The 113347-nt window shown below is 58.1% G+C and carries 114 protein-coding genes, 2 tRNA genes, 1 other RNA gene and 1 riboswitch (2 of these 118 only partly in view); of the genes, 40 read left to right on the top strand and 77 right to left on the bottom strand.

The genetic code is table 11. From position 1 onward, the window contains the following. The 7 genes in view from BFV97_RS07300 to BFV97_RS07270 are tightly spaced (at most 6 nt apart) and all read right to left on the bottom strand, a layout consistent with a single transcriptional unit that may run on beyond the window. Window positions 1-1396 carry the 5' portion of a monovalent cation/H+ antiporter subunit D family protein gene (locus tag BFV97_RS07300; RefSeq protein ID WP_069299680.1) on the bottom strand. 173 nt of this gene lie to the left of the window's left edge, so 1396 of the gene's 1569 nt are visible here — the first part of the coding sequence; its start codon is at window positions 1394-1396; the stop codon falls past the left edge of the window. Continuing rightward, complete coding sequence (locus tag BFV97_RS07295) at window positions 1396-1833, bottom strand: cation:proton antiporter subunit C (RefSeq protein ID WP_069299679.1); 438 nt, start codon at window positions 1831-1833, stop codon at window positions 1396-1398. The genes BFV97_RS07300 and BFV97_RS07295 overlap by 1 nt, the downstream gene beginning before the upstream one ends. Before the next feature lie 6 nt (window positions 1834-1839). Next, a complete protein-coding gene (locus tag BFV97_RS07290; protein WP_069299678.1) occupies window positions 1840-2283 on the bottom strand; it encodes a Na(+)/H(+) antiporter subunit B in 444 nt (147 codons plus the stop codon). Further along, on the bottom strand, window positions 2280-2843 hold the full coding sequence (locus BFV97_RS07285; RefSeq protein ID WP_069299677.1) for a DUF4040 domain-containing protein: 564 nt from the start codon (window positions 2841-2843) through the stop codon (window positions 2280-2282). Before BFV97_RS07285 ends, BFV97_RS07290 begins: the two co-directional genes overlap by 4 nt. Then, window positions 2840-3217 carry a monovalent cation/H(+) antiporter subunit G gene (mnhG, locus tag BFV97_RS07280; RefSeq protein WP_083225552.1) on the bottom strand — a complete coding sequence of 126 codons (378 nt, stop codon included), beginning with the start codon at window positions 3215-3217 and terminating at the stop codon, window positions 2840-2842. The genes BFV97_RS07285 and mnhG overlap by 4 nt, the downstream gene beginning before the upstream one ends. Window positions 3218-3219: 2 nt before the next feature. Continuing rightward, the gene (locus tag BFV97_RS07275; RefSeq protein ID WP_245667651.1) at window positions 3220-3516 is read right to left on the bottom strand and encodes an MrpF/PhaF family protein; all 297 of its coding nucleotides are present in this window, start codon (window positions 3514-3516) and stop codon (window positions 3220-3222) included. Then, window positions 3513-3992 carry a Na+/H+ antiporter subunit E gene (locus BFV97_RS07270; RefSeq protein WP_245667649.1) on the bottom strand — a complete coding sequence of 160 codons (480 nt, stop codon included), beginning with the start codon at window positions 3990-3992 and terminating at the stop codon, window positions 3513-3515. The genes BFV97_RS07275 and BFV97_RS07270 overlap by 4 nt, the downstream gene beginning before the upstream one ends. 367 nt (window positions 3993-4359) lie before the next feature. Between BFV97_RS07270 and BFV97_RS07265 the strand changes: the two genes are divergently transcribed. The 5 genes from BFV97_RS07265 to BFV97_RS07245 all read left to right on the top strand — a co-directional run bounded on the left by BFV97_RS07265 (window position 4360) and on the right by BFV97_RS07245 (window position 10504). After that, on the top strand, window positions 4360-5013 hold the full coding sequence (locus tag BFV97_RS07265) for an ABC transporter ATP-binding protein (protein ID WP_069299675.1): 654 nt from the start codon (window positions 4360-4362) through the stop codon (window positions 5011-5013). Next, a complete protein-coding gene (locus BFV97_RS07260; protein ID WP_108721652.1) occupies window positions 5003-6670 on the top strand; it encodes a KpsE/RkpR family capsule polysaccharide export protein in 1668 nt (555 codons plus the stop codon). The genes BFV97_RS07265 and BFV97_RS07260 overlap by 11 nt, the downstream gene beginning before the upstream one ends. Beyond that, window positions 6671-7504, top strand: coding sequence for a 3-deoxy-8-phosphooctulonate synthase (kdsA, locus tag BFV97_RS07255; protein ID WP_069299674.1), 834 nt, complete (start codon window positions 6671-6673; stop codon window positions 7502-7504). A gap of 27 nt (window positions 7505-7531) precedes the next feature. After that, a complete protein-coding gene (locus tag BFV97_RS07250) occupies window positions 7532-9028 on the top strand; it encodes a phosphomannomutase/phosphoglucomutase (RefSeq protein ID WP_069299673.1) in 1497 nt (498 codons plus the stop codon). Window positions 9029-9160: 132 nt separating this feature from the next. After that, on the top strand, window positions 9161-10504 hold the full coding sequence (locus BFV97_RS07245; protein WP_069299672.1) for a mechanosensitive ion channel family protein: 1344 nt from the start codon (window positions 9161-9163) through the stop codon (window positions 10502-10504). A 4-nt stretch (window positions 10505-10508) separates the two neighbouring features. Here BFV97_RS07245 and BFV97_RS07240 read toward each other — a convergent pair whose 3' ends face one another. Next, on the bottom strand, window positions 10509-11684 hold the full coding sequence (locus BFV97_RS07240) for a BaiN/RdsA family NAD(P)/FAD-dependent oxidoreductase (RefSeq protein ID WP_069299671.1): 1176 nt from the start codon (window positions 11682-11684) through the stop codon (window positions 10509-10511). A 98-nt stretch (window positions 11685-11782) separates the two neighbouring features. Between BFV97_RS07240 and BFV97_RS07235 the strand changes: the two genes are divergently transcribed. Further along, window positions 11783-11857, top strand: a tRNA-Gln gene (locus BFV97_RS07235). Between the two features lie 759 nt (window positions 11858-12616). Here BFV97_RS07235 and BFV97_RS07230 read toward each other — a convergent pair. Continuing rightward, window positions 12617-12691 (bottom strand) — tRNA-Gln (locus tag BFV97_RS07230). A gap of 223 nt (window positions 12692-12914) precedes the next feature. Between BFV97_RS07230 and BFV97_RS07225 the strand changes: the two genes are divergently transcribed. Next, window positions 12915-13886: a DUF3179 domain-containing protein gene (locus BFV97_RS07225; protein WP_069299670.1), complete on the top strand. Its 972-nt coding sequence runs from the start codon at window positions 12915-12917 to the stop codon at window positions 13884-13886. Between the two features lie 232 nt (window positions 13887-14118). On the opposite strand, the gene BFV97_RS07220 is transcribed toward BFV97_RS07225, so the two are convergent. The 3 genes from BFV97_RS07220 to thyX form a co-directional block, all read right to left on the bottom strand. Then, on the bottom strand, window positions 14119-14481 hold the full coding sequence (locus BFV97_RS07220; protein ID WP_069299669.1) for a hypothetical protein: 363 nt from the start codon (window positions 14479-14481) through the stop codon (window positions 14119-14121). Window positions 14482-14750: 269 nt separating this feature from the next. Further along, window positions 14751-15722, bottom strand: coding sequence for a DUF4238 domain-containing protein (locus BFV97_RS07215; protein ID WP_069299668.1), 972 nt, complete (start codon window positions 15720-15722; stop codon window positions 14751-14753). A 165-nt stretch (window positions 15723-15887) separates the two neighbouring features. After that, window positions 15888-16802, bottom strand: a complete 915-nt coding sequence (gene thyX / locus BFV97_RS07210) for an FAD-dependent thymidylate synthase (RefSeq protein ID WP_069299667.1) — start codon at window positions 16800-16802, stop codon at window positions 15888-15890. 226 nt (window positions 16803-17028) lie between these two features. On the opposite strand from thyX, the gene BFV97_RS07205 reads away from it, so the two are divergent. The 3 genes from BFV97_RS07205 (at window position 17029) to BFV97_RS07195 (ending at window position 20045) form a co-directional block, all read left to right on the top strand. After that, complete coding sequence (locus tag BFV97_RS07205; RefSeq protein ID WP_069299666.1) at window positions 17029-17877, top strand: HupA family protein; 849 nt, start codon at window positions 17029-17031, stop codon at window positions 17875-17877. Between the two features lie 21 nt (window positions 17878-17898). Further along, the gene (locus tag BFV97_RS07200) at window positions 17899-19278 is read left to right on the top strand and encodes a surface lipoprotein assembly modifier (protein ID WP_069299665.1); all 1380 of its coding nucleotides are present in this window, start codon (window positions 17899-17901) and stop codon (window positions 19276-19278) included. A 65-nt stretch (window positions 19279-19343) separates the two neighbouring features. Next, window positions 19344-20045 (top strand): DUF1194 domain-containing protein, encoded by a 702-nt coding sequence (locus BFV97_RS07195; protein WP_245667647.1) that lies wholly within the window; start codon window positions 19344-19346, stop codon window positions 20043-20045. A 46-nt stretch (window positions 20046-20091) separates the two neighbouring features. On the opposite strand, the gene BFV97_RS07190 is transcribed toward BFV97_RS07195, so the two are convergent. Then, window positions 20092-20922: a substrate-binding domain-containing protein gene (locus tag BFV97_RS07190; RefSeq protein WP_108721651.1), complete on the bottom strand. Its 831-nt coding sequence runs from the start codon at window positions 20920-20922 to the stop codon at window positions 20092-20094. Window positions 20923-21015: 93 nt separating this feature from the next. On the opposite strand from BFV97_RS07190, the gene BFV97_RS07185 reads away from it, so the two are divergent. The 3 genes from BFV97_RS07185 (at window position 21016) to BFV97_RS07175 (ending at window position 22418) form a co-directional block, all read left to right on the top strand. Beyond that, window positions 21016-21411: a winged helix-turn-helix domain-containing protein gene (locus BFV97_RS07185; protein WP_083225551.1), complete on the top strand. Its 396-nt coding sequence runs from the start codon at window positions 21016-21018 to the stop codon at window positions 21409-21411. Window positions 21412-21418: 7 nt separating this feature from the next. Further along, window positions 21419-21771: a transfer-messenger RNA gene (gene ssrA / locus BFV97_RS07180) on the top strand. Window positions 21772-21926: 155 nt separating this feature from the next. After that, window positions 21927-22418, top strand: coding sequence for an SspB family protein (locus tag BFV97_RS07175; protein ID WP_069299664.1), 492 nt, complete (start codon window positions 21927-21929; stop codon window positions 22416-22418). 49 nt (window positions 22419-22467) lie between these two features. Here the strand turns inward: BFV97_RS07175 and BFV97_RS07170 are convergent, their stop codons facing one another. Further along, window positions 22468-24117 (bottom strand): tetratricopeptide repeat protein, encoded by a 1650-nt coding sequence (locus tag BFV97_RS07170; protein ID WP_069299663.1) that lies wholly within the window; start codon window positions 24115-24117, stop codon window positions 22468-22470. Window positions 24118-24204: 87 nt separating this feature from the next. Here BFV97_RS07170 and fumC point away from each other — a divergent pair, with 87 nt between their 5' ends. The 5 genes from fumC (at window position 24205) to BFV97_RS07145 (ending at window position 28718) form a co-directional block, all read left to right on the top strand. Next, window positions 24205-25596 (top strand): class II fumarate hydratase, encoded by a 1392-nt coding sequence (gene fumC, locus BFV97_RS07165; RefSeq protein ID WP_069299662.1) that lies wholly within the window; start codon window positions 24205-24207, stop codon window positions 25594-25596. 158 nt (window positions 25597-25754) lie between these two features. After that, window positions 25755-26006 carry a hypothetical protein gene (locus BFV97_RS07160; RefSeq protein ID WP_069299661.1) on the top strand — a complete coding sequence of 84 codons (252 nt, stop codon included), beginning with the start codon at window positions 25755-25757 and terminating at the stop codon, window positions 26004-26006. A 278-nt stretch (window positions 26007-26284) separates the two neighbouring features. Continuing rightward, entirely contained in the window at window positions 26285-27349 is a 1065-nt protein-coding gene (locus BFV97_RS07155; RefSeq protein WP_069299660.1) for a Hint domain-containing protein, read from the top strand. 179 nt (window positions 27350-27528) lie between these two features. Then, complete coding sequence (locus BFV97_RS07150; protein WP_069299659.1) at window positions 27529-28485, top strand: Hint domain-containing protein; 957 nt, start codon at window positions 27529-27531, stop codon at window positions 28483-28485. Continuing rightward, the gene (locus tag BFV97_RS07145) at window positions 28485-28718 is read left to right on the top strand and encodes a ribbon-helix-helix domain-containing protein (protein WP_069299658.1); all 234 of its coding nucleotides are present in this window, start codon (window positions 28485-28487) and stop codon (window positions 28716-28718) included. The genes BFV97_RS07150 and BFV97_RS07145 overlap by 1 nt, the downstream gene beginning before the upstream one ends. Here BFV97_RS07145 and BFV97_RS07140 read toward each other — a convergent pair. The 3 genes from BFV97_RS07140 to BFV97_RS07130 all read right to left on the bottom strand — a co-directional run bounded on the left by BFV97_RS07140 (window position 28666) and on the right by BFV97_RS07130 (window position 32115). Beyond that, entirely contained in the window at window positions 28666-30069 is a 1404-nt protein-coding gene (locus BFV97_RS07140) for a cytochrome P450 (protein ID WP_069299657.1), read from the bottom strand. The genes BFV97_RS07145 and BFV97_RS07140 overlap by 53 nt on opposite strands. Next, a complete protein-coding gene (locus BFV97_RS07135) occupies window positions 30066-31286 on the bottom strand; it encodes a hypothetical protein (protein ID WP_069299656.1) in 1221 nt (406 codons plus the stop codon). The genes BFV97_RS07140 and BFV97_RS07135 overlap by 4 nt, the downstream gene beginning before the upstream one ends. 76 nt (window positions 31287-31362) lie before the next feature. Beyond that, the gene (locus tag BFV97_RS07130; RefSeq protein WP_069299655.1) at window positions 31363-32115 is read right to left on the bottom strand and encodes a cytochrome c biogenesis CcdA family protein; all 753 of its coding nucleotides are present in this window, start codon (window positions 32113-32115) and stop codon (window positions 31363-31365) included. A 92-nt stretch (window positions 32116-32207) separates the two neighbouring features. Between BFV97_RS07130 and BFV97_RS07125 the strand changes: the two genes are divergently transcribed. Then, complete coding sequence (locus tag BFV97_RS07125) at window positions 32208-32447, top strand: sulfurtransferase TusA family protein (RefSeq protein WP_069299916.1); 240 nt, start codon at window positions 32208-32210, stop codon at window positions 32445-32447. Here BFV97_RS07125 and BFV97_RS07120 read toward each other — a convergent pair. Together BFV97_RS07120 and BFV97_RS07115 are read right to left on the bottom strand one after the other, a co-directional pair. Next, window positions 32444-32899 carry an Lrp/AsnC family transcriptional regulator gene (locus tag BFV97_RS07120; RefSeq protein WP_069299654.1) on the bottom strand — a complete coding sequence of 152 codons (456 nt, stop codon included), beginning with the start codon at window positions 32897-32899 and terminating at the stop codon, window positions 32444-32446. The two genes, BFV97_RS07125 and BFV97_RS07120, sit on opposite strands and share 4 nt — an antisense overlap. Beyond that, a complete protein-coding gene (locus BFV97_RS07115; protein WP_069299653.1) occupies window positions 32896-33357 on the bottom strand; it encodes an Lrp/AsnC family transcriptional regulator in 462 nt (153 codons plus the stop codon). Before BFV97_RS07115 ends, BFV97_RS07120 begins: the two co-directional genes overlap by 4 nt. Window positions 33358-33486: 129 nt before the next feature. On the opposite strand from BFV97_RS07115, the gene ilvC reads away from it, so the two are divergent. The 4 genes from ilvC to BFV97_RS07095 all read left to right on the top strand — a co-directional run bounded on the left by ilvC (window position 33487) and on the right by BFV97_RS07095 (window position 37723). Then, window positions 33487-34509, top strand: coding sequence for a ketol-acid reductoisomerase (ilvC, locus tag BFV97_RS07110; RefSeq protein WP_069299652.1), 1023 nt, complete (start codon window positions 33487-33489; stop codon window positions 34507-34509). A 105-nt stretch (window positions 34510-34614) separates the two neighbouring features. Beyond that, complete coding sequence (locus tag BFV97_RS07105; RefSeq protein ID WP_069299651.1) at window positions 34615-35532, top strand: DMT family transporter; 918 nt, start codon at window positions 34615-34617, stop codon at window positions 35530-35532. A gap of 232 nt (window positions 35533-35764) precedes the next feature. Beyond that, the gene (locus BFV97_RS07100; RefSeq protein ID WP_069299650.1) at window positions 35765-36652 is read left to right on the top strand and encodes a LysR family transcriptional regulator; all 888 of its coding nucleotides are present in this window, start codon (window positions 35765-35767) and stop codon (window positions 36650-36652) included. A 156-nt stretch (window positions 36653-36808) separates the two neighbouring features. Next, the gene (locus tag BFV97_RS07095; protein WP_069299649.1) at window positions 36809-37723 is read left to right on the top strand and encodes a DMT family transporter; all 915 of its coding nucleotides are present in this window, start codon (window positions 36809-36811) and stop codon (window positions 37721-37723) included. Here the strand turns inward: BFV97_RS07095 and BFV97_RS07090 are convergent. Beyond that, window positions 37720-38475 (bottom strand): FG-GAP repeat domain-containing protein, encoded by a 756-nt coding sequence (locus BFV97_RS07090; protein ID WP_245667645.1) that lies wholly within the window; start codon window positions 38473-38475, stop codon window positions 37720-37722. The two genes, BFV97_RS07095 and BFV97_RS07090, sit on opposite strands and share 4 nt — an antisense overlap. Before the next feature lie 7 nt (window positions 38476-38482). Next, a complete protein-coding gene (locus BFV97_RS07085; RefSeq protein WP_069299648.1) occupies window positions 38483-38806 on the bottom strand; it encodes a 2Fe-2S iron-sulfur cluster-binding protein in 324 nt (107 codons plus the stop codon). Window positions 38807-38937: 131 nt separating this feature from the next. Between BFV97_RS07085 and BFV97_RS07080 the strand changes: the two genes are divergently transcribed. Continuing rightward, window positions 38938-39318, top strand: a complete 381-nt coding sequence (locus tag BFV97_RS07080) for an OB-fold nucleic acid binding domain-containing protein (RefSeq protein WP_069299914.1) — start codon at window positions 38938-38940, stop codon at window positions 39316-39318. Window positions 39319-39379: 61 nt separating this feature from the next. Then, entirely contained in the window at window positions 39380-39931 is a 552-nt protein-coding gene (locus tag BFV97_RS07075) for a peptidoglycan-binding domain-containing protein (protein WP_069299647.1), read from the top strand. A 63-nt stretch (window positions 39932-39994) separates the two neighbouring features. On the opposite strand, the gene cysE is transcribed toward BFV97_RS07075, so the two are convergent. The 25 genes from cysE to BFV97_RS06950 form a co-directional block, all read right to left on the bottom strand. Then, the gene (cysE, locus tag BFV97_RS07070) at window positions 39995-40801 is read right to left on the bottom strand and encodes a serine O-acetyltransferase (protein ID WP_069299913.1); all 807 of its coding nucleotides are present in this window, start codon (window positions 40799-40801) and stop codon (window positions 39995-39997) included. Window positions 40802-40919: 118 nt separating this feature from the next. Further along, complete coding sequence (locus tag BFV97_RS07065) at window positions 40920-41219, bottom strand: DUF7742 family protein (protein WP_069299646.1); 300 nt, start codon at window positions 41217-41219, stop codon at window positions 40920-40922. A gap of 18 nt (window positions 41220-41237) precedes the next feature. After that, entirely contained in the window at window positions 41238-45161 is a 3924-nt protein-coding gene (locus tag BFV97_RS07060; protein ID WP_069299645.1) for a baseplate multidomain protein megatron, read from the bottom strand. Beyond that, complete coding sequence (locus tag BFV97_RS07055) at window positions 45161-45613, bottom strand: NlpC/P60 family protein (RefSeq protein WP_083225550.1); 453 nt, start codon at window positions 45611-45613, stop codon at window positions 45161-45163. The genes BFV97_RS07060 and BFV97_RS07055 overlap by 1 nt, the downstream gene beginning before the upstream one ends. Then, on the bottom strand, window positions 45614-46501 hold the full coding sequence (locus tag BFV97_RS07050; RefSeq protein ID WP_108721650.1) for a DUF2163 domain-containing protein: 888 nt from the start codon (window positions 46499-46501) through the stop codon (window positions 45614-45616). Next, window positions 46501-47133: a DUF2460 domain-containing protein gene (locus BFV97_RS07045; protein ID WP_069299644.1), complete on the bottom strand. Its 633-nt coding sequence runs from the start codon at window positions 47131-47133 to the stop codon at window positions 46501-46503. The genes BFV97_RS07050 and BFV97_RS07045 overlap by 1 nt, the downstream gene beginning before the upstream one ends. 11 nt (window positions 47134-47144) lie before the next feature. Then, window positions 47145-47810 (bottom strand): phage tail tape measure protein, encoded by a 666-nt coding sequence (locus BFV97_RS07040; RefSeq protein ID WP_069299643.1) that lies wholly within the window; start codon window positions 47808-47810, stop codon window positions 47145-47147. 21 nt (window positions 47811-47831) lie between these two features. Further along, a complete protein-coding gene (locus BFV97_RS07035; RefSeq protein WP_069299642.1) occupies window positions 47832-48011 on the bottom strand; it encodes a rcc01693 family protein in 180 nt (59 codons plus the stop codon). Then, on the bottom strand, window positions 48004-48330 hold the full coding sequence (locus BFV97_RS07030) for a gene transfer agent family protein (protein ID WP_069299641.1): 327 nt from the start codon (window positions 48328-48330) through the stop codon (window positions 48004-48006). The genes BFV97_RS07035 and BFV97_RS07030 overlap by 8 nt, the downstream gene beginning before the upstream one ends. Next, window positions 48330-48743, bottom strand: a complete 414-nt coding sequence (locus BFV97_RS07025) for a phage major tail protein, TP901-1 family (RefSeq protein WP_069299640.1) — start codon at window positions 48741-48743, stop codon at window positions 48330-48332. Before BFV97_RS07025 ends, BFV97_RS07030 begins: the two co-directional genes overlap by 1 nt. Window positions 48744-48790: 47 nt before the next feature. Further along, window positions 48791-49201 (bottom strand): DUF3168 domain-containing protein, encoded by a 411-nt coding sequence (locus BFV97_RS07020; protein ID WP_069299639.1) that lies wholly within the window; start codon window positions 49199-49201, stop codon window positions 48791-48793. After that, entirely contained in the window at window positions 49198-49539 is a 342-nt protein-coding gene (locus BFV97_RS07015; protein ID WP_069299638.1) for a head-tail adaptor protein, read from the bottom strand. The genes BFV97_RS07020 and BFV97_RS07015 overlap by 4 nt, the downstream gene beginning before the upstream one ends. Continuing rightward, window positions 49540-50127, bottom strand: a complete 588-nt coding sequence (locus tag BFV97_RS07010; RefSeq protein ID WP_069299910.1) for a head-tail connector protein — start codon at window positions 50125-50127, stop codon at window positions 49540-49542. Between the two features lie 149 nt (window positions 50128-50276). Further along, on the bottom strand, window positions 50277-51476 hold the full coding sequence (locus BFV97_RS07005) for a phage major capsid protein (protein ID WP_069299637.1): 1200 nt from the start codon (window positions 51474-51476) through the stop codon (window positions 50277-50279). Between the two features lie 61 nt (window positions 51477-51537). Then, window positions 51538-52095: an HK97 family phage prohead protease gene (locus BFV97_RS07000; protein WP_069299636.1), complete on the bottom strand. Its 558-nt coding sequence runs from the start codon at window positions 52093-52095 to the stop codon at window positions 51538-51540. A gap of 33 nt (window positions 52096-52128) precedes the next feature. After that, a complete protein-coding gene (locus tag BFV97_RS06995; protein WP_069299635.1) occupies window positions 52129-52365 on the bottom strand; it encodes a GTA head formation protein, RCAP_rcc01685 family in 237 nt (78 codons plus the stop codon). Then, the gene (locus BFV97_RS06990; RefSeq protein ID WP_069299634.1) at window positions 52358-53536 is read right to left on the bottom strand and encodes a phage portal protein; all 1179 of its coding nucleotides are present in this window, start codon (window positions 53534-53536) and stop codon (window positions 52358-52360) included. The genes BFV97_RS06995 and BFV97_RS06990 overlap by 8 nt, the downstream gene beginning before the upstream one ends. Before the next feature lie 48 nt (window positions 53537-53584). Continuing rightward, window positions 53585-54940 carry a DNA-packaging protein gene (locus BFV97_RS06985; RefSeq protein WP_425412266.1) on the bottom strand — a complete coding sequence of 452 codons (1356 nt, stop codon included), beginning with the start codon at window positions 54938-54940 and terminating at the stop codon, window positions 53585-53587. Continuing rightward, window positions 54882-55208, bottom strand: a complete 327-nt coding sequence (locus BFV97_RS06980; RefSeq protein ID WP_069299633.1) for a hypothetical protein — start codon at window positions 55206-55208, stop codon at window positions 54882-54884. Before BFV97_RS06980 ends, BFV97_RS06985 begins: the two co-directional genes overlap by 59 nt. A 222-nt stretch (window positions 55209-55430) precedes the next feature. Beyond that, window positions 55431-56597, bottom strand: a complete 1167-nt coding sequence (gene mltG, locus BFV97_RS06975) for an endolytic transglycosylase MltG (protein ID WP_069299632.1) — start codon at window positions 56595-56597, stop codon at window positions 55431-55433. Window positions 56598-56672: 75 nt separating this feature from the next. Then, entirely contained in the window at window positions 56673-57932 is a 1260-nt protein-coding gene (fabF, locus tag BFV97_RS06970) for a beta-ketoacyl-ACP synthase II (protein WP_069299631.1), read from the bottom strand. Window positions 57933-58045: 113 nt separating this feature from the next. Next, a complete protein-coding gene (locus BFV97_RS06965) occupies window positions 58046-58789 on the bottom strand; it encodes a 1-(5-phosphoribosyl)-5-[(5-phosphoribosylamino)methylideneamino]imidazole-4-carboxamide isomerase (RefSeq protein WP_069299630.1) in 744 nt (247 codons plus the stop codon). Window positions 58790-58942: 153 nt separating this feature from the next. Beyond that, a complete protein-coding gene (locus BFV97_RS06960) occupies window positions 58943-59176 on the bottom strand; it encodes an acyl carrier protein (RefSeq protein ID WP_069299629.1) in 234 nt (77 codons plus the stop codon). 334 nt (window positions 59177-59510) lie between these two features. Beyond that, the gene (locus BFV97_RS06955; protein WP_108721649.1) at window positions 59511-60215 is read right to left on the bottom strand and encodes a lysoplasmalogenase; all 705 of its coding nucleotides are present in this window, start codon (window positions 60213-60215) and stop codon (window positions 59511-59513) included. 6 nt (window positions 60216-60221) lie between these two features. Next, window positions 60222-61916, bottom strand: coding sequence for an NAD(P)H-dependent oxidoreductase subunit E (locus BFV97_RS06950; protein WP_069299628.1), 1695 nt, complete (start codon window positions 61914-61916; stop codon window positions 60222-60224). A 162-nt stretch (window positions 61917-62078) separates the two neighbouring features. Here BFV97_RS06950 and BFV97_RS06945 point away from each other — a divergent pair, with 162 nt between their 5' ends. Both BFV97_RS06945 and BFV97_RS06940 read left to right on the top strand, forming a co-directional pair. Beyond that, window positions 62079-63128: an alkane 1-monooxygenase gene (locus tag BFV97_RS06945; protein WP_069299627.1), complete on the top strand. Its 1050-nt coding sequence runs from the start codon at window positions 62079-62081 to the stop codon at window positions 63126-63128. A 73-nt stretch (window positions 63129-63201) separates the two neighbouring features. After that, window positions 63202-63618 (top strand): hypothetical protein, encoded by a 417-nt coding sequence (locus BFV97_RS06940; RefSeq protein WP_069299626.1) that lies wholly within the window; start codon window positions 63202-63204, stop codon window positions 63616-63618. 4 nt (window positions 63619-63622) lie between these two features. On the opposite strand, the gene xseA is transcribed toward BFV97_RS06940, so the two are convergent. Then, window positions 63623-65080 carry an exodeoxyribonuclease VII large subunit gene (gene xseA, locus BFV97_RS06935; protein ID WP_069299625.1) on the bottom strand — a complete coding sequence of 486 codons (1458 nt, stop codon included), beginning with the start codon at window positions 65078-65080 and terminating at the stop codon, window positions 63623-63625. 76 nt (window positions 65081-65156) lie between these two features. Between xseA and purD the strand changes: the two genes are divergently transcribed. Continuing rightward, on the top strand, window positions 65157-66422 hold the full coding sequence (gene purD / locus BFV97_RS06930; protein ID WP_069299624.1) for a phosphoribosylamine--glycine ligase: 1266 nt from the start codon (window positions 65157-65159) through the stop codon (window positions 66420-66422). A gap of 94 nt (window positions 66423-66516) precedes the next feature. Here purD and glmM read toward each other — a convergent pair whose 3' ends face one another. The 10 genes from glmM to BFV97_RS06880 form a co-directional block, all read right to left on the bottom strand. Beyond that, a complete protein-coding gene (gene glmM / locus BFV97_RS06925; protein WP_069299623.1) occupies window positions 66517-67857 on the bottom strand; it encodes a phosphoglucosamine mutase in 1341 nt (446 codons plus the stop codon). Between the two features lie 18 nt (window positions 67858-67875). Further along, window positions 67876-68880, bottom strand: a complete 1005-nt coding sequence (gene folP, locus BFV97_RS06920) for a dihydropteroate synthase (RefSeq protein WP_069299622.1) — start codon at window positions 68878-68880, stop codon at window positions 67876-67878. Then, window positions 68877-69329, bottom strand: a complete 453-nt coding sequence (locus BFV97_RS06915) for a GNAT family N-acetyltransferase (RefSeq protein ID WP_083225549.1) — start codon at window positions 69327-69329, stop codon at window positions 68877-68879. Before BFV97_RS06915 ends, folP begins: the two co-directional genes overlap by 4 nt. Before the next feature lie 5 nt (window positions 69330-69334). Further along, a complete protein-coding gene (locus tag BFV97_RS06910; RefSeq protein WP_069299621.1) occupies window positions 69335-70531 on the bottom strand; it encodes a multidrug effflux MFS transporter in 1197 nt (398 codons plus the stop codon). 24 nt (window positions 70532-70555) lie between these two features. Further along, the gene (locus BFV97_RS06905) at window positions 70556-71446 is read right to left on the bottom strand and encodes a dihydroneopterin aldolase (protein WP_069299620.1); all 891 of its coding nucleotides are present in this window, start codon (window positions 71444-71446) and stop codon (window positions 70556-70558) included. A 217-nt stretch (window positions 71447-71663) separates the two neighbouring features. Beyond that, a complete protein-coding gene (locus BFV97_RS06900; RefSeq protein WP_069299619.1) occupies window positions 71664-72362 on the bottom strand; it encodes a cell wall hydrolase in 699 nt (232 codons plus the stop codon). A 162-nt stretch (window positions 72363-72524) separates the two neighbouring features. Beyond that, window positions 72525-75086, bottom strand: a complete 2562-nt coding sequence (locus tag BFV97_RS06895; protein WP_069299618.1) for a putative PEP-binding protein — start codon at window positions 75084-75086, stop codon at window positions 72525-72527. 181 nt (window positions 75087-75267) lie between these two features. Next, window positions 75268-77325 carry a glycine--tRNA ligase subunit beta gene (gene glyS / locus BFV97_RS06890; RefSeq protein ID WP_069299617.1) on the bottom strand — a complete coding sequence of 686 codons (2058 nt, stop codon included), beginning with the start codon at window positions 77323-77325 and terminating at the stop codon, window positions 75268-75270. A gap of 1 nt (window position 77326) precedes the next feature. After that, the gene (locus tag BFV97_RS06885; protein ID WP_069299616.1) at window positions 77327-78235 is read right to left on the bottom strand and encodes a DUF6446 family protein; all 909 of its coding nucleotides are present in this window, start codon (window positions 78233-78235) and stop codon (window positions 77327-77329) included. After that, window positions 78232-79164 carry a glycine--tRNA ligase subunit alpha gene (locus tag BFV97_RS06880; RefSeq protein WP_069299615.1) on the bottom strand — a complete coding sequence of 311 codons (933 nt, stop codon included), beginning with the start codon at window positions 79162-79164 and terminating at the stop codon, window positions 78232-78234. Before BFV97_RS06880 ends, BFV97_RS06885 begins: the two co-directional genes overlap by 4 nt. Before the next feature lie 267 nt (window positions 79165-79431). Here BFV97_RS06880 and BFV97_RS06875 point away from each other — a divergent pair, with 267 nt between their 5' ends. Further along, window positions 79432-80994 (top strand): calcium-binding protein, encoded by a 1563-nt coding sequence (locus BFV97_RS06875; protein WP_069299614.1) that lies wholly within the window; start codon window positions 79432-79434, stop codon window positions 80992-80994. A gap of 92 nt (window positions 80995-81086) precedes the next feature. Here BFV97_RS06875 and BFV97_RS06870 read toward each other — a convergent pair whose 3' ends face one another. The 7 genes from BFV97_RS06870 to metZ form a co-directional block, all read right to left on the bottom strand. Beyond that, window positions 81087-81518, bottom strand: a complete 432-nt coding sequence (locus BFV97_RS06870; protein WP_069299613.1) for a DUF7282 domain-containing protein — start codon at window positions 81516-81518, stop codon at window positions 81087-81089. A gap of 297 nt (window positions 81519-81815) precedes the next feature. Further along, a complete protein-coding gene (gene comE / locus BFV97_RS06865; RefSeq protein WP_069299612.1) occupies window positions 81816-82370 on the bottom strand; it encodes a sulfopyruvate decarboxylase subunit beta in 555 nt (184 codons plus the stop codon). Beyond that, complete coding sequence (gene comD, locus BFV97_RS06860; RefSeq protein ID WP_069299611.1) at window positions 82367-82873, bottom strand: sulfopyruvate decarboxylase subunit alpha; 507 nt, start codon at window positions 82871-82873, stop codon at window positions 82367-82369. Before comD ends, comE begins: the two co-directional genes overlap by 4 nt. A 115-nt stretch (window positions 82874-82988) precedes the next feature. Beyond that, window positions 82989-84566 (bottom strand): 5-guanidino-2-oxopentanoate decarboxylase, encoded by a 1578-nt coding sequence (locus BFV97_RS06855; RefSeq protein WP_083225548.1) that lies wholly within the window; start codon window positions 84564-84566, stop codon window positions 82989-82991. Beyond that, entirely contained in the window at window positions 84567-86015 is a 1449-nt protein-coding gene (locus BFV97_RS06850; protein WP_069299905.1) for a TrkH family potassium uptake protein, read from the bottom strand. A 171-nt stretch (window positions 86016-86186) separates the two neighbouring features. Beyond that, window positions 86187-87317, bottom strand: coding sequence for a GTP cyclohydrolase FolE2 (gene folE2 / locus BFV97_RS06845; RefSeq protein WP_069299610.1), 1131 nt, complete (start codon window positions 87315-87317; stop codon window positions 86187-86189). An 86-nt stretch (window positions 87318-87403) separates the two neighbouring features. After that, entirely contained in the window at window positions 87404-88582 is a 1179-nt protein-coding gene (gene metZ / locus BFV97_RS06840) for an O-succinylhomoserine sulfhydrylase (RefSeq protein WP_425412265.1), read from the bottom strand. A 74-nt stretch (window positions 88583-88656) separates the two neighbouring features. Further along, window positions 88657-88733: riboswitch (SAM riboswitch) on the bottom strand. Window positions 88734-88884: 151 nt separating this feature from the next. Here metZ and BFV97_RS06835 point away from each other — a divergent pair. After that, entirely contained in the window at window positions 88885-89580 is a 696-nt protein-coding gene (locus BFV97_RS06835) for a glutathione S-transferase N-terminal domain-containing protein (protein WP_069299608.1), read from the top strand. 63 nt (window positions 89581-89643) lie between these two features. On the opposite strand, the gene BFV97_RS06830 is transcribed toward BFV97_RS06835, so the two are convergent. The 4 genes from BFV97_RS06830 to BFV97_RS06815 are packed head-to-tail and all read right to left on the bottom strand — an operon-like array spanning window position 89644 to window position 92712. Continuing rightward, window positions 89644-90303 (bottom strand): alpha/beta hydrolase, encoded by a 660-nt coding sequence (locus BFV97_RS06830; RefSeq protein ID WP_108721657.1) that lies wholly within the window; start codon window positions 90301-90303, stop codon window positions 89644-89646. Further along, window positions 90300-90932 carry a DNA-3-methyladenine glycosylase family protein gene (locus BFV97_RS06825; RefSeq protein WP_069299904.1) on the bottom strand — a complete coding sequence of 211 codons (633 nt, stop codon included), beginning with the start codon at window positions 90930-90932 and terminating at the stop codon, window positions 90300-90302. Before BFV97_RS06825 ends, BFV97_RS06830 begins: the two co-directional genes overlap by 4 nt. Further along, a complete protein-coding gene (locus BFV97_RS06820) occupies window positions 90929-91660 on the bottom strand; it encodes a cobalt-precorrin-6A reductase (RefSeq protein WP_069299606.1) in 732 nt (243 codons plus the stop codon). Before BFV97_RS06820 ends, BFV97_RS06825 begins: the two co-directional genes overlap by 4 nt. Beyond that, the gene (locus BFV97_RS06815; protein WP_069299605.1) at window positions 91657-92712 is read right to left on the bottom strand and encodes a cobalt-precorrin-5B (C(1))-methyltransferase; all 1056 of its coding nucleotides are present in this window, start codon (window positions 92710-92712) and stop codon (window positions 91657-91659) included. Before BFV97_RS06815 ends, BFV97_RS06820 begins: the two co-directional genes overlap by 4 nt. Window positions 92713-92890: 178 nt before the next feature. Between BFV97_RS06815 and cobA the strand changes: the two genes are divergently transcribed. From cobA to BFV97_RS06800, 3 genes are all read left to right on the top strand, one after another. Continuing rightward, window positions 92891-93742 (top strand): uroporphyrinogen-III C-methyltransferase, encoded by an 852-nt coding sequence (gene cobA, locus BFV97_RS06810; protein ID WP_069299604.1) that lies wholly within the window; start codon window positions 92891-92893, stop codon window positions 93740-93742. After that, a complete protein-coding gene (locus BFV97_RS06805) occupies window positions 93742-95007 on the top strand; it encodes a cobyrinic acid a,c-diamide synthase CobB (protein WP_069299603.1) in 1266 nt (421 codons plus the stop codon). Before cobA ends, BFV97_RS06805 begins: the two co-directional genes overlap by 1 nt. 66 nt (window positions 95008-95073) lie before the next feature. Continuing rightward, window positions 95074-96282 (top strand): MFS transporter, encoded by a 1209-nt coding sequence (locus tag BFV97_RS06800; protein ID WP_069299602.1) that lies wholly within the window; start codon window positions 95074-95076, stop codon window positions 96280-96282. Between the two features lie 26 nt (window positions 96283-96308). Here the strand turns inward: BFV97_RS06800 and BFV97_RS06795 are convergent, their stop codons facing one another. The 4 genes from BFV97_RS06795 to cysS all read right to left on the bottom strand — a co-directional run bounded on the left by BFV97_RS06795 (window position 96309) and on the right by cysS (window position 101396). Further along, window positions 96309-97103 (bottom strand): phytoene/squalene synthase family protein, encoded by a 795-nt coding sequence (locus tag BFV97_RS06795; RefSeq protein ID WP_069299601.1) that lies wholly within the window; start codon window positions 97101-97103, stop codon window positions 96309-96311. Continuing rightward, window positions 97100-98074, bottom strand: a complete 975-nt coding sequence (locus BFV97_RS06790) for an alpha/beta hydrolase (RefSeq protein WP_083225547.1) — start codon at window positions 98072-98074, stop codon at window positions 97100-97102. Before BFV97_RS06790 ends, BFV97_RS06795 begins: the two co-directional genes overlap by 4 nt. A gap of 39 nt (window positions 98075-98113) precedes the next feature. Then, window positions 98114-99736 (bottom strand): citramalate synthase, encoded by a 1623-nt coding sequence (gene cimA, locus BFV97_RS06785; RefSeq protein WP_069299600.1) that lies wholly within the window; start codon window positions 99734-99736, stop codon window positions 98114-98116. A gap of 187 nt (window positions 99737-99923) precedes the next feature. After that, window positions 99924-101396: a cysteine--tRNA ligase gene (gene cysS, locus BFV97_RS06780; protein ID WP_069299599.1), complete on the bottom strand. Its 1473-nt coding sequence runs from the start codon at window positions 101394-101396 to the stop codon at window positions 99924-99926. Between the two features lie 260 nt (window positions 101397-101656). Here cysS and BFV97_RS06775 point away from each other — a divergent pair, with 260 nt between their 5' ends. Together BFV97_RS06775 and BFV97_RS06770 are read left to right on the top strand one after the other, a co-directional pair. Continuing rightward, the gene (locus tag BFV97_RS06775) at window positions 101657-102070 is read left to right on the top strand and encodes a nuclear transport factor 2 family protein (RefSeq protein WP_069299598.1); all 414 of its coding nucleotides are present in this window, start codon (window positions 101657-101659) and stop codon (window positions 102068-102070) included. 16 nt (window positions 102071-102086) lie between these two features. Next, the gene (locus tag BFV97_RS06770; protein WP_069299597.1) at window positions 102087-102905 is read left to right on the top strand and encodes an isocitrate lyase/PEP mutase family protein; all 819 of its coding nucleotides are present in this window, start codon (window positions 102087-102089) and stop codon (window positions 102903-102905) included. Between the two features lie 3 nt (window positions 102906-102908). Here the strand turns inward: BFV97_RS06770 and BFV97_RS06765 are convergent, their stop codons facing one another. Further along, the gene (locus tag BFV97_RS06765; RefSeq protein WP_069299596.1) at window positions 102909-103238 is read right to left on the bottom strand and encodes a hypothetical protein; all 330 of its coding nucleotides are present in this window, start codon (window positions 103236-103238) and stop codon (window positions 102909-102911) included. Between the two features lie 289 nt (window positions 103239-103527). Between BFV97_RS06765 and BFV97_RS06760 the strand changes: the two genes are divergently transcribed. The 3 genes from BFV97_RS06760 to hpaR all read left to right on the top strand — a co-directional run bounded on the left by BFV97_RS06760 (window position 103528) and on the right by hpaR (window position 107255). After that, on the top strand, window positions 103528-104931 hold the full coding sequence (locus tag BFV97_RS06760) for a pyridoxal phosphate-dependent decarboxylase family protein (protein WP_069299595.1): 1404 nt from the start codon (window positions 103528-103530) through the stop codon (window positions 104929-104931). 256 nt (window positions 104932-105187) lie between these two features. Continuing rightward, a complete protein-coding gene (locus BFV97_RS06755) occupies window positions 105188-106726 on the top strand; it encodes a trimethylamine methyltransferase family protein (RefSeq protein WP_069299594.1) in 1539 nt (512 codons plus the stop codon). A gap of 100 nt (window positions 106727-106826) precedes the next feature. Then, complete coding sequence (hpaR, locus tag BFV97_RS06750) at window positions 106827-107255, top strand: homoprotocatechuate degradation operon regulator HpaR (protein WP_069299593.1); 429 nt, start codon at window positions 106827-106829, stop codon at window positions 107253-107255. Here hpaR and BFV97_RS06745 read toward each other — a convergent pair. Further along, window positions 107252-108772 carry a class-II fumarase/aspartase family protein gene (locus tag BFV97_RS06745; RefSeq protein ID WP_157888279.1) on the bottom strand — a complete coding sequence of 507 codons (1521 nt, stop codon included), beginning with the start codon at window positions 108770-108772 and terminating at the stop codon, window positions 107252-107254. The genes hpaR and BFV97_RS06745 overlap by 4 nt on opposite strands. Before the next feature lie 165 nt (window positions 108773-108937). On the opposite strand from BFV97_RS06745, the gene BFV97_RS06740 reads away from it, so the two are divergent. Continuing rightward, window positions 108938-109855 (top strand): alpha/beta hydrolase, encoded by a 918-nt coding sequence (locus tag BFV97_RS06740; RefSeq protein WP_069299592.1) that lies wholly within the window; start codon window positions 108938-108940, stop codon window positions 109853-109855. Window positions 109856-109878: 23 nt separating this feature from the next. Beyond that, the gene (locus BFV97_RS06735; RefSeq protein ID WP_069299591.1) at window positions 109879-110487 is read left to right on the top strand and encodes a sulfotransferase family 2 domain-containing protein; all 609 of its coding nucleotides are present in this window, start codon (window positions 109879-109881) and stop codon (window positions 110485-110487) included. Window positions 110488-110652: 165 nt separating this feature from the next. On the opposite strand, the gene BFV97_RS06730 is transcribed toward BFV97_RS06735, so the two are convergent. From BFV97_RS06730 to BFV97_RS06720, 3 genes are all read right to left on the bottom strand, one after another. Further along, the gene (locus BFV97_RS06730) at window positions 110653-111489 is read right to left on the bottom strand and encodes an alkaline phosphatase family protein (protein ID WP_069299590.1); all 837 of its coding nucleotides are present in this window, start codon (window positions 111487-111489) and stop codon (window positions 110653-110655) included. Between the two features lie 86 nt (window positions 111490-111575). After that, window positions 111576-113213, bottom strand: coding sequence for an ABC transporter ATP-binding protein (locus BFV97_RS06725; RefSeq protein WP_069299589.1), 1638 nt, complete (start codon window positions 113211-113213; stop codon window positions 111576-111578). Next, window positions 113210-113347: the 3' portion of an ABC transporter permease gene (locus BFV97_RS06720; RefSeq protein ID WP_069299588.1), read on the bottom strand. The gene runs 675 nt beyond the window's last position; 138 of the gene's 813 nt are visible here — the last part of the coding sequence; its start codon lies off the right edge, out of view — the gene reads right to left on this strand; its stop codon occupies window positions 113210-113212. Before BFV97_RS06720 ends, BFV97_RS06725 begins: the two co-directional genes overlap by 4 nt.

The following is a 113347-nucleotide window of genomic DNA, read 5'->3' as shown; positions in this document are numbered from 1 at the left end:
GGGCTTCCTTGTGGATTGCTTCGGGATGGGGGGTGTGCAGGTATAACACCTCGATCACCCGCCACATATAGATCACCGCCAGCAGCGACGATGCCACGATCAGCAGGGCAATCCACCACAGGTCGGCCTCGAACGCGGCCTGAACCAGCACCCATTTGGAGATGAAACCGGCCGTACCGGGCACACCGATCAGGGACAAACCGCCCAGCACCACAGCGGCACCTGTTAGCGGCATCACCCGCCCCATGCCTTCGATCCGGTCGTAAAACGTATTTCCAGACCGCAGCACCAAGGCACCAACCGCCATGAACAGCGCCGCTTTGGTGATGCCGTGGTTGAACAGATGCACCATTGTTGCGCTAAGCCCTGTGACCGAGAACAGCGAAATGCCAAGCAGCATATAGCCGATCTGCGCGATGGAACTATAGGCCAGCATCCGTTTGAAATTGGTCTGGAACACTGCAATCAGGCTGGCCGCAAACATCGCCAGCAATGCGAATGGCGCGAGAATCCACAACAGAAGGTTGGTGTCAAAGACGAACTCCGGCTGGAACACCGAGAACATAAACCGCAGCAAAACATAGACCGCCGCTTTGGTGGAGGTTGCCGCCAGAAACACGGTCACAGCCGAAGGCGCATAGTTATAGGCCGCAGGCAGCCACAGGTGCAGCGGATAGATCGCCACTTTCAGCCCCATACCCACAACGATGAAGGCAAAAGCCGCCTGAACCGTGCGGTTGTCCCCCTGCCCGACCAGACGCTCTGCCATGTCTGCCATGTTGAGCGTTCCAGTGGTCATATAGAGAAAGCCGATGCCGATCACAAAGAAGGTCGCCCCGATGGTGCCCATGATCAGATAGTCATAGGCGGCGCTCAGCGCGCGTTTGTCGCGGTAAAGCCCCTGAGACACCAGCACATAGGTCGACAGGGATGAAATCTCTAGGAACACAAAGACGTTAAAGGCATCGCCCGTGGCCACAACCCCAAGCAATCCGGTCAGGACAAGCGTGAAACAGGCATAAAACAGCGTGTGACTGCGGGCCGGAATCTCATCCGCGACAGAGCGCAGGGCAAAGGGCACAACCAGTGTCGCCGTCAGCGAGATCAGGAACAGCACAAAGGCGTTCGCTGCATCAATGCGATACTCGATCCCCACAGGCGGAGCCCAGCCCCCAAGATGGTAGCTGATAAAGCTGCCGTCCATCACCTGCATCATCAACAGGAAGGACACGACCAGCGATAGGGCCGATGCAAGAAAGGCAAGACCCCACGCCATGCGGCGCCCGCCCAGCAGCACGATCAGCGGCGCAACACAGAGCGGAATCAGCACCTGAAGGATCGGCAGATGGTCCCGCAGTGTCAGTGCGATATGCGGCGTTTCAGAAGCAGTTGCCATTATGCACGCCCCCCCATCGCTTCGCCGTGAATGATGTTTTCAGCGCGGGCGGTGCGGGCGTCGATCTCCAGAATATCGTCTTCCTCAATGGTATTATAGGCTTCGCGGATGCGCACGATCAGCGCCAGCGCCAGCGATGTGGTTGCAATCCCCACCACAATCGCGGTTAGGATCAGAACATGGGGCAGCGGGTTGGAATAGACGATTTCGGGGTCGGCCTTGATCTTGCCCATCCGGTCGATCGGAAAGATCGGCGCCGTGCCGCCGGTGACCTTGCTGATAGAGATATACAGCATAAAGACCGCTACCTGAAAGATGTTCAGACCAACCACCTTTTTCACCAGATTGCCACAGGCAACAACGATGTAAAATCCGGTCATCATCAACACGATGAACAGCCAGTAATTGATATGGCCGATAAAGAATTCCAGTGTCATTGCGTCCTACCAGTCATCATTGCCAAGACGCGGCGTGCGTCCGGCAAAAGCGTAATAAATAGCCACCATGACTCCGGTCACGGTGATGCCCACGCCGGCCTCTACGTAAAGGATGCCGCTGTGCTGGCCGTGGGACATGTGATCAGGGGTGAAGCTGCCGTAATGCAGGAATTCATAGCCCAGAAACATGTTCCAGATGCCCGTTCCCGCATAGACCAGCACGCCCAGTGCGACCAGTTTGTGCACCACCCATGCCGGAAGGACGCGCTGCACTTCATGCAGGCCGAAAACGATTCCGTAGAGGATGAAGGCCACGGCCATGATCACGCCGGCCTGAAAACCGCCGCCGGGCGAGTAATCCCCGTGGAACTGCACGTAAAAGGCAAACAGGATGATCGTGCCCACCAGCGTTTTGGTGACGACACGCAGGATCAGATGGTGCTCTTTCATGCGTCTTCTTCCTCTTCTTCGTCCTCGCGGCGGCGGTGACGCAGCCCCGACAGGATCATCAGAACCCCGATACCCGCCGCAAAGACCACAGCCGTTTCGCCCAACGTGTCAAAGCCCCGATAACTTGCAAGGATGCTTGTCACCACATTGGGTACGTCGATTTCCTCGATCGAGTTCGTCAGATAATGGGGCGCAAGATGCACGTTCGACGGGGCTTCGGGGTCCCCGAAATTCGGCATATCCAGCGTGCCGTACACCAGCCCCGCCCCTGTCACCAGAACCACCAGCAGCGGCAAAGTGTTGGGCCGCGACGCCGGTTTTGCCCCGCGCGCGGTCAGCGCAATGGTGCCAAGCATCAGAACGGTGGAAATCCCCGCGCCGACAGCGGCCTCGGTAAAGGCTACGTCCACTGCATCCAGCGCAACAAACAGCATGGCCGTCAGCAGGGAGAACACGCTCGCCAGCATCACAACCGTGAACAGACGGTCCTGCCGCACGATGGCAAAAGCGGTGATCACCAGCATGGAAAACAGGATAAAGTTTACAATCGTCTCGGTCATTCGCCACGCACCGTTGGTTCGGGCAGATCGGAATAAGGCACGCCCTGCTCGGGCTCCAGATCCTCTGCAATTTTCGGACGCCAACCCGTCACCAGCGCCGCATTGGCCACCGCATGGGTGGCGGTCGGGCCGGTGATGATCAGAAACATCCCCATTATGATCAGTTTCACCGTGATCAGCGTCAGCCCGCTTTGCAGACACATGCCAAGGATCAACAGGATCATCCCGCCGCTATCCCCGACCGAAGCGGCATGGGTGCGCGACCAGAAATCGGGAAAGCGCAGCAGGCCGATGCCGCTGACAATCATCAGAAAACTGCCCGTGACAATACTGACCCATGACAGGACTTCGATAATCAGTGCCGGTATGTCCATAATCAACGCTCCTCGCCGGGATGGGCCGGAATTTGCGGAATATCCCCGAGGGCGCGGTAGCGGAAAAACTTGAGCACAGCGATGGTGCCGACAAAGTTGATCAGCGCATACAATAACGCAATATCGAGGAAATCCGGACGGCCCGTCAAAAAGCCGAGCACCGCGATAAACAGCACCGTGGCCGTTCCAAAGGAATTCACCGCCAGCACCCTGTCATAGACAATCGGCCCGGCGTAAAGCCGCACGAGAATAAGAACCATCGTGACAAACAGCGCAACGGCTGCCACCAGAAACATCATGCTGCCCCCGTTTCAATAGATGTGACCCGCCGGTCCATATCCGCCAGCGCCTCGTGGTCGCTGTCATCAAAGCTGACCGCATGGACCCAAAAGGCATCGCCTTCGGTTTCAACCGTAACCGTCCCCGGCGTCAGTGTGATCGAATTGGCAAAGATGACTTCGGCCAGTTCGGATTTTTGCGTGTTTGGCACGCGAAAGATATGCTGTCGCAGGTTCAGATGCGGGGCGAGAATCAATTTCGTGACGGTCACGTTGGATTTCACGACCTCCCACAGCAGCCAGAACAGATAGGTGATAAAATAGAACGGATTCAAAGGGATCTTTAGGTGATCCTGATCCACGCGATCCATCCGCCGCACCATATACACAGCGAATATCGCGGATGCGGCGCCCAGCCCGACGACCAGCGGCTTGTAGACCCCCGACATCAGCAGCCACAGGCCGAACAGTGCAAAAGCAGACAAAATTGTTCGCATCAGTGTTCCATCTTTCCGGCAGTAAAGTCCGGGCGGTTATATCAACAGGGAACCCTTAGGAAAACCGCAATCGGAACCGGGTGCTAGGCTATTTTAGCGCACCCGCAACCGGACACACCCCTTAAGGTTGTAACCTCTGGCACCTGCCCCGCCTCGAACCCGCACCCCGGTCTGTCGCTGTTTGAGCAACGTTCCGCTGCCTACTTGCAAGAAATTAACCATATATTATTGCATTCCCACAGTACTAACAGGCATATTGCACCGAACGGGCTTAACAAAATAACGGGCATTTGCAGTGCCGGCCATAAAATAGCCCGACAAAGCGTGTTAAGCGTAGTTCGATTGAGGTAGCCAGGGACATCCCCGGATGATTGAGTTTAGAAACGTCAGCAAGTCCTTTTGGACCGGCACACAACGCAAGGTCATTCTGGATCAGGCGTCGTTCCGCATCAATCTGGGCGGTTCGGTGGGTATTCTGGCGCCCAATGGCACCGGCAAAACCACTCTGATCAATATGATGTCCGGTCTTGAGAAACCCGATGAAGGGGAAATCCTGCGGTCCTCGCGGATTTCCTTTCCGCTCGGCTATATGGGGGGTGTGCTGCCCAAGCTGAACGCGGTGGAAAATTCCCGTTATATTGCACGGCTTTACGGCCTGGACCCCGATTACATCGAAAGTTTCTGCCGGTATATCTGTGGTCTCGAAGAATATTTCGAGATGCCGATCGCCACCTATTCCAAAGGAATGCGCGCACGCTTCATGATGGCATTGTTGCTGGCGCTGGAATTTGATATTTACCTGATTGACGAAGGCATGCCGTCTTCCACCGATGCAGAGTTCAACCGTAAGGCCGGTTCGGTGCTGCGGGAACGCTTGCAAAAGGCCACTGTCGTGATTGTGTCGCACCAAACCGATATTCTTGAGAAATTCTGCCAAAGCGCGGCGGTCCTGCGCAATGGTCGACTGACAATGTATGACACCTTGGAAGAGGCAAAACAGGTTTACAACTATGCCCAATAGCCCAAAGAACTTTCGGATTTTGCGCGGCGGCGGTCAGCCGGACGGTGGTGATCCTGCGAACACTGCCGGCGACGGAACGGATAGCACTGCGCCACAGCAGCAGGTCCAGATGCGCCACCAGCGTCAGGTCGAAGTGGAGCGGCACCAATCGTCATCCGATGACGCCGATAATGACCGGCAGGTCAGCCAGCAGGTAGCCCATCCTGCCAGCGCGCGGGAGCTTTCGGCCCGTGAAGAAATCGAACAGATCAAGAAAGAAAACCTGACAGGACGCCAGTTGCGGATTGCACGGCGGCTGGCGCAACGGCACAACCTGTCCCCCACATCCGATCTGGATGCCGTGCGCCTGTTGCGCCGTCAGGGAATTGACCCCTTCGGCCGTCAGGACATGGCAAGCGTGCTTACTCCGGTTGACGGCGCGGATGAGCCCGGACCCGGTGTCGCGCTGCCAGCAACGGTGCGCAAATCAGCCATTTCGGATCACAAACCCCAAGTGATAGACGATGACAGCCGCGAGCAGGAAGTGCGCAAGATCCAGCGGGATCTGGTAAAGCGCCGTCGCAAGCGGCTTGGCATCCTGTTTATCAAACTCGCCTGTTATGTCTTTCTGCCCACCCTGCTGGCGGGATACTATTTTTATAAAGTGGCAACACCGATGTATGCCACCTACACCGAATTTGTCATCCAGAGCGCGGATGCCCCCGGTGCGACTGGGGCCTCCGGTCTGTTCTCAGGCTCTCCGCTGGAAACAGTGACGGATAGTATTACCGTGCAGGGCTATCTGACCTCTCGGGATGCGATGCTGCGCCTTGATGAGGATCCGGGGTTCCGCCAGTTGTTTCAGGATGAAAGCATTGATGTGCTGCAACGTCTTGAGGCGGATGCCACCAATGAAGACGCCTATAAGGTCTATAAAAAGCGTGTGATTATCGGCTTTGATCCCACTGAAGGCGTCATCAAGATGGAGGTCATCGCCCCGTCACCGGAAGCTTCCAAAGCCATTTCTCAGGCGCTGATCGGCTATGCCGAGGAACAGGTAGACCAATTGACCGCCCGATTGCGCGGCGACCAGATGACCGGAGCGCGGGAAATCTATGAAGAGGCCGAAGCCAAAATGGAAGAAGCCTATGACGAGGTTGCCCGCCTGCAACGCCAGACCGCAACCCTTGATACCGCCGGGGAAAACGCCCTGATCATGGGCCAGATCGGAGAGCTGGAAAGCCAGTTAACCGCCAAACAGCTTGAACTGGCCCGCCTTCGGGCAAACACCCGCCCGAATGTCACAAAAGTGCGCGTTCTTGAGGATGAAATCACGCTTTTGCAGGGCAAAGTGGATGAAAAGCGCAACGAAGTCTCTCAGGGGGTCGGCAGTAACGACTCTCTCGTGAACATCAACGCAGAGCTGAACAAAGCCCAAAGCAAACTGGTCGTGCGCCAGCAACTGGTGGCCGCTGCGCTGCAAAATCTTGAAAGCGCACGGGTTGAGGCAAGCCGCCAGACCCGCTACATCTCGCGGGGGGTATCGCCGGTGACACCGGATAAGGCCACCTACCCCCGCGCTTTTGAAAACACCCTTCTGGCTCTCATCGTGTTTGCCGGAATTTATCTGATGCTGTCCCTCACTGTCAGCATCCTGAGAGAACAGGTAACGACATAAATGCAAAGTTTCGACATCGGAAATGTCACCGTTGGCAACGACCGGCCATTGGTGGTGATCGCGGGCCCCTGCCAGCTTGAAAGCAGCGAACACGCGCTGATGATCGCTACAGAAATGGCCGATGCCTGTGCCGCTGTTGGGGCGGGTTTCATATTCAAGGGCTCTTTTGACAAAGCCAATCGCACCTCGCTTAGCGGGAAACGCGGGCTTGGGATTGACGCCGGTTTGCAAGTGATGGCCGATGTGAAATCCAAACTCGGCTGCCCTGTGATCACCGATGTGCACCTGCCCGACCAATGCGCCCCCGTGGCCGAAGTTGTGGATGTGCTGCAAATCCCTGCCTTTTTGTGCCGCCAGACCGATCTGCTGCTGGCCGCAGGCAATACGGGTGCTGCGATCAACGTGAAAAAGGGCCAGTTCCTAAGCCCTTGGGAAATGCCCAATGTGCTCGAAAAAGTGACCAGCACCGGCAACCAGCGGGTGATGGCCTGCGAACGGGGCACCTCTTTTGGCTATAACACCCTTGTTGCGGATATGCGCGGCCTGCCCCAGATGGCTGCCACAGGCCATCCTGTCATCATGGATGCAACCCATTCCGTGCAACAGCCTGGTGGTCAGGGCGGTTCCAGCGGCGGGCAGCGCGAATTTGCGCCGCTTATGGCCCGCTGCGCCGTAAGCACGGGAATTGCCGGCGTGTTCATCGAAACCCATGAAGACCCGGACAACGCGCCCTCTGACGGGCCGAATATGATTCCGCTCAACCGGATGCGGGCCTTGCTCGAAAGCCTGATGGCTTTTGACCGGCTGGCAAAATCCGATCCCTTCCGACTTTAACCAAACCCTAATATTGGAGCCTTTTCCATGACGAAACCTGCGGCAACAGTGGCCCAGAACACGTGGGAATTCCTGCGCGACCCGATGATCACCCCAACGGGTTTTCGCGAATATGACGCCCGCTGGAAATATCCCGACGACATCAACCTGCCCGGCATCACAGCGCTTGGCATGGGGCTTGGCACCCAGATGCACGAGGCCGGGATCGAGCCTGTTATCGCCGTGGGCAATGACTACCGCGACTATTCCCTGACCATCAAAAACGCGCTGATGCTGGGCCTGATGCGCGCTGGTATCCGCGTGCGCGACATCGGCCCTGCCCTGTCCCCAATGGCCTATTTCAGCCAGTTCCATCTGGACGCACCCGCTGTGGCCATGGTCACGGCGAGCCACAACCCCAACGGCTGGACCGGCGTGAAGATGGGCTTTCAGCGCCCGCTGACCCATGGTCCTGACGAAATGGGTCGCCTGCGTGAAATCGTCCTCAACGGCGAACAGGTGGCCCGCGAAGGCGGTTCTTATGAGTTTGTGGACGGCGTGCGCGAAGCCTATATCGACGATCTGTGCGGCGATTTCAAAATGACCCGCAAATTGCGAGTCGTCTGCGCCACCGGCAATGGCACCGCCAGCGCCTTTGCCCCGATGATTCTGGAGCGGATTGGCGTCGAAGTGGTCCCCTCGCACAATGCGCTTGACTATAACTTCCCCCATTACAACCCCAACCCCGAAGCGATGGAGATGCTGCACGACATGGCCGCATCGGTGAAGGAAAGCGGCGCGGATCTCGCACTCGGCTTTGACGGAGACGGCGACCGCTGCGGTGTTGTGGACAATGAGGGCGAGGAAATCTTTGCCGATAAAGTGGGCGTTATCATGGCCCGCGACCTGTCCAAGCTCTACCCCGGTTCGACCTTTGTGGCAGATGTGAAATCCACCGGCCTGTTCGCCAGCGATCCGGAACTGAAAAAGCACGGCGTAAAGGCAGATTACTGGAAAACCGGCCACAGCCACATGAAACGACGGGTTAAAGAGCTTGGCGCACTGGCGGGTTTTGAAAAATCCGGCCATTACTTCCTCGCAGAGCCTATTGGCCGGGGCTATGATTGCGGCATGCGTGTGGCAGTGGAAATGTGCAAACTGCTGGACCGCAACCCCGATATGTCTATGGCCGACCTGCGCCGCGCCCTGCCCGTGACCTATGCCACACCCACCATGTCGCCTTATTGTTCCGACACGGAAAAATACGATGTTCTGGACCGTCTGGTGCAAAAACTGGTCGCAATGTCTGACGAAGGCGGCAGCCTTGGCGGACGCAAAATCACCAATGTTGTGACCGTGAACGGTGCCCGCGTGATGCTGGACAACGGCGCTTGGGGTCTGGTGCGGGCTTCGTCCAACACGCCAAATCTGGTGGTTGTTTGCGAAAGCCCCGAAAGCGACGCGGAAATGCGTGCGATCTTTGCCGATCTGGACGCGGTGATCCGCACCGAACCGGCTGTTGGCGACTACGACCAAACCATCTGATCCCGCAGCCGGATCAAGCTGAACCACAACAGGCCGCCAACCCTTTGGCGGCCTTTTTTATGGGGCGGCGGTTTGACTTTTCTTCAAACTGTGCAAGGTTTTACGCAACGCTTTTCATTCAAGAGACATCTGATGCGCCTATTTTTATTGCTGCCGTTGTTCCTGCTTTTGTGTGGCACCCTGCCTGCCAGCGCCCAGACCGCCGAGACCGAGCAACCCACCGGCACTATTGCCGTCGAAGACAATGCTGCAACCGATGCCGCCATCGCCAGCCGAATCCGCGATATTCTGGAAGAACTGGAGAATTATTCCAACGTGACGGTCAGCGTCAGCAACGGCATCGTGTCCTTGCGCGGCACAACCCTTGACGGGGCCTCTGTCACCCGTCTGGGAGAATTGGTAAACCGCATCGAAGGCGTCGTCGCCGTTGAGAATCGCGTGATCGAAAGCACCGACCTTGCAGAGCGGCTCGATCCATTGATGGAGCGGTTCAGCGACAGGATGCACCGTGTCGTTGCCTATCTGCCGCTGATGCTGGTGGCGCTGGCGGCGTTTCTGATCGTGGCTGTGATCGGCATTCTGCTTGCGCGGATGAAACAGCCGTGGGATCGACTGGCGCCGAATATGTTCATTGCGGATATTTACCGCCAGATCATCCGGTTGGTCTTCGGGATCGCCGCGCTTGTGGTGGCGCTGGATATTCTCAGCGCCACTGCCCTGCTGTCCACCATCCTTGGCGCGGCGGGGATTATCGGTCTGGCAATCGGTTTCGCGGTACGCGATACGGTGGAGAACTTCATCGCCTCTGTCATGTTGTCGATCCGCCAGCCCTTCCGCCCCAACGACAGTATCGAGATTAATGGCGATGAGGGCATGGTGATCCGTTTAACCAGCCGCGCCACGATCCTTTTATCCTTTGACGGCAACCACATACGCATCCCCAATTCCACCGTTTTCAAAAGCCGGATCGTCAATTACTCCCGTAATGCCGAACGCCGCTTCACGATAGATTTCGGCGTGGCCGGAGACACAAACCTGACGCAAGCCCGCCAAATCGCCCTGACCGCGCTGAAAAACCTGCCGTTTGTGATCGACGCCCCAGCGCCCGGCGTTTGGGTCGAGGGGTTGGGCGACAGCACGATCACCCTGCGCTGTGCGGGATGGGTGAACCAGCAGGACAGCTCTCTCGTGCTTGCACGGGGGGAGGCGATCGAGGTGATCAAAACCGCGCTCGAAGAGGCCGGAGTTGAAATGCCGGAGCCGACCTACCGTCTGGTGTCACAAAGTGCGGGCAGGTCTGAACCGGCATCTGCCGCCGCGACCAGCGACACACCCAAACCGCTGGCGGGCAAGACACCGGAACAGGTGGATCTAAAGGATGTCAGCGCGGATGAGACGCTCGAGGATATAGTGAACGAAGAGCGGGATGCCCGACAGGACAACGATTTGTTAACACGGCAGGCTCCCGAAGAATAATGGCCTAGGCCACCTGCCCTGCTGCCCAGCCGGACGACCAGGCCCACTGAAAGTTATAGCCGCCAAGCCAGCCGGTCACATCGACGACTTCTCCGATGAAAAACAGGTTTGGAAGTTTGCGCACAGCCATTGTTTTTGCGTCCAGCGCCGCGGTATCCACCCCGCCAAGTGTAACTTCCGCCGTGCGATAACCCTCTGATCCGACCGGTTTCACCGCCCAGCGATGCACCCGCGCGTGCAGGGTTTGCAGGTTGGAATCGCTCTGATCCGCAAGATTGCCTTTCAGCGGCACATCCCCGAGGATCTGCTCCGCCAGTCGCGCAGGCACGATCTGCGCCAGCGCCTTGGCCAAGGACACGCGCCCCTTTTGACCCCGTGCAGTGCGCAGCGTGTCAAACGTGTTCTCGCCAGCGGCCAGATCGACAAAAACTTCATCACCTTCCCGCCAGTAAGAAGATATTTGCAGGATAGACGGCCCCGACAAGCCCCGATGGGTAAACAGCAACCCTTCGTCGAAACCGATTTGGGGCGTGCTCACCCGCGCTTGCACCGAGACTCCGGCCAGCGGCTTTGTCTGCTGCAAGTCCTGTTCGGCAAAGGTCAGCGGCACGAGTCCGGGACGCGTGTCCACCAGTGGCAGGTCAAATTGGCGGGCAATCTGATAGCCCCAGCCGGTTGCGCCCATCTTGGGAATGGACTTGCCGCCCGTCGCAATGACCAGAGACTGCGCCTTAACATGACCACCCGTGGTTGACAGCCTAAACCCATCATCGCGCGATACGGTGTCAACCGAGGTGTTCAGGCGTAACTCTACACCTGCCGCCTGCGCCTCTTCCAGCAGCATGTTGATGATGTCCTTTGCAGAACTGTCGCAGAACAACTGCCCGAGGGTTTTCTCGTGATAGGGAATGTTGTGGCGGGCCACCATGTCGATGAAATCGAACTGGGTATAGCGGCTTAGCGCGGATTTGGCGAAATGGGGGTTTTGGGACAGAAACCGTTCGGGACGAATGTCCAGATTGGTGAAATTACAGCGCCCGCCACCGGAGATCCGAATCTTTTCTGCCGGTGCCTTGCTGTGATCCAGCAAAAGCACAGACCGCCCGCGGCGCCCCGATTCAATCGCGCACATCAGCCCCGCTGCGCCCGCACCCACGATACAAACATCAAATTTTTCCATGCCCTGCCTTATCCAGCAGCCCCGCGCAAAACAAGTGGTCGTTTTTCGCAATTTACCCTTTGCAGACCGGCAAGGTTAAGGTTAAACAGCGCCCCAGTTGGGACGTGGCCTAGTGGTAGGGCAACGCTTTTTGGTAGCGCAGATCGTAGGTTCGAATCCTACCGTCCCAGCCAGTTTCTTTCATATCCACTTTTAAAAAGCCGCCAGTCTATGCGAAAGCTCTTGGCTGCAGTTCTTATTTTTTAATGAATTGATTTTTATCCTACACTTGCGGGTGGTGAGGTGCCGTACAGGACTGTAACAGGTCCATAGTCTGCACCTGTTAATAGCCTAGCTGTAAAATCTTCGGTGATGTGAAAAAAATGACATTAGCCAACTTCCCGTCCGGTTATCGTTCCTAAAGCGTAGATGTGGTTTCCAAATAACTGGGTGAGCTGACTGCAGCTCTCGGCAAACCTGCATTTGGTTTTGCTCGTGTCAGACAAAGGAAAAGGTGGTTGTAGGTAAAATAGTCGGTAGAACGAGATAGTGTTGACGCAAATTCTGCTTGAAGTCCTTGCGTCCAACAAATTCGTTGGGCTTCCGATAGGACCTCTTGCGTAATATTCCTACTACTTGATTGGATACGAATGCTGTTCCCATTGTAGTTTGTCACTGCAGTTTGTGTACAAGCTGCCAAAGCAATGCTGGCCAATAGAACAAATCGAAACATGAATACTCTCCGGATATTATCATTTTGTGTCAAAAAAGAAAAAACTTATTCGGACTGGGGCAAGCTATTAACTAAACCTAAGATTGACAAGTCTAGTATTGCGAGTGTCCGCTTAATTAGAGAAATTTTGTACGGCATCGGCAAAACGACAAGCATGCTAGGTGTAACGCAAAAACATGCAGGTCTTAACCTGACCACAAAACGACTATTTTAAGAAAGTTGGCTGGGACGGTAGGATTCGAACCTACGATCTGCGCTACCAAAAAGCGTTGCCCTACCACTAGGCCACGTCCCAACTGTGGCTGTATTTAGCGCCACAGCTTTCGGGCTGCAAGAGTAAAATGGAGAAAAAATCGGCTCCTTTGGCCTGTTTTCTTCCCCACCCGCGCGGGGTTTGCCGGAATGACGCGGCTTTGACCAAGGATGCCGCGATTTCACAATGCCGTGGTTGGACTATGCAGACGGGCATTGCGCGGGCATCCTTTGGCAGACCGCGTCATCTATCTGGGAGGAAAGATATGCACCGTTTCATACCCTTGTTCGCCGCCGCGTTTCTGGTGGCTTCGCCTGTTGTGTCGCAACCCGATGTCTGGAAACGGGAATGGCCGGGCACTGATTTTAGCAGGAAAACCGTCGACAATTGGGCAGAAATTCAATCCGGCGGGCCGCCGCGTGACGGAATTCCGGCGATTGATGCGCCCAAATTTCATGAAACCTCTGCCGAGACCACCCTGCAACCGAATGAACCTGTGATGACAGTCGCGCTGTCGGGTCAGCCCGAGCGGGCCTATCCGATCCGCTATCTGATCTGGCACGAAATCGTAAACGACTCGATCGGCGGCGTTCCGGTTGCCGTCACCTTCTGCCCGCTGTGTAATTCGGCTGTGACCTTTGATCGGCGCACAGCCCACGGTGTGTTGACTTTCGGGGTGTCTGGCAAGCTGCGGAATTCCGATATGGTGATGTTTGACCGCGAGACCGAAAGCTGGTGGCAACAGGCAGTTGGCCTTGCCATTGTGGGGGATCTGACGGGAACAGAACTGACCATGCTGCCGGGCTGGATGGAAAGCTGGCGGGAATTCAAAACCCGCAACGGTGCCTCCGGTCTGGTCATGCAACAGCCCGCTGCTGGTCGCCCCTACGGACGCAATCCGTATCAGGGCTATGACAGCTCTGCCCGTCCGTTCCTGTATAACGGGGAAATGCCGCCTCACGGCATCGCCCCTGTCGCGCGGGTGGTCAGGGTCGGCAACAGGGCGTGGCCGGTGGCCCGTGTGCGCGCAGCCGGAGGCGTTTCGGAAGCCGGGGTTCATATCAGTTGGGAATCAGGTCAGGCCTCGGCCCTAGATACGGGGGAGATCGCCCGTGGCAGGGATGTGGGCACGATCCGCGTGCGGGATGCGCAGGGCCGTGACGTGGTCCATGACGTAATGTTTGCCTTTGCTTTCCACGCCTTCTGGCCAGATGGGGAATGGATGATCGCACCCTAGGCAGTGGCCGCCATCCTGCCGCCACCGCAGTTTTTTCAAATGCGCCGCGCTTAAAGCAGATCAAGCGCGAGCTGGCCAAGTCCGACCAGCAGAGCCATCATGACGATGCTCAGGATCCAGGACGCGAGGATATGCGTCCGACTGTTGTCTTTCATGTGTTTTCTCTCAACTGTGTGATCAGGTTGCGCCGGAGGTTTTATCGGTCCGGCTGCGATCCCCTGAAAAGGGGCGATTACACAGGAATAGGCGGCGCACGGATCGGGGTTTGCTGGCAGAACCGCTGTCCCCGCAAATTCGCTTTGCTGCTTGTTACAGCAAGCCGCACGCCCTGCGCAGGGTCAAAAACTGTCCGCCCGACCAGCCCTGACAGGGGATCATCCCCGCCCTGCACATCATCGCTCGCCAGCGCCAGCACAGCCTGTCTGCCGCCCTGCGCGATACTGCGCTCTGGCGTGTCCAACCGCTCTGTCAGGGTTGCGCGGGCCGTGTCGTCCCATCCGCTAACCGCGCCAAAACTCCCCGCCAGTGCAACAGCCAATATCATCAGGCAGAGCACGCGGAGAGTGCGCAGGGAAATGGAACCAAAGGTCATCATGGTATGACTATCGGCCTGCGATTGGTTGGAAACAAGTGTGGATTATTGCAGTGCGGTCATGCAGATGCCGCATAACACAAGCGCAATGTCCCGGTCGGAACTTGGTTGAACCAAGCGTGTTCGCCATAAAAACGGACGGGAAGCTTCGTCCTAGTGCATCATTTGGGGCAGTTGATCGCTTCAGAGCTTTTAAGCGCATTGTCCGGTTTAAGCCCAAATTGATTAATGCTGCGGTTTGCGCGGAGGCCACTTTTCGGAACCCGTACCCGCTAGAACTTCCGCTTAACTTGAATTGAAGGTGTGTTAATACCCGTTACAACCTTGTTCAACCTCTCTGGCTCCAACCATTTTCTGCATAGTTTCTCTATTCCAAAATCGCTTTTCGAGGCATATACGAAACGTTCGGCCTGCGCCGCCCTGATCCCATTCATCTCTCGAGCCATTTTTTTCGGTATTTCCACCAACCGCTCCTTCTCTTCACCCTGCCATGTCAGTTCCAAGACACGTGAGGGTGTAAGCGGAAAGCCGACCCTTACTGTCTTATTTGCAAACGCGCCGTCGCCATAGACCTTATTATGAGTTTTGGGGTCAGAAATCCGAGTGACCGGACTGTCCGATGTAATTAGATGCTGGTCCTCGCTGCGTCCAACTACCCATTTCATGTTCAGGAAAATGTTCGCGAGATCTCCTATAGTGCCGAGCACCGGCAGGCCGGCTGAACGCAGAACATTAATGCAAAAGTTGTTAGAGTCACTCAATAATTTGCGCATCTTTTCGCGTTCTTTGCGAGAAATTCTTTTGCCGGTTTCCTCTTCGTAGTTGTCGACAGATTGATCATAAAAATCTTTATCAGTGGCGATGAATTGAGACGTGTGATGTGCGACCATGGCCATCATTTCGGCACCAGCACGGACGGTAGAGGGCGAACGCAAGTATTGGGCAGCTAGGAACAGTGCAACGTGTTCACGTTTTTCACCTTTCAAAACTTTGCCCGCACAGAGTTCACCCCAGAGAGGTGCGGCGTTACCTTCAATAACTGCCAGAAATTCTTCAGCCTCATCAAAGCGTTCGCCGTCTGCGCCGATTGGGCTATAGAAATTCGTCTCGACGGCAGTAGCTTCTGCTTTGTTTCCACGCGGTTCATCCCCACCTGAGTAAGTCCAAACAAACCCCTCCGGATCGCAAAATTTAACCAAATAGAATCGTGGTACAAAATGCTGCTTTTTGGTTCTGGAGGTCATTTAGACTGCTTCCACAAAGTAATCCCGTATACAAATTCGTATCTTGGATGCGACCTGCCGCTAGAGTTGTAAATTGGGCAGTGACATAAACCATGCAAGATCCGTTTTGTCCGCCATGCCCACAGGCAGGCCGCCCTCGCGTCGCACTCTCGCTTTAGGAACCGCCTAGCTGACAATATCCATAAACTCGCGCCATTCCCGTGCGCTCATGCCTACATCTGCGGCTTCGACCTTTTCGCCTTTCAGCATCTTGCGCAGGGCTTCTACCGCGGGCTGGGACAGTTGTGCGCCACCCAGACGGTAATCCTCAAAGGCTTTGTAGGCGTAGGGCACCCAATCTGCCACAAGGCGACAGATTTCTTCGGCATAGACGCGGATTTCGTACTGGGCGTGGGAATCTGCCCGCAGCCGCAGGAAGTGGAACAGGTTGTGCAGATCTACCTTCCAATACCACTGGGTATAGATGTTGGCAGGCAGGTTCATCCGCGCCAGTTCTCGGGCCAGCGCGATGCCGTTACCGTCTTCGCCCTCGTCGATCATCGTGGCGTAATTGTCATAGGCCCGCGCACTGTCTGCCTTGAGCATCTCAAGCACCCGCTGCGCATCTTCCCCGACCAGCGTATCGCCGCGCCCCTGATTGTTGATCACGCTCTGCTTGGCGAGATGTTCTTCGGCGGGGATATAGAACTCACGGTCCAGAATCGAATACCGCGCGGAATATTCGTTCACATTCGCGGTGCGATGGCGAATCCACTGGCGGGCCACGAAAACCGGCAGTTTGACGTGCAGCTTGATCTCGCACATCTCAAACGGGGTAGAATGCCAGTGCCGCATCAGATAGCGGATCAGACCTTCGTCATTTTGCACCGCTTTGGTGCCCTTGCCATAGGACACACGGGCCGCCTGCGTGATCGCCGCATCATCGCCCATATAGTCGATCACCCGCACAAACCCGTGGTCCAGAACCGGCTGCGCGGTATAGAGATGCTGCTCCATTCCCGGTGCAACCACACGGCGGGTCGGCGCGGATTGCGCCCGTTGTTCGCTGATTTCGGCCTGCTGTTCCGGGGTAAGTGGCATCTGCTGTGTTCCTGTGTTCCTGACTCGCTGGCCACTATATCTAGAAGTCTGCGTTCAATAAACTCGATATGTGGCGGAAACTGCGGAAAATTCCAAAGTCACAGCCCGCGATAGTTTTGCAACAGGTTCACCACCCGAGAGTTTGAAAAGATTGACAGAATCCGCAGCTTTCCGGTTAGTGGGGACAACGAGGCAGTTAAAAAACAAAAAAAAGCAGGAATTGAAAATGAGATTCTCATTGGCAGCAGCAGCGTCCGTGGCTGTGTTCTTATCCGCATGTGGTGGCTCAACTGACAGCGCGTCCGATGAAACAGGCGACACAACCGGCGGCACCGATGGTGGCACCGAAGAAGAAGTTGTCATTGATACCGGACCAGCCCATATCCTGCTGGAGGGCGACAATCAGGCAACCCGTCTGGAATATGACAGCGACGCAGACCAGATCATTGTCGAAAAGATTCCGTTCGACGATGAAGTTTTCGAAAGCCGTCTTGACCGCACCGCCAGCCGTGATGAAAGCGCCTACCGAGCTTACTCCAGCAAACGCGGCTTTGACGATTACACCGCTTACACCCGAGAAACGGACAGCGGCGCAGTTTCTGTAATTGTGGTGAATAGCGGCGAATACAAAGATCACGGTTACAGCGGCGCAGCTTACACACGCACTGGCACCACCACCCTGCCAACCGAAAACCAGCGGGCTTTTTACGAAGGTGAATACCTTGGCACACGGACCAGTGAAGAATCCGGCGGCATGGACGTTATTGTTGGCGATGCAGAACTGGAAGCCGATTTCTCAGATGACACAATTCGCGGCAGAATCACCAAACGCCGCGTGACCGAAGATGAACTGGGTGTGGGCGCGGGAACAGATATTACGCTGGCCAATACAGCGATCGACCGCAGTTCTGGCGTCTTCAACGGTTCGGTATCCCAAACAAATGATGATGTTACCTCCGAAGGAACCTATTCGGGTATCCTTGGCGGCGATAACGCGGATGAAACAGCGGGCTATCTAATCCTTGAACGGGACGCCACCCGTGAATTGGGCGTTTTCACAGCCGTCGAACGATAATCGTAAAGGACCGCGCGGGGGATGCGGCGTTTACTTACCAGACTTGTGACACTTGGAACGGTCAGCCTCGGGTTGGCCGTTTCTGTCGGTTTTGCCGCCCCCCTGTCCATGTCTCCGCAAGAGGCCCGCGCCTTTGCGTGGCGGTCCCTTCAGCAGGACCGCCCCCATATTGCCCTGCAAATCGCGGAGGCGCTGCACACCCGCGATCCTGACAGCTATGAGGCCAGCCTGCTGCGCGGCGAAGCATTGCGCCAGTTGCGACAAACCAAAGCAGCGAAAGCTGCGGCGCTAAAGGCGTGGTCTGCGGCAGAAACGCCCGAGCACAGGTTCAACGCCGCCCATCTGGTTGCTAAAACCTATTTTGCCGACGGGGCCAAACTGCGGGCGCAATTCTGGCTGCGGCGGGCTGCGCAAAATGCACCGGATGCGCAGGCGCGCCGGATGGCGCAGCGGGATTTCAACGTGGTACGCCGCAGCAAACTTCTGTCCACGGCCCTGTCTTTCTCGGTGTTTCCGTCGTCCAACATCAACAACGGATCCACCAATGATGCGCTGGTGATCGGCGGTTTGCCCTTCCGCGTGCCAGCCTCCGGCCAACCCCATTCAGGCACAGGCTTCCGGCTCGGAATCTCCACGCGTTACAATAAGGCGCTGAATGACAGGACGCTGCTGCGGCTCGGATTTAGCGCGACGGGCACCACGTACAAACTCTCAAGCGAGTCCAAGGCGCTCGGTTCCGGCAAGACCGGCTCGGATTTCGCCTATGCCGCGGTAGAGGTTCAGGCCGGCGTAACGCTTTACCCCGACAGCGGCGAATCCCCGGGATTTGGCGCGACACGCTTTGACCTTGCCCTCGGGCGAAGCTGGTACGGAGGCAGCCCTTTGTCCAATTTCCTGCGGGTCGGTGCCGCTCAGGATTACCACCTCTCCAAAACCGCAAGGCTGCGCGGCACGCTAGAGCTGGAACGGCAAAACCGGCTTGATGCGGCCATTTCTTCGGCCAATATCGCCAGTTTCACCCTTGATATGCAGCACCGGTTCAAAAACCGCGCCCGTGTTGGATACGGGCTTTATCTGCGCGACACATCCTCGCGCTCCAATCTGGTAGAAAGCCGTGTGGCAGGCGCTCAGCTCAGCTACTCTCCGCCGCCCCTGCCGGTGGACGTGGTGCCGACCTTCTCCCTTTCGGCAGAGCGCACAGATTACCCGCGCCTGAACATCGGTGGCGTCCAGCGGGTGGACGAACGCGCCCGCGCTGCGGTCTCGCTGTTGTTTCCGGCGGTAAATTATTACGGATTTGCCCCCACTTTGAACCTGAGCGCAAGCAGAACAAACTCCACCGTTCCGATCTATTCCACAAAGGACCTGCGGATGAACATCGGTTTCAAATCCACCTTCTGACCCTTGGAATTTGCCGCGAGACGGAATGCAGGCTAGACTGGCCCCATAGCTGAAAAGGGGCGCTGATGGAAACTGCCCGCCACCACCTGCACAGACTGACGCTGGCAGCCATGTCCTGTCTGGTCGCGCCGAGCGTACAGGCCTGCGGCATTGCGCTGGCTCTGGCGGTGGATGTCTCCGGTTCGGTGGATGATCGGGAATATGATCTGCAAATGGGCGGGATCGCGGCTGCCCTGCGGGACGGGCTGGTGGCAGATGCCCTGCTTGCAGAGGAAGCTGCCGTGATGGTGGTTCTGTGGTCCGGCAGTTCGCGGCAAACTGTTGTGGTGGACTGGCAACGGTTGGGTAGGCCGCAGGATGTCGAAGCTTTGGCCCGCGCGGTTGAAACCGTCCCCCGCCAGTGGCGCAATTATTCAACCGGCATCGGAGAGGCGCTGATCTTTACCGCAAACCACTTTGCGCCGGTGTCGGATTGCGCCCGTCGTGTCATTGATGTCTCCGGTGATGGCACCTCCAATGAAGGGGCACCGCCGGAAGAGATCAAGGAAATCCTCGCCGCTGCGGGCTATGTTATCAACGGGTTGTCTATTGAAGGAGAGACCGCCCAGCTTACGGAATATTACCGCAAAAATGTCATTGCAGGCCCAAACAGCTTCGTGATGCCTGCCTTTGGCTTTTCCGATTATCCTGAAAAAATCCGCCGCAAGCTGATCCGTGAGGTCACAAAGCAACTCGCGCGGGGATCACAAACAAAAGAAGACGGATAAATCCGCCTTCAATGTTCTTCAAATACTCTAAATCCGCCTTCCGGTATCAATGCGTTTCCGGTTTTGCAGCGTTCGGGAAAAACAACTGCTGCCCGTCCCGCGTGTAGGCCGCTATCAGCGACTGGCCTTCTTCTGAAAGCATCCAGCTCAGGAACATCTGCGCCCCTTGAGCGTTCACATGGGGATGGCGTTCGGGGTTGACGGCGATGATGCCGTATTGATTGAACAAGGCCGGGTCTCCCGCATAGAGGATTTCATGGGCGTCCTTTCCGGCAAAGGCAATCCATGTGGCCCGGTCTGTCAGGGTATACCCTTCGGACTCCACCGCAATGCGCAGGGTCGCCCCCATGCCCGTGCCGGTCTCTCGATACCATTGTCCCGCTGCCGTTTCCACATCTACACCTGCGCCGTCCCAAAGGCTGCGCTCTTTCTTATGCGTGCCGCTGTCATCGCCCCGTGAAAAGAATGGCGTACCGCTATCGGCAATTGTCCCTAGCAGTTCGGGCAGGGTTTCAGCCGCGCGCAGCCCGTCAGGGTCGGACTTCGGCCCGACCAGAACAAAATCGTTATACATCAGATCAAACCGCTTCACCCCGTAACCGTCAGCCACAAAAGCCTCCTCTGCGGCTTTGGCATGGACCAGCAGCACATCCGCATCGCCGTTGCGTGCGTTGTTGATCGCCTGTCCGGTTCCCACAGACACAACATCCACCCGCAATCCGGTTTCCGCTTCAAACAGTGGCAGCAGATAGGCGTATAGCCCCGAATTTTCCGTCGAAGTGGTAGATTGTACCAAAACCCGCTCCGGATCGGCCAGAACGAGGTTGCCAGCAAGGGCAAAGGCCGCAAAACTACCGAGAAATTTGAACATACGCATGGGGTGCCTCCGCTAAAGAATCTAATGTGCTAAGTTTGGCACATTGGTCTTATCGGTAGCCCCTGCCCTGACCACACGCAAGCCCGAAGACAGATGAGCATAAAGAAAAACAACCGCCGCGCAGAGCGCATTGCCCAGACGCCGCAACTCAGAGCCAAAGTTCTGGTGCGCAACGACATGATCGGGGCGGGTAAGATCGAACTGCTGCGCCGCATTTCAGAAACAGGCTCGATCAGCGCTGCCGCCAAGGACATGGGGCTTGGGTATCGACGTGCGCTGTTCCTGCTGGAAACAACCCAGCGCATGTTTGACGCACCGCTTCTGATCACCGAACGGGGCGGCAATCGGGCCGGAAGCAGGCTCACCCCGCTGGGGCTGGCACTGGTGGAACGGCACCGCGCCTTTGAGCAGGCGCTTGAGCAGAGTGCCGCAGGGTTTCTGGACTGGCTCGAAGCGCACCAGAATCAGGACCCTCTGCCAGACAGTTAGCCCGAAACCTCTTGAAACACCCGCAGGCTGGCCCTATATCAGTCATGTTCCGCTTGCGGGACTATGGTGATAAACGCGCATGTAATAAACGGATCGGACCCGGGGGCGGTACCCGGCGACTCCACCAAAACACCTGTCTTTGCAGGGGGTATGGGGTCGAAACAGGATCGACGGACGTCTAAAGATGTTAGCTTTTACTCGGTGAGTTACCACCGTTATCGGTACGATTAAGCTAGTTGCAAATGACAACAGAGCTCCAGTTGCCCTCGCTGCTTAAGCAGTGCGGAATACTGAAAACTTAGTCCTAGGCTTTGCAGCCTAGGCGGGGTCCGCAGGCACCTGGCAACAGAAGCCTGCACTTTCATTCCAGCTCGGTTACACCTCATGTGTTCTCTCCTGCGGCAATCGCAGAGTTTTTTCATGCACAGGCGCAATTCTTTGCCAAGTTGCACTTTCCATAGTGGCTGAACCAGCTATTGTAAGGAAAAGACCCTGACAACCGCTTGGCAGACCACATGACAGATACCATTCCATACGGCCAATTAATGCACCGCGCCATGCGGGGCCTGATGCGAGAGCTGTTGATCGACATTTCAAAAGCGGGGCATCTCCCCGGGGAACATCATTTCTTCATCACATTTGACACAAACCATCCCGGTGTCGACATCGCGGACTGGCTGCGGGAACGCTACCCCGAGGACATGACCGTTGTGATGCAGCACTGGTTTGACAATCTTGTGGTGAGCGATGACCGCTTTGCCGTGACGCTGAATTTCGGGGACCAGCCGGAGCCTCTCGTCATTCCCTTCGACGCGATCCGCACTTTTGTGGACCCGTCGGTGGAATTCGGCCTGCGTTTTGAAACCCACGAAGATGACTACGACGACGATTTCGATGATGTGCCGGAAAGCCCGATGATCGTGATCGAGGAGGACGAGGACGACGCGGAGGAGCAGCCAAAGGGTGACGCGGAAATCGTGTCTCTGGACAGCTTTCGCAAACACTGATCCGCGTGTTTTAGGAACGATTTTAGAAGGGGGCTATACGCCCCCTTTTTCATGCGGGCGGTTCATGTTCCAGCCGACAGAAACAGGAGGCGCGGATCGGGCGGTCTGCGCGGGCATTGGCGATGTCGAGCCGCTGTTTGATAAGATGTGCCTCGGCCATTTGTCCGGTTTTCATCAGACATTCGTGCAACCCGTGCAGCGCCCAGACGTTATCGGGGTTCTGACAGGCGCGGGCGAGTTTTCCGTCCAGTCCCAGATCAGCGCGATAGACGGCTTCGGCTTCTTCGACCCTTCCCTGTTCCAGCAACAATGCCCCGAGCGCATGACGGCTGGGCTGCATCCAGCCCCAAGGCTCCGCATAAGGCAAAGTGTCATCCAGCTCGACCGAGCGGCGCAGATGGGCAAAGGCGGTATCATAGTCACCTTTGCGGTAGGCCAGCTCCCCTTCCAACATTTCTGCGCCGATATTCAGAAGATCCGAACACAGGTTGTTAAACAGCAATCGCGTTTCCGGCACGGCGGCTTTGGCCGGATAAAACGTCGCGCGGTGCTGTTCAGCGCCCGCCACATCGCCGCTGGCTGCACAGGCCACCGCTTTGGCATAGGCCGAAACCGCATGTGTATAAGCATAAAGTTCAGTGTCTGCGGGTGGGGTATAGGCTTTGATCGCGTCCCACTGGCCAAAGCGGATCAGTGCGTGCAATCGCATGGGAAAGTAGCTTTCCTTCCAGTCCGCCACAGGTTCGATGACCTCGGGTGTCAGCAGGTTTTCCAAATGGTCCGCCGCCTCCAACGCAGGGCCGATCTGGCCGAGAAACATGGCCCCGTAAAGCTGGAAATGCAGGTTGTGGCACACATAGGTGGTGTAAAACGTAAACGGACCATGTTCCGCCAGATACTTCTGATCCGCCTGCCACGCCCGTTTGTTACGTGCTACGACGTTACTGTATTCCCCGCAGAGCACGTCAATATGGGTTGCCATATGTTGCAAATGTCCCGCGTCGGGCACCAGTACGGTCAGCGCATCCCCCGCCTTTAGCGCCCGTTCGGGGTGCGGCGACATCTCCATGAGATGAATATACATATGCAGCAAACCGGGGTGCCGCATCGCCGCGGGATCATTGGCAAAGGCGGTTTCCATCAGGGTCATGGCCTCTGCCGTGCTGGCCTGTTCGGCGGGGGTGCCCGACTGCAAATCCCAGAGCATCCACGGCGTGCGCCCCATCAAGGCCTCTGCGGTCAGGGCGCAAATATCCAGATCCGTTGGATGCTGTTGATACACAGCCCGCATTTCCTGTGCGTAAGCCTCTGTATAGGGTTGGAAATCCTCAATTTCGGCCTGTTCGATATTTCGCGCAGCCAACGCCCGTATCAGCGCCTGTTCCTGCGGGCTGGCCTGCTCTACCCCTGCAAGGGCCGCGGCGTAGTGCTGTTGGAACATTGTGACCGCCTTTTGCTTTTCGCGGTAGGGAAAATCCGGCCATGTGTAATTGTAATTCGGCCCGATCGCATAGCAGATGCCCCAATGGGCCATGACACAGGCGGGATCAGCCTCCAGCGCCCTCTGAAAACAGGCGATGGCCTCGTTGTGGTTGAACCCGAAGGTCCAGTTCAGCCCGCGATCAAACCAGCGTTGGGCCTGTTCTGACGGGGTGGTGATGGCGCGGCTGTGGGCGCCGAGATCAAAATAGCTGTCCATTGCGCCACAGTGGAATGACTTTTGGACGTTGGCAAGGTCCATCCCGCCCAGTATATGGAAGCGAGTTTTTTCACACAGGAGCGCATCATGAGCGACACCCGCACAGAAACCGACAGTTTTGGCCCGTTGGAAGTTCCTTCCGACAAATACTGGGGTGCGCAAACCCAGCGCAGCCTGAAAAACTTCCCGATTGGTTGGGAAAAACAACCGGTTGCCGTGGTTCGTGCCCTTGGCGTGATCAAGAAAGCCTGTGCGCAGGCGAACAAGGAGTTGGGCAAGATTCCGGCAGAACTGGCCGATGCGATGATTGCAGCTGCCGGTGAAGTGGTGGAAGGCAAGCTTGACGATCACTTTCCGCTGGTGGTCTGGCAGACAGGGTCCGGCACCCAGTCCAACATGAATGCAAACGAGGTTGTGTCCAACCGTGCGATTGAAATGCTCGGCGGGGAACTGGGCAGCAAAACCCCCGTCCACCCCAACGACCACTGCAACATGGGGCAGTCGTCCAACGATACTTTCCCGACAGCGATGCACATTTCCGCCGCGATGACAGCCCATGACGTGCTGATCCCCGGTCTGGAAAAACTGCACGCCGCGCTGGTGGCGAAATCCGAGGCCTTCAAGGACATCATCAAGATCGGCCGCACCCACACGCAGGATGCAACCCCGCTGACACTCGGTCAGGAATTTGGTGGTTACGCCTATCAGGTGGAACAGGGCATCAAACGGGTGAAACACGCGCTGGAAAACATCTATCCGCTGGCCCAAGGCGGCACCGCTGTCGGCACCGGCCTGAACACCCCCAAAGGCTGGGGCGAAATGGTTGCCAAGAATATGGCCGAGATCACCGGTCTACCGTTTGTCACCGCCCCGAACAAATTTGAGGCGCTCGCCGCCCATGACGCCCATGTGGAAATGTCCGGTGCGCTGAAGGTGGTTGCGGCATCCCTGTTCAAGATCGCCAACGACATCCGCTTGCTCGGCTCTGGGCCGCGCTGTGGTCTGGGCGAACTGATGCTGCCCGAGAACGAGCCGGGTTCGAGCATCATGCCCGGCAAGGTGAACCCCACCCAGTGCGAAGCGCTGACACAAGTGTGCGCCCACGTCTTCGGGAATGACGCCGCCGTCGGTTTTGCCGGTTCCCAAGGCCACTTTGAACTGAACGTCTACAAACCGATGATGGCCTATAACGTCTTGCAATCCATGCAACTTTTGGGTGACGCGGCTGTGGCCTTCACCGACAACTGTGTTGACGGGATCGAAGCCGACGAAGAGCGGATTTCGAACCTGATGTGGGAAAGCCTGATGCTGGTCACAGCGCTGGCGCCGGAAATCGGGTATGACAATGCGACCACCGTTGCCAAGACCGCCCACAAAAACCGCACCACTTTGAAGGAAGAGGCTGTGAAGCTGGGCTTTGTGACCGCCGAACGCTTTGACGAAGTGGTACAGCCTGCGGATATGATCGGCCCCAAATAAGCGCCTTTCCTATAGCTTGACACCCAGAGCCGCCCTGCCCCGTGCAGTGGCGGCTCTTTTAATAAAAACCGAAATACTATGAATTTGCGTATTAACGGAATCCACAGCAAAACGTTGCTAAGACCAATTTGATGAGAACAGATACACGGGGTGGACCGATGAAATTTCCTTATAGTTTCGCAACAAAAATCGCAGGCCGGAAAGAGCAGAAAAATCATCCGTGCGAAAATACCTGCGCGCGGGATCCGTCCACACCAGCCCCCCGCCAAACCGCTTCCACCACAAGAGACGCGGACTGGCTGGGCACCGGCGTGTTGCGGGATGAATTCGCCACAAAAAGCGCCGCTTTCGCCTATCGCGCAGCCCACAGGCATCGGGCGATGGCCTACCAAAGCGCCACCGCCGGTTAAACCGACGGTCGCGTGGGCCTATCCGAATTCACTACCCTTGGTGGAAACGGACCGCGCGAACCGCTACATTTACCTTAAGTCAGTGTCTTTTATGCCAAATCCGACAATGTTTAAGGGACGTTGAAGGTTTAGTTCTTGTGTGACCGCCCGGGGTGATTTACCGTTTCTTTAACAACCTAAGTTTCCGTCAGAGAAACAAAAGGTGAAGAGGCGGGCAGCGGATAACATCACCAGCATAAGGTGGGAGTCTATCTGCCCAAGGGTATCGGGCAGGTAAATTGGCATATTTTACCTTTTTTGAGGTTAACGGTGATCCGTTAAACAGCAATAATCTCCGTCTGGGGTCCAGCGGACGTGCCTATATCGAAGATAACGACGGCTTTCTGGAATCCGGTGCAGATGACACCGGGGTGCAATTCTCCATCGACGGCGAAGATTTCTATTCTTCTGCCTGGCCCGACTACACCTCCACAGGCGATAAGGTTGAAATTTTCTCGGCCACAGTGCGCATTCAAGGATCGCAAGAGACCGTAACCTTTGCCTATCTCACTGCCGAAAGGGATGGTGTGGATGACAGGGTTGACCGGATCGTCCAGCTTTCCGGCCCTGAATTCAGCCCGAGAATGCGGCTGCGCGACATCGAGTTGGAAACCGGCAACAGCAATGTTCCCTATAACTCCATACCTTCGATCATTTGTTTTACGCCGGATGCCATGATCACCACCCCGCGCGGACAGGTTGCGGTGCAGGATTTGCATGTAGGTGATCTGGTGATTACCGCCGACAACGGTTTGCAGGCGATCCGCTGGATCGGGCGCAAACGGATGAGCGGCGCACGGCTGCAGGCCTATCCTGAACTGCGCCCTGTGCGTATCCGCAAGGATGCCTTCGGGCCCGGACAGCCGACACGGGATCTTTGGGTCTCACCGCAACACCGGATGCTTGTGCGCTCTGAACGGGCAACTTTGGATTTCGGAGAGAGCGAAATGCTGCTGCCCGCCAAGGGACTGTTGAATGACAGCTCTATCACTGTGGATTACGGGATGCGCGAAACCGATTACATCCATATCCTGTTTGACCGTCACGAGGTGATCTTCGCCAATGGAACGCCCAGCGAAAGTTTCCACCCCGGCCATCACGCGATGGATACGATCGACGATGAAGCCCGCACCGAACTTTTTGAAATTTTTCCCGAGCTGGAGACCACACCTGACGATTACGGCCCCACTGCGCGGCTTAGTCTGAAGGTGCAGGAAACCCGTGCTTTTCTGCGCCGTAGCAAGGGCAGCAATCTAACTTCGGTAGGGAAATTACTGAACGACTCCAACCGCTTCGCTATGTGACCAGAAAGACTCAATTTGATGGAAACAGACGCGATCAACGGTCTACAGAATTGAACACCATCCCGTGATGACGCAGTATGGGTTCATAAAACGATCCGGCAAAAGCTGGACAGACATGAGGCAGGCGATAACGTCCCCGCGACGAGGCGGGGACGGCATCCCGAACAAACAGGTGTGATGTGAACATCACGTTTTACGAAACGCTCGGTCGCCCCGACGCAGACCCTGATTGCACGATCCTTTCAACGGGCACCGCAGAACTGGCGGTTGCACAGGACACGTTTCTGAACGCTGTGACGCCTTTGGCGCGCTGCCAGATAGAGGGTGTGGACTACCGGATTTGCGGGCCGGATGCCCAGTCGGTCTGGGTCGGCACCGTTAATCCCGACCGGCGCGATCAGCGGCAGGTAGAATTTGCCCGACTCCGGCGCGAGGACGGTCAGCGCAGCCCGTCCCGTATCGTCCTGACCAAAGGCCATGTGGCGCGGGGCGAGGCGATTTGCAGGATTTCCCAAAGCCGCGAAACAGCAATTTTTGACGCGGATGGTCTGGTGTGTTTCACCCAAGACTGCCGGATCCTGACGGCGTTTGGTGATTTGCCGGTAGAGGATCTGCGCATCGGGGATCTGGTGCATACGGTCGATAACGGGCTGCAACCCATCCGCTGGATCGGGTCGCGCGAAGTGTCCCGTTCCCGCATTGATATGGCGGATCACCTGCGCCCCGTCATCATCCGGCGCGACAGTTTCGGCCCCGGACTTCCCTCAAACGACATCCGGGTTTCACAGAAGCACCGGATCGTGCTGGAAACACCGGAAATCACCAAGGCTTTTGGCAACGGAGGCATTTTCGCGCCCGCGTCAGTTCTGCTGAACGGAAGCACCATCCTGCTGGACCCTGCCCCCACAGATACCCGTTACATTCATCTGCTGTTTGACGAACATCAGGTGATTTTCGCTGATGGCATCCCCACAGAGAGCTTTTACCCCTGCCCCAACGGGTTGATGTCACTGACGCCGGAAGATCGCGCGGAGGTGTTTTCGATCCTGCCAGACCTTGCGGATCATCCGCTGTGCTATGGTCCTTGCGCACGGCCCTTGCTGCCGCCCAAGCTGAAACAGATACTGGCAGCCTGATGGAGTATGACCGCCCGCGCAAACACTCCCTGTCATTGAAAGGCCACCGCACCAGCGTTTCGCTGGAGCAGGAATTTTGGGACGGGTTTCGCGCCATAGCACAGGCGGAAGGTGTCGCGCTCAACGCGCTGGCGGCGCGGATCGATGCGGAAAGGGGGATAGACTGCGGTCTGGCCTCGGCTATACGCCTGTTTGTGTTTCGCTGGTATCGGGATCACGGCGCGTCAGACTGAGGTGAATGCCGTCCTGCGCGCGCACTGTCAGATGGGCGGCAGGCACGGGAATTTTGCCCGCGACAGGCGAAAACCGGAAAGATTTGACCAGCATCGCCAGCAGTAACACCCCTTCGACCATAGCAAACCCCGCGCCGGTACAGACACGCGGTCCCGATGAAAACGGGATATAGGCCTCTCTCGCTGGGGTTTTGGTTTCCGGCCTGTTCCAGCGGTCCGGATCGAACACATCCGGTTTGTCCCAGAACCGCTGGTGCCGGCCCAGATGCCACGGAGAGATGACGATCTGGCTGCCAACTTTGATGCGGCGCTTGCGAAAGGTCTCTGATCGCAGGTTCTCGCGCACCATCATCGGCACAGGGGGATAAAGCCGCAGCGCTTCGCGAAAGACGTTGCGGGTGAATGGCATTTTCGACAGGTTCTTAAAGGTAATATCACCCTCTGCACTGGCGGCTTTGGCCTCGGCTGCGACGCGTTCTTGGGCATCCGCGTCCATTGCCAGCAGGTAAAGCGTCCATGCCAGCGCCGAGGCAGAGGTTTCATGCCCTGCAAGAAAGAAAATCGCCACCTGATCCACCATTTCCGCGCCGCTGAATTTCTCGCCCGTCAGGGGATCGGCGGTGGTCATGATCTTGGTGGCGAGATCCTCGGGTGCGGTACCGGCGGCAATCGCGGCTGTGCGCTCATCAGTGAGCTTGGTTAACAGAGCGCGGATTTTTGCGCTGGTTTCCTTGGTGCTGCTGCGCTGGAAGGCGGGCATCCAGCGGGGCATTTTGAAAAAGCTCGCCACATTCATCAGGGGCTGGGTGCGCTGGTAGTTGCGGAAATTCTCAAACACGCTGCTGGCGTCATCATCGGTGATCGGGATGGAAAACAGGGTGCGGAAAATCACATCGGCCGCCAGTTGCGAGGTTTGTTCTTCTATTTCCAAGGGCGTCCCATCGGCCAACGGTGTCAGTCGCGCCACCGCGTCCGCACCGGCATCGCGCATCGAAGGGAAAACATCGCGCAACCGTCCGCCCTCAAAGGCGGGGTCAATAATGCGGCGTTGGTGTTTCCATGTCTCTCCGTTTGAGACAAAAACCCCGTCCCCCAGCAGCGAATAAAGCGCACCGCGAATGATCTCGGATTTGGGGAAATCGTCGGGACGCTCGTTCAGCACGGTTTTGACCAGCTCCGGCTGGTTCACGAAGTAGCTGCGAAAGAAAGGCATGCGAAATTCTGCCATCCACGCACGGTAGAGCCTTTCAGGTTGGCTCGCGAAAATATCTTTCCGGAACAGTTGGATATGCTGCCAGAGCGAGACTTTTTCAGGCCGCGATGCGGGCTTCGGAGGGGTGTAATCTGTCATGCGGACTGGCTGGTGTGGGGGTTCACGGCACGGGTGATCCGTGACGGTGAATGGCTGCGATGGGCAAAACGATCCCCCAAGAACTGCGGCCCTGCGGTGATTTTGAAATAGTCGTAATCTTTGGGCTGATCGAAAGCGCAAAGATACTGGAAATGAAGGCGAAAAAAGCGGCGGTGAAGCTCTTTGCGCTTAGCCTCGGACAGGGTTTGCGTGAAGGCAGCTGACAGGACCAAAGGGTGCAATTGGCCGGTTTCAGGGGCTACACCCGACACGGCCACCGGATCGCAGAGCGCAAACGTCGCGCCGTCGCCCGGCGCAGAGACATCCACCCATGACAGGCGGTTTTGCTGGCAGAGGTAATTCAGATCGGCCCGCAACCGCGATGCATTGCGCAGGAAACTGACCATCGGGATCACCTGTCCCAAAGTCAGCAAACCAAGGCGCGGGCCATTGGCAGGCACCCTGCCCTGACGCAGCAAATCCGCAAGGATACTGACCGCAAGATGCGCACCGGAGGAATGACCCACCACAAGGACTTCATCCACATCAGAGCGCACGGCCTGTGCAATCCGGTCGGCAAATTCGGCCATCCGCGCCTCCAGCTCTGGCGGGTTTTCCCCTTTGTAGCGGGCGGAGTAGCCGTAATCGTGCATCAGGTAATAGGCGAACAGCTTCGCATCTTTGCGTTTGAACCAGACCAGAACAGCACATAGGACCGCCGCGCCGAGCACCACACCAACTCCCCAGTGCAGATAAAGTGCCGACAAGTAAAAGGCCGCGCCCCCCAGCGCCAGCGCCAGCAGCAGTTGCAACAATAGCATCGCCACAGGGTACAGCGCGGCCAGAACGGGACCGATCCGCAGTTTCATAAGACCAAACAAGGCACCGGAGCCGATATATTCCCACGCGGTTGACAGCAGCAACAGATATGTTCGGGGAATATTCTGATCCATCGAGTCCTGCACAATATCCGCCCAGAACAGGATTTCCGCCTGTGTGTCCGTTTTCTGCCCGTCAATGTCTGCGCTGATCCCCCAGCCGAAATTCCTCACGCCCTTGGATTTGGGCTGCATGGTTAGGGAATAGCCGGAAATCGCCGCCTGCTCTGCGCTTTCCTTGCGGTAAAGCTCTCGATAGCGGCGGGGCGGTACGGGATCGTAGCCGGGGATGTAGAATAACTGGCGTGTCCGGACGCTGTGCTGTGCCTCTTCGGGCATTTTGAAAACCTGATACTGCTAGATCACGACGAAATTTCACCCACTATAGCGGGAAAATTCAGCAATAATAAGGCATTTATCCGACAAGGGCCAAGGCCGGGAAAGTTTCCAGCAGCCAGTAGGAAAAGACCGAAAACAGGTCGAACACCAACATCAAACCGACACCGATCAACAGGGCGCCCATGATCTTTTCGATCAAAGCCATATGGCGTTTGAACCGGTTCATGATCACAACAGCGCGGTTGATGTAAATGGCGGCGAGGATGAACGGCAAGCCAAGACCAAGCGCATAAAAGGCCATCAGCGTGGTGCCCCGCGCGATAGAACCGTCTTGCGCGGCCACCGACAGGATCGCACCGAGGATCGGGCCGATGCAAGGGGTCCAGCCAAAGGCAAAGGCAAGGCCAAGGATATAGGCACCAAAGGCGCTGCCGCCCTGATCGCCTGCATCAATTCGTGCCTCACGGTAGAGGAACGGCAGGCGGATCAACCCGACGAAATGCAGGCCGAACAGGATGATAACCGCACCGGCGATCATGCCAAAGGCGCGCTGGTTCTGCAAAAACATCTGCCCGAGCAGCGAGGACGTGAAGCCAAGGAAGATAAAGACGGTAGACAGGCCAAGCGCAAAGAAAATTGCGGCGGTGATGACGGGGCGGCGTGATTTGGTGCCTTCGGTCATATCCGCCATGGAAATGCCGCCCATATAGGCGATGTAGGGCGGTACAATCGGCAAAACGCAGGGGCTGAGAAACGAAATCACACCGGCCAGCAGAGCAACCAGAAGCGAGGGCAGCAGGGCTGCGTCTATGACATCAATACCAAACATACCCCTGCTCTACGCGAACGGTACGCTTGCGTCATCCACCATTTGATCACGCTTGCGTGGACTTTTGCAACAAAGCGGATTATCTGGCGGTTATGACCTTTGATGCCGAACTCGATGCAACCGGATTGCTCTGTCCCCTGCCTGTCCTGAAGGCGCGTAAACGTCTGCTGGCGCTGCAATCAGGGCAAGTCCTGAAGGTGCGGGCGGATGATCCCGCGGCTGTGATCGACATGCCCCATTTCTGTGCCGAACAGGGACATAGGCTGATTGACAGTCAAGAAGAAACGGATGCGAACGGCACGGTGCAGATTTATCTGATCGCCAAAGCCTAAAGCAGCAGCGGGCTGGTTTCCTCGCTTAGCAAGACATTGGAATCCACCGCCCCGGCACCCGGCAGGGTCATAATGCGGCGGCGCAGCACCCGTTCAAAATCCGCAATGTCACGGGCAACCACCTTTAGCCGGTAATCATAGAGCCCCAGAACATGCTGCACCACCTGCACCTCGGGAATGGCGGTGACGGCCCTTTCAAAATCCTCCACGCTCACACGGCCCCGTGTGGCGAGTTTGATGCCCAGAAAGACGGTGACGCCGAATCCCAGCGCCTCTTGATTCAGACGGATGCTGCGGCCTGTGATGACGCCGCTGTCCTCCAGCTTGCGAATCCGGCGCCAGCAGGCGGGTTGGGACAGGCCGACCCGCTTGGCCACGGCTGCCGCGTTGAGCGAGCCGTCTTTTTGCAGGGTGCGCAAAATGGCGCGATCGGTATCATCCAGATCCATCATAGCGGCAGAATATCCGAGTTTTTGAGATTGGAGATCAGCATCAGCGCCTCAATATCTGCGATATGGGGCAAGGCCAGAAGATGCGTGCGGTAAATATCCTGATAATGTGCCATATCCCGCGCCAGCACGTTTAATCGCACATCAACACGACCCAAAAAGGTTTGGATTTCATTCACTTCGGGGATTTTGCGGGCTTGGGCAATAAAGGCATCAAAGGCGTTGCTTTGGGTTTTGTCGAGCGTGATCCGCAAGGAAACCTCAACCTCATAGCCTAGCGCCTTGGGGTCAATGCGGATGTCGCAGCCAAGAATAACGCCCGCCGTTTCAAGCCGCTCTATTCGTCGCCAGCAGGAGGCCGTGGTCAATCCGGCCTGTTCTGCCAGTTGCGCCGTGCTTGCGGCGGGGTCATGCTGCATCAGGCGAAGCAGCTTTCTGTCGGTATCGTCAATATTGTGCATGAGTAATTCAATACTGGCAGTATTGGAGAATAACAATTACCCAAATTGCCTTTTATTCCGCAAAATCGAACCCCGTTTTGCGCCATTATCCCTATTCTGCACCCAGAACCGCAGTTTAAGGAGAAAATCATGCGTGTATATTATGATCGCGATTGCGACATCAACCTGATCAAGGACATGAAAGTCGCTATTCTGGGCTATGGCTCCCAAGGTCACGCCCACGCGCTGAACCTGCGGGATTCCGGTGCGAAGAATGTTGTTGTTGCGCTGCGCGAAGGCTCTGCCTCTGCTGCGAAAGCCGAAGGCGAAGGCCTGAAGGTTATGGGCATTGCCGAAGCTGCGGCCTGGTGTGACCTGATCATGTTCACAATGCCCGATGAACTGCAGGCCGACACTTACAAAAAATACGTTCACGACAACCTTAAAGACGGCGCAGCGATTGCTTTTGCACACGGTCTGAACGTACACTTCGGCCTGATCGAGCCAAAACCCGGTGTTGACGTGATCATGATGGCGCCAAAAGGTCCGGGCCACACTGTCCGCGGCGAATTCACCAAAGGCGGCGGTGTTCCCTGTCTGGTGGCTGTGGACCAGAACGCATCCGGCAAGGCGCTGGAAATCGGCCTGTCCTACTGTTCCGCCATCGGTGGCGGCCGTTCCGGCATCATCGAAACCAACTTCCGCGAAGAATGTGAAACCGACCTCTTCGGTGAACAGGCTGTTCTGTGCGGCGGCATCGTTGAACTGATCCGCATGGGCTTTGAAACACTGGTGGAAGCCGGATACGAGCCTGAAATGGCCTATTTCGAGTGTCTGCACGAAACCAAGCTGATCGTTGACCTGATCTATGAAGGCGGTATCGCCAACATGAACTACTCCATCTCCAACACTGCGGAGTATGGCGAGTATGTTTCCGGCCCGCGCATCCTGCCATACGCTGAAACAAAGCAGCGCATGAAAGACGTTCTGACAGACATCCAGACAGGCAAGTTCGTACGCGACTTCATGCTGGAAAACGCTGTTGGTCAACCGTCCTTCAAAGCGACACGTCGCATCAACGACGAACACCAGATCGAAAAAGTGGGCGAAACCCTGCGCGGCATGATGCCTTGGATTTCTGCTGGTAAGATGGTTGATAAAGCCAAAAACTAAACATGGGATCAACGTGTTTGGAATTTTGGGAAAGGGCATCGCACGCGGTGCCCTTTCTGCCTTTTGGCTTTGCCATAGTTTACCCGAGACATTGTAAGAGAGCAGATGACCCCTTCCCCGCAAAATCCCGGTCTGGTGAACTGGCTGTCCATCATCGCCCTTGGCGCTATCTGGGGCGGTGCGTTTCTGGCTACGAAACTGGCGCTGGACGGGTTTGGTCCCTGGTGGGTGGCTGCGGGGCGTGTGGGGATAGCGGCGCTGGCGATTACGGTGTTGGGCGGGATGATGGGTCAGGGGCTGCACCAGATAAAAGGCGTGCGAAGCTGGCTGTTTGTCTGCGCCTTCGGGCTGACCTCGGTTGCTACAGGAATGGCGCTGCTGGCTTTTGGACAACAGCATGTGCCCTCTGCTTTCGCGGGAATTTCTATGGGGGCTGTGCCCTTGCTGATCCTGCCGCTGGCGGCGGTTTTCTCCAAAGAGGAACATATCGGCCCGAGACAGATTGCGGGCTTCCTTGTCGGTTTTATCGGGCTGGCTGTGCTGCTCGGGCCGGATGCGCTGTCCTCCAGCGGACGGGATCTGGAACAATGGGGTCAGATCGCCTGTATCGGTACCGCGGCGAGCTATGCTGTCGGGTCCATTATCATGCGGCGCAGTCCACATATGCCGCAACTTGCACTGGCCGCCGCAACACTTTGGGTTGGAACGGTTGTGTTGGTTCCCATTGCCTTGGTGATTGAAGGCCCCCCTGCCAGTCTGGACCGCCCTGCGGGATATGCCCTGCTCTATGCCGCGCTGATCCCGACCGCTGTGGGAGCAATTCTACGGGTACGTATCATCACATCCGCCGGATCGGTTTTCATGAGCCTGAGCAGCTACATGGTGCCGGTCTGGTCGGTGGTGCTCGGTGCACTTCTGCTCGGGGAGGATTTGACCCGCTCGATGCTTTGGGGGATGGGGCTGGTTCTGGGGGGAATCGCCATCAGCCAAAGCCGCGCGTTGATGTCTTTGTTAAGGAAATAGCCCTCCCGCGGGAGGAGGGTACGGGAGGGCCATTTGGTACAAACACCATCCGGGAGGAGGTAGACGGGTTTGTAATCTGCATTCTTACGAGGCGATGCCTGTGGCGGTGCCTGATCTTTATGCTGCAGCGCAGTAATCTTTGCTGCAATGCAGTAATACCGCGGGACTTTCCACGAAACAACATTATTTATCGGCACAACGGCTTTGCCATTTTGGAAACAGGTTAAAATACATGGATACCGCAGGATTAATGGTCGTTTTTGCGAAAGTTGTTGATAGCGGCAGCTTTTCAGGCGCCGCACGCAGTCTCGGGCGGACGCCCTCTTCGGTTAGCAAACAGATCAGCCAGCTGGAAGACCGGATGCACACACGGTTGCTGCACCGCACAAAGGACGGCATTCTGCTGACGGATACAGGGCGGGACTTTTACGCGAAATGTGCAGAAATTGCAGCTTTGGTGCGGGATGCCACCGAGGAAGTCGATGAGGCAGAAGGCCAACCCCGCGGCCTGTTGAAAGTCATTAGTTCGGTCGCTTTTGGCAAAGCCCGTCTAATCCCCCTGATGCCGGAGTTTCTGGACCTTTACCCCGAAGTATCGCTGCAGCTGGAACTGTCCGACCGGAGTGCGGATATTGAGGCCGAAGACCTTGATGCTGCGGTGCGCTTTGCCGAACAGATGGACAATCCCAACGTAATCGCGCGGCGGATCTTTACAAATGAGAGGGTGATTTGCGCCGCACCGGATTATCTTGAAAAATACGGGATGCCGGAAACGCTGGAGCAGCTGGCCCGGCACAACTGTTTGCAAGTTACCAAAATCCGGCGGCGCAATACATGGGAGATGATCGGACCGGACGGGCCGGAAAAGATTGAGGTGACAGGGAATTTCTTTGGCAATTCCGCCGATGTGATCTACCGCGGAACGCTCAACGGTTTGGGGGTGTCGCGTCTGTCCACCTTCATCGTGGATAAGGATCTACAGACAGGACGGCTGGTGCGCGTCTTGCCTGACTACGTGCAACCCCATGCGGATGTAGCGGTGATCTACGCCGAGAAACGGAACCTTGCGCCGAAAATCAGGGTGTTTGTTGATTTCCTGTCAGAGCGGTTGTCCCGTTAGGAGTGAGCGTGGGGAATTATGCTGCTGCGGATTGTTTAGGTGCGGCGTTGGGGATGAGTATTTCGGGAACATTGAAGCGGACAGAGCGCGGGGCGGAAAACGGGTGCACCGCTTGAAAAGGGGCGTTATGGATGGTTTTCAAATAAGGAATACACCATGACTGCCCCAAACACCCGCGGCCTGTTGAACTGGAGCCTGTTGCTGCTTCTTGGTATGATCTGGGGCGCGTCATTCATGGGTTCTAAATACGCGCTGACGGGGTTTGGCCCCTTCACCGTTGCCGCCATCCGGATCGCACTTGGCGCGGTGGCGTTGACGGTGATGATCTATGCGCTGGGGCGGCGATTGCCGGACTGGTCGGGTCCGAACGGCAAGCGTATCTGGTTGCACTGTCTTGGTATGGCGCTGTTTTCCAACGCCATTCCCTTTACGCTGCTCAGTTGGGGCCAGTTGCATGTAACCTCGGGCTTTGCGGGGATTACGATGGCGGTTGTGCCTTTGCTGGTATTGCCGCTGGCCTTTTTTCTGGTGCCGGGCGAGCAGACCAACCTGCGTAAAATCATCGGATTTTGTATCGGTTTTGCCGGCACAGTTGTGCTGATCGGCGTTGATGCACTGGATCTGTCGGGCCATGATCTGGAGGGGCTGGCACGGCTGGCCTGTGTTGGTGCGGCTTGTTGCTATGCTATCGGCTCTATCATCACGCGCCTGTGCCCGCCAGTGTCCAATATGGGGTTTGCAGCCGGTGCGCTATTGTTGGCAAGCAGTTTGATGGTGCCTTTGGCGCTTTTCATAGAGGGTGTTCCGGATGCCCCCGCCACCGAAGCGATTTGGGGGGTGATCTACTTGGGTCTGTTCCCGACCGCGCTGGCCACGATCATGCTGGTCACGGTGATTAACTCCGCGGGTCCGAGCTTTCTGTCTATGGTGAATTATCAGGTGCCGGTCTGGGCGGTTGTGTTTGGCGTGTTGCTGCTGGGTGAAACCCTGCCCGGTCGGTTTATCTGGGCGCTGGCGCTGATTCTGCTTGGACTTGCGATCAGTCAGGTTCGGTTCCGGCGGATCGTCTAGCAGCGCGTTAGGGCGGTTTTGATCGCTTCGGGTGAATAAGGGCCGAGCGTTTTGCGTTGAAAATTGCCATCCACAAAAGAAACCACCACGACCGAGGTCCGGCCTGCATCCGCGAGGATCATTTCGGGGCGCGCACCACAAAAGCGTAATCCACCGTCGATCTCCGTTTCACCAATGCTGTGATTGGTCACGTCGGAGATGCGCGCGATTTCTTGTAGGTCGCCTGCCCGATAGCTAAAAATCCGCAGTGTTTTAACGAGATGCGGGCGATCGACATAGGCCACGTCGAGCGTTCCGTCCCCGTCAAAATCCGCAATGCCTGCGGGGGCGAGCCAGCGAAAGCGTGTGCCGATGTAAGGCGTCGCAGCCCGCTTGCCCTCTGATCCGTAAATCGCAAGCTTTGCGCCTTTTTGCGGATGGGACTGGACGACAACAACCTCCGGAATGCCGTCGCCGTCAAAATCGGCAAGGCGCGGGACGGTGTCTTCAAAAACCTCAGATTGCAGCGCGATTTTATAGCTGTTCTGCGGATCATCTGCCTGCACCAACAGGCTGCCCCATTCCAAATCATCACCAAGCACCCCGTGGGGGTAGCGGGAGGTCGGGTTGATATAGCGGGCCGAGGTTCCTGCGAAACACTCTGCGCCCCCGCTTTGGCAGTATCGTTCTGCCGGTGGGCTTTGATCCTGCCCGAATACCGGAAGGCCGCCCAAGAGAACGGCCAGTCCAATAAATGTTGAGCGCAGGTTCAAATCCGTGTCAAATCTGTTTTTCCGGCATCTGGACAACCAGTCCGTCCAGATCGTCCGTCACCTTCAACTGGCACGTCAAACGAGAGCGTTCCGCATCCGGTTCCCAAGCGAAATCGAGCATGTCTTCTTCCATCGCATCCTTGGGCGGCAGCTTGTCTGTCCAGGCGCCGTCCACGTAAACGTGACAGGTTGAACAGGCGCAGGCCCCGCCGCAATCCGCCTCGATGCCCGGAATATTGTTATCGCGTGCGCCCTCCATGACGGTCAGGCCGTTTGCCACGTCAACTTCGTGCTTCGTCCCGTTGTGTTCAATATATGTGATCTTGGCCATGCTATCGGTCCCTTGGCTGGTCAGAGTCTGTCGCCGCCTTTTGTATCAGTGCAGGAACCGAGGGCCAGAGCTTTTCACGAAAACAGTCAGGTTTATTGCGTGTTGCGGCGAAATGTTCTATCTTTGTTCACATGCGAGATTCCCTACACTGGCCCCGTCCCCCCCATGCCCTGCCCCACGCCCGTCTGGGAGACCCACCCCAAGGGGCGTTAATCTGTGTAGCAGGGCTGGTTCTGGTGCGGCAGCGACCGGGCACAGCGAAGGGGGTTATTTTCATAACCCTCGAAGATGAAACGGGAATTTGCAATGTGATCGTCTGGCAGAATATTTACCAACGGTTCCGCCGGGCGGTTGTTGCAGGCCGGCTGTTGCGCGTGACCGGCAAAATCCAGCGGGACGGACAGGTGGTGCATGTAATCGCCCAACATATCGAAGATATTTCGGGCCTGCTCGACCGGCTGACCGGCCCCGATAACCCTATCGCAACAAAACCCGCCGAAAACGGAGCCTAACGCACAAAACGCTTGTTTTATTGGTCGGCCTGTCTAATTTCCAACAAAAAACGGACCGCAGATGACACGTCACAGGCAAATCCTTTCTCTGGCCACACTGGCTTTGCTGACCTGTGGAACCAGTGCACATGCGGGGCAGATCGTGTCCCGACTGACCCATCCTGATCATGCCAAACTCCCCGAAAACGCCGGACCAACCGATTGTTTCGGACATGAGTTCACACCAGCAGTAATTGAAACGATAACCGAAAAAATTCCGCTGAAACCAGCGCGTCTGGCGGTCGATCTGGAAACCGGCGAAACCACGGTCATTCGCAAGGCCACCTTCAAAACCATGACCATGCAGCGGATTGTAACCCCACGGAACGAGCAATGGTTTCCGGCGGTCTGCCCTCATAAATACACGGAAGATTTTGTGCAAAGCCTGCAGCGTGCCCTGCAAGCGCGGGGATTTTATTCCGGCGCTTTGACAGGCTGGATGGACGAGGAGACCAAAATCGCGGTCAAATTATACCAGCGCAAACTGGATCTCGACTCTCCGATCGTCGCCAAGGCCACTGCCGAAGAATTCGGGCTGGTGTCACACAGTGATTTTGACAAGTTGAAACAATAGGCGCCACCGCATTACGGTAGCGCCTAAACAATATTACTTGTCAAAGGCTTACGCGGCAAAGCTCTACTGATAATTCAGCAATTGATCCATAGATTGCGAAGGCTGGGAACAACCGGCCTCACCGACAATCTTGGCCGGAACACCGGCAACAGTCTTGCAGGGCGGTATCTCTTGCAGAACCACAGAGCCTGCCGCAATCCGACTGCAATAACCGATACGGATGTTGCCTAGCACTTTGGCCCCGGCGCCAATCAGCACCCCGTTCTCAATCTTGGGATGCCGGTCGCCATCTGCCTTCCCCGTGCCGCCAAGGGTCACGGAATGCAGCATGGAAACATTATCCCCCACCACAGCAGTTTCCCCGATAACAATCGAATGGGCGTGGTCGATCATAATCCCGCGCCCCACAACCGCGCCGGGGTGAATATCCACACCGAACACCTCGGAAGAACGCATCTGAAAAAACTGCGCCATCCCCTGCCGGTTGTTCGTCCACAACCAATGGGCCACGCGATAAACCTGAACCGCCTGAAACCCTTTGAAGAACAGGATCGGCTGGATCAGACGGTGACAGGCGGGGTCACGCTCAAACACCGCAGTCAGATCGGCCCGCGCTGCAGCGCCAAGGCTGGGGTCGCTGGCATAGGCTTCGTCAATCAGCTCTCGCAGGATCTGCGTTGGCATTTCGTCAGAAGAAATCTTCAACGCCATGCGATAGCTGAGCACTTTTTCAAGGGAGTTGTGGTGCAACACACCGGAATGGACAAGACCGCCGAGGATGGGCTCTTCCTCGACCATTTGCGCTGCATCGGTGCGGATACGGGACCAAACCGGGTCCAGTTCCGCGACTTTTGGGGCATTCTGTGTCATTTTGTGATCTCGCGTCATAGCTTGTTGCCTTAGACCTACGCGACAATTCCATGAAATACAATTTTGGATTTGTGATGACCTCCATCACAATATCGGGTGTTTTAACCACCCTGCCCCCCTAACCACTGGCGGCAGTTCCAGCGCGGAACGCCAGAACCGCCTCCAAAGCGCGGATCAAACATGCCCCGTAATCCGGATCATCAAGCCGCCGCTCTGCCGCTTTGGGCACCGACTGGCAGCAGGAGGACAAGGTGCCGTTCCCGTAAAGCGGATGGACACGGCCCTCCCGCGTGCGATAGCAGTCCGCGCGCGCGGTCAAAGCCACCAAGCGCCGCGCCGCCCGACCCTGCTCTGACGCTGGCAACACCAGCAAACAACAGGCCAGCGCGACAATATCCTGATGTAAAACAGCCCGCATGGACGTGCTCCTGACCCGTTAAACCTCGAAAGAAAGCGAAGACCTGACCCCAATCCCGAACTTCTCCGACACTTGCGCAACCTCGACACGAATAGCGCCCGTAGCGCCGTCCTCAGCCTGCATCGCCGCGGAATAGCTCCATTGCGCGGATGCGACCATCTCGCGACGCAAAAGATCCTCACCACTCTTAACATCCACGCGGTACTGCTCCCGCGCCTCTCCCAAAGGAACGTCAAGCCCCTCCCAACTGTCCCCGTCGATCCGCGTACGCCTGATCCAGCTTATGTGGATCGTATCCGCACCGTCACGCCGGCCCCGCAGATGCACCGGAGACAACGGTCGCAATGCCACCAGATCGAATGACTCGGTTTGCGTCTTGTAAGTCGGATCACCCACAGGTTTTCCAGCCGGACCGCTGCGATAATATTTCTCAATCCCGCGATCTGCGTCCCTGTGCTGCAATTGGTCGGGTATGCGCTCCAGAAACACCAGTTCGGATCCCTGCGGCCAAACCTCCGGCATCTCTGCGTCACTGCCCAATTGCCCGCGCAACAATCCCCGCAGGATGTAGCTGCCATCGCCCTGAAGCGCGGCATCGCGGTACTGAAATACCTCCCAACCCGCCGCATCGCCTGTCCCGATCGCAACGCCGTTGGAACCGTTCAGCACGTCCAGCGCACTGCGCCCCTCCAAAGCACCGTGAGAGATCCTCACACGGACCGCGTTTACCTCATCCCAAAGCCCCACCGGACCACTGCGAAGCTCCGTCAGCGTGCGTCCCATCTTGGTCGGCGTTTCTACCATCGTATCAAGCCTATAGCCGTCATCACTGGCAGATTTGTACACCGCCACCCCATCGGGCCATGGCGATCCTTCGGCCACCACATAAGGGGCCGTAGAGTCCTGATCCGTCTCCAACATCGGCAGATCCAGAAAGCGCAGCATAACACCCCGCGCAGATTGCAAAGCGGAAACCGTCCCGATGGTAGAGCTTGCGTCTTTCTGTTTATAAACAGACTGCTCGACCCGTACTGCCTCCACCTGTCGCGCGCCCTGCTCCGCAATCCGCTCGATCCGGTAGGTCGCATCCGTGCCCCCATCATCCAGCTTGAACACATCCCCGGCAACCACCCCCTGCACGCTTGGCGGCAGGGTCAGTTTCACCTCGTCCTGCGCCACCCGCGCCGAAACCAGCCAGCGGCTCGCCAGATTGCGCCCCGACCCCGGCCGCAGCGCCACAGGCAGCGACACATGTGACGTGGCGCGGCTGTCGTCATCCGCCAAAATAAACTCGGATGTGGCAGTCTGGTAGTCCCGCGTTTCATCCCAGAACGACACGCGCACACGGCCTGCGGTTTCCGCTTCGGGCGCACGGGTCTTAGCCACAACCGGATCCGTCCCCGCCACAACTAGATCCATTGGGACGGCAGTAAAGGCAATTTGCTCGCTCCGGTTCTTGAAAACCAGCTTGCCGTCTACCTCTGCACAGGAAAAATCAAACGCCAGCATAAGGGGCTGCAGGCTCTGGCGTCCACTCTCGACCGAAGTCATGGCAAAGCCGATGGTCGAACCATAAAGCTCTGACACATCAATGTCCTGCAGTCCCGAAATCTCACAGACTTCCGATACAATCGCGCCCAGCGACTGATCTGAAAACCGCCCCGTGATCCAATGCCCCCGCCCGTGATTGTCACCATCGCTCCACACGTCCAGACGGTTGGGAAAATCCGGCCAGGGCCGCGCATCCCACGCCCAGACATGACTGTTTACAATATCCACCATTGGCCCGAAGTACACGTCCGACACCGGATTATTGTCACGATCCAACCAGTACCCGTAAGTCGCGCGCAGATAGTGAGCCTGCATCAGCGTATCAACCGAGCCGTCGGAATAATACGGCAGGGCAGATTCCGATGATTTCGGGTCAAAGAACACATTCGGCTGGTTCGCGCCTTTATCCACCGCAGGACATCCCAACTCGGTAAAGCGGATCGGTTTGGATTTGCGCTGCCAACTGGTCGGAACACTCTGCCGGACGCCGCCCAAGCGGTTGTAATGCTCCTTGCTCCACCAACTTAGCAAATCTTTGTAGCGGAACACCCAAGGCTCCCCATAGGCGCCATCAGTGATGGGAATGCGATCCTGCGCATCCCGCCCCGCTGCATCCGCGTAATACCAGTCAAACCCCTCCCCACCCGCGACATTCTTGCGTAGATAGTCCACGGAATAGATGGACCCTTCGCCCTCATCCAGATGCCCCAACTCATCCCGCCAGTCCGCCAGCGGCATGTAATTGTCGATCCCGATATAGTCGATCTCAGCCTGCGCCCACAGCGGATCGAGATGGAACAACACATCCCCCGATCCGTCCGCCGGATGATAGCCGAAATATTCCGACCAATCCGCCGCATAGCCGATTTTGACCTCCGGCCCCAAAATCGCCCGCACATCCTGTGCAAGCTGCTGCAAGGCCAGCACAGCGGGAAAACTGTCCACACCATCCCGAATCCGCGTCAAACCGCGCATTTCCGATCCGATGTTAAAGGCCTCGACCCCGCCCGCCGCGAGACACAGATAGGCGTAGTGCAAAATGAACCGGCGATAGCTCCACTCCGCCGGACCAGTGTAAACCACTGCCCCGTCAACCACCGAAAAATCCGCAACATCAGCATTCCCGAAGAAGGCCGCGACCTCTGCTGCCGCCGCTGGCGTTTTGTCACTGGTGCCGTCCTGATCCGCCGCCTTCGCCGTGGTAATCCGGCCCCGCCAAGGCATAACAGGTTGATCCGGATTATCCGAATAGGGATCGGGCAAGCCGTTTTCTTCCTGTATATCCATCAGGATAAACGGATAAAAAACAACATCCTGCCCTGCCTCCTTAATGTGTTTGATCGCTTCCAAAACAGCCCCGTCTGCAGGCGTCCCCCCATAGGCAGGCCGGTCCCCGTCAAAGCTCACCAATCCGGCCGCATTGCGCGGGACGCCGGACACCACCCAAGGCATCGGATCGCCATCCACTTCGGTTTGCTCTACACGGGGCGTCAGGGCGCAAGTCCCACACCGCAGGTCATCCCCGAACCAGCTCACCACCAGCGATACCGACGCAATATTGGGCACGTCCTGCGCCAGATCCTCCAGCGCATGCACGAGATCGGTCTCCCCCCGCGGAGAGTTCACATTGGCAAACGCCCCGTCTCCGAAATCACCGGGATATTCAACCGGCGTCACCGCCAGAGAATACTCGCCCGTTCCCGGAATAAGGCAAACGCCGGTAATGTCGCGCGAAGGATCATCCAAAGTACCATGCTCGGGCTGTGCCTTGCGAAAGACCTCAAAGTTGAACTGCGGAATCCGGTTGCCAAACGGCCCGAGATCAAGATCCTCAAACACAATATAAGCCGTCCCGCGATAGCTCGGCGCATTCTCCAGCCCCTCAATCGCGGCAATGGTCGGATCAGGCGCCTGCGTCTCGTCGCCGGAATAAAACGCAATCGACAGACCGTCGCGGCTGACCTCCTGCCCGTCCGCCCAAATCCGCCCGATCTTCTCAACAACACCCTCGCCCAGCGCGAAAGCCACATTTACCGTGTAGGAATAGGATTTGGTCGTCACACGCGCCCCGCCAGAGCCCTTGCCACCGCCAGAGGTCTGCGTATTGACGTGCTCTTCAAAGCGACTTGACCAGATCAGATGCCCTGCAATCCGCGCACGGCCCATCACCCGTGGCACGGCCGCACCCTCGCTCACCCCTTGCAACCTAAAACTCTCCAGCCGTCCGGTCTCAACCACCTGACTGCCGCTGCCAAGAATCTTCTGGTCAATCACCCCGCCAAGGCTCGCCCCGACCGCCTTGCCAATCGCCGCCCCCGTCAGACCCAGCACAGTGCCCCCGAAGGTGCCACCGATCGCAGCACCCGCTGCTGATAACAGTATCGTCGCCATTAGCCCCTCCTCTCGGGAAATTCGAATTGCGCTACAATCCGGCGGGACCAAGCACTGGTCAGAGGCGTTTCAACCACCCCCTTGCCGCTATAGGCATGTAAAACCGTCGGCAGCCCTGTCCGGGTCGCCGCTAAAAAACCAAGATGTTTCGCCACCCCGTGCCGCCGCATCCGGAACAACACCACATCACCCGCGCGTTCAGGACGGACAGGCACTGTCACCAGATGCCGCCGCGCCGCACGCCACAGCCGTTCCTGCCCCGAAGGCTCGGACCAATCCGCAGTATAGGCAGGGATCGCTTCAGGTTCCGCCCCAAGCACCTCGCGCCACACACCACGCAACAGCCCCAGACAGTCTGTCCCCTGTCCCTTCACACTGCTTTGATGTCGATAAGGCGTACCGATCCAGCCCCGCGCCGCTGCAAGGATCTCTTCGCGCATCTGCGGAGTCATCTATTCGCGCCGTGCGCCGTCCATCGGACGTCCTGCAATCGGATAAGTCAGGCTGAAATCCTCACCGGGCATATGGGGAAAGCCGCGAAAATTGAGAAAGTTACCGAATTTCTCGCGGCAGGTTCCGGCCTGCTTGTCGCACCCTGCGTGCAAGCGGATACGATCACCGTTCCCAATCGGAAAACGGGTTTCTTCCCATAGCTCTATCACGTGAACCGGCCCGCGTCGGTAATCTACTTTTACCAGCCCTTCGGCACCTGCGTTTTCCCCGCTTAACCACGTGACCTTGCCCAGCGCGAACCAATCTTCCTCAAATGCGTCAAGATGTTTCAACTCTATCACACGGCGCCCCTTGGACGTATCCACCACATCTTCCGCCACCAGCCCTTCGGCAAACAGGTCTACACCGCATTTCCCATCCCCGAGCATCCTGTCACACTGGCGCAGATAGGTCCGCCCCACAGGTTTGTTCAATGCTTCGCTCAAACCGCGCAGCTCCGCCTCAAAAGCGCCGTTCCCCCGACGCACCTCTCCGATGGTGCCACGAAACTGCAGGATCGTCTGCTCGGGGTTCTGCCAGTTCACCAGCCAGTGACACACCTCCGCCCCGTCAAACCGCCCGGTTTCAATATCAAGATCACTGATCCCAAGCGAAGTCAGCGCGCCCACAGCCTGCGAGTTATCAACCGCCAGCCCCGTAGAACTCTCCACCGCAGTCGCATCCATCCCCGAGGCCGCCTCACACAGCACACCTTCAACCAGCACATCACCGTCATGATCGGTGAACCCGAACACACGCCCGTCCCTGCGCCGCACCACCCAGGCCCGACACAGCGTTGTTGCACCCCCGTCCAGATGCGATTGCAGCAGCTCTCCAATTGCCCGCATCAGACCCGCACCTCCACAATGGGAACACTCGGCACAGATCCGGCGGCAAAACCCGCCATGCTCATTTCCAAACGATCCGTGTCAAAGCGCACAGGCACATCAAAGGCAAAACCCGCCGTCACCAGTGCCGCTTCGGGCGGCGCCTCGTAAAAGCGGATCACGCCAGAGGTATAATCCACATCAAAATGCTCCCCCTCAAAGACTTGCGCACCGCCAATCCCGACCGACACAGTGCCCTCCACCGGCTTGGAAATCGCGCGGCAATATGTGGTCTCCCCCGACCTGTAGGTTTTGCACAATGCAATATCCAACGTCACACTATCCCCCACCGCAATCTCCTGATCCGCAAACGCGGGCTCCCGCGAAGCCAGACAGCTTTTGCAGTCGGTCCAGTCCTTCCAGCGAAACCCGAACAAACGCCCCCGCCGCGCCTCAAAGAACGCGATCACAGCCTCCAGATCGTCGGTAGAGCGCATAGCAACCCCCGCATCATAACGCCGCCGCGCATGGGCCCAGGGGCTGTTACGCTCCTCGTAACCGCTGTTCAGCGTCACAATCTCCGTGCGACGCTCCGGTCCGCCGGTTGACCCGAACGACAAGCCGGCGGGAAATCTGACTTCATGAAAGTTCAAAATATGCTCTCCTAAATGTTCCGGTTGCCACGGGCGATGGCCCGACGGATCCCTGCCGCCACTTGCGTCTGGGACCGCGTAAAGCTCTCGGCGTCAGGCGTCGTAATGTTCATGGTGATATTGACCGCAGTACCGCCGCCAGCCCCCTCAACACCCAGCCGCCCGTCCGCCCCGCGGCGCAGCGGCATTATCGCTTCGGGTCCGGCCTCGCCCATCAATCCGGTGCCACCCCGCATGGGAAATAACGTTGGCCCGCTCACCACCCCCCCTTTGGCAAAGGCGGTCTGCCGCCCCCCGACAAAGGCATTGCCATTGGCGCTCGGGAAAATATTGCCAAGGATCGAATTGACGCCGCCGCTCAACACGCCGCCGATCGCATCCGTCACAGGAGACATCGCCTGATTGAACGTGCTCCGGATCATCCGCTGCGCCAGTGTCTCCAGCACATCGGAAAACTTCGCCCCCTCAAGGACCACATCCCCGAACGCTCCCCGCAGCCCCTTAGACAAAGAGCGCGACAAGCCCTGTGCCTCCCGCTCTGCCAGCGAGATACTCGTCTGCATCCCGCCCAACTCCCGCTGGAAAACGGCCGACATTTGCGCCGTGGCAGCAATGTTCCCCTCCAGAGACTGTAGCTGGTTGTCCAGCGCCTCCAGATCAGCGTTATATTCACTCATGCTTGGTCCTCTCTGTTGGTCTTAGGTATCGGGAAACTGCGCACATAGCGCATCAAGCTGCGCGCGCCCGAGCCGTGGCGTGCCCCCCGGCGTCACCCCTGCCATCATCATTAGCTCCACCGGCGTCAGTCCCCAAAACTGCGCCGGCAATAACCGCAACTGCCCCAGCCCCAGCGCCATCAGTCCTGCCCAGTCAATCATCCGTCGTCTCCGGCAGGGTAAAGGTCAGCCGCAGCAACATGCCTGCTGCCCGCGCAGCCCCCATCGCGCCCCCTGCAATCTCCGCCCGCTTCAAATCATCCTCGCTGCCTTCCCATCCAGCCCCCGTCAAACCGGCCCAGAGCAAGGCAATCAGATCGTCCGTTGTGAAACGCCCCTGCTCGAACCGCTCAATCAGCGGCAACAGCCCCCCGACCCCAAGCCGCGTCTCAAGAGCCGCCAAAGCCCCGAGACTCAGCCGCATCACACGCTCGACACCATCCACCGTCAGCGCGACCTCTCCGCGATAAGGATTCCCCATCAAATTGCCGAAAACGCCAGCGCACCCGCCGAAGCAAAGGCCATTTCATAGGTCGCTTCCCCGTCAAACTGACCCGCATACTCCAACGAGGTGATCTGGAAGGCCCCCTCAACAATGCCGAAATCCGGGATCACCACCTGAAAATCCGGTATCTGCCCGTCAAAGAAAATCTGCCGCGCCCGCTCGTCGGTATTGTCATCACGGAACACACCCGATCCGCTGATACTCGCGGTTTTCACACCGCCCCCCGCCAACAACTCGCGCCAGCCACCCGTGCTGTCCAAAGCCGTCACATCCACCGTATCCGTGTTGAACGAAATACGGGACGCCCGCAGCCCCGCCAATGTTTCAAAGGTTCCAGCATTGTCCATATCCACCTTGATCAGCAGATCTTTCCCGTTCTGTGCCGCCATAACTTTCTCCTAAATCCTGTGTTTTTCTAAGAACCGACCCGCAGGAGTCAGCTATCCTCAACGAAGGCGCGGAATTTCAGACGGATCTGCCGCTGTTCCGGACTGCCCTCCCGCACCGCGCGGGCAGCACGAAATGACAGCGAAATTAGCCGTCCGCGCGTCAGGGCAATCTCCGCCCCGATCACCGCATCACAAACCGCCGCCGCCACCTGTTTTGCCGCTGCAAATCCCGCCGCCGAGGACACCACGCGAATATCCAGATCATGCAGGGCCGCGCCCGCCGAACCGCTGGACTTGTCGCGCACCTGCTCATCCCCGAGCGTTACATAAAGATCCGGTATCGCTCCGCTTGGCGGCGCATCGAAAATATGCTCCCCCACCAAAGCACTCACTGCGCCGTCCCCTGTTAACGTTTGATAAACCCCCTGTTGAAGCGCATGAGAAACCGCATAAGTCACGTCAGCACCTCCTCACGGGTCCAGCACAAAAGATACAGCCCCGCACTGTCATGCTCGGCTACCGATTCAATTCCGTAAATCCGGCTCCCCTCAACAAACCGCTGCCCCGGCATCGGTCGCTGCGGATCACCCTGTGGCGCACCACGCACAATGATCCTGTGCCGCTCTAACGCGGTGGTCCCCGCCGACACTTCTGTCACCCGCACACTGCGCATCTGCACATCGGCCCAGACCTCTCCCAAGGCCACCCAGTCCCGCGCAAAACCGCCCGCGCCATCGGAAATCCGCTGCCGCCGCTCCAGTGTCAAACGCCGGTTCAATTCCACCTTCCGCTTCATCTAGACGCCCCCCAACAGGCGCACCTTGCGAAACCGCTCCAGCAAGGACAGGATCGCCGGCGGCAAACTGGCCCCCTCACGGCTCGCACGGTGCTCGTAAAACTCTGCCGCGAGCATCAGAACCGCCCGCGCAAGATCAGGCGGTAAGTCGCTCCACAACGGGCCGTATCCGGCGGTAAAGGTAATCTCTGCGCTGCCCGTCTCGGGAATAACCGCCAGCGCCAGCCCCACCGCCACCAAAGCAGGGCTCTGACTGTCCCGCTCCAGATGGTAGGTTTCCGGCGGCACCACCGCCTCAGCACCCGCCCGATCTACCAGTGTCACCGCATCCACAGATTGCACCGGACGCACCGGCAGAACCTGCCGGTCGTAATGCCGCCACCCCGTCAGCGCCCAGTTATAAGACTTCTCCAACAGCACAAGCCCTGTGCGCCCTTCCACAGCGCTGATCGCTGCACGCAGATAGGCCTCTAAAAGATCATCCTGCTCTGCGCTGCTGGAAAATCCCGTCCCCAGCCGCAAATGATCCTTCAGTAACGCCAAAGGCAGCGATCCGCTCGGAACGCTGGTAAGTTCGGTCAAAATCATAAGCGTATTCTCCCAATACGGATCATAAATCATTAAATTGATGTGCGCGGGCCGGCCGGACGGAGGACAGCAGAGCCAGCCCGCAGCACATCAGGAACGACGAAGAAAGACCCCGTCGCACCATCCCTGAACGGGATCTCTTCTACGGTTTAGGAAACTGCAAACTTCAGAAGTTTGATCGCCGCAAAATCGCTTACATCACCGCCGACACGCTTGGTGGCGTAGAACAGAACATGGGGTTTCGCGCTGAACGGATCGCGTAAAATCCGCAGATCAGGCCGCTCCGCCACCGTGTAACCGGCCGCAAAATCTCCAAAGGCGATGGCATTGGCCCCGCTGGAAATATCCGGCATATCCTCGGCCACCAGCACCGCATAGCCCATCAGACGCGCAGGCTCTCCCGCAGCCAGCCCGTCCGACCACAAGAACCGACCGTCCGCATCCTTCATCTTGCGCACCGCACCAGCCGTCTTGGAATTCATCACAAAGGTCGCATTCGCGCGGTAACGGGCCCCCAACGAATACACCAGATCGACAATCGCATCCGCCGGATCAAGCGCCGCAAAATCCCCGTCCGCACCCGTTGCCACATAACCAAGGTTTCCCCAGCTCCAACTGTCATTAACAACCGCCGGATAGGTCAAAAAACCTGTCGGCTTGTCCACCCCGTCACCAGACACAAAAGCCACGCCCTCCGCACGGGAAAACTTGTCTGCAATCCGCGCGGCCAGCCAGCCCTCCACGTCAAAGGCACTGTCATCCAGCAACCGCTGCGAGGCTTTGGGCAGGGCCGACAATTCGTGCAACGGAATGGAAATCCGCTCCACCTGCGGCGTTGAAGTCTCAGAGGCCGAACCCGTTTCGCTCGCCCATCCCGCACCCAGTTCTGTGTGATCGACCAGCACATCATAGGCCGTGGACTCCACCGCCACCACATTGGCAACAGACCGGATCGACGCCGTAGCATGCAGCACCCCGGCAATCTGATCCGCCGTCTGGGGATCAACCAGATAGCCCCCATCGCCGGAAACCGCCGTGGACAGCGCCTTTTCTTCCACATCCAGCGCACGCATTCCGTCATCGTCACCGCTCCGCAGATAAGCCGCAAACGCCTTCTTATGGGGCACCTCGACCTCGGCTACAGCGGACAATACGGGGCGCCGCGCGCCAGTGTTCTTACGTTCCAGCATGTTCAATCTCTTTTCCTGTTCTAGAAGTCGGTTTTTCAAATCGCTATTCACTTTGGTTACGTCCTGTAGAAAATCTTCCATCGCTGCCTTCACCTGAAGCGAGGGCATGGATTTGGCCTCTGGCCCGCCTTGCGGCGCGGGGGTGGTTGATGTGCTCATGATCAATCCTGTGCTGTTGTTGAAACTGATGTTAAAAATTTGAATAAATCTCTGTCCGACCTCAGGCCGATAACTGTGTTTTCGCTGCATGGAGCGAGGCAATCAGCTCTTCTGCCAGCGCATTTTCTGCCTTGCCCGCCGGATCGACCCGCGCCTCCGGAAGCATCGGGAACGTCACAAGCGAAACCTCCCAAAGATCGAGTTCATGCAACAAACGCGCGCCGTTTGCGGATTTCTCGGCGCGAATTGTTCGATACCCAATAGACAGCCCTTCAATCGCGCCGGCCTTGATCAACGCCAAAGCCTCAGCGCCAGCCTGAACTTCTGCCAGAATACGCCCTTTGACGAACAGACCCTTGTCGTCTTCGCGCACCTCTTCCCAGACCCCGATAGGGCGGCCCGGATCATGCTGCCAAAGCATTTTCACCCGCCGCCCTTCCAGCGACATCGCCTTCAGACTGCGCCCGTAAGCGCCTCTCTGCACCACATCGCCACCTTGGTCCGAAGCCCCGAACACCGACGCATAGCCCGAGATTTCACATCCCTGCGACACATCAATGCCCGCCTCAAACCGGCAAAACTTCCTCTCCAGCGCACCAGCGCCGTCACCATTTCCCATACCGTTTCCCTTGATTTGCGATGCCGGATGGCATCAAACCTGCTGTGTCACGTCCAGCAGTACCAACACGCCGCGTGTCAGAACGAAGCCGACCACACCGTAGACCGCCATCCAGATCCGGCGCTCCAGACGCTCCAGCGAACTCTCGATCATCTCTAGCCACCGCTCCAGCGCGATCCAGCGTTCATCCGTCACCTGCCGGTGGGTTTCCAGCTTCGCCGCCGCCTCGAAAGGCTCGTATAAATACCGCGATCCGACGCCCCTACTCATCCGGTTCAGCCGGCAACCCCAACAGCCTCCGCTTTTCCCGATCCGACAGGAAATCCGCCTCGGATACACGCCGCCACTGGGCCTCCCGCTCGATGGCGAGCGCCGGAATACCGTCCAGATCCGCATGAACCCGCAAATCTTCCCCGTAAAATTGTGGCAGCCAGGCTGACAAGGCCGCCCCCAGCTTTTGCGCCAGCGGCAAAACCGTCAGCCGGTAAAAGGCGCGGTTCGCTTCGGCATAATTCGCATATGTCGCATCTCCGGGCAGCCCCAGCAGCATCGGCGGCACCCCAAAGGCCAAAGCCACCTCCCGCGCGGCACTTTCCTTGGTTTTCTGGAACTCCATATCCGAGGGCGAAAACCCCATCGGCTTCCAGTCCAGACCGCCCTCCAACAACATCGGACGCCCTGCATTGCGTGCCCCCTGATGGTTCGCCTCAATTTCCTCAACCAGCCGGTCATACTGATCCGCCTGTAAACTGCCCTGACCATCTACCCCGCGATACACAATCGCACCGCTAGGCCGCGCCGCATTATCCAGCAGCGCTTTAGACCAGCGGCACGCCGCATTATGCACATCCAGCGCCGTGGCTGCCGCCTGTATCGGGGACAACCCGTAATGATCGTCCAGCGGATGAAACGCCCGCACATGACAAACCGGCGGCAACTCTGCTCCCATGTCAAACCGCACCTTGCGCGCCCCGACTGCATATTCATACGCTACCGGCCAGCCGTCAGCGCCCGGAACCACCTTCATCCGATCCGAGCGCAGCACATATACCTCGGCCGGCCCGCCACCTGCGCCGCTCCCCGCAGCCTCAAGATACCCATCACCGGACAGTAGAAACTGCCCGTAGAAACTCTCCAGCAGGTCCGCCCCCCCCTGAAGACCGTTCGGCCGCGCCAGCAGGTCAACCAGCGGATGCACATCAAAGCGTCGCTCCGGCCCGCTCACCACCAAAGGAACCGCCGCAGCCGCCTCCGCGATCATCTTCACACAGCGGAATCCAACCGGATTGGACAGAAAACCGCTGCGCGTCAAACTCGCCACATCCCGCGCCGACCATGCAGGCCGCCCCGCACCGTGAAACGCGATCACCGGCCCCGCGGCCGAGGCTTTTTCTTCGGGCACATCCCTTTGGGACGCACTGCGCAAAAATTGCAGTACCATCTGAATTTACTCCTAATGTGTATTTGAAACAGTGCGTTACACGCCGACCTACAAGCGGCGTATCTGCGGCCTGTGAAAACTTGCCGCCGGATCAATCATCAAATCCGTCAGCGCCCAAACCAAGGCATCCACCCGATCCGGCGATCCTTTGCCTTCATACCCGAGCAACGTCATATCGCCCATCTGGGCCTCCAGCGCCTGCAAACCCGCCGCGTGAAACACGCGCCCCTGTTCATAAAGCGCCGCCACAGGCTCTGCCCGAACGGTTTTGCCGCGGGTCGCATGAACGCCCCGATACGCCAAAAGCGGGTCCTGCTGGCGCAATACGCTTTCCACCATGTCACCGCCCTGATTAACCTCGGCCACCACGCGATCCGCCTGCCAGCTCCGCGCCGCCTCGACCACCCGCGCAGCCCATTTCGCAGGGCTCGCCCCCCGAATGCTCGCATCCTCCAGCACCCAGGCCCGCCAGTCCTGCGGACCCGCGCCAGTCTTCTGCATCCCCGCAACCACAATGCCACAGGCATCCGCCGTGGATTTTCCCGAAGCCGGAGGATCCACCGCGACCACGATCCGGTCCATCTCCGGCACTTCGGCCCGCCGCAGCCCGTCCAGCCGCTCCAGCGGCCACAAAGCGCCCTCTGCATCTTCCAGCATCCGCCCGTCCAGCTCCTGACGGCCCAGACGCGTGCCGCTGTAATCCGTGTAAACCTTCTTTAGAAATCCGGGCGCAAGATTCGCCTTATTTGCCTCCGTTGCCGCATGGGTCACAACCGTATCGTCAGCCTTCAGAATCTCTTTCAACACCCCGATGTTACGCGGTGTGGTTGTCACCAGCGCCCGTGGCGCTTCCCCCAAACGCAGGGCGAACTGCAGCATATCCCAGCAGTCCCGCCCCTGCCGCCACTTGCCCAACTCGTCCGCCCAGGCGCAATCAAACTGCGGCCCGCGCAGCGCCTCCGGACTGCTGGCAGACATCGCCCAGGCTTCCGCTCCGTTCGGCCAGACCAGCACCCGTCGCGACCCATGCCACTCCGGTTTCCGGTCCGGCGGACTACAGGCCATAATGCCGCTCTCCCCGAACACCATAACCTCACGCACCTGATCCAGTGTTTCTCCCACCAGCGCCACACGACGATAACGACCAATGTCGCCCGCTTGTGGCCCCTCGACCTGCTGGCGCACCCATTCCGCACCGGCACGGGTCTTACCGGCCCCGCGCCCGCCCATGATCACCCATGTGGCCCAATCTCCCTTGGGCGCTCTTTGATGGGGCAAGGCCCACAGATCGAACAGATACGGCAGCGCCATCAGCGTCTGATCGCTCAGTCCTGCAAGAAACGTCTCAATCTCCGCTTCGCTGACGGAACCGAGCAAGTCTGTTAAGGACCTCGCGTCTCGCATCTTCAAGGTTGACGGCGTCGCCTTGGACGACACCGCGGATGGCGCTGCTATGTTTTTCAATGTGGGCCTCAAGCGACGTTACATGCAAAACCGCAGTGCTGTATTCCCGTACAAGGGCTAACAACTGCGCGGTTGTCATAGGTTCGGCATTCGGAGACTTCTCCGACAGGTCCCGGATAATACGCTGACGCAACTCAGCGACAGCCGCCCGTGCCTCACGCAAAGCCAAAGGCAGCGCGTGCACATCCACGTTCTCAATCTTCGTCATATTATAAGAGTTCCTATCGGTGTTGTCACCGGGACGGTAGAAACAAAAAACGACCCAAGGCATCTGCTGCCAGGGTCGTTACCCACTTCTTCCATCTTGTCCAAAGGTATATCCAAGACCGGTCGCAAAGTCAATCAAACGCGCAATGCCCGCGCAACACCAAAGGCGCAACACGGGCATCAAGCCATTGACATCTATAAACTTCCTACAGAACGCAGGGCGTCAGCCTCCGTTGCTCTGCCGCCGTTTCTCAGCTTCGATCTTGCGCCATTTCGCAACATTCGCGTTGTGCTCGACCAGAGTTTCCGCAAAAGCATGCCCCCCGGTACCGTCAGCAACAAAGAACAGATTGTTGCTCTCGTTGGGGTGCAGCGTCGCATGGATCGCGTCCCGTCCGGGGTTCCCGATCGGTCCGGGCGGCAACCCTTCGATGATATAGGTGTTGTACGGCGTCTTCTTGGACAACTCGCTGCGCCGCAAACCCCGTTCCAGAAAACCTTCGCCGTTGGTAATCCCGTACTCCACCGTGGAGTCCATCTGCAACTTCATGCCCTTATTCAGCCGGTTTACAAAAACCGCAGCAACCTCGGCCCGTTCCTCCGCAACACCAGTCTCTTTTTCAATGATCGACGCCAGCGTCAACGCAGCTTCCGGCGTGTCAAACGGCAGCCCCTCGGCCCGGTTCTCCCATTCCTCCGCCAGAATACGCTCCTGCGCGGTGAACATCTGCTCGATCACATCTTCTACAAGTGTACCACGCCGCACCTCGTACGTATTCGGGGACAGCATGCCCTCCGGTGGCACATTCTCGAACGTACCGCCAAGGAAATCCGCTTGCTTCAGGCTTTCTACGATCTGCCAGCTTGTGGTGCCTTCTGCCACCGTGATCCGGTAGACAATCGGCGTTTTGGCCTCGACCAGTCTGGCATAAGGCTCCGGCAGTTCCCCGCCCTCCTCGAACTCCGCCAGTTCTTCGGTCTTGCCTGTACCCGGCTCCCGCTCGGACAAAGTCATCTTTGCACCGCGAATACCGATCCGGTAATTGGCAAGGAACCGGAACGACCCGGCACCGCCCTTGGTGACAATATCCAGAATATCCGCCATCGAAGCACGGGCCGGAATTTCGTAATTCCCGAACTTCAACTGGCTCGCCTGACCGTTATAATCCGACGCAACCCGCATGATCAGCCCGTAGGACACAGCCCCCTGCTCCTCCAGCGTCTTGGACAGCCGGCTGACCGTGCCGCCGCGCGGTACCTCGATGTAAATAGAGCTTTGCAACGGTCCGGGACGGGTGAACTCCGCCTTGGCCCAAAAGAACAAGCCGCCGGCAACCACCAGCAGCACAATCAAAAGGTTGACGAAGTTCGCCGCGATATGCCGTGCCATCTATGCGCTTTCCGCTGTGCCGCCGGTGCTCTCACCGGTGCGGCAAATATCTTACCGTGTTCCGATCAGGGACGCTTAAGACGCGCGCCCCATAATCAGGCAAGCGTTCGTACCACCAAACCCGAAAGAGTTCGACAGCGCGACTTCAATCTCCCGTTTACGCGCGGAATTCGGCGCAAGGTCGATAGTGCTGTCCACAGCCGGATTGTCCAGATTGATCGTCGGCGGGGCAATCTGGTCCCGCAGCGCAAGAATACAAAAGATCGCCTCAACCGCACCGGCAGCGCCCAACAGATGCCCGATCGACGATTTGGTCGAAGACATTGTCGCATCCTTGGCATGATCCCCAAGCAACCGTTCCACAGCGCCCAGTTCAATCGTATCAGCCATCGTAGAAGTGCCGTGCGCATTGATATAATCAACGTCCTCCGGCTCCAGTCCGGCCCGTTTCAGCGCCGCTTTCATGGCACGGAAACCACCATCACCATCCTCGGACGGGGCGGTGATGTGATACGCATCCCCGGACATCCCATACCCGAGAACCTCTGCATAAATCTTCGCACCGCGCGCCTTGGCGTGTTCGTATTCTTCCAGAACCACGATCCCCGCGCCCTCACCCATGACAAACCCGTCACGGTCCGTATCATAAGGGCGGCTCGCAGATTTCGGGTCGTCACGACGCTTCGTGCTCAGCGCCTTACAGGCGTTGAAACCCGCCATGCCAATCTCGCAGATCGCACCTTCAGCACCACCGGCAATCATCACATCCGCATCATCCAGCGCGATAATCCGCGCCGCATCGCCAATCGCATGGGCACCAGTGGAACACGCCGTCACAACCGAATGGTTCGGGCCTTTAAAGCCGTATTTGATGGAAACCTGACCGGAAACCAGATTGATCAGCGCCCCGGGAATAAAGAAAGGAGACACCCGACGCGGCCCTTTTTCCTTCAGGGTGATCGCAGTCTGCGCAATAGAATCCAGACCGCCAATGCCGGAACCGATCAATACACCAGTGCGGTGGAAGTCTTCTTCCTCTTTCGGGGTCCAGCCGCTGTCTTCCACAGCCTGTGTCGCCGCCGCGATCCCATACAGGATAAAGTCATCCACTTTGCGCTGCTCTTTCGGCTCCATCCAGTCATCCGGATTGAACGTCCCGTCAGAGCCATCCCCGCGCGGAATCTCGCAGGCGTAATTTGTCGCCAGATGATCCGCATCAAACCGCGTGATAGTTCCCGCCGCGCTGTCACCCGCCAGCAAACGTTTCCATGTTTCTTCCACACCGCTAGCCAGCGGCGAAACCATACCCAAACCTGTGACAACAACCCGACGCATACTAGCCCTCGTATCTTGGTTCTTTACTTCCCAGCCTCTCTACAGCCTTGTGCCACTCTGGGCAAGTAATTGGCAGCGGCAAATATCAAAAGCGTTACAGGCATAAAGGCCGTTCAAACAAAGCTGGCAATTTCCTCCACCTCTGGAACCGCGACCTCCAGCGCCTTGCGCAGATCAACGGATTTGTTGAACAGCGCCCGCCCGATGATAACCCCGTCACAATGACCGGCATATTTCAACATAGAGACATCATCCAGCGTACGCACCAGCCCGCTGGCAATCACCGGATGCCGCGTGCTGGCTGCCAGAACCGAGATTTCCGACGCCCCGACCTCAATATCCTCAACATCCGCATCCACATCCGTAACAAGGAAACCCGCCAAAGGCGCATCGGCATAGCTGCGCAAAAAGGGAATCGGCGCGAACATGCTTTCTTCCCGCCAACCGTCCGTCAGCACCCGCCCCCGCCAGCAGTCCACCGCAACGATGATCTGATCAGGGAAAGCCCGCGCCAGTTGCTGCACCAGCGCCGGCTGCTTGACCGCCGCCGTTCCGATCACGATCCGCCCGGCCCCTTTGTCAATCCAGCGCACCGCCGTCTCGACACTGCGCATACCACCCGCCACCTGCACCGGAATACCAACCGTGCGAATGATCTCCTCAACAAGTTCCGCATTCTCGGAACCACCCTCAATCGCATTGAAATCCGTCACCTGCATCCAGGATGCCCCCGCATCGGCAAACCCTTTCGCCACGGTCAGCGGGTCCACATGCCAGACAGCAGCTTCTTCCAGACGGCCCCGTGTCAGGCTGACACATTTCCCGTCCTTTAGTTCAATCGTTGGATAAATGATCATGGCACAGCCTCCCCGGTATGTGATCTCTGGGAATCACTTTACCCGAACAGCGCCATATTCCCTAACACACCACCGACGTTTTAAGTCCAAAACGCAAAACGCGGCCCCGTTTGGGACCGCGTTTCAAAACTCTGTGGTGCAAGACCAAATGTCTTAGGAAGCTTCTTTGATGAACTTCACTGCATCGCCAAAGGACTGGATGGTTTCAGCCGCGTCGTCCGGAATCTCGATGCCGAATTCCTCTTCGAACGCCATAACCAGCTCAACCGTGTCGAGGCTGTCTGCGCCCAGATCGTCGATGAAGGATGCGCCTTCAACAACTTTATCTTCGTCAACGCTCAGGTGCTCGACAACGATTTTTCTCACGCGATCTGCGATGTCGCTCATGTTTTCTATCCTCATATTGCGCGAAAGCTCTGCCTTCGCCTTTGGCCCGCAAGCAGGCACCTCAAAAGATGATCACGAAGCCCAAAGGCCCCCGTTCACCGGTTAACTCGTGCCGCGCTATACCATAAGTTACCCTGTTGGCAAATGTTTTCCAATAGCAGTACAGGCACGCATCAGATTGGAAAGAAAACCCGATTTTTCCCGATTTCGCAATCCATTAAAGCAACAATTTGCAGCGATTGTCGGACAACCCGTCCGCCGCTCACTCCAATTTTCCCGTTTTTTGTAACAGTTTTACGCAGCACAAAGGAATCAGCGCCGCGCTGAAACCCGACTAACCCGCAACCAATCCCGTCAGCAGCAAGGCTTGCGCCCCCCAATAGGTCCCCCAAACCGCAAAAGGCGTCAGGCGCCGCAGCGGATTTGCAGCGGTAAGCACAAACAATTCCAGTGACAGGACAAAGTCCGACAGGATGAACAAAAACGCCCCGAAAAACGCCAGCACCAAAACGCCCGAGGCAGGCAGCACCAGCGCCGCACACCCCATCGCGACAATCACCGGAACATAGGCAACCACTGCGAACCGCAACGCTCCAGCCGTCCGGTACAGCAGAACAGCCATTCCCAAACCGACCAGCCCCAGCCCGATCACAGCCGTCAATCGGGGTTGCGCCCCAAGCCTGCTCATATCAGCTGAAGGATGGGTTAAAAACGTCGCGATGTAACACAGATGCCCCAGCGCAAACGCGCCAACCCCCAGCAGGAACAGCCGTGCACTGTCCCGCGACAGTGCAAAATCGCCCAGCGCACAAAAGCCAAGCGCGGCGATCAGCGGCCAATCCCCGCCCGCAACCCATCCGGCTAGGGCCAGACAGGTCACACTGGCGGTTTTAACGAATGACCGCACCACGCTCTCGGCGCGGTAGCAATAACCGACCCAATAGACCAGCGCACAAACCCCGCCGAGCGCCAGCAGAACCTGTGCCAGTGCAACAGCATCCCGCCCTTCTCCGGCTGACAGGGGCGTTAGCAGGGACAATCCCCGTTACACCTCTTCGGGGAAATGCTTAATGACCGAGCGGATCGGGTTCGGCGCCGCCTGCCCCAGCCCACAAATAGACGCATCCACCATCGCCACCGACAATTCTTCCAACAAGCTCTGATCCCACTGATCCTTCTGCATCAGCTTCACCGCTTTCTCACAGCCCACACGGCAGGGCGTACATTGCCCGCAGCTTTCGTCCTCAAAGAACCTCAGCATGTTCAGCGCCGCCCCCCGCGCACTGTCCTGATCGCTAAGCACGACCACAGCGGCGGACCCGATAAAGGTGCCATGCTCCTGCAAGGTATCAAAATCCAGCGGAATATCGTCCAGACTGGCTGGCAACAATCCAGACGAAGGTCCGCCGGGTTGATAGGCCTTAAAGCTGTGCCCCTCCAGCATTCCGCCGCAATAATCCTCGATCAAGGCGCGGATCGTTGTGCCCGCCGGGGCGATCTTCACACCCGGATTGCGCACACGACCCGAAACCGAATAGCTGCGCATCCCTTTGCGCCCGTTTACCCCGTGATCTCCGAAGATTTCCGGCCCCGAACGCGCAACCTTCGCGATCCAGTAGAGCGTTTCTACGTTATGCACCAAGGTCGGGCGGTTAAACACGCCAACCGAGGCTACAAAAGGCGGGCGGTGTCGCGGCATGCCTCTTTTCCCTTCGATGCTCTCAATCATCGCGCTTTCCTCACCGCAGATATAAGCACCCGCGCCGCGCCGCAGATCAATATACCCCGGAGCAACCAGCCCGCCCGCCTCCAGCGCGGCAATCTCGCGACGCAGGATTTCCAGAACCGCCGGATACTCGTCCCGCATATAGATAAAGCAGGTCTCTGCCTCTACAGCCCAGGCCGCAATCAACATGCCTTCCAGAAACACATGGGGTTCGCGTTCCAGAAAGTAACGGTCCTTAAACGTACCGGGTTCACCCTCATCCCCGTTCACCGCCAGATAGCGCGGACCTTCGTTCATCCGCACAAAGGACCACTTCTTGCCAGAGGGGAACCCGGCACCGCCCATGCCACGCAAACCGCTTTGCAACACGGCGTCCTGCACCTCATCCGGTGTCTTGCTGCCGCCGCGCAGGGCTTCCAGCGTCTGATACCCGCCATCGGCACGATAGTCGTCAAAAACTTCGTACTCCGGCACATGCGCATGGGTATCGCCGCCCGCAATCGCAGCTTGCACTTTTTCCACCGTGGCATGATCGATGTGATTATGCCCCAGCTCCAGCACGGGGGCAGTATCACACCGTCCCATACAGGGCGCACGCAACACGCGCACGTCCATACCGCTGGCATATTTCTGCGCCAGCGCAGTCAACAACTCTTGCGAACCGGCCAATTCACAAGACAGGGAATCACACACCCGTATCGTCAGATCCGGTGGCGCCTGTTCCCCTTCCTTGACCACATCAAAATGGGCGTAAAAGGTTGCAACTTCGTAAACTTCTGCCTGAGAAAGTTTCATTTCTTCTGCCAGTGCCGCTAAATGGGCCGCAGACAGACATCCATAGGCATCTTGCACCAGATGCATATGCTCGATCAGCAGATCACGGCGGCGCGGACGCCCCCCGAGCAGGGCTTGCACCTCTTCCAGCGCTTCGTCCTGAACCTGACGGCCTTTCGGCGTGTGACGGCCCTTGCCCTTGCCGGATTTCCATACACCTTTGCGCTCGTCTAAAGCCATGATCCTGTCTCCTTTATTCTGCCGCCACTCTACGCCGAAATACCGGCGGAAGCGAAACCGAAATGCGACAGGTTTTTAGGGATTCACGCTCTGGTCTGCCGGAAACTTGTGTCTGGCCCAAAGCGTTTTATGATTGCGGCCACATCCTAACGAAATATACCCATGCCCAGACACCTCAGCGCCTTCGCTCTTGTGACCCTTCTCCCCACGGTCCTCCTTGTGATCGCAGCCCAGCGCGGCGGTCTCTGGCCCCTGCTTCCACTGTTCCTGCTCGCTGGCGTCAACCATCTGATCGACGGCCTGTTTGAAAACCGCCCCGACAGTCCCGTTGAACGCGCCCTAAGCGATCTGCTTCCGGTCATTCTCGCCCTGTGCCACTTTGCCCTCCTCGCCCTCGCGATCCACGCGCTTGCAATCAAAACCGGCCCGCTGACAACAAAACTCCCGCTGTTCCTCGCCTTCGGCCTCTATTTTGCAACCGTCTCCAATGCCACCGGACACGAACTGATCCACCGCCGCCAGCGCCTGCCCTTCCTGCTTGGCAAATGGATCTTCATCTCCCACCTGTTCGGCCATCACACCTCGGCCCACAGGCTCGTCCATCACCCCTTTGTGGCAACACGGTTTGACCCCAACACCGCCCGCTATAACGAGAGCTTCTACACCTTCTACCGCCGTGCGTGGCGTGGCTCGTTCCGCGCCGGTCTCAGCGCAGAAAACACACGCCGCGGCCTGCCCGCCGAAAGCCGCCGGATCGACCTCTCGAACCCCTATTTCACCTATATCACCGGCGGCATCCTGTTCCTGACCCTCGCTGCCCTTGCCGCAGGTTGGGCCGGATTGATCACCTACTTCGGACTCGCGATCATGGCCCAGGGCGGCCTGCTGTTAACCGACTACGTACAACACTATGGCCTGACCCGCAGCGAAGGCGAGGACGGACGCCTCATGCCAATCGCCCCGCATCACAGCTGGAACGCCCCCCATTGGTTCACCCGCAACCTCACCCTGAACGCGCCGCTCCACTCCGATCATCACGCAAAACCGGCCCGTCCCTATACAGAACTTGAAAACCACCCCGCAGAGATCGCCCCCCAACTGCCCTATAGTCCGGGGATCATGTCCGTCATTGCGCTCAACCCGATCCGCTGGCGCCGCATCATGAACCCCAAAGTGGCGGAATGGGCGATGCGCCACCGAAAAAACACCTGACCCACCGACCCGATTGCAAAGGCTCAAGACTTGCGCATAGGCTCGGCCAACTTCCTAATCACCCGTGGACCCTATGTTTAGAACACTTCTCCTCACCGCCTCGATCTGCGCCGCGCTCACAGCTCCTCTATCGGCAGAGGGCAGCGGCGAAACCATCATCACACCGGATCAATTCGAAGCCCTAAGTACCGGCAAAACCCTCTATTTTGAACGCAACGGTCGCTTCTTCGGGGCAGAGCAGTTCTACACCCGCCGCCGCTCGCTCTGGATGAACGGGGCCAAGGAATGTCTCGACGGGGAATGGTTCGCCAAAAATGACCTGATCTGCTTTGACTATGGCACCGACCTAGACCCGCAGTGCTGGCATTTCATCGAACGCTCCGGCCAGTATTCGGCCCGCGCCGAAGGCGAATCCGCAGCCTTTGACATCCATCTCTATGACATCGACAATACACCGCTGGATTGCCAAGGCCCCGCTGTCGGCGCCTGAACGTTCAGAATAAGCTGCCCTGCTCGCCGCCGCCCGCGGATGTGTCTTTCTTCGCCGCCTTGCGTTTGGCGGGTTTCGCGGCCGCAGGTGCAGGCGCTGCTCCCTCGGATGCGACTGGCACAACACCGTCCCGAAACTGGATTTCCAACCCTGCATGACTGGCCGCCGTCGCAGCATCGGACACCAGCCCGCCAGCCCCGTCGCGCACCACCGCATAGCCTCGCTCCAAAGTCGCTTGATAGCCCAGCGTCTCGCGCAACCGCTCCAGCCCGTCCAACCGACTGCGCCAGTCACGACCCTGTGTCTGCGCAGCCCGCACGAACCGCCGCTCTATGTTTTCCAGCCGTTCCCGCTTGCTCTCAACCGCCCGTTGCAGCACCTGAGGCCGCAATCCGGCCCCCTGTTCCACAAGTCGCGCCCGTCCCCGCTCGGTCACCGCCTGCAAGGCCCGCGGCAAGCGGCTGCCCATCAGGTCCAGCCGCTGCGCCTGCATCGCCACCAGATCCGCCGGATTGGGCAGGGCCCGTGACAAATCCCGCAACCGCTGCTGCCGCCGCGCCAGCCCGTCGCTCAACGCCCGCACCCGCCGCTCCTCCATAGAGGCCAGCCATGCCATCAACTCGCCGCGCACCGGAACCGCCAGTTCTGCCGCAGCCGTAGGCGTCGGCGCCCGCTGGTCCGAGGCATAGTCAATCAACGTCGTATCGGTTTCATGCCCCACCGCCGAAATCAGCGGAATCTTTGACGCTGCCGCCGCGCGAACGACCGATTCCTCGTTGAACCCCCAAAGATCTTCAATCGATCCACCGCCCCGCGCAACGATCAACAAATCAGGACGCGGCATCGCCCCACCGGGCGCCATCCGGTTGAACCCCTCAATGGCCGCCGCCACTTCGGGCGCACAGCGATCCCCCTGCACTGCCACCGGCCAGATCAAAACCTTGCGTGGAAACCTGTCCCGCAGACGGTGCAGAATATCGCGGATCACAGCGCCAGATGGCGATGTCACCACCCCGATCACCCCCGGCAAGTAGGGAATCGGCCGCTTGCGGCCACTGTCAAACAACCCCTCTGCTGCCAGCGCCTTCTTGCGCTTTTCCAGCATGGCCATCAACGCGCCCACTCCGGCCACGCGCAATTCCATCACGTTCATCTGGTATTTGGACTGTTTGGGAAAGCTGGTCAGCTTGCCCACCGCGACAACTTCCATCCCCTCTTCGGGCTGCACAGACAGACGCCCTGCCTGCCCCTTCCACGTCACCGCATTCAACACAGCGCCATCGTCCTTGAGGTCATAATAAATATGCCCCGAGCCATAGCGGTTCACCCGCCCGATCTCGCCGCGCACCCTGACATGGGAAAAACGCCCCTCAATGGTGCGTTTCACCGCCCCCGAAATCTCGGACACACTGAATTCCGGCGCATTTTGCCCCGGTTCCGGATCATCAATTAGGTCAGACATGGATTGCTTCTCTTGCGGTTCGCATCGCCCGAACATAAAAGAACCGCAACCTCGGGGGCAAGAGCGGAGAGCAGCCATGAACATCCTTATTTTAGGCAGCGGTGGACGGGAACACAGCATCGCATGGGCCGTGAAGCAAAATCCGAAATGCGATCACCTGATCTGCGCTCCGGGCAATGCGGGTATGGCCTCTGTCGCCACTTGCATGGAACTTGACATCCTCGACGGGCAGGCTGTCGTGTCCTTTTGTAAAACCCACGACATCGACTTTTGCATCATCGGTCCCGAAGCCCCGCTTGCCGCGGGCGTTGCGGACGACCTGCGCGCTGCCGACATCCTCACATTCGGGCCTTCCGCCGCCGCCGCACAACTGGAATCCTCCAAAGCCTTCACCAAATCCATCTGCGATGCCTCCGGCGCCCCCACCGCCGCCTACGGTCATTTCACCAATGCGAAAGCCGCCAAAACCTACATCAGGGAACAGGGTGCGCCGATCGTCGTGAAAGCGGACGGGCTTGCCGCAGGCAAAGGGGTCGTCGTCGCGATGACTTTGGAAGACGCGCTCGCCGCCGTTGACGATATGTTCGACGGCTCCTTTGGCGATGCCGGCGCAGAAGTCGTGATCGAAGAATTCATGGAAGGTGAAGAAGCCTCCTTCTTTGTCCTCTCTGACGGCACCTCTATCCTGCCTATCGGCACCGCGCAGGACCACAAACGGGCCTATGACAACGACGAAGGCCCCAACACCGGCGGCATGGGCGCCTATTCCCCCGCACCGATCCTCACCGACGCCCTGCAAAAAAAGGCGATTGAGGAAATCATCCAGCCAACCATTGACGAAATGGCGATCCGCGGCACCCCCTATGAAGGCGTGCTTTACGCAGGTTTCATGATCAAGGACGACCAACCCCGTCTGGTGGAATATAACGCCCGCTTTGGCGATCCGGAATGTCAGGTCATCATGATGCGTCTGGGCGCCCAAGCCCTCGACGTCCTTATCGCCTGCGCCGAACAGCGCCTCGACCAGGTCAGCCTCAACTGGGCCGACGATCACGCATTAACAGTCGTGCTCGCCGCCAAGGGCTATCCGGGCGCCTATGAAAAGAACACGCAAATCAACGGTCTGGACACGATTGAGCGTAGCTCCAAAGCGCAAGTTTTTCACGCAGGCACCAAACAGGACGGCGATGCAATCTGCGCCACCGGAGGCCGCGTCCTCAACGTCACCGCCAGAGGCGACTCCCTGCAAGAAGCCCGGGACCGCGCCTATGCCATGATCGACCAGATCGACTGGCCCGAAGGCTTCCACCGCAAGGACATCGGCTGGCGCGCCCTCAAATAAAGACAGAGCCAAGCTCTTTTTGGTATAAATATCCAAAAACAAAACGGCGCCCAGAGTGGCGCCGTTTCAGTTAGCAAAACCACATAAATCGGTATTAGGCCGCAGCACGCACCGCCGCAGAAATATCCCCCACAACCTGTTTCAACAGCGCCGCATCCTCACATTCGCCCATCACCCGCACCAAGGGCTCGGTACCGGATTTGCGGATCAACAGACGCCCGGAAGAGGCCAACGCCGCCTCACCTTCCGCAATCGCCTGCTGCACGGCCGCATTTTGCAACGGGTCCGGCCCTTCACCGTAACGCACATTTTCCAGCAATTGCGGATAAGGCTCAAACACACGGGACAGCATGCTCGCGGTTTTCCCGCTCTGCACCAACGCCCCGAGGAACTGGAGCGCGGCAATCAACCCGTCGCCGGTGGTCACATAATCGCGCATCACAATATGGCCCGATTGCTCTCCGCCAAGGTTAAAGCCGCCCTTGCGCATTGCCTCAACCACGTAGCGATCCCCCACATTGGTGCGCAGCATGGTCATCCCGCGCCCTTCAAGATGCTTCTCCAGCCCCATGTTGGACATCACAGTCGCAACCAGCGTGTCATGGGCCAAACGGCCTGATGCCGACCATTGCTGTGCAATTAATCCCATGATCTGATCACCATCCGCCACACGGCCTTTTTCGTCAATCAGCATCACTCGGTCGGCATCACCATCAAGACAGATCCCCACATCCGCGCCATTGGCCACAACCGCCTGCGCCGCAGTCTCGGGGTGGGTCGATCCACAGCCTGCATTGATATTGAACCCGTTCGGGGACACACCGATCGGTATAACCTCGGCCCCAAGCTCCCACAGCACCATCGGCGCTGCTTTATAGGCCGCACCATTGGCGCAATCCACCACCACCTTCAGCCCTTCCAGCAGACGCTGACGGGGAAAGGCGGTCTTGGCAAACTCCATATACCGGCCCAAAGCATCATCAATCCGCTTGGCATTGCCGATATTCTCAGGACGGGCCAGATCAATCTCGCCCATTACCAGTCCTTCGATCTCAGCCTCGGCTGCATCCGACAGCTTGTATCCGTCCGGCCCGAAAAACTTGATGCCATTGTCATGGTGGGGGTTGTGGGACGCCGAAATCATTACACCCACATCTGCCCGCATGGATCGCGTCAACATGCCCACCGCGGGCGTCGGAACCGGACCAAGCAGAAACACATTCATACCGGTGGAGGTAAATCCACCCGTCATCGCGTATTCAAACATATAGCTGGAACGGCGTGTATCCTTGCCGATCACCACACGGTGCTCTTTCTGGTCCTTGCGAAAATACCGCCCCGCCGCCGCGCCGAGCTTCAACGCCATATCCGCTGTCATCGGATAGCTGTTCGCGCGCCCGCGCACCCCGTCCGTCCCAAAAAGTTTCCGGCTCATCTACCCTCCCTCACGCTATTACAGCGTTGCCTGCCACAAAGAGATCGCCTGCTTTGTCGCCTTGATGTCATGTACCCGCAATATCTGCACACCTTGGCGCAGGGCCTCAAGCCCAAGCGCAACCGATCCCGGCCCCCGATCGGCAGCTTCCGGCGCATTTCCGATCACGCCAATGAAACGTTTGCGTGAAACGCCCAGCAAGATGACACATCCCAGACCGTGAAACAGTGACATTCCACGGATCAGTGCCAGATTATGCGCGATGGTCTTACCAAACCCGATGCCCACATCCACCACGATCTGTCCACGGGGGATGCCGTGGTTTTCCGCATAGGCCACACGTTCGGCCAGATGGTCGTACACATCTAACAACACATCGCTGTATTGCGGATCATCCTGCATGGTTTTGGGATCGCCCTGCGCATGCATCAGACAGACCGACACCCCGTGCCGCGCCGCCACAGCCGCGCTGTTGGGGTCATAGCAAAATGCGGTCACATCGTTGAACATGGACGCCCCCGCAGCAAGGGCCGCGTCCGCCACCTCGGCTTTGCGGGTGTCAATGGACACTGGCAGGTCAAACCCGCCTGCCCGCAGCGCTTTGATAACCGGAACGGTTCGCGCGATTTCTTCTGCCACCGGCACAAATGCCGCACCGGGACGGGTGCTCTCGCCGCCGATGTCAAAAATATCCGCACCGTTATCAGCCATTTCAAACCCGCGCGACACGGCTTCATCGAAACGGTTATGCAGACCACCATCGGAAAAACTGTCCGGTGTGGTGTTCAGGATCCCCATGATCCTCGGCGCATCCATCGACAGCCCGCACACCAATCCCCGTGGCGCCACAAAATTACGCAGTTCGGCCTCGGGCACCAGCGCCGCCGGGATAACCTCCGGCGCGGCCTCGCGTGACAGACGCTCTACATGAGTGAACCAGCTCCAGCCCCCTGCCAGTGTCAGCGCACCGCTCGGGCGATGCCGGTCGGTTTGAACGATAGGGCGGTAATATACAGCGCTCATGGCTCCAGCACCTTCCGGTAATAGATCACCTTCTCGGTCTGCTCGAACCCCAGTCGTTCATGCATCAACTGGGACGAATAATTCGACAGCTCCACATCAGAGCCGAATTCGACGAATCCAGCCCGTTTAGCCCGCACAAGCAGGAATTCGATCAAGGCCCGCGCAATCCCCTGCCCGCGGTAAGTGTCATCGACCCAGACCCCTTCAAGGAACGGGACCGGCTGGGAGTTGCAGCCATTGGCGTAATCCCGCAACCCGTATTCCGCGAAGCCGACCGCCTGCCCGTGTGCTTCGGCCAGAAAGGCAGACCGTTTGGAGGATTTGTTAATCCTGCCAATTTCCGCCAGCAAAGCCTCGTCCGAGAACTTGGGCCAGAGCTTGCGATACATGCCCAGCCAGACATCCTGATCCAGCCCGCGCATCTCTCTGATGGTTACATCCAAATCCACTCGAACTACCTGCTTTCGTCCCAGCGCACAGCCATCTGCGCACTTATCCCTGCAAAAGCAGCAAATACAAAGAAAATCAAGCCATAGCGCAGCTCGACAGCGCCGTGGAACACGCCCACGACCGCAACACCGATCATACCGACCCCGAACCGCGACGACATCGCAAAGGCAGAGGCAATCCCCTTGCGGGCCTCAAACTGGTCCATCACACCGGTGAGCGCGTTTGATCCGATCACATGCAGCAACGGCATAATAACAAGCCCTGCCACGTAAACCGCCCAACGGTCAAACACACCAAAGGTGCCGCAAAACATCAAAGCGCCGCAGGCCATCGCGATCAGACCCTGCCACAACAGCGCCTCTCGATAACCGATCCGCCCCACCAGATAGATATTCACGAAATTTGCCGCGCCAGCCAAGGCAGCCCCCGCCGCAAAGAGCCACGCATAACCCGAAACGGACAATCCGTAAGTTTCAACGTAAAGGAAAGGTGTTGCGGAAACGTAAACGAAAAACAGCCCCGATATACCTGATAGCGCCGCGACATACATCATCGCTACTGGATTCTTCATAATTCCCACATACCCCGTCAGCACCTTACCCGGATGCAGCGATTGACGCTGTGAGAGGGGCAAAGTTTCGGGCAATTTCATAAAACTTGCAGCGAAAGCCGCGACAGACCCCGCTGCCAGCCCCCAGAAAATCCAGCGCCATCCCCACCATTCCGCGACCCAACCGCCAAGCACAGGCGCAAGCATCGGCGCAATCACCATGACCATCATGATCGCAGACTGGCGTTGTGACAGCCGGTCCCCCGAATATAAATCCGCCAGCAAAGCACGCCCCGCCAACAGCGATGCACTGCCCGTAATGGCTTGCAGGAACCGGAAAACAACCAGCATTTCTGCGCTGCTCACCAGCGCACACCCCACAGAAAACACGCCAAATCCCGCCAGTCCCCAGACCAAAACCGGACGCCGCCCGATGGTGTCCGACACCGGGCCGGAAAACACCGGACCAAGGGCCGTGCCCAGCAGGTAAGACCCGATCGAATATTGCACCATCGCCTCAGAGGTCGCCAGATCCCGCGCGATCAAACCAAAAGCCGGCAAATAGGCATCCACCGCAAACGGGCCCAGCATCACTACCGCAATCAACAGCGCCAATAAACTGCGCTCATGCGCTACCGGATCCAACCGCATCGTTTGCCCCTCGTCCCGCCAGCCCTAGAGGGCGTCCGGCGATGCCAGCGCAGCCGACCCTGCAACGCTCAGTCCCTTTGCGCCAAGCTCCTGCGCAATCCAGCGGGCGAGTTCCACCGCGCCGCTGTCGCTGTCCAGCCCGCTGTCCACCGCGTCCAATACCATCTTGGACGGCGCCCAAACAGAAAGCTGCCCGTTTTTGATCGCCCAATCCAGTTCGGTCCGGCTCGACACAACCACACATCGGGGGTCACGCGCCGAAAGCATCCAGGCATTCTGTTCGATTGCCAACAGCCGCAACCGCTGGTCAATCGCGCCCTGCCCCGTCGGTTCCGCTCCGGTCTCGACAGGTTCCAGACAGATGATCGCCGGCCGATCATGGGTGGCAACCGCGTTCAGCCAGTCAGCCCCCTGCCCATCGCTCAAGACAGCGTTAGGCAATAAAATCACCAAAGGTCGCAGCTCTGCGTTATCAACTGTCTGCCCTCCGGATAGGCCCGACTTGCTGCGCACGATCTCAACCCCCAAAGACCCCGGAATCCGGTCAAGCTTTTCGATCCGCACAAAAACCCGCTCTGCCTTGGCATGGGTCAGGATACGCTCTGCAATACGTTCCGCCAGTGTTTCCAACAGGTTCAGCCGCTCCGCTGCCAGTTCTGCGGCGATGGCTTCGGTGATCGTGTCATAGGACAGGACCTGATCCACATCATCCGTGTCCGCCGCCCCGTGACGCGCAACCTCCAGCACCACGTTAAACCGGATACGCTGCTCCACATCCCGCTCGGACTGGAACGCGCCGATCTCAACCGAGGTGGTGAAATCGCGCACCGAAATCCGGTCCAGCGGCGCATCTTGCGCCGTCGCCCGCGACCGCGCTTCAACCGTGTCAAACGCCAGTGATGTTTCGTTTGCCATGAAGACCCCTCACCCAAGATACCCTAGGCATCTACCCCCGGGTGCGCGACAAGACAACCTGTAGTGTTGCTAAACAGGTTAATGACATGGAACCGGATCGCCGCCAACCGCGTTCTTCCATCACAACGGCAGACACATAAGCAAACACATTAAACGCGAAATGCCCCTCTCGGGGCATCTCAAAAACAGTCGATTTCCGGTTGATCGCAAAACGGGATCAGCTCGGGTGGTAAAAGTAATGTGCACCAACCGCCGCCGTGCGACGGAATTTGCGGGACCAGCGCGGCTTGACCGCTTTCGTGTGATAGAACAACGCACCGCCGGTGACTTTGGGCAGACGGCCTTCAAGCATCAGCTTTGCCATTTTTGCCACACGCGCATAGGCACCCTTTTCGCGGTAAACCTCTGCATAGCCATCACATTTGTAGGAGAACTGACAGCCCGGCTTTCCGCCGACACCTTGGTTGATCACACCACAAACCGAATTGGGAAACTGCTTGGAGTTCTTGCGATTCACAATCACCTCTGCAACCGCCGCAATCCCCTTAAAGCTTTCGCCACGCGCCTCAAAATAGAGCGCTTCGGTCAGGCAGGCCCACTCTGAACCGCCTGTGGCTTTCGGTATTTGCTGAAGCTGTTTGAAATTTGTCACCGTAGAGGTCTCAACCGCCTCAGATTTCTCTTTCGGGCGGGACAAACTCGCGATACGAATAAGGGAATTACCGCCGACACCGGCAATTTTCTTCGCCCGATTCGTTCCCAAGGCTTCCAACTGGCGCCGCTCTTGCGCCAGAATGTTGTTGACCGGCTCAAGCCCCACATCAGCAGACGCGATTTGGGCGGAAGTCCCTATAGCCAAGGCAAAAATCGTGATCGCCGGACAAAGTCCGGTCTTGAGTTTTGACAGCATTTTCATAGCACACACATACGCCACACAAGTCTGGAGGCAGATTCCAGACCGTGCGGCCCCTCATTTTCCACATAAAACTTAAGGGGTCGTATAGTCGAATTTTGCGGTTTTGCACAGGGTTTCTAAAAACCGGCCTGTTTCAGCCGGTTTTGAACAAGGCTCCCCCCCTCAATCTCCGTCCCGAATTGCCGTCTGCGCCGCCGCCAATCGCGCCACCGGCGCACGGTAGGCAGAGCAGGACACGTAATCGAGCCCTAATCGGTGACAAAAAGCGACCGAAGCCGGATCGCCGCCATGTTCCCCGCACAAACCCAGCCCAATATCGCCACGGGCTTCCTTTGCACGGGCGACGGCAATGCTCAGCAACTCGCCCACACCGTCCTCGTCGATGGAATGGAAAGGATCTTCGGCAAACACGCCCCGGTTCACATAGGCCCGCATGAACCGCCCCGCGTCATCGCGGCTCAGACCATAGGTCATCTGGGTCAAGTCGTTGGTGCCAAAGCTCAGGAATTCCGCATATTGCGCGATCTGGCCGGATTTCAAAGCCGCCCGCGGGGTTTCCACCATCACGCCCACTGAATATTCCAGCCGCTGACCGGTGGCCATTTGCACTTCCGAGGCTACAACATCCACGCGGCCTTTGACGATTTCCACCTCTTTATTTGCGGAAACCAGTGGGATCATGATTTCGGGTTTGATCTGGGTGCCGAATTTCTTTTGCACCTGCGCTGCCGCTTCAAAAATTGCGCGGGCTTGCATGTCATAGATACCGGGCACCGTCAGCCCCAATCGCACGCCGCGCAAGCCCAGCATCGGATTGTATTGCTTCAGATCCTCGGCCCGCCCCAGAACCTTGGCCAAAGGCAGGTCCATCGCTTCGGCAAGACTGCGAATTTCCTGCGGGCTTTGGGGAAGAAACTCGTGCAGGGGCGGATCAAGCAAGCGGATACATACCGGCAGCCCCACCATTGTTTCAAACAGCTCTACAAAATCGGCCCGCTGCATCGGCAATAACCGGTCGAGCGCGGCCTGCCGGTCCCGATCCTGATCCGCAAAGATCATCTCGCGCATGGCTGTCAGACGGCCCGGCTCAAAAAACATATGTTCCGTGCGGCAAAGCCCGATCCCGTCCACACGAAACGTCTGGGCCAGCCGCGCATCCGTCGGCGTATCCGCATTGGCCCGCACCCCCAGCTTGCGAAACTCGTCCGTCCAGTCCAGCAGCGTATTGAACGCGCCGCTCAGGTCCGGTTCAATCAGGTCAGGCGCACCGGCGATCACCTCGCCCGTCGCCCCGTCAAGCGTGATCGTGTCCCCTTCGGAAAACTTGCGACCGTCGGGCAGTGCAAACCGTTTACGGCGGAAATCAATGTCAATATCGCTCGCCCCGACAATGCAGGGCAGGCCCAACCCCCGTGCAATCACCGCTGCGTGGCTGGTGATCCCGCCCCGCGCGGTCAGGATGCCCTGCGCCGAATGCATGCCCCGTATATCCTCGGGAGAGGTTTCGCTGCGCACCAGAATACAGTTTTCATTCCGTGCGGCACTGGCCTGCGCGGCCTCGGCACTAAAGACGACCTTGCCACAGTTGGCACCCGGACTGGCCGCGATCCCTTGGGTCAGAACCTCATACTGGGCCTTTGGGTCGATATGCCGGTGCAGCATTTCCGTCAGGGAACCGGGCGTCACCGACAACAGCGCCGCTTCCTTGCTTTGCAGCCCGTCCTGCGCCAGTTGCACCGCGATTTCCACTTCGGCCCGTCCGGAGCGTTCCGCCGGTCGCGCATCCAGCACCCAGACCTTGCCATCCTGAACCGAGAACTGGATCAGCACCTCGTCCCGCAGGATTTCCCGCGCTTGGGCGGTCAGGTCTTGCAGTTGCGCGAAAACATCCGGCACCACTTCTTCAAGGGAAGGACCGCGCAGATCACGCCCGAGATAAAACTCTCCGCCGCGCCCCGTGATAGAGTCATGCCCCTGACTTTCACTGATATAGCGCCCGTGGGTGCCCTGTGTCCCGGTGGCAAGCGCTGTGAACTGTGCACTGCCCACACCACATTCGCCCGCGCCGCTGCCCGCAACCATATCCTGAATGATAAGGCCCAGCCCCGCATCCATCGGCGCGCCCCGCGCCTGTCGCAAAATCCGCGCCGTAGTGCCTTCCCACATGCGTGCCACAGCCCGCAGAACCTGCTGCATCTGCACCACCGGATCTTGTGGAAACGGCTCGTCCAGTTCATCCTCGTAGAATTCCAGCAGCGCATCAATCAGGCGGCCGTAATCCCGCCCGCGATTGGTGAATTCCGCCTCCACCAGTTCTTCAAGATCATCCTCATCCAACCGTGCAACCTTTTGGGCATAGCTGCGGATAAAGCGGCTATACAGATCGTTCGCCCGTTCCAGCCCCATATCGCGGGCCAAAATATCACGGGTCCGGTCGCACATGCCGATGTTCAGCATCGCACGCGGCCCGCCCCAATTGCGCTGTTCGGGACTGCGCCGCACCGAATAAAGCGCCCCTTGCTTAAGCACATCTTTCAACGGTCCAAGATCCGGCACATTGCCAAGGGCCAATTGATGCACCGCAGCCTTGGACACCGCAAATCCACGGGGCACAGGCAGGCCCTGCGCCATCAGTTTGCCAAGAATTTCCGCCCGAATCCCGTAATGTTCAGCTGGTAGCGTGGCTGTGCCGGTAATTTCGGCAATATCAGCGAAATCCGCCATGTTTCAAAGGCTCCCGAAGTGGTTTCCCGAACACTAGGCCCACACCGAAAGCGAGGCAAGTACCCCCTTTCAGGAAATACCTTTACCTTCAAACATTTAACAAATGGTATACGGGCCAGAGGCAGCGATAGGGCCGCCAGAAAAAAAACAGCCCCGTCGCCTGTCCGGGGCTGCTAAGGATCTATCCCTCGATCTTGCTGAAATCCGCAACCTGCCCCATGACTGTTCGGATGCGGCTCAACAAATTCAAACGGTTACGCCGCACAACTTCGCTGTCCGCATTGACCTGAACCGCCTCGAAAAACCCGTCGATCGGTCCGCGCAGGCTGGCCATAGCCGTCATCGCAGCGCCAAAATCCTCGGCCTCCATCGCCGGCGTGATCGCGCCCTCTGTGGTATCAAGCGCCGCAAACAGAGCCCGTTCCTCATCGCTGTCAGCGTATTTCACATCCGCACCATAGGAATATTCCACCCCGTCTTTGGCCTCTGCCTGAGACAAAATATTATTCGCCCGCTTGTAGCCTTGCAGCAGGTTGGTGCCATCCTCAGACTTCACAAACCCTTGCAACGCCTCTGCCCGTTTCACCAACAGGGTAAAGTCGTCGTTGTTCGGCATCGCCAGACAGGCATCAATCACATCATGGGAGATGCCCTGATCGCGGAGGTAAACTTTCAGACGGTCATGGAAGAAGGAGAGAAGGTCTGCTACGTCCACACCCTTATACCCTTTAGAGAACCAATCCGAAGCATTCACCCGAACCCCGTTCTCCAGAACCAACCGGATCACCCCCAACGCAGCGCGGCGCAGTGCGAACGGGTCTTTGCTGCCTGTCGGTTTCTCGTCAATCGCCCAGAACCCTGTCAGCGTGTCGATCTTATCCGCCAGCGCCACGGCCACGGACACAGGTGCGCTTGGCACATCGTCGCTTGGCCCCAGCGGAGAGTAATGCTCCTGCGCTGCCGCAGCCACCGCGTCGGGTTTCCCTGCTGCTGCCGCATAATAGCGCCCCATCAGGCCCTGCAGTTCCGGAAACTCATAAACCATCTCGGACGACAGATCTGCCTTGGCAAACCGCGCGGCTTCCTCGGCTTCATCCGCATCCGCCCCAACAACAGGCGCGATCTCCCGCGCGAGTGCAGCTATCCGCTCAATCCGATCCGCCTGTGATCCCAGCTTGTTGTGGAAGGTCACATTTTGCAGCTTCTCAACCCATTGCAAGCCGCCGGTTTCCGCGATGCGCAGATCGTTTTCCCAGAAGAATTTCGCATCCGAAAGACGCGCAAACAGCACCTTTTGGTTCCCCGCAAGGATCGTCACACCATTGTCGGCAGTCTCGCGGTTGGCCACGGTGACGAATTTCTCAATCCGGTCGGTTTTCGGATTGCGCACACTGAAAAACTTCTGGTGCTCTTTCATGGAAGTCTGCAACACCTCTGGCGGCAGGCCAAGGAAATCCTCGGCAATATCACCCATCAGCACAACCGGCCATTCCACCAGCCCTGAAACCTCGGCCAGCAGACCCTTGTCTTCAACCACGTCCAACCCTTGGGCAAAGGCCCCGTTGGTTGCATCGTTCCAGATCGTATCCGCACGGGATGCACTGTCGAGCACCACATGCGCCGCCGCCAGTTTACCGGCGTAATCGTCAAAGCTGTTCACCTTGATCACATCGGGCGCGTGGAACCGGTGCCCCCGCGTGGTGTTGCCAGCCGCAATCCCGTCCACGTCAAAAGGCACCACTTCGGCCCCTTCCGCATCATGCAGGATACACAGGATCGAATGCAGCGGGCGCACCCAGCGCAATTGACCGCTGCCCCAGCGCATGGATTTGGGCCATGGGAAGTTGCGCACCACGTTTGGCACCACTTCTGCAATAATATCTGCCGCCGCACGTCCGGGTTTTTCGATCAGGGCAAAATAGACTTGCCCTTTTTTCTCGTCCCGCACGTCCAACTGGTCGCGCGACACCCCTGCCCCGCGACAGAAGCCTTCGATGGCTTTTTCCGGTGCATCCACCCGCGGTCCCTTGCGTTCTTCGCGCAGGTCCGGCGAACGGTCGGTCAGCCCGACCACAGACAACGCCAACCGGCGCGGAGTGACAAAAGCACCCGCGCTTTCATAGGTCAGACCGGCCTCGACCAGACCATCTGTCACCAGCTTTTTCAAATCCTCAGAGGCGCGCTTTTGCATCCGCGCCGGAATTTCTTCGGAAAACAGTTCTAACAGCAGGTCAGCCATATCAATTCGTCCGTTTTTGGTTCCACGCCAAAGCGCGGCCATCTTCATATACTGCGACAACCCGGTCCACGCCGGGCACGACAACTTTTTCGCCAAGGAAAGCCACCGCATCGCCGCGATCCACATCCGACGTAACCGCCTCTGCGTCAAAACACGGCAGCGCAGCGGCGGGTGGTTCCGGTGCCACCGCGTCAAGAACCTCATAGGTTTCAGTCAGCATCGCGGTTGACATAGGTGTGCGGAAACAGGCCCAGAGATTCTGCGCCCCGCCGCCCAAAGCCGTCACCGCTTCTTGCAGGATGTCTTCGGGGGCCCCACCGCCAACCGGCGTCAGGGCAACCACCAGCTCAACCGGCTCCGGTGCGGGCGCTGCAGGCAGCGCTGCGGCGAGATTGCGGCTCTCCCCCAGCGGTTCTGACAGGGAAGCTTCTTCTCCGGTGCAGCTTTCGGGCAGATCCTCGCCCTCGAACTGGGCCAGCCCGCATTCGTTCATCTGACGCCACATATAGGCCCGCCCGTCCGGATACTGCGCGATAAAGCGGGAAAAGCCAAAAGGCTGGTTCCGCTCTGCCAGCAACACAACAGCCGCACCGGATGCAATATCTTCTGTCAAAGCCTGCGCATTGAAACAGTCAAACCAGCCCGGCGCCTGCAAGGGTGTCGCCGCATCCTTATAGGTGTCGGATGGCACATAATCCCAATCCACATCAAAACACGCCCGCAGTTTCAGCGGAGATGTGTCCGCCGTTATCCCGCGGTAGTTCGTCACCGGAAAGGCATCGCCAAAAGCGGTGACTTCCTCCAGCCCGTCAACCCGTTCGTAATAGGCATAGGTCTGACTGTACCACAGCCCTGCCCCCATCGCCAAAGCAACGCCTACAATCCCTGCAACCATCAACTTGCCATTCACGCCGCTGCGCCTCCGGCCTCGGTTTGCACAAAGGCATCGGCGCAGGCTTTGGCCAAAGCCCGTACACGCCCGATATAGGCTTGCCGCTCCGTTACCGAAATCACGCCGCGCGCGTCCAGCAGGTTGAAAAGATGGCTCGCCTTGATGCACTGGTCATAGGCGGGATGGGCCATAATGATCCTGCGTCCGGTCTTGGGATCATCCGCAGGCGCATCCAGAATACGCTGACACTCCGCTTCGGCATCCTCAAAATGTTTCAGCAACATATCAGTATCCGCAATGTCGAAATTCCAGCGGCTGTATTCCTGTTCGGTCTGTTTGAACACATCACCATAGGACAGCGGGATCAACGCGTCAGGATCGTTATAAGGCATGTCCATCACATGATCGACACCCAGAATATACATCGCCAGCCGTTCCAGCCCGTAAGTCAGTTCGCCTGATACGGGTTTACAGTCATGGCCGCCAACCTGCTGGAAATAGGTGAACTGGGACACTTCCATCCCGTCACACCAGACTTCCCAACCCAGACCCCAAGCGCCCAGCGTCGGGGATTCCCAGTCGTCTTCCACAAAGCGAATATCGTGCAGATCCATATCCACACCAATCGCCTCCAAAGACCCGAGATACAGCTCCTGCAAATCCGGCGGGCTGGGTTTGATCAACACCTGATACTGATAGTAATGCTGCAAACGGTTCGGGTTTTCACCGTAACGCCCGTCGGTTGGCCGGCGCGAAGGCTGCACATAGGCCGCCGCCCAAGGGTTGCTCCCAAGGGAGCGCAACGTGGTGGCCGGATGGAATGTGCCCGCCCCGACCTCCATGTCGTAGGGCTGAACCACAGCACAGCCTTTGGCCGCCCAATAGGCTTGCAATCTCAAAATAATCTCTTGAAAAGACCGCGGCTTGCTTTTCTCGACCACTGACATAATCCTATCCCACAGGGCTGTTCATTCCTCCGCCTTCCTTATGGAAACGTGCCAATGGGGTCAATTGCATCAAGGGTATTCAGCCGAACAAACCTTCGCCACACTCGCTCTTTTTCGTTTCATAGTCCCGCCCCGTTCTGGCCGGATTCCCCCGTTTTACTGTCTTCCACGCAGAGATCCGAACGATTCTATGTAAATTGTTGGGATTGAAAACGAACAAGCCCTTCCTTGTTTCCGGCAGGGCATAGCAATTTGAAGAGAAGATACATGGCGTTTACATTTGATTACGGAGCGGACCCCGCTTTCGGCTTCAAGGAGACTTTGGACCTGCTAGCCAGCGGAATTTACGACGATACAGAGGCCCTGACCGGCCCCTCCACCTACCAGTTCAGCAAGGACGGACTGACATTCGCCTTTGCGGGAACCGGATTGACCTATGGCGAAGCCTCGGGGCAAACGATCCTAACCGGCGGCACCCTGTCGGGGATCACAATCTCACAGGGTGGCACACAAATCGCCGCTGTCTCCGGTCTCGACATGCCGGCAAATGACTTTTTCACCGCCTTTATCGACGATTTCACCGGCGCCAACCCCACCGCATTGGAAACACTGCTGTTGCGGGATGACTGGGTGTTTAACGGCTCCGACGGGGTGGATACCTTGCTGAAAAGCCATAAATCCGCCGATAAATACAGCTACGCCCCTTCCGGCAATGATACCGCCTACCTGATGGGCGGCGACGATGTGTTCGACCTCGGGGACGGCAATGACGTGATCTACGGCGGCGCAGGCCACGACACGCTCTACGGCAACGATGGCAAGGACGCGCTCTACGGCGGACTCGACAACGACGAACTTTTCGGCGGCAATCGCGGCGGCACCGACCGTCTGTTCGGCGGCGAAGGCGAGGACATCCTGCACGGGATGAACAGCAGCGACAAGCTTTGGGGCGATGCCGGACAGGACATCCTTTACGGTGGCACGGGTCAGGACGTGATGTACGGCGGCGCGGGCGATGACTTGGCCTACGGCGAAAACGGCCGCGACAAAATGTATGGCGACGACGGCAATGACGCTATGAACGGCGGCCGCTCCACCGACCGCTTGTACGGCGGCGCGGGCGACGACGACCTGCGCGGCGGCACAGAAGAGGACGAAGTTTACGGCGGCCTAGACAATGACGCGCTGTACGGAGGCGATGATAATGACACGCTCTATGGCGAAGAGGGCGACGACGCGCTGCACGGCGATCACGGCAAGGATGTCCTTTACGGCGGTGACGGCAACGACGCCCTTTACGGCGGCAATGTGGGCGGCACCGACAGTCTTTACGGAGGCGACGGCAATGATCACCTCGACGGCGGCAATAGCGCTGACCAGCTTTGGGGGGACGCAGGCGATGATGTTCTCGAAGGGGGCACTGGCAACGACTTCATCTACGGCGGTGACGGGGCGGATCTGATCACAGGGGGCGACGAGAACGACCACCTTTATGGCGGCGCTGGTGCAGACACATTCGTCTTTAACAGCAATGACGGCGATGATGTGATTTACGATTTCGACGCGGGCGAAGATAGTCTCTCTCTGTCCGCCACGCCGGTGGATGTCGAAGAAATCGGCGCCGATACGGTTATCAGTATGGACGATGGTGCCAGCATAACCCTCGCTGACACGCTCTTGATCAGTGAAGGCACGGTCGCAGAGGTCCTCCCCGGATTCGCAGAGCCCGAATATATTGAATTTGTGCCCATCGAATGGGAGTTGATTGACCAGCCGATCTACATCTTCCACGAACCTATCATTCCAGAGTTCGACATCTTCTACGTGTAAGACATACACAGCCAGACACTACAAATACGAAAATACCCCGCAGCGCCCGGCTGCGGGGTATTTTTCCAATAGGCACTAAATGCCCGTCAGACTTATTTCGCTTTGATCACCAGCATAGTGACATAACCGTCGATCAGATACGGACCGTCTTTGGACGGGTCGCTCAAGAATTCAAACTCACCCGGTTTATCGCCTGTTGCATCAGTGTGCAGCATCAGCACCATACGGTCGCCCGACGGGATAGAAGGAGACGGTGTCACCAGAACGTTCTCGGTAACGCCAGCGTTTACTGGGGTATAACCAACAGGTTGGTCCACAGTCGCAAAGCCGTTGCCATCGTTCTTAACGGTGTAAAGCACCAGATAGCCGTCTTCTTCTGCGACCACACGCTCTGCCACGACTGTGTCATTCATAATCGTCTGGTCTTGTGCGGTGATGGATACTGTATCAGCGCTCGCTGCGGACGCGCCGCCCAACAGTGCTGCTGCAGTTAAACCTGTCAAAAAATTCTTAGCCGTAAACATTATACGTCTCCTTAGTTACTCGTTTCTTGCCATTTCGGAGCGCATCTTGTCGTTTTAGAACAGTATCTTGCGATACGTTCCTCAACCGCGTTGCCGTAACAGCCTGTCGATACAGTCACAACACCGCGAGGATAGATTTGGTTCCCTTCATTTATTCTTTTTTACTGTCCTTGCGCTGTGGCAGTAAGAAAACCGTTGAAAAACAAAAGAATTTATCATCACAAAAAAGGCCCCGCTATTGGCGGGGCCTGATCCAATCCATCCAAAACAGGTGGTAAACGGGCGCGGCCTGCCTGTTCAGGAGGCAACGGCCTTCATAAAGCGGTCGCGGATCACCACCGGATCCATCGTAATCACCGGATTTTTGGCATTGCCGCTTTCGCATTTGGACACGATAATCGTCATCTGGTCCCCGTCCAGCGCCTTGCGCATTTCGGCGGCGGTATCCTCTGCGCGGCACTCCACCACATTCTCGCAGCCGCAGGCTGTAGCGACCGCCGCCAGCGAAGTCTTCTTTCCCGCATAGGTGGGTTGGTCGCCGGTGGACCCATAGCTGCCGTTATCAATAATCAGCAGGATGAAGTTATCCGCCACATTATTGGCAATCGTCGGAAGGGTGCCAAAATTCGTCAGAACCGACCCGTCCCCGTCAATCGCGATCACCTTCTTGGGTTGCGCCAGCGCCAACCCCAACCCGATAGAAGACGCCAACCCCATTGTCCCGAGCATGTAAAAATTGCTCGGCTGGTCGTCGAGTGCGTGCAGTTCCTGACTGGGAATACCGATGTTGCAAACCACCAGTTCGTCGGAAATCATCGGCACCAGAGTTTTCAATACTTCAGAACGGATCATTGGTCCCCGTAGCCTCCCCAGAATGACGCATCGGTCAGGATCGCGACCGGCTTGTTGCACATGAATGTGTATTGCAGGATGTTATCCAGCTCCTCCACATCCGACTGCTGGTGAAAATGGTAGGTCGGAATGTTCAACTGCGCCAATAGCGCCTTTGTGTGCACCGCCATCTCTACCTGACAGGCCACAGGCTCGCGCAATTCTCCGCGGTAGGAAATCAGCATCGGCAGCGGCATGCGGTAATACTGGATCAAGGTCGCCAGCGTGTTGATCGTAACACCGATCGCCGTGTTCTGCATAATGATCGCAGGCCGTTTTCCCCCCATAAAGGCCCCCGCGCACAGTCCCATGCCCTCGTCCTCCTTGTTGGACGGGATATGAAAAATGTCAGGGCTTTCTTCCACCGCGTCGATCACTCCGGCCAGCTGTTTGCAAGGCACGGTCGTCACAAACTCGATTTTGTTTTTCACCAGATCAGAGACGATCCTGTCGTTCACATCCATTGCGGTTTGTCCTTTCTTCACTCGCCCCGCTTGTTCCGCAATTCCCCACACAGCACAATCCCGCACCGCTTAAGGGGGTGGAATTGGAAACCGGCCTTCGGGAATTGCGAAAAGATCACAGAATATCCGGTGTAACATGGATCAGCGTCGGCCCGTCCGCTTTGAACGCTGCCGCAATAGCCGCTTGCAATGCGTCAAGACTGTCCGGCGCAGCAGAACGCGCGCCCCAAGCCTCGGCCAGCTTGCAAAAATCAGGGTTGAGCGCCTGAACCGCATTGGGCGCAATCTGGCTGTTCACCATGCAATCCTCAATCTCTTTCAGCTTGCCATTGTCCCACAGGATAATCGGCAGGCTCAGCCCCAATTCTACGGCAACGCCCAGTTCTTGCACCGTGTATTGAAAGCCGTAATCGCCCGCCATCGCAATCACCGGCGCATCCCCCAGACCAATCTTGCCCCCGATTGCCGCAGGCAAAGCATAGCCGAGCGTTCCAAAACCGTAAGGATGATGCCAGCGCCCCGGCGCATCCATCGTGGTGGTCTCCTTAGAGACATAGGCAAATTGCGTCATATCGGAATAGATCTGCGTTCCGGCGGGCAAAGCCTCCATCACCGCATCCGCAATTTCAACGATGCCGGGCCTGTCCGCGCTGATTTCCGCCTTCCAGCGTTTGCGCGTCTCGGCCACATCGTCTGCTTTCCAGTCCGTTTCACCAGCCTGCACATTCTCGGCCAACCCCGCAAGAAACGCCTTGGCATCCGACAATACAGTCATATCCGGCGCTGCCATCAGATCGGCCAGCATCGGCGGATCAATATCTACCCGCACGAAATCGCCCTTATGCCCCAATGCATCACGCCAAAGGTCCACCTCGGCCAGTTCGGTGCCCACGGCAACCACGTAATCTGCCGACTCCAGAATACGTGCGCTTTCACCCTGTATCAGCCCTGCCCCGAAACACAGCGGATCATCAACCGCCGTGATCCCGCGCCCTGCAAAGCTGGTAAAGGACGCCGCCTTCGTCTTGGCCAGCACCGCGCGGGCCTCTGCCGCTGCACCAGCCGCACCGCCACCAAACACAAACAAAGGCCGTTTCGCCGCTGCCAGTCCCTCGGCCACCGCTTTGATCTGCGCCGCGCTTGCGGTTGGCAGCGCAGGCGTCACCGACTTGGGCGCGCTATACTCTGCCTCTGCCCCCAGCACCGCAATCGGCACCTGAATATGTTTGGGGCGCGGCCGCGCGGTCACAAATTCGCCAAAGGCCCGATCCACCAGTTGATAAGCCGCCGCCGCTGATTTGGCCTCTTCGGACCAGTCGCAGACGGTCTCTGCCGCAGCCCGCTGGTCCTTCATCTGATGCAACTGCCCCTTCTTGGCGGCAACCTCATCCAGACAGGAAGAGATCACCAGCATCGGCACGCTATCGCTATAGGCTTGTCCCATCGGCGTCATAATATTGCACAGCCCCGGTCCGGTGATCACATAGGCAACGCCCGGCTTGCCGGTAGCACGGGCATACCCGTCGGCCATGAACCCCGCGCCCTGCTCGTGGCGGGCCAGCACATGAGTGATACCGGCCTCTTCTATGCCACGGTACATCTCAACATTGTGCACCCCCGGAATCCCGAAAATCGTATCCACCCCCCGATCCTTCAACATATGCGAAATTTGTGCGCCCAAAGGTCGTTTCATTCAGTTTCTCCAGAAATTAGCCGTAAACAGTACAAAAACCGCCATCAGTTCCAAACGCCCCACCAACATGCCAATAGCCAGCAGCCATTTCGCTATGTCGTTCAGCTCGCTGAAATTGCCAGACGGCCCGATATAGTCCCCCAGCCCCGGCCCCACATTCGCCAGCGCGGTAGCCGCGCCCGATATGGCCGTAACCTTATCAAGCCCCGTCATTCCCAGAGCCACCGACAAAACCGCCAGAGAGGTCAGGAACAACATGAAAAACGCCATGACCGAGGAAATAACATCATCCGGCACAGAGCGGCGGTTGTATTTCAACACAAACACACCGTGTGGATTGTGCAGCCGCTTGATCTGCACGACAATGGCCTTCACCAGCAGCTCGTAGCGGAACACTTTGATCGAACAACAGGTCGACCCCGCACAGCCCCCCACCAGCCCCATCATAAAGAACAGCATCATGGGAAAGTTGCCCCAGGACTGGTAGTTGACGCTGGCATATCCGGTGCCCGAAAGAATAGAGGCCACATTGAACAATGCCTCCCGCACAGAGCGCTCCAGGTCGTCATGGTTGTGGATCAACTGATACATCGTCAACACCACCACCAGCAGCGAAAACAGCATCAAAAACGCCCGTATCTGGGAGTCCCGATACAGCGGCACCGCCGTCCCCGCCACCAGTTGCACGTACCGCACAAACGGCAGACTCGCCAGCATCATGAACACAGTTGCCACATACTCCGCAGGCCCCTGAAACGCCCCGAAAGACGCATCTTCGGTGGAAAAACCCCCCGTAGATAATGTGGTAAACGCATGCACCAGCGCATCAAACCCCGACATGCCTACAGCAAGATAACAGGCAAAACACACCACCGTCAGCACCAGATAGATCACCCCGATCTGACGGGCGATCTCTGCCGCTTTGGGCAGAATTTTTCCCATCGTTTCAAACCCTTCAGAGCGGAAAATCTGCATCCCCCCGACCCGCAGCATCGGCAGGAACACCATCGCCACAACGATGATCCCGACGCCGCCGAACCATTGCATCATCCCGCGCCACAGCAAAATACCTCTCGGCAGATCACCAAGCCCCGAAAACACGGTAGAACCGGTGGTGGTCAGCGCAGACATCGCCTCAAAGAAACCGTCAACCAGACGCGCATCCGTCGCCCCTAACCAAAAGGGCAAGGCCCCGAACACCGGCAGAACAACCCAGACGCCGGTGGTCAGAATAAACGTCTGCTGGATCGACAGCCCGCCTGTGGAACCATTCGCACAGGCCAGCGCCAGCGAGCCCCCCGCAAGTGCTGTCAAAACCCCCGATAGCCCGAAGACCCACCACTCCGGACTGCTGTCGAATATGTCGATCAACATCGGGAACACCATGGTGCATCCAAGGGCCAGAGTCAGCAGGCCGATCACATAAGCGGCAGGGCGAAAATCAAACATAAACGCAGGCTTGGCGCTCTGCGCGGAAACTGTCAAGCGATCTGTCGCCTTTCAAATTTGCCTCTGCACATACCGCAAAACGGCGATGTTCCATTTTCTTCAAATATCCGCAGGGGGAGCGGCGCAGCCGTGGGGGCAGCATGCCCCGGCTTGCGGCGCAACAAACCACAATCACCCGCGGTGAATCAGAGTTTCAAACATACGCGGATCAAGCGTGGAAGACTCAAACATCTCGCCCCGACACAGCACCGAAATCGCATCATGGCTGTGCAGACTCTCCTGATGGCTCGCCACCACACGGAAATCCCCGATTCGCGCGTCCTGCGCCAAAGCGCGGTAGAACAGGCGCACGGCGTCCTCGACAAAAATCGGATTTGCCGCATTCATCTCTGCAAACGCCTGCTCGTCCTCGCGCTTTACCATCACTTGCGTCTCGGTCGGTACGGCGTCATTGCACAGGGCCACGACATCCTCGAACCACAGCACATCACCGGACAGAACCTCTACGGAAATCCGCGCAACCGAACGCTGGGAATGGGGCGTGGCCAGTTGACCGCGTGTCCGGCGCGCATGTTCCGACAGTTCCAGCGAACACGGACAGGTTGACGAATAGACATAATCCAGATGTAGAATCCGCGTCTTGGCGCCGTTGCGATAGGTCGACTCCAGCGCAATATCATAATACTGATACCCGTGCAGACCAGATCTAAGCGATTGTTTCTTCATCGGAAAAGACAGACGCATCTGGATACGTGCATCCAGACTGTCCAGATCGCTGACGTAATCCCCAAGGGCCGCGTCGATGACATCAAAGCTGAACACACTTTCTGCATGGGCATAAAAGGACCGCATGATGCGGCTCATGTTAATGCCCTTCTTATTCTCCTCCAAAGACACGGTTCCGGTGACAGAGGTTTCAAGAACCATCTCCCCCTTGTCGCGGGTCAGATAACGCAGCGGCAGGCGAAAATTGGAAATCCCCACATGCTGGATCGCAGTTTTAGCGCCTTTGATCAGGCTTGCCGGACCATTCTGCAAATCCGGCAATCCCGCGATATAGGCTTTATCAGCCACCAGATCGTCGGGATAAATCGTGGAAAGCGCAGGATAGGCATCCCCCACCCCACGGGCCAGCGCACCGGCGGCATCGGCCGGTGCCAGATTGGCAAAGGCCGTTACATCATTGCCGGACGCCCAGCGCCGCAAAACCGCCAGGGCCTCGCGTGCGTCTTGTTCCGTCGGGGCATTTCGCTTGTCCTCGGAAAGGGTTTCGGTCTCAATAGCTGGGTCATGAACATTCATGGATCACCCCTTGGTTTAACCGCAGATGCTTTTTATATGCGCATCCTTGCCAGATTTTCCAGTTAAAGTCTCCGGAAAACCGACATTTACCCTGCCAAAGCCGCCAGCATATCGTTTAGAAGATCATCCCGATCCTCCAGACCGATGGAAATCCGCACCAACCCGTCCGAAATCCCCAGCCCGGCACATTGCTCTTGTGTCAGTCGCTGATGGGTTGTGGTTGCGGGATGGGTAATAATGCTTTTGGCATCGCCTAGATTGTTGGAAATCCGCACGATTTGCAGCGCATTGAGGAATTTGAACGCCGCGTCCTTGCCCCCTGCCAGCTCCAGCGAAAGCACAGTCCCGCCCCGCGTCATCTGCTTTTGCGCCAGCTCCCCCTGCGGGTGATCCGCCGCGAAGGGGTAAATCACCTTTGACAGCGCCTTATGCCCGGCCAGCTTTTCCGCCAGATAGGTTGCACTTGCCGCCTGTGCCTCACAGCGCAGGGCAAGGGTTTCCAACCCTTTCAACATCACCCAAGCGTTAAACGGGCTCAGCGCCGCGCCGGTGTGTTTCAAATAGGTCTGCAACGGCCCGCGCACAAATTCCTTTGTGCCCAGCACGATCCCCCCAAGACACCGCCCCTGCCCGTCGATGTGCTTTGTGGCGGAATAGACCACCACATCCGCGCCCAACTCCAACGAGCGCTGGAACACAGGTGTCGCGAATACGTTGTCCACCACCACAACAGCACCCGCAGCATGGGCAATCTCGCTAACCCCTGCAATATCAATCACTTCCAGCGTCGGATTGGAAATCGCCTCAAGAAAGCAAACCTTGGTATCAGGCCGCACCGCATCGCGCCATGCGTCCAGATCGGTGCCATCCACCAGTGTGACCTCCACACCGAATTTCGGCAGGATTTCTTCGACAATAAACAGGCAGGACCCGAACAGCGCACGGGCCGCCACAACATGATCGCCCGCCTTGACCAGCGCCATCAGCGCCCCGTTCACCGCCGCCATCCCGGACGCTGTGGCAAACGCATCTTCGGCCCCTTCAATCGCGGCCATCCGCTCTTCAAACATGGCCACGGTCGGGTTGCCATATCGGGCGTAGATGAATTCCTCTTCCCCCGCCTCGATAAACCGCGCTTCGGCCTGTTCCGCACTGTCGTACAAGAACCCCTGCGTCATAAAGATCGCTTCCGAAAGCTCCCCGAATTGGGACCGTTTCGTGCCGGCATGTACCGCCTTGGTGCTTGGTTTCCAGTTGTCCATCAACATCATCCTTCTGGCGGGCTGCATATGGGGTCAGCCCAAGAAAAAACCCCAACCGTAACAACGATCGGGGTGCAACTTCATAGACCTCGACCTTTTAGTGGTAAGATTAACGTGGCCCACAATCCGGTTACAAATCGCCACGGGTTTTGCATAATCCAGCCTTTCAGAACGGTCAATGGGCGAGTCTCCGAAAAAAGCGGCGAAATCCTCTGTTCACACTGTTTTGCACAGGCAACCAGCAGGGATTTCCCCCTTGCCCCGATGCAATCCCCGTATCACTCTGCGAGCAAAGGAGTATCCCCATGCAAGACCCGATAGACCTCTATTACTGGCCCACCCCGAACGGTTGGAAAATCTCCATCGCGCTCGAAGAATTCGGCCTGCCCTATGACACCCATCTGATTAACATCGGCAAAGGCGACCAGTTCGCGCCGGATTTCCTGAAAATCGCGCCTAACAACAGGATGCCGGCGATTACCGATCCGGACGGGCCGGACGGTGCGCCGGTCTCCATCTTTGAAAGCGGTGCGATCCTGCAATATCTGGCCCGCAAAACCGGCAGGTTCTGCGGCGAAACCGAACGCCAGCGCATTGAGGTAGACCAATGGCTGATGTGGCAGATGGGCGGAGTCGGCCCGATGGCGGGACAATGCCACCATTTTATCAAATACGCCCCGTATATGGACCCGCCGCAGGACATTCCCTACGCCAAAGACCGCTACCGCGCCGAAACGGCACGCCTGTACGGGGTTCTCGACCGCCGCTTGGAAGGGCGCGATTTCGTCTGCGACAGTTTCTCGATTGCTGACATGGCAATCTGGCCCTGGGCGAGCCTTTGGGAAGGTCAGGAACAAACGCTGGAGGACAAACCAAACCTCGCCGCATGGCTGGCCCGCTGTGCCGATCGTGAAGGCGTGCAAAGAGGCCGTGCCCATCATGCCGAACTGCGCTCTGACAATCGCGGCAAGGACGCCCAGAACAACCTGTTCAAACGCTAGAAACAGCAAAGCCAACCGAATTTTCCGCCGGTTGGCTTTGTAAAGCTTGTCACCTGCTTCGCTTCAGGACTTCAGCTTCTCCATCATGAACTGCAAGGCCAGCCCCAAACCGTCCGGCGCAATGCCATGTGCGGTGCCTTTGGACACATGGGTGTAAACCTCAAACCCTGCGCCGCTCAGCACCTCAGCCGCTTCGGGCATGGAACTCGGCGGCACCACATCGTCCATATCCCCGTGCACCAGCAGGACCGGCGGTTTGTTCACCACTTCGCCAATCGCTTCGGGTGCAAGCAACCGTCCCGAAAACCCGACAATCCCCGCCAGTTTGTCCGACAGCCGCGGCCCCACGTGCAGGCTCATCATCGTGCCTTGGGAAAAGCCCACCAGAACCGTCTGCGCTGCCGTCACGCCTTCAGCTTTCATCGTCTCAACCAGCCAGTCCCCCAGCAGTGCCACCGCTTCTTCCATACCGGCCCGCGCGGCTTCTTCTGTAGAACCGTCCATGCGCGGGATCGGGAACCATTCAAACCCCATCGGGTTCATCTTGCAGCGGTTCGGCGCATCCGGCGCGTAAAACACCGTATCCGGCATATGTTCCGCCAAAGGATCGGCCAGGGAAATCAGGTCATTCCCATCCGCTCCGTAGCCGTGCACAAAAATCACCAGTGATTTCGTGTCACCGGATTTCGCAGCCCGTTTGTGGCTTTCCAACAGCGCCATTATCGTATTCCTTCTCTCTTCTTCGCCACGCGGTAATACGCCCACAACAGCCGCGCCGCAACCGCCCGCCACGGCGACCACTCCGCCGCCATCGCCGCCATTGCTTTTTCGGACGGTCGCGCTTCCAGATCAAACAACAGTCTCGCTGCCTCCTGCAAGGCGAGATCGCCGCTCGGAAAAACATCCGCCCGTCCCAGTGATGTCAGCGCATAAACCTCTGCCGTCCAGCGCCCGATCCCCGTAATCCGGCAGAGCGCAGCAATCACATCCACATCAGGAACATCCCGCAACACACTGTAATCCAACTCACTTTCTGCCAGAGCACGCGTGTAGCGCAACTTCGGCCGTGACAAACCACAGCCAAGAATTTCTGCATCGCTTGCCGCCAAAACCCTGTCCCTTTGGTGCAATCCCGCCGCCTCCAGCCGCGCCCAGATCGCACTGGCCGAGGCGGTAGACACCTGCTGCCCGACAATGGCGCTCAGCAAAGCTTCAAACCCGTCGCCAGTGCGGCGCAGCGGCAATGGCCCCGTCTGCTCCAGCGCCGCGCGAAAGCGGTCATCCCGCGCCGCCAGCCAAGCCGCCCCTTCCGCCACATCCGCGTCCGTCTCGATAATCCGCCCGATACTCACCCCTGCGCCGCCAGCCACGCCAGACAGTCCGCAACAGAACGCACCACCGGCGCATCCGGCAGCGCGGGGCGGCGCTGCATCACAACCGGCAGACCCAATTGCCGCGCTGCATCCAGCTTGCTGCGGGACCGCGCCCCACCTGCATTCTTGACCACCAACCAATCCACCGATTCCCGCGTGAAAAACGCCACTTCCTCCTCAATGGAAAACGGCGGACGCCCGACCACGAACTGCCCGCCCGCAAAGGGGAAATCCCGCTGCGGCGGGTCAATCACACGGCACAGCAGACGCCGTCCTGACATATTCGCAAATTGCTCCAGAGTCTGACGCCCTGTCCCCAGAAACACAGTACAACCTTCCGGAACAATCCCCGCAACTTCGTCAAATTCATTCACAAACCGCCAGTCATCCCCCGCCTCTGGTGTCCAACCCTCCCGTTGCAGGATGACATGGGCCACCCCCGTTTCAGCCGCCGCCGAAGCCGCCTGTCGCGTCATCTGCGTGGCAAAGGGATGGGTGGCATCAACCAGAATATCAATCCGCTCGGCCCGCAAATAGGCAACCAGCCCGTCAACACCGCCAAAACCGCCAACCCGCGTCGCACACCCCAGATCAACTGGCGTCCGTGTCACCCCCGCCAGCGAAGCCGTCACCTCGACGCCCTCAGGCATCGCTCCGATCAACTCCCGCGCTTGAGAGGTTCCTGCCAGCACAAGCACCCGCTTCATGCGGCCCGCCCCAATATGACACCGGCGCGATCAATCACCACCACATCAATCATGACATCCGCTCCGCGCAATTGCGCCACCGCCTGCAATTGCGCCAGTCGCGCGATCTCCGCGGCGAGTTGTGGTCCCGCAATTGTCACCGCCTCCAAAGCGGTATTCGCACCCGATACATCCCGAAGCCCCAACCGCTGCGCCACAGCATTCAGCGCCATAAAATCCACCTGCGACCGGGAGGAATGCAAATCCACTGCCCCCTGCGCCAGCTTGGTAATCTTGCCAATACCGCCGCCAATCGTCATCCGAGGCACCGGATTTTTTGCCAGATACTTCAACAACCCGCCGCTGAAATCCCCCATGTCCAGCATGGCATGATCCGGCAAACCATAAAGCGCCTGCACCACCTTTTCAGAGGTCGCACCTGTACAGCCCGCCACATGGTTCTGCCCTCCGGCACGGGCCACATCAACGCCGCGGTGGATGGACGCAATCCACGCCGAACAGGAAAACGGCCGCACCACGCCGGTCGTCCCCAATATGGACAACCCCCCCTTAATCCCGAGCCGCGGATTCCATGTCTTCAACGCAATCTCTGCCCCACCCGGAATAGCAACCTCAATGACGACATCACCGCGCCGCCCGTGCTCCGCAGCCAAAGCCTCCACTTGCGCGCGCATCATCTGGCGCGGCACCGGATTGATCGCAGGCTCCCCGACCCCGATCGGCAATCCAGGCTTGGTCACAGTGCCAACCCCCTCGCCCGCCTTAAAAACCACACCGCCAGCCGATGCAGACACCCGCGCAATCACCAGCGCACCGTGGGTCACATCCGGATCATCCCCCGCATCCTTGGTGATGCCAACCTCGGCCCAACCGTCCCGCAACTCGCGATGGGCCAGCGGAAACACCGGCGTTTCCCCCCGCGGCAGCGTTATGCCAACCTCATTTGGAAACCCGTCGCCCCACAGCGCCAGCAACGCCGCTTTCACCGCAGCGGTGGCACAGGCACCTGTGGTCCAGCCACGGCGCAATTCGGATACAGGTTTACGAGCCATCTGATACAGGTAAAACCCGCCTCCCGCTTTTGCAATTGATTAAACACACTCCCCCGCCCAAGCGCTCCCGCTTCAATGTTCCCCAAATACTCATCCCACGCCGCAGCATTCGTATTTTCCCGCAATACAGTCGCAACCTGTCTTGCGAGACAGCCCCCTTCGGGTCCATAACCCCGCCATGACATCGAATCCTCTCCCCACGGGCGACTGGCCCGCATTGGAACCCGGTTGGGTCTGGCTCTGCGGCGCAGGACCGGGCGATCCGGGCCTGCTGACCCTTCATGCGCTCAACGCGCTGCAACAGGCCGATGTCATCGTCTATGACGCGCTGGTGGATCAACGTATCCTCGACTGGGCCAAACCGGAGGCCGCATTGGAATATGCGGGCAAACGGGGCGGCAAACCCTCTGCCAAACAGCGGGACATCTCGCTACGACTGGTCGAACTCGCCCAATCAGGCAAACGCGTGTTGCGCCTGAAAGGTGGCGATCCTTTCGTCTTTGGACGCGGCGGTGAAGAGGGTCAGACCCTCGTCCAGCACGGCATCCCGATCCGCATTATTCCGGGTATTTCCGCAGGTATCGGCGGTCTCGCCTATGCCGGCATCCCCGTCACCCACCGCGATGTAAACCAGTCTGTAACCTTTGTGACCGGACACGACCAATCGGGCGAAACGCCGTCGTCACTGAACTGGCAGGCAATTTCCCAAGGCTCGCAGGTGCTGGTGATCTATATGGGGATGAAACATATCGCCCCCATCGCCGCCGAACTGCTCGCCGCCGGTCGTCCCGCGTCAGAGCCTTGCGCCGTGGTGACAAACGCCACCACTCCCGAACAACAGGTGCTCGAATCCACCCTAGGCACACTGACTGACGATCTTGCCGCCTCCGGCCTGACACCGCCTGCAATCATCTGCGTCGGACGCTCTGTTTTGATGCGCCAGACGCTCGACTGGATGGCGATGGCCAAAGGCGAAGCCCCCCGCAATACCGACCCCCTAGGCAGAGGCCGCCCCGCCGAGGCATCCTGATGGGCGGTCTCATCCTGTCCGCTCCGGGATCGGCCAGCGGCAAAACCACCCTGACACTGGGCATCCTGCGCGCCCTGAAACAAAGGGGCGTTGCTGTCCGCTCGGCCAAATCCGGCCCCGATTACATCGATCCACGCTTTCACGCCGCCGCCAGCGGCACCGAGTGCCTGAACCTTGACGCCTGGGCCATGACGCCGGAGCGGATTCGCAGCCTTGCTGCCGGTTCCGGAACCCTCTTGATCGAAGGCGCAATGGGGCTGTTTGACGGCGCCCCCCCCGATGGCAAAGGCGCCACCGCCGATCTCGCGCGCATCCTGAACCTGCCGGTCGTCCTGATCCTTGATGTCTCCCATCAGGCCCAATCCGTTGCGGCTGTTGCCAAAGGGTTCGCCACGCTCGACCCAGATGTGCAAATCGCCGGTATTATCCTTAATAAAGTCGGCTCCCCCCGCCACGAACGTATGGTGCGCCTCGCCCTTGCGCCGCTCGGCATTCCGGTGCTCGGCGCAGTCCACCGCCAGACAGGTCTACAAACCCCGTCCCGTCACCTCGGGCTGGTCCAAGCGGCAGAGCATCCCGATCTCGAAGCCTTCCTCGACCAATCCGCCGCAATCGTGGCAGAGACCATCGACCTCGATGGCCTAGCGGCGCTGACTGCCCCTTTGGGCACAGCTCCCTCCAACGCAAAACCGCTACCCCCTCCGGCACAACGTCTCGCCATCGCCGCCGATGCCGCCTTTGCCTTTGCCTATCCCCACCTTCTACAAGACTGGCGGGACAGCGGCGCCGAACTTTCGTTTTTCTCTCCCCTTGCTGATGAAGCCCCGCCCGATTGCGATATGGTCATCTTGCCGGGCGGCTATCCCGAACTCCACGCCGGAAGGCTCGCCGCGAACGGGCGGTTTCTTACAGGACTGCGCAACGCCCGCGCCATCTACGGCGAGTGTGGCGGCTATATGATGCTGGGCGACGGGCTGGTAGACGCATCGGGCACCCGCCACCGGATGGCCGGACTGTTGCGACTGGAAACCAGCTTTGCCAAACGCAAACTGCACCTTGGCTATCGCAATCTGTCGCCTCTCGGCGGCCCGTGGGCAGCGGCGCTCAAAGCCCACGAATTTCACTACGCCACCACCCTAACCGCTGCGGGCACCCCCCTTTTCGACGCAACCGATGCCGAAGGCACAGCGCTGCCCCCGATGGGCCTGCGCGAGGGAACCGTGACAGGTTCCTTTGCCCATGTTATTGATCGGGTTGCCGCGTAGAGCAAACTGCACCACAGGTTAACTATCTGCTTGGCTTCCCAATGAAAGCAAGCTACCGCTTTGCCTATGACAGATTCCATGACCACATTCGCCAAACGCAACGTATTGATCCTGATCATTGCCCAAGCCGTTCTTGGCGCGCAAATGCCTCTGCTGTTTACGTTTTCCGGACTGGCGGGGCAGAAACTTGCCTCCAACATCTGCTTTGCGACCCTGCCGATTTCCATGATCGTCTTCGGCTCGATGACCACGGCACCGTGGCTGTCCCAATTCATGCAACGCTTCGGGCGCACAGCGGGTTTCCTGCTGGGCGCAACAGGCGGCGCCGCGGGGGCCCTGATCTGCGCCTATGCGATCTATGTCAGTTCCTTCGGCTGGCTGCTGGCAGGCTCTTACCTCACCGGTATCTACATGTCTGCCCACGGGTTTTACCGCTTTGCAGCAACCGATCTGGCCTCGGACGACTACCGCCCGAAAGCCATCTCTTACGTCATGGCCGCAGGCTTGCTGTCTGCTGTGATCGGCCCGCAACTGGGTGCCGCCAGCTTTGAGGCGATGGCCATTCCCTTCCTAGGCGTCTATGCCGCAGCCTTCGCGCTCAACTGCGTTGGCTTTCTGATCTTTCCCTTCCTCAAATCTTCCGCAATCACGGTGGACAAAGACCAACCCTATGGCGGCCGCAGCCGGATGGAACTGTTGAAAAACCCGCGGATCGCCACGGCGATCATCTGCGCAATGGTCTCTTATGCCCTGATGAACCTTGTAATGACCTCCACCCCCCTCGCGGTGGTCGGCTGCGGCTTTACCGAAGGGGACGCGGGCAACATCGTCACCGCACACGTCTTTGCCATGTTCGCGCCAAGCTTCTTTACCGGCCACCTGATCGCCCGTTTCGGCGTGGAAAAGATCATGGGCACCGGCCTGTTTATCCTGATGTGTGCCGGTCTCGTGGCACTGGCAGGCGTGCAGCTCAGCAACTTCTTCATCGCCCTCGCCCTGCTTGGCATCGGCTGGAACTTCGGCTTTATCGGCGCCACCGCCATGCTCGCCACCTCTCACACCCCTGAAGAACGGGGCAAGGCGCAGGGCATGAACGACTTTCTGGTCTTTGGCATGGTCACAGTAGCGTCGCTGGCATCGGGCGGTTTGATGAATTGCTCGGGCGGCAGCGTCATCCAAGGCTGGAACGCCGTGAACCTTGCGATGATCCCCTTCCTGATGCTGGCGTTCGGGGCGCTCGTCTGGCTCGCCATGCTCAAGCGTAAGGAAGCTTAATACAGGCTTCAATGTTCCCTAAATACTCAGAACCCGCCGGTTGCGGCCAGTCCCATCAGTCGCAACCGTTTCCCCGCATCCGAGCGGCCAAGCATCCCTGCCCCCACCAAAGCCGGTTCACCCACCGCCTGACGCAAGACCCCGCGGGCCAACCAGCCGGAGCGCAGCGCCGCACGTTTACGCCGCGCCGCGGATTTCAATGCAGGCCGCGCCGTCGCCAATCGCTGTAACGCTTCCTGCGCAAAACTGCGCACACCCTCGGCCGTCCCGTCCACCAGCGGATAGCGGTTCGCCGCCTCCAGTGCCGGCACAGCCTCCAGCAAGGCCGCCGCGCCGCAGCCGGACCCATAGCTGTGGGCCGCGTCCCGCGCAGCCGCGTCAGTTTCGCCACCAACCGCCTGAAACGCCAGCGCCATCAATCCGCCCGCCGTGGCCTCCAGATAGGACCAAAGCGCTGCATCATCTGCGTGAGGCTCTTTGTAAATATCCCAGCGCCGCGCCGCCACCAGCGCGTCAAACGGCGCCCGCGGCAGACCCTGTCGTGCCACCAGATCAGCCAGCGGAGTCACCACCTGATGCCGCCGCACCGCCCCGCCGGTAAAAATTTCCTCCACCGCATCAATCCACCATTGCAGACGCATTTCCGCGATCATCGGCTCTTCCGTCACCCAAGGCGCACGGGACACCTCGACGTTAAAAGCATAAAGCACCATCAGCGCATCCCGATCCGCGCCGCTGGCTGTCATCGCAGAGAGAAACCGCATCGGATCGCCCGAATGGACGGTCTCGGCGCAACTGGCAATGTCGTCTTGCAGGCTCATTTGATATTCCTGATAAATTCGGCAGTTTTCGCAATGGCGTCCGGCTGGCGGATCACATCCAGATGCCCGACCCCCTGCAATATCTGGTAGTGCCCCTTGGGATTGGCCCCCGACAGCGCCGCTTCGAATTGATCCGCCTTGAACGCTTCATCCTCTGCCCCTGCAATCAACAGGAACTCCGGCAGGGCCGCCACATCCGCAAGGTAATCCGACCGGGGCGCGTAAGACGTGTTCAGACGGAACGAATAGGCCCCCGTCATGCTCTCGGACAGCGGCCCTTCCGGCAAGTTGAAGGTGATTGCTGTCATCCCGTTCAACCCCGTGATCCCCACAGCGTTCAACATGCTCAGACCAATTACACGGCGGGTCAACACCTGCGCCCAACCACCGGAATTTTCCCGCATGGTCGGCGCGTTATATTTGAGATAGGGCGCGAACAGCACCGCCCCGTCGAGTGTGCCTCCATGCGGTCCACCGGCATAACGCACCACCAGCCCCCCGCCGGAAGAATGCCCGATCAACACCAGTTTTTGCCCGTCCTGACGGTATTGCGTCACAAGATCCGCCAGATCATCCTCCAATTGCCCGATGTAGGCCACATCGCCTTTGGGCGGCGGGTTAACCCCGTGTCCGCGAAGGTCAGGCACCAGCACTTGTGCGCCCGTCCGCGCAGATAATTCGGCCGCCAGCCCGCCGTAAGCCGCACCATGCGCGCCCGAGCCATGCACCAGCACGACCAGAGAAGTTTCCGCCCCCGGTCCACCATGCACCCGCACCGCCAGTTCAACCCCGTCCCGCGCCGTATATCGCACAGGCTCTACCACATCGCCGCCGACCTGCAATTTGTCAAAATCCAGCCCCGCCCCCGTCGTTGGCGAAGGCCGCTGTGACAGGATCAAACCACCCGCAATCAGCAGGTAAATCACAGCCGGGACCAGCGCAAAGCGCAGCACCGTCAAAAGCACATCCATTCCAGCCTATTCCTCTGTCCCACGCCTTGCAGCAGCAACCTAAACAGGCTTTGCCCCGTCCCGCAGCAGTTTCCAGTTGATGGCATCCACCAGCGCCTCAAAGCTTGCATCTACAATATTGGCCGACACCCCGACCGTAGACCAGCGGCGGCCTTCACCGTCTTCTGAGTCGATCACAACGCGGGTTACAGCCTCGGTGCCGCCATTGGTGATCCGCACTTTGAAATCCACCAGATGCATGTCGTCAATGATCGCCTGATAGGGTCCGAGATCCCGCTCTAGCGCCCGCCACAAGGCGTTCACCGGCCCTTGGTCGTTGCCGGTCTCATCCATGGACTCGCTGGCCGACAGGTGTTTTTGCCCGCCGATACTGACTGCCACCACCGCTTCGGAGAGCGTTTTACGCTCCTGCCCCGGTGCCTTGGCCCGCTCCACCGTCACACGGTAGCGCATGATTTCAAAAAACCGTGGCAGAATACCCAACACGCGGCGGGCGAGGATTTCAAACGAGGCTTGCGCACTGTCATAGGCATAGCCCTGATCTTCGCGGCGTTTGATCTCGTCGAGAATTTCCATCATCTGCGCCCCTTCCGGCGCAGCGATCCCCGCATCCTTCAGCCGTTTTCGCAGGTTACTTTGACCCGCTTGGTTGGACATGGGAATAATCCGCTGGTTGCCCACCAGTGACGGGTCCACATGCTCATAAGTCGTCGGGTCTTTCAGGATCGCACTTGCATGAAGCCCCGCTTTATGGGCAAAGGCACTCGCCCCCACATAGGCGGCCCATTTGTGCGAGACACGGTTGAGAATATCATCCAGCATCCGGCTCAACTGGGTCAGGGATTTCAGCCCCGCCGTTGAAACGCCGGTTTCAAACCGGCTGGCATAGGGTTCTTTCAACAGCAAGGTAGGGATAAGCGCCGTCAGATTGGCATTGCCACAGCGCTCCCCGAGCCCGTTCAGCGTACCTTGGATTTGTCGCGCCCCCGCATCCACCGCTGCCAGCGTATTGGCCACGGCCATTTCCGTGTCGTTGTGGGTGTGAATCCCCAAATGATCCCCGGGAATACCTGCCGCAATCACTGCCTTTGTTGCCTTGCGCACGTCATCCGGCAAAGCCCCGCCATTGGTGTCACACAAAACGATCCAGCGCGCGCCTGCATCATAGGCCGCTTTCGCCGCCTTTAAGGTATAGTCTGGGTTTGCCTTATACCCGTCAAAGAAATGTTCGCAGTCAAACAGCGCCTCGCGTCCTTGTGCTTTGATATGGGCGACACTTTCACGGATATTGTCGAGGTTTTCCTCGAGCGAGATGCCCAGCGCCTTGGTCACATGAAAATCATGGGTCTTGCCCACCAGACAGACCGCAGGCGTGTTGGCATTCATCACCGCTGCCAGAACATCGTCATTCGCGGCGGAGCGGCCCGAACGTTTGGTCATCCCGAAAGCGGTAAAAACAGATGTGGAAAGCACGGGCGCCGCATCAAAGAAATCGCTGTCCGTGGGATTGGCCCCCGGCCAGCCGCCTTCGACATAATCAATCCCGAGCCTGTCGAGCGCCGTCGCGATGCGGGTTTTGTCTTCAGCCGTGAAATCAACCCCTTGCGTCTGTTGCCCGTCCCGCAAAGTGGTGTCGTAAAGATAGAGGCGCTCTTTGGTCATAGTGTTACCTCAAAAACCGGCAGTGCCCGGCACGAATGTGCCATGCCCGACCTCCCCCACGGGAGGGCATATTCCTTCGGCCGAACTAAATTCCGCAATCTGGGGACACAATACTCCGTCGCGCCTAGTAGAGAGGCCTCCCGAGGTCGGGCATGCCCCATCCGCACCATTTCAAGAATAAAACTGCTCATTTGAGAGACTCCAATTTCGCTGGATTGAAGTCTCGTGTGATTTTAAACTCTACTTCCGTCAGGCTAATATCTTTCAGCTCAACTCCGGCGGCTAAGAGCACATCCCTTATTTTATCAGACGTCGCAAAATCCTTGGCGAGGCGAGCTTCCTTTCGTTTAGCAATCAACGCCTCCACGGTTCCGCGATGCTCAACGTAAGTTTCTAACTCTTCAGGAACTTTCCAAGCAGGATCCAGCATTTCGTCTGTTAGCAATCCCAAAAATTGAGCGGATGCTAAAAGAAGCTCTTTATCCTCTTGGCGCGCTAACTGGTGCAAAACACTTATAGCACCAGATGTATTCAGGTCATCGGATATAGCCCTCAAAACCTCAGCATCTATCGCACGCGTTGGTTCCACTCCTTCAGTCAATGCCCGCCACTTCCGCAAGGTCGCCTCAGCCTCTTTCGCCTTTTTATTCGTCCAGTCCATCGGCTTGCGGTAATGCGTGCCCAGATAGACAAAGCGGATCACCTCGCCCGGATAGCCCTGATCAATCAGGTCCCGCACGCTAAAGAAATTGCCCAGGGATTTGGACATTTTCTTGCCCTCCACCTGCAACATCTCATTGTGCATCCAGACCTGCGCGAAGGAGTCTTCACCGTAGCAAGCACAGCTTTGAGCGATTTCATTTTCGTGATGGGGAAATGCAAGATCAAGACCTCCACCATGTATATCGAATTTTTTTCCGAACAACTTATGGCTCATTGCTGAACATTCAATATGCCAACCAGGCCGTCCTCTACCTGCTTCAATTCCTTGGCTTTTCGGTCCGTCCCAACCGGGTTCGCCTTCGCCTGATGGCTTCCACAACACGAAGTCCATCGGATCGCGCTTGTTATTCGCGACTTCGACTCTTGCGCCAGCAATCATTTCATCGAGAGTTCGACCTGACAAACGGCCGTACTGTTCATAGGTTCTTACTTCGAACAGTGCATGGCGTGGTAGTTTACTTTCATCGAGCACAACGTATTTCGCCGGTGGCTGGTTATGTAATCGTGGAGAGTCTTCAAAGTATGCAAAGCCTTTAGAAATGAGCAATTCAATCATGGCCACCATCTCGGGGATATATTCCGTCGCCCGTGGCGCATGGTCCGGCTCCAGATTGCCAAGTGCCCCCATGTCGTCCAGATACCAGCCGATGGTTTCGTCCGTTATCTCGCGGATGGTGCGCCCTGTTTCCGCTGCGCGGGCGTTGATCTTGTCATCCACATCCGTGAAATTTCGCGCATAGGTCACGTAATCCTTGCCGTATACCTGCTGCAACAGCCGATACAGCACATCAAACACAATAACCGGCCGCGCATTGCCGATATGGGCGCGGTCATAGACCGTGGGTCCGCAGACATACATCCGCACATCATCGGCTTTAAGAGGCGTGAACACCTCTTTCTTACGGGTCTTGGTGTTGTAAAGTTTGATTGTCGTCATAGGTCGTCCTTGCGCACGCAGAGCAGTCTTGCGGCGGACCTAGCATTTCAAATCACATTTAGGAATAGAGAAGCCGCCCGCCTGACACTGTCAGCGGATAATACAAATGCAGCAGATAATGCTCTGGTTTCTCATGGGTGCAGTCTTAACCACCCCCAACTCAAACGCAAGTCCCGTTTTCAAACCAGTAAATGCGGTTCACCTGCATGGACGCTTTGGCTGGCGGCTGCTAGGTTGGACCAGCTTAAAAAGGAAAGAAAATGCGCGCTCTGGATAAAGACAAAATCGTCACACTGGCCAACAACTATGCCAAAGCCTGGACAGCCCATGACGGCGCTGCCATTGCCGGGTTCTATGACGAAGATGGCAGGGCCAGCGTCAACGGGGAAAAGCCGCTAAAAGGTGCTGCCGCCATTGCGGACATGACCACCGCGTTGTTTGAAATGTTTGCGGATTTACACATGATGTGTGACGATATCCGCATCTCGGGGCATAACGCTGTGGTGACATGGACGTTTTATGGCCATCACGCGGAAACCGCCAAATTCGCCAAGATCAGCGGATGGGAAGAATGGACCCTGACGGACGATCTGAAAATCGCTTCGTCCCGGCGCTTTTACGATCCCGAAGACCTCGCAGAGCAATGCGGAGAGGCCGCCGCACAGATGAACTGAACCGGAGAGACATCCCATGACGACAGACAAAGGCGCCATCTTTCGCGCCCTGCACCAGCCCGGAAACCCGTTCATTCTGGCCAACGTATGGGATGCTGGCAGTGCGAAAATGCTCACGGCACTGGGTGCGCAGGCGCTGGCGACCACATCTGCGGGCCATGCCTTTACGCTCGGGCGGGCGGACATGGGGCGGGTGTCACGGGACGAAGCACTCTCCCATGCGGCGGATATAGTCGCAGCCACCGGATTGCCGGTCTCTGGTGATCTGGAAAACGGTTATGGCAGCGCCCCTGAAACGGTGGCCGAAACTGTGCGACTCGCCGCCGAGGCCGGTCTGGCGGGCTGTTCGATCGAGGACACCGCCCTGCCCGATGCCGCACCCTATGATTTCAAACTGGCGGTGGAGCGCATTAAAGCCGCCGCAGCCGCCGCCCGTGCCCTGAACCGTGACTTCGTCCTTGTCGCGCGTGCGGACGGCATCCTGAACGGGCAGTATGACATCGAAGAGGCGCTGCGCCGGTTGCATGCCTTCCAAGACGCCGGTGCCGATTGCCTCTACGCGCCGATCCCCAAGAAGACGGCCGATCTCGCCCGGATCTGTCGCGAGATTTCCGCCCCTGTCAATGCGCTGGCAGCGGGTCCGACATATACGGCGCTGACCCGTGCGGATTATGCAAAAATGGGCGTTGCGCGGATCTCGCTCGGCTCCGCACTTGCCCGCGTGACCCATCAGGCGATACTGGATGCCGCAAGGCCGTTTCTGGACGAAGGGGATTTCAGTGGTCTTGCCGACGCTGCGAATGGCGGGGCGATAGACCGGATGCTGGGCGGTTGACGCCTAGGCCGCAATGCGGGTGTAAGCGGAACCAAAATGGAACGGATTGTCGCGACTGTTGATCCGCACATTGGCGCGGTGCAGGTGATAGCCTTCCGCCTCCAAAATTTGACGCACCATATGACCGATCATTTGACGCAATTTAACCCGCTGGAGGTCCGCGCCGAATTCCCGCTCGAGCAGCGGGGCAATCGCCTCAACCGCGGGTCGGCGCAGGTAACAGGCGGTTTCCATGATGGTGAGGACATGGGGCTGGATCAACCACGCCCAATAGCGGGCACCGTTATAGGCTTCGTAAGTACGGATGAATTTATCGGGGCGATATTCAAGCATGGGTGGCCTTTCATTAGGGTTCGGATGCACAGGACCGTCTAAAGCGCGATGCCAGCAACTGGGCGCCTATGCCCAATCCATTAAAGCGCTGAAATACTACCATCCGGTTAACGTTGAAGCTTCATTTATGAAGCTTCATATATCACGCTTCATATAACACGCGTCTTGTATGACGCTTCATATTTGCAGGGTGATACCAGCCCCCGCCCCCTTTCCCCATTCGCCAAAACACTTGCCAGCGCGAAAGCCACCCGCTACACACTAATTAACACGTTAGCGAGATGCCTTGATGAAATATTCCGACTATACCAAATGGACCAACCGCGCCAGCCGCTGGATCGAAGACCATTTCGCCAGCTTGCGCGAAAAACCCGTCCGCGCACGAACTTCACCGGGAGAGATTGCCGCCCGCCTCCCTGCACGCCCGCCGGAACAGGCCATTGATATGGAAACCATCATCGCGGATTTTGAACGGATCGTGCCGGATGGAATAACCCATTGGCAACACCCGCGTTTTTTCGCCTATTTCCCGTCGAACGCCGCACCTGCCTCCATGATTGCAGAGCAATTAACCAATGCCATCGCCTCCCAGTGTATGCTCTGGCAGACATCTCCGGCGGCGACCGAAATCGAAGAAGTCATGATCGACTGGCTGCGTCAGGCTTTGAGTCTGCCACAGCCGTTCAAAGGCGTCATTCAGGACAGCGCCAGCAGCGCGACGCTTTCGGCCATTCTCACCATGCGGGAACGGGCCACCGGGTTTACCGGCAACGATCAGGGCCTCTCCACGCAGGGCCGCCTGCGGATTTATTGCTCCGCACAAGTTCACAGTTCGATCGACAAAGCCTGCTGGATCGCGGGTATCGGTCAGGAAAATCTGGTGAAAATCGCGACCAATGATGCCTATCAGATGGACCCCGACGCCCTGCAAGCCGCGATTTCGGCGGATCGGGCGGCCGGTTACACTCCCGCCGGTCTGGTCCTTTGCACAGGTGGCACCTCCATCGGCGCCTGCGATGACCTGCCACCGCTGATCAAAATCGCCAAGGCCGAGGATCTCTACACCCATCTGGATGCCGCATGGGCCGGATCCGCCATGATCTGCCCCGAATTCCGCAGCCTCTGGACTGGCGCCGAAGACTGCGACAGCATCGTTTTCAACCCCCACAAATGGCTGGGCGCAAATTTCGACTGCTCGATTCAGTTTCTGCGGGACGCAGACATCCAGCGCCGCACTATGGGATTGCGTCCCTCTTATCTGGAAACACCCCAAGCGCAGGAAATCACGAATTTCAACGAATGGACCGTACCACTCGGCCGTCGCTTCCGTGCGTTGAAGCTTTGGTTCTTAATCCGCGCTTACGGGCTGGAAGGCTTGCGCAGCCGCATTCGCAACCATGTGGCCTGGACGAAAGAACTGGAAGCCAAACTGCGCGCGCATCCAGACTTCACAATCACCACAGACAGCCGCCTTGCCCTGTTCACCTTCCAGCACACCCCAGACGGCAAAGACGCAGATGCTGCCTCTGCCGCGCTGTTGCAGCGCATCAACGATGACGGCCGCATCTATCTGACCCAAACCCTGCACGAAGGTCGCTATGTCATCCGTTTCACCGCCGGACAGTTCGATTGTACCCGCGACGACGTGATGACAGCCTATGACGTGATCACCGAACTGGCAGCTTCAACCTAAAGACACGGAACGGGGTTCACCCCGAAATCTGTCCAACTCCCCGAAAACGACGTTTTTGACGCGAACAGACAAGCCTGCCCGCATTTTGCGGCGCAGGCTTGAACCAGTTCGGGAGCGTTGCCGCCATGATTGACCTTGATTGGATGACAGCATTGATTTCACGCACCATCGGTGCGGATCGCGGTCGCGCGGCGCGGGGATCGCCGCGCAAGGACCGCCGCTTGAACCCGATCCGAAGTTTTCAAGGCAAACATCCATGTCAGATACACAATCCCGTCGTTCCGGAGGCCGCGCAGCACGTCAGGCCCTGCGTGCGGCCCCTCTCACTGATGCCATCCGTCCGGTCCGCGCCGGTATGGAAGGTGGCAGATACAAACCCCTTTCCGAAGCCTCCGAAAAGCGCATTTATCAGGCCGCGTTAGACGCGATGGAGCAAATCGGCTTTGCTGATGCACCGCCCTCAGGCGTGGAAATCCTGACCAACGCTGGCGCCATATTGGGCGATGACGGGCGCATCCGCTTCCCCCCTGCGCTGGTGGAGGACATGCTCGCCAAAGCCAACCGCTCTGTCACATTGCACGGGCGCGATCCGAAACACGATATGAACCTCTCGGGCAATCGCGTTCACTATGGCACCGCCGGCGCTGCGGTGCATTTGGTGGATGTGGAACACAACGACTACCGCGAATGTACCGTGCAGGATCTTTATGATGCGGCGCGGATTGTGGACCGGCTCGACAATGTCCACTTCCTGCAACGCCCAATGGTCTGTCGCGACATTCCCGACAATTTCGAAATGGACCTGAACACGATTTATGCCTGCTGTTCGGGCACTACAAAGCACATCGGGACCTCTTTCACCGAACCCTCTTTCATGAAAGGCGCGTTCGAACTGATCTATGAAATTGCCGGCGGCGAGGACGCCTTTCGTGCCCGTCCCTTCATCTCAAACTCAAACTGTTTCGTCGTTCCACCGATGAAATTTGCAACAGAATCCTGTCAGGTGATGGAACATTGTGTGCGCGGCGGGATGCCGGTGCTATTGCTCTCGGCGGGACAGGCAGGGGCCACCGCCCCCGCGCCGATCGCAGGCGCGATTGTGCAGGCGGTGGCGGAATGTCTGGCCGGTATGGTCTATGTCAACGCAATGGCACCGGGGCATCCCACGGTGTTTGGCACATGGCCGTTCGTGTCAGACCTGCGCACCGGCGCCATGTCAGGCGGCTCTGGAGAGCAGGCCCTGCTGACAGCGGCCTGCGCACAGATGCACCATTTCCTCGGGCTTCCCGGCGGCGCGGCGGCCGGAATTGCGGATGCAAAGATGCCCGATATGCAGGCCGGATACGAACAGGCCCATTCCAACGTGATGGCAGGGCTGGCCGGTTTGAATATGGTCTATGAATCTGTCGGAATGCACGCCTCCCTGCTTGGGTTCTGCCTTGAAAGCCTGATCATCGGGGACGACCTGCTGGGCCAGTCCCTGCGCTGCGTCCGCGGGATAGAGGTCAACGAGGATACCGTCTCTCTTGATGTGATCCGTTCGGTCTGTCTGGAAGGTCCGGGGCATTATCTGGGGTCGGCACAGACCCTGTCGCTGATGCAGACGGAATATATCTATCCGGCGCTCGGGGATCGCAGCTCGCCAAAGGAATGGGCCGAACTGGGCAAACCGGATCTGATTCAAAAAGCCATCAAACGCAAAAACGAGATGTTGGCGGAACCGTCAAAGGCACGCTTTGATCCGGCCACAGATGCGGCCATCCGCAAAGCCTTCCGGATTCATCTGCCCGCGTAACCGCTTGCCCCCTGACTGCCGATGGAATTCATAGCTTTTCATTGCGGGGTCAGGGGGTATAGTGAACCTGTTAGACAGTTTCAGACAGGCACACCCCTTCATGAGCAAATTCTTTATCAAGACGGAAGAGTCCCTCCCCATCATGCTCCTGCGCTCCCGCGAGGCGGTGATGCGCCGGATACGGCCCTTTCTGACCAAACACGATCTGTCCGAACAACAATGGCGGGTTTTGCGCATCCTTGACGAGACCGGACCACTGGAGCCGACCGAGCTCGGGGATCGTTGCATGGTCCTGACCCCCAGTCTGACCCGCATACTTGCCCTGCTGGAAAAACGCGGCATGATCCGGCGCGAACAACATCCCACTGACCGGCGCAAGCAAATCATCCATCTGGCCCAGCCGGGACATGATTTAATCGCTGAAATCGCGCCGGAAGCCCATAAAGTCTATGAAGAACTGGAAGAGCATTTCGGCAAGCCCCAGATGATCAACCTGTTAAACAAACTGAAAAAACTCTCCGAGTTCTAAGCGGACTCCACGCGCTGCCTTGCGACCGCTTCACAAAACCGCGCAACGATGGCGCTGGACTCTCCCAAGGCGGATTGCGCATCGAACACGGCGTCCCAGTCAATCGCAAGCATGGTTTCACGCGCTATAACCTCCCGCAACGGCTCACCGGACTGGACGGCTTTGGCACAGGCGGATTTGGTCAGTGTGCGGGCATCGGCCAGCGGCATATGCGCGGCCAGCGCGAAGCTTGCGGCTTCGGCCATCATCAAACCTTTTGTGTCCTCAAAAACAGCAGCCAGCTTGTCCGGTTCCACGCTTAAGAACTTTGACAACTCAAGACCGTGACGCAGCGCAGCACCTGTAGCCACAATCAGAGAAGGCAGCGAAAGCCATTCCTGCGACCAGGCCGCACCGTCCCGTTCCTGCGCATGAAGTGCTGCACCCGCGACCTGTGCCGCCAGCCCCTGCCCCTGACGTGCCAGTGACAGCATCGCCTCGGCCCCTGTCGGATTGTCCTTATGGGGCATCGTGCTGGAGCCACCGCCCGTGCCTGCCCGCAGACCCTCCCCGATCTGCGCAGACAGCAGCAAATCCTGTGCGATCTTGCCTAGCGATCCACAGATCAACCCGCACAGGTTCGCCAGTTCGCAAATCCCGTCCCGCGCCGAATGCCACGGCAGTTCCGCCCGCCCGAGCCCAAGCTCTTCCGCCAGCGCATCCGCCGTTTCCAGCCCCCGCCCCTCAAAGGCGGAGAGATTGCCCGCAGCACCGGCGAGCGAAACCACCAGCAGACGGGGGCGCAGTTCCGCCAGCCGCTGGCGATGGCGCAAAAACGGTGCTCCCCAGCCCGCAATCCGCGCCCCGAGCGCTGTCGGCGTGGCGATCTGGTGGCGCGTCCGCGCACCCATCGGGGTGGACTTGTAGGTGTCGGCCTGTTCTGCCAGCGTATCGAGCAGACCCGCAAGCCGGGTATCCAGAATGTCGAGAACGCGGCGCAGGCGCAGTACCAGAGCCGTATCTATAATATCTTGCGAGGTCGCCCCCTTATGCAAATAGGCGCTGTGCTCGGGCGCCTGCATTTCGGTTGCAAAGGCCGCGACCAGTGCTGGAACCACCACACCGTCCCGCGCCACACCGGCGGCCAGATGCCCCGGATCAATCAGCACCTCACGGGCCATGCGATTGATGATCTCTCCGCTTTCTTGCGGGATCGTGCCAAGCTTGCCCTGCGCAGAGGCCAGCGCCCCTTCGACCAGCAACATTGCGCGAACTTCGGCGCTGTCTGAAAACAACACCGAGAGTTCGCTATCCCCGAACAAACCTCTGAATATCTGCCCTTCGGCCAAGGAAATCGCCATAATCGCACCCGTGTTCTGATTTGGCGCGACCATACATTTTGCAACTCCGAAGGTCATCCCGATTTTTGTCACAAGTCTGCGCTGGGGGTGGGCCACCATCGGCGTTCCAGCGACAGGCGGGTGGGCGTTGAACCAGCGGGAACTGACCCGTGTTTCTGCCGCGTCGCACTGGGACAACCGCCCGAGCGGGAGATTCGCAACCTGTTGTTATCTCTGGCTTAACCCCGTTAACATACTGCATATATGAAGCTTCATATAAGAAGCTTCTTAAATGAAGCTTCTAAAGTAACGAAACGTTAGGAAAGCCTTGCAGCCTCCCGCCACCGGTCCTAGGTTGCGCCTATGGATTATTCAAAACACATCGACGCAGAGACCTGGGACTTCATCAATAAAACGGAGGAATATTATCCGCCCGACACGGTGAACAACACCATAGAACAACAGCGCGACATCTATGACACGATGTGCCGCGCGTTTTTCACCGGCTACCCCGACGGCGTCAGTGCAACGGATCACATGATCGGCCATATTCCCACCCGCCAGTACACCAGCGGCGGCTCTGAATCGACCGTGATGTACTTTCACGGCGGCGGCTTTGTGGTCGGGGGGCTCGACTCCCATGATGACGTCTGCGCCGAAATCTGCGAGCGGACCGGCATGGACGTGGTATCGGTGGATTACCGGATGGCGCCCGAGCATAAACACCCCGCCATGTTCGAAGACTGTCTCGCAGCGACACAGCATATTCTGGCGACCCGCGACGGTCCTGTAATCCTTGCCGGTGACAGTGCCGGCGGCAATCTCGGGGCAACCGTCAGCCACCGTCTGCGCAACGATCCCCGCTTGATCGGACAGGTGCTGATCTATCCCGGACTGGGCGGGGATATAGATGCGGGGTCCTTCCTCACCCACGCCAATGCGCCGATGCTGACGCGGGATGAGATCCTGTTCTACGAGGGGGTGCGCTATGACGGGCCGAAACCCACAAACGATCCCACTGCCGTTCCCCTGCAAGACACGGATTTTTCCAACCTGCCCCCGACCGTGCTGATCTCGGCAGAATGTGACCCGATTACCGATGGATGCCGCGATTACCGCGATGCTCTGACCGCGGCCGACGGCAAGGTTGTCTGGTTCAACGAAACGGGTCTGGTGCACGGTTATCTGCGCGGTCGCCATACCGTAAAGCGGGCCCGCGACAGTTTTGACCGTGTAATCGCGGCGCTGAACGCGCTGCAACAGCGGGACTGGCCCTATTAAGCGAAACGGGACGCCCCCCTGCCATGATGATTGATTACGACCGGAAACTGGTGTTTCTGTCCAACCGCAAAGTTGCTTCCACCTCAATGGAGCGCGCCCTTGGACAGGTTAAGGGCATGGCGCGGCTGAACGGCAATCCGGTGCTGAAACACATTGATTACACCCGTTACAAGCGGATGGAGCAGCCGCTGCGCACCAAGGGATTCACCACAATCACCGTGGTGCGAGAGCCGTTTGACAAAGCCGTCAGCTGGTACAAATTCCGCGCACGCCCGGAGCTACAGGGCGATCCCCGTTATGTGGGGGATCTGGATTTTAAGACCTTCCTGAACAACTTTATCACCGGCAAAAGCGGATGGGCGATGGAGTTTCTCGACAATCTGTTTTGCGTGGACAGCCGCAGCAACGAGACGGTTGATATTATCCACAAATACGAAAACCTCGGCGCCTTTGAGACCCTGCTGCAAAGCATTTATGGCGCGGATTTCTCACTGCCCCATCTTAACGTTTCCGCGCCTGTGGCCGATACGGACTTCTCCGTCCATCGCCCCCGCTACGAGGCCGCCTTCCCCGAGGCGTTTGAATGGTATCGCGCCCTTCCCAATCCCGAAACAGCGTTAACGGGTCGCTGATCATCCTGCATTTATGAAGCTTCGTTTAAGAAGCTTCATTTACGAAGCTTCATATAACACGCGTCTTGTATGACGCTTCATATTTGCAGGGTCATCCCTTTTTCAAAGCGTTTCCATGCACTTGGAAAAACCACGTCCCGTCTGACAATTTACATGAGATCGGTGTTACGATAAAAACGGCTTTGCCTTCATCGTCTCGGGCACCTCGGCCCCCAGTCTGGTCAGGATCGTGGGTGCCAGTTGCACCTGCTCCAGCACCGTATCCGCAGATGGCCCCTGAGCCTCGCCAAAATAATAAAGCGCGAATTCCTGTTGCAGCGGCGAGCGGCCACCGTGATGGCCGCGCTCGTCTTGCCCGTGATCCGCCGTCACCATCACCTCATACCCTGCGGCGCGCCATTTCGGGATAAACGGCGCCAGCATCTCGTCCATAATAAAACAGGCCCCGTCCATTTCCTCGCTCTCGTGAAAATAGCGGTGACCCATGCTGTCCAGCGTACAGGTGTGCAACATCCCGTAATCCAGTCCGAAGCGCAGACACAGATTGGTCAGCGTGCCGAACAGGTCCAGATCGCAAGGCGTCATCTGGTTGGCGCGGCCATAGCCCGTCATCGTGTGAAACCGGCCATGGTTGATTGTGGCGCTGTCCGGTTCGTCGTATTCCACGTCCCGCACATTATCAAACGGCGCACGATTAAAGAACTCCGACCAGAAGGAGTGGGCCACCGCGCCTGTCACCCCGCCGGACTGACGCACTTGCGAAAACACGTCCGGATGGTTCAGCCGGAACACATTGCCATTGCCGGTACAGCCGTGTTCCGCAGGCACAACCCCTGTATGAATAGAGGCATAGCAGCTTGCGGAAATTGACGGCAGAACCGAGCGCATCTTCCATTTTTGCGCATTGCCCGCATCTACATGCCCTTCGAGATTACCGAACAGCCGGCCCCAGTTGCGCCACGGCACGCCGTCCAGAATAATCAGCAGCAGTTTGGTGTTCATGTTCTCAGTCCTTGCTAACAGCGGGTGTCACGAAAAAGGGGCAGGCCACTTGCGCACCCTGCCCCGATTTTTGTCAAATAGCAGGCTTAGTTGCCAGCACTTTCCATCTTGCGATGTGCGATCACCTCTTCCAGCCAGCCGAGCTTCATTTCCGGCACAGAGGACAGCAGCAGATCGGTGTAATCGTCAAACGGCGGTGACAGCACTTCGGACTTCGTTCCGTAACGCACCACCTTGCCCTGATACATCACCGCAATACTGTCCGCGATGGCCCGCACTGTGGCCAGATCGTGGGTGATAAACAGATAGGCCACGTTTTCAATCTTTTGCAGGTTCAATAGCAGCTTCAGAATCCCGTCCGCCACCAGCGGATCAAGCGCGGAAGTCACCTCGTCACAGATGATCAGCTTGGGCTTGGCCGCCAATGCACGGGCGATACAGACCCGTTGCTTTTGCCCCCCCGACAGCTCTGCCGGATAGCGGTCGATAAAGCCGTCGCCCATCTCGATCTCTTCCAGAAGCTCTGCAATCCGCTTGCGCTTTTCCGCGCCCCGCATACCAAAATAGAACTCCAGCGGGCGTCCGATGATGGTGCCAACTGTCTGGCGCGGGTTCATCGCCGTATCCGCCATCTGATAGATCATCTGCAACTCGCGCAGGTCTTCCTTGCTGCGCTGTTCCAATGCGGGACTAAGCGTGCGACCGTTAAAGTCGATCTGCCCGTCACTGGGGGGCAACAGGCCGGTGATCACCCGTGCGAGTGTCGATTTACCCGAACCACTCTCCCCTACAACAGCCAGCGTCTGGCCTTCGTGCAGGTCCACGTTGATATTGCGCAGCACGTCGAAATTCGTGCCTCTGTACCGCGCTGTCACATGGTTCACCGTCAGCAGCGGGTCCGGCGTTGGCAGCTTTTCCTCATGGTCAATCGAACGCACCGAGACGAGCGCTTGGGTATACTCCTCTTGCGGATTATTGATGATCTGATCCACCGGACCGTATTCCACCATCTCGCCCATACGCAGCACCATGATGTCATCAGACACCTGCGCCACCACCGCTAGATCGTGGGTGATATACAGCGCCGCAACGCCGGTATCCCGGATCGCGGCCTTGATCGCCATCAACACGTCAATCTGCGTCGTAACATCCAGTGCTGTGGTCGGTTCGTCAAACACCACAAGATCCGGCTCCGGACATAGGGCAAGGGCTGTCATGCAGCGTTGCAACTGCCCGCCAGACACCTGATGGGGATAGCGGTTGCCGATGGTTTCCGGATTGGGCAGACCCAGTTTGTCAAACAGGCGTACAGCGCGTTCTTCGGCTTCCTTGCGGGAAAACTTGCCCTGAAGGATCGCCGCCTCTGTCACCTGCTCCATGATCTTTTTCGCAGGATTGAAAGAGGCCGCCGCCGATTGGCTGACATAGGTCACATCCGCCCCGCGCAAGCGCCGCAGGTCGCGGATACCCTGTTGCAGAATATCCTGACCGTTCACCCAGACCTCGCCGCCGGTGATTTTCACACCGCCACGGCCATAGGCCATAGCTGACAGGCCGATAGTGGATTTACCTGCACCGGATTCACCGATCAGACCCAGAACCTTGCCCTTCTCCAGCTCAAAAGAGACGCCATGCACGATTTCAATGTCATGGGGCTTGCCGCTCGGGGGGTAGACCGTTGCGCCGATTTTCAGGTCACGGACCTTTAACAAAACATCGCTCATCCGCGACCTCCTTTCAGGCTGGTGGTCCGGTTCAAGACCCAATCCGCCACAAGGTTCACAGAAATCGCCAGTGTCGCAATCGCCACAGCAGGCACCAGAGCCGCAGGGATACCGTAAACGATCCCTTCCTTGTT

Origin of the sequence: Neptunicoccus sediminis (assembly GCF_001719615.1) — a bacterium.
Classification (GTDB): Bacteria; Pseudomonadota; Alphaproteobacteria; order Rhodobacterales; family Rhodobacteraceae; genus Amylibacter; species Amylibacter sediminis.
The sequence above is the reverse complement of the archived record's forward strand: the minus strand, read 5'-3'. Positions and strand labels throughout refer to the sequence as shown.

Excerpts from the sequence above, each read along its gene's own strand:
- BFV97_RS07295 (WP_069299679.1), bottom strand. The coding sequence starts at position 1,833 with ATGACACTGGAATTCTTTATCGGCCATATCAATTACTGGCTGTTCATC.
- BFV97_RS07290 (WP_069299678.1), bottom strand. The coding sequence starts at position 2,283 with ATGAAAGAGCACCATCTGATCCTGCGTGTCGTCACCAAAACGCTGGTG.
- BFV97_RS07285 (WP_069299677.1), bottom strand. The coding sequence starts at position 2,843 with ATGACCGAGACGATTGTAAACTTTATCCTGTTTTCCATGCTGGTGATC.
- mnhG (WP_083225552.1), bottom strand. The coding sequence starts at position 3,217 with ATGGACATACCGGCACTGATTATCGAAGTCCTGTCATGGGTCAGTATT.
- BFV97_RS07275 (WP_245667651.1), bottom strand. The coding sequence starts at position 3,516 with ATGATGTTTCTGGTGGCAGCCGTTGCGCTGTTTGTCACGATGGTTCTT.
- BFV97_RS07270 (WP_245667649.1), bottom strand. The coding sequence starts at position 3,992 with ATGCGAACAATTTTGTCTGCTTTTGCACTGTTCGGCCTGTGGCTGCTG.
- BFV97_RS07265 (WP_069299675.1), top strand. The coding sequence starts at position 4,360 with ATGATTGAGTTTAGAAACGTCAGCAAGTCCTTTTGGACCGGCACACAA.
- BFV97_RS07260 (WP_108721652.1), top strand. The coding sequence starts at position 5,003 with ATGCCCAATAGCCCAAAGAACTTTCGGATTTTGCGCGGCGGCGGTCAG.
- kdsA (WP_069299674.1), top strand. The coding sequence starts at position 6,671 with ATGCAAAGTTTCGACATCGGAAATGTCACCGTTGGCAACGACCGGCCA.
- BFV97_RS07250 (WP_069299673.1), top strand. The coding sequence starts at position 7,532 with ATGACGAAACCTGCGGCAACAGTGGCCCAGAACACGTGGGAATTCCTG.
- BFV97_RS07245 (WP_069299672.1), top strand. The coding sequence starts at position 9,161 with ATGCGCCTATTTTTATTGCTGCCGTTGTTCCTGCTTTTGTGTGGCACC.
- BFV97_RS07240 (WP_069299671.1), bottom strand. The coding sequence starts at position 11,684 with ATGGAAAAATTTGATGTTTGTATCGTGGGTGCGGGCGCAGCGGGGCTG.
- BFV97_RS07225 (WP_069299670.1), top strand. The coding sequence starts at position 12,915 with ATGCACCGTTTCATACCCTTGTTCGCCGCCGCGTTTCTGGTGGCTTCG.
- BFV97_RS07220 (WP_069299669.1), bottom strand. The coding sequence starts at position 14,481 with ATGATGACCTTTGGTTCCATTTCCCTGCGCACTCTCCGCGTGCTCTGC.
- BFV97_RS07215 (WP_069299668.1), bottom strand. The coding sequence starts at position 15,722 with ATGACCTCCAGAACCAAAAAGCAGCATTTTGTACCACGATTCTATTTG.
- thyX (WP_069299667.1), bottom strand. The coding sequence starts at position 16,802 with ATGCCACTTACCCCGGAACAGCAGGCCGAAATCAGCGAACAACGGGCG.
- BFV97_RS07205 (WP_069299666.1), top strand. The coding sequence starts at position 17,029 with ATGAGATTCTCATTGGCAGCAGCAGCGTCCGTGGCTGTGTTCTTATCC.
- BFV97_RS07200 (WP_069299665.1), top strand. The coding sequence starts at position 17,899 with ATGCGGCGTTTACTTACCAGACTTGTGACACTTGGAACGGTCAGCCTC.
- BFV97_RS07195 (WP_245667647.1), top strand. The coding sequence starts at position 19,344 with ATGGAAACTGCCCGCCACCACCTGCACAGACTGACGCTGGCAGCCATG.
- BFV97_RS07190 (WP_108721651.1), bottom strand. The coding sequence starts at position 20,922 with ATGCGTATGTTCAAATTTCTCGGTAGTTTTGCGGCCTTTGCCCTTGCT.
- BFV97_RS07185 (WP_083225551.1), top strand. The coding sequence starts at position 21,016 with ATGAGCATAAAGAAAAACAACCGCCGCGCAGAGCGCATTGCCCAGACG.
- BFV97_RS07175 (WP_069299664.1), top strand. The coding sequence starts at position 21,927 with ATGACAGATACCATTCCATACGGCCAATTAATGCACCGCGCCATGCGG.
- BFV97_RS07170 (WP_069299663.1), bottom strand. The coding sequence starts at position 24,117 with ATGGACAGCTATTTTGATCTCGGCGCCCACAGCCGCGCCATCACCACC.
- fumC (WP_069299662.1), top strand. The coding sequence starts at position 24,205 with ATGAGCGACACCCGCACAGAAACCGACAGTTTTGGCCCGTTGGAAGTT.
- BFV97_RS07160 (WP_069299661.1), top strand. The coding sequence starts at position 25,755 with ATGAAATTTCCTTATAGTTTCGCAACAAAAATCGCAGGCCGGAAAGAG.
- BFV97_RS07145 (WP_069299658.1), top strand. The coding sequence starts at position 28,485 with ATGGAGTATGACCGCCCGCGCAAACACTCCCTGTCATTGAAAGGCCAC.
- BFV97_RS07140 (WP_069299657.1), bottom strand. The coding sequence starts at position 30,069 with ATGACAGATTACACCCCTCCGAAGCCCGCATCGCGGCCTGAAAAAGTC.
- BFV97_RS07135 (WP_069299656.1), bottom strand. The coding sequence starts at position 31,286 with ATGCCCGAAGAGGCACAGCACAGCGTCCGGACACGCCAGTTATTCTAC.
- BFV97_RS07130 (WP_069299655.1), bottom strand. The coding sequence starts at position 32,115 with ATGTTTGGTATTGATGTCATAGACGCAGCCCTGCTGCCCTCGCTTCTG.
- BFV97_RS07125 (WP_069299916.1), top strand. The coding sequence starts at position 32,208 with ATGACCTTTGATGCCGAACTCGATGCAACCGGATTGCTCTGTCCCCTG.
- BFV97_RS07120 (WP_069299654.1), bottom strand. The coding sequence starts at position 32,899 with ATGATGGATCTGGATGATACCGATCGCGCCATTTTGCGCACCCTGCAA.
- BFV97_RS07115 (WP_069299653.1), bottom strand. The coding sequence starts at position 33,357 with ATGCACAATATTGACGATACCGACAGAAAGCTGCTTCGCCTGATGCAG.
- ilvC (WP_069299652.1), top strand. The coding sequence starts at position 33,487 with ATGCGTGTATATTATGATCGCGATTGCGACATCAACCTGATCAAGGAC.
- BFV97_RS07105 (WP_069299651.1), top strand. The coding sequence starts at position 34,615 with ATGACCCCTTCCCCGCAAAATCCCGGTCTGGTGAACTGGCTGTCCATC.
- BFV97_RS07100 (WP_069299650.1), top strand. The coding sequence starts at position 35,765 with ATGGATACCGCAGGATTAATGGTCGTTTTTGCGAAAGTTGTTGATAGC.
- BFV97_RS07095 (WP_069299649.1), top strand. The coding sequence starts at position 36,809 with ATGACTGCCCCAAACACCCGCGGCCTGTTGAACTGGAGCCTGTTGCTG.
- BFV97_RS07085 (WP_069299648.1), bottom strand. The coding sequence starts at position 38,806 with ATGGCCAAGATCACATATATTGAACACAACGGGACGAAGCACGAAGTT.
- BFV97_RS07080 (WP_069299914.1), top strand. The coding sequence starts at position 38,938 with ATGCGAGATTCCCTACACTGGCCCCGTCCCCCCCATGCCCTGCCCCAC.
- BFV97_RS07075 (WP_069299647.1), top strand. The coding sequence starts at position 39,380 with ATGACACGTCACAGGCAAATCCTTTCTCTGGCCACACTGGCTTTGCTG.
- cysE (WP_069299913.1), bottom strand. The coding sequence starts at position 40,801 with ATGACACAGAATGCCCCAAAAGTCGCGGAACTGGACCCGGTTTGGTCC.
- BFV97_RS07065 (WP_069299646.1), bottom strand. The coding sequence starts at position 41,219 with ATGCGGGCTGTTTTACATCAGGATATTGTCGCGCTGGCCTGTTGTTTG.
- BFV97_RS07060 (WP_069299645.1), bottom strand. The coding sequence starts at position 45,161 with ATGGCGACGATACTGTTATCAGCAGCGGGTGCTGCGATCGGTGGCACC.
- BFV97_RS07055 (WP_083225550.1), bottom strand. The coding sequence starts at position 45,613 with ATGACTCCGCAGATGCGCGAAGAGATCCTTGCAGCGGCGCGGGGCTGG.
- BFV97_RS07050 (WP_108721650.1), bottom strand. The coding sequence starts at position 46,501 with ATGCGGGCAATTGGAGAGCTGCTGCAATCGCATCTGGACGGGGGTGCA.
- BFV97_RS07040 (WP_069299643.1), bottom strand. The coding sequence starts at position 47,810 with ATGAGTGAATATAACGCTGATCTGGAGGCGCTGGACAACCAGCTACAG.
- BFV97_RS07035 (WP_069299642.1), bottom strand. The coding sequence starts at position 48,011 with ATGATTGACTGGGCAGGACTGATGGCGCTGGGGCTGGGGCAGTTGCGG.
- BFV97_RS07030 (WP_069299641.1), bottom strand. The coding sequence starts at position 48,330 with ATGGGGAATCCTTATCGCGGAGAGGTCGCGCTGACGGTGGATGGTGTC.
- BFV97_RS07025 (WP_069299640.1), bottom strand. The coding sequence starts at position 48,743 with ATGGCGGCACAGAACGGGAAAGATCTGCTGATCAAGGTGGATATGGAC.
- BFV97_RS07015 (WP_069299638.1), bottom strand. The coding sequence starts at position 49,539 with ATGAAGCGGAAGGTGGAATTGAACCGGCGTTTGACACTGGAGCGGCGG.
- BFV97_RS07010 (WP_069299910.1), bottom strand. The coding sequence starts at position 50,127 with ATGATTTTGACCGAACTTACCAGCGTTCCGAGCGGATCGCTGCCTTTG.
- BFV97_RS07005 (WP_069299637.1), bottom strand. The coding sequence starts at position 51,476 with ATGAGCACATCAACCACCCCCGCGCCGCAAGGCGGGCCAGAGGCCAAA.
- BFV97_RS07000 (WP_069299636.1), bottom strand. The coding sequence starts at position 52,095 with ATGGGAAATGGTGACGGCGCTGGTGCGCTGGAGAGGAAGTTTTGCCGG.
- BFV97_RS06995 (WP_069299635.1), bottom strand. The coding sequence starts at position 52,365 with ATGAGTAGGGGCGTCGGATCGCGGTATTTATACGAGCCTTTCGAGGCG.
- BFV97_RS06990 (WP_069299634.1), bottom strand. The coding sequence starts at position 53,536 with ATGGTACTGCAATTTTTGCGCAGTGCGTCCCAAAGGGATGTGCCCGAA.
- BFV97_RS06985 (WP_425412266.1), bottom strand. The coding sequence starts at position 54,940 with ATGCGAGACGCGAGGTCCTTAACAGACTTGCTCGGTTCCGTCAGCGAA.
- BFV97_RS06980 (WP_069299633.1), bottom strand. The coding sequence starts at position 55,208 with ATGACGAAGATTGAGAACGTGGATGTGCACGCGCTGCCTTTGGCTTTG.
- mltG (WP_069299632.1), bottom strand. The coding sequence starts at position 56,597 with ATGGCACGGCATATCGCGGCGAACTTCGTCAACCTTTTGATTGTGCTG.
- fabF (WP_069299631.1), bottom strand. The coding sequence starts at position 57,932 with ATGCGTCGGGTTGTTGTCACAGGTTTGGGTATGGTTTCGCCGCTGGCT.
- BFV97_RS06965 (WP_069299630.1), bottom strand. The coding sequence starts at position 58,789 with ATGATCATTTATCCAACGATTGAACTAAAGGACGGGAAATGTGTCAGC.
- BFV97_RS06960 (WP_069299629.1), bottom strand. The coding sequence starts at position 59,176 with ATGAGCGACATCGCAGATCGCGTGAGAAAAATCGTTGTCGAGCACCTG.
- BFV97_RS06950 (WP_069299628.1), bottom strand. The coding sequence starts at position 61,916 with ATGGCTTTAGACGAGCGCAAAGGTGTATGGAAATCCGGCAAGGGCAAG.
- BFV97_RS06945 (WP_069299627.1), top strand. The coding sequence starts at position 62,079 with ATGCCCAGACACCTCAGCGCCTTCGCTCTTGTGACCCTTCTCCCCACG.
- BFV97_RS06940 (WP_069299626.1), top strand. The coding sequence starts at position 63,202 with ATGTTTAGAACACTTCTCCTCACCGCCTCGATCTGCGCCGCGCTCACA.
- xseA (WP_069299625.1), bottom strand. The coding sequence starts at position 65,080 with ATGTCTGACCTAATTGATGATCCGGAACCGGGGCAAAATGCGCCGGAA.
- purD (WP_069299624.1), top strand. The coding sequence starts at position 65,157 with ATGAACATCCTTATTTTAGGCAGCGGTGGACGGGAACACAGCATCGCA.
- glmM (WP_069299623.1), bottom strand. The coding sequence starts at position 67,857 with ATGAGCCGGAAACTTTTTGGGACGGACGGGGTGCGCGGGCGCGCGAAC.
- folP (WP_069299622.1), bottom strand. The coding sequence starts at position 68,880 with ATGAGCGCTGTATATTACCGCCCTATCGTTCAAACCGACCGGCATCGC.
- BFV97_RS06910 (WP_069299621.1), bottom strand. The coding sequence starts at position 70,531 with ATGCGGTTGGATCCGGTAGCGCATGAGCGCAGTTTATTGGCGCTGTTG.
- BFV97_RS06905 (WP_069299620.1), bottom strand. The coding sequence starts at position 71,446 with ATGGCAAACGAAACATCACTGGCGTTTGACACGGTTGAAGCGCGGTCG.
- BFV97_RS06900 (WP_069299619.1), bottom strand. The coding sequence starts at position 72,362 with ATGAAAATGCTGTCAAAACTCAAGACCGGACTTTGTCCGGCGATCACG.
- BFV97_RS06895 (WP_069299618.1), bottom strand. The coding sequence starts at position 75,086 with ATGGCGGATTTCGCTGATATTGCCGAAATTACCGGCACAGCCACGCTA.
- glyS (WP_069299617.1), bottom strand. The coding sequence starts at position 77,325 with ATGGCTGACCTGCTGTTAGAACTGTTTTCCGAAGAAATTCCGGCGCGG.
- BFV97_RS06880 (WP_069299615.1), bottom strand. The coding sequence starts at position 79,164 with ATGTCAGTGGTCGAGAAAAGCAAGCCGCGGTCTTTTCAAGAGATTATT.
- BFV97_RS06875 (WP_069299614.1), top strand. The coding sequence starts at position 79,432 with ATGGCGTTTACATTTGATTACGGAGCGGACCCCGCTTTCGGCTTCAAG.
- BFV97_RS06870 (WP_069299613.1), bottom strand. The coding sequence starts at position 81,518 with ATGTTTACGGCTAAGAATTTTTTGACAGGTTTAACTGCAGCAGCACTG.
- comE (WP_069299612.1), bottom strand. The coding sequence starts at position 82,370 with ATGATCCGTTCTGAAGTATTGAAAACTCTGGTGCCGATGATTTCCGAC.
- comD (WP_069299611.1), bottom strand. The coding sequence starts at position 82,873 with ATGGATGTGAACGACAGGATCGTCTCTGATCTGGTGAAAAACAAAATC.
- BFV97_RS06855 (WP_083225548.1), bottom strand. The coding sequence starts at position 84,566 with ATGAAACGACCTTTGGGCGCACAAATTTCGCATATGTTGAAGGATCGG.
- BFV97_RS06850 (WP_069299905.1), bottom strand. The coding sequence starts at position 86,015 with ATGTTTGATTTTCGCCCTGCCGCTTATGTGATCGGCCTGCTGACTCTG.
- folE2 (WP_069299610.1), bottom strand. The coding sequence starts at position 87,317 with ATGAATGTTCATGACCCAGCTATTGAGACCGAAACCCTTTCCGAGGAC.
- BFV97_RS06835 (WP_069299608.1), top strand. The coding sequence starts at position 88,885 with ATGCAAGACCCGATAGACCTCTATTACTGGCCCACCCCGAACGGTTGG.
- BFV97_RS06820 (WP_069299606.1), bottom strand. The coding sequence starts at position 91,660 with ATGAAGCGGGTGCTTGTGCTGGCAGGAACCTCTCAAGCGCGGGAGTTG.
- BFV97_RS06815 (WP_069299605.1), bottom strand. The coding sequence starts at position 92,712 with ATGGCTCGTAAACCTGTATCCGAATTGCGCCGTGGCTGGACCACAGGT.
- cobA (WP_069299604.1), top strand. The coding sequence starts at position 92,891 with ATGACATCGAATCCTCTCCCCACGGGCGACTGGCCCGCATTGGAACCC.
- BFV97_RS06805 (WP_069299603.1), top strand. The coding sequence starts at position 93,742 with ATGGGCGGTCTCATCCTGTCCGCTCCGGGATCGGCCAGCGGCAAAACC.
- BFV97_RS06800 (WP_069299602.1), top strand. The coding sequence starts at position 95,074 with ATGACAGATTCCATGACCACATTCGCCAAACGCAACGTATTGATCCTG.
- BFV97_RS06795 (WP_069299601.1), bottom strand. The coding sequence starts at position 97,103 with ATGAGCCTGCAAGACGACATTGCCAGTTGCGCCGAGACCGTCCATTCG.
- BFV97_RS06790 (WP_083225547.1), bottom strand. The coding sequence starts at position 98,074 with ATGGATGTGCTTTTGACGGTGCTGCGCTTTGCGCTGGTCCCGGCTGTG.
- cimA (WP_069299600.1), bottom strand. The coding sequence starts at position 99,736 with ATGACCAAAGAGCGCCTCTATCTTTACGACACCACTTTGCGGGACGGG.
- cysS (WP_069299599.1), bottom strand. The coding sequence starts at position 101,396 with ATGACGACAATCAAACTTTACAACACCAAGACCCGTAAGAAAGAGGTG.
- BFV97_RS06775 (WP_069299598.1), top strand. The coding sequence starts at position 101,657 with ATGCGCGCTCTGGATAAAGACAAAATCGTCACACTGGCCAACAACTAT.
- BFV97_RS06770 (WP_069299597.1), top strand. The coding sequence starts at position 102,087 with ATGACGACAGACAAAGGCGCCATCTTTCGCGCCCTGCACCAGCCCGGA.
- BFV97_RS06765 (WP_069299596.1), bottom strand. The coding sequence starts at position 103,238 with ATGCTTGAATATCGCCCCGATAAATTCATCCGTACTTACGAAGCCTAT.
- BFV97_RS06760 (WP_069299595.1), top strand. The coding sequence starts at position 103,528 with ATGAAATATTCCGACTATACCAAATGGACCAACCGCGCCAGCCGCTGG.
- BFV97_RS06755 (WP_069299594.1), top strand. The coding sequence starts at position 105,188 with ATGTCAGATACACAATCCCGTCGTTCCGGAGGCCGCGCAGCACGTCAG.
- hpaR (WP_069299593.1), top strand. The coding sequence starts at position 106,827 with ATGAGCAAATTCTTTATCAAGACGGAAGAGTCCCTCCCCATCATGCTC.
- BFV97_RS06740 (WP_069299592.1), top strand. The coding sequence starts at position 108,938 with ATGGATTATTCAAAACACATCGACGCAGAGACCTGGGACTTCATCAAT.
- BFV97_RS06735 (WP_069299591.1), top strand. The coding sequence starts at position 109,879 with ATGATGATTGATTACGACCGGAAACTGGTGTTTCTGTCCAACCGCAAA.
- BFV97_RS06730 (WP_069299590.1), bottom strand. The coding sequence starts at position 111,489 with ATGAACACCAAACTGCTGCTGATTATTCTGGACGGCGTGCCGTGGCGC.
- BFV97_RS06725 (WP_069299589.1), bottom strand. The coding sequence starts at position 113,213 with ATGAGCGATGTTTTGTTAAAGGTCCGTGACCTGAAAATCGGCGCAACG.